97 protein-coding genes (1 of these 97 cut by a window edge) are annotated in these 115343 nt (G+C 47.0%); 29 read left to right on the plus strand and 68 right to left on the minus strand.

Translation table 11 applies throughout. The features are described 5' to 3' along the window. The first annotated feature begins 314 nt into the window (after positions 1-314). Positions 315-722 carry a ketosteroid isomerase-related protein gene (locus tag WJM45_RS10520; protein ID WP_341328879.1) on the plus strand — a complete coding sequence of 136 codons (408 nt, stop codon included), beginning with the start codon at positions 315-317 and terminating at the stop codon, positions 720-722. A 72-nt stretch (positions 723-794) separates the two neighbouring features. Here WJM45_RS10520 and WJM45_RS10525 read toward each other — a convergent pair whose 3' ends face one another. Beyond that, positions 795-1235, minus strand: coding sequence for a VOC family protein (locus tag WJM45_RS10525; protein ID WP_341328880.1), 441 nt, complete (start codon positions 1233-1235; stop codon positions 795-797). Between the two features lie 193 nt (positions 1236-1428). On the opposite strand from WJM45_RS10525, the gene hypB reads away from it, so the two are divergent. From hypB to WJM45_RS10555, 6 genes are all read left to right on the plus strand, one after another. Continuing rightward, positions 1429-2286: a hydrogenase nickel incorporation protein HypB gene (hypB, locus tag WJM45_RS10530; protein WP_341328881.1), complete on the plus strand. Its 858-nt coding sequence runs from the start codon at positions 1429-1431 to the stop codon at positions 2284-2286. Between the two features lie 9 nt (positions 2287-2295). Beyond that, complete coding sequence (hypD, locus tag WJM45_RS10535) at positions 2296-3420, plus strand: hydrogenase formation protein HypD (RefSeq protein WP_341328882.1); 1125 nt, start codon at positions 2296-2298, stop codon at positions 3418-3420. 20 nt (positions 3421-3440) lie between these two features. Then, complete coding sequence (gene hypF, locus WJM45_RS10540; RefSeq protein ID WP_341328883.1) at positions 3441-5714, plus strand: carbamoyltransferase HypF; 2274 nt, start codon at positions 3441-3443, stop codon at positions 5712-5714. Between the two features lie 678 nt (positions 5715-6392). Beyond that, positions 6393-6887 carry a hypothetical protein gene (locus WJM45_RS10545; RefSeq protein ID WP_341328884.1) on the plus strand — a complete coding sequence of 165 codons (495 nt, stop codon included), beginning with the start codon at positions 6393-6395 and terminating at the stop codon, positions 6885-6887. Between the two features lie 47 nt (positions 6888-6934). Further along, the gene (locus tag WJM45_RS10550) at positions 6935-9334 is read left to right on the plus strand and encodes a SulP family inorganic anion transporter (RefSeq protein WP_341328885.1); all 2400 of its coding nucleotides are present in this window, start codon (positions 6935-6937) and stop codon (positions 9332-9334) included. Between the two features lie 168 nt (positions 9335-9502). Further along, positions 9503-10177: a response regulator gene (locus WJM45_RS10555; RefSeq protein WP_341328886.1), complete on the plus strand. Its 675-nt coding sequence runs from the start codon at positions 9503-9505 to the stop codon at positions 10175-10177. A 224-nt stretch (positions 10178-10401) separates the two neighbouring features. Here the strand turns inward: WJM45_RS10555 and hypE are convergent, their stop codons facing one another. Continuing rightward, positions 10402-11427, minus strand: a complete 1026-nt coding sequence (hypE, locus tag WJM45_RS10560) for a hydrogenase expression/formation protein HypE (RefSeq protein WP_341328887.1) — start codon at positions 11425-11427, stop codon at positions 10402-10404. Positions 11428-11968: 541 nt separating this feature from the next. Here hypE and WJM45_RS10565 point away from each other — a divergent pair. The 7 genes from WJM45_RS10565 to WJM45_RS10595 all read left to right on the plus strand — a co-directional run bounded on the left by WJM45_RS10565 (position 11969) and on the right by WJM45_RS10595 (position 18851). After that, entirely contained in the window at positions 11969-12556 is a 588-nt protein-coding gene (locus WJM45_RS10565; protein ID WP_341328888.1) for a HupE/UreJ family protein, read from the plus strand. 20 nt (positions 12557-12576) lie between these two features. Next, positions 12577-12813, plus strand: coding sequence for a HypC/HybG/HupF family hydrogenase formation chaperone (locus WJM45_RS10570; RefSeq protein WP_341328889.1), 237 nt, complete (start codon positions 12577-12579; stop codon positions 12811-12813). After that, the gene (gene hypA / locus WJM45_RS10575) at positions 12806-13156 is read left to right on the plus strand and encodes a hydrogenase maturation nickel metallochaperone HypA (RefSeq protein WP_341328890.1); all 351 of its coding nucleotides are present in this window, start codon (positions 12806-12808) and stop codon (positions 13154-13156) included. Before WJM45_RS10570 ends, hypA begins: the two co-directional genes overlap by 8 nt. Before the next feature lie 126 nt (positions 13157-13282). After that, positions 13283-13450, plus strand: a complete 168-nt coding sequence (locus WJM45_RS10580; RefSeq protein ID WP_341328891.1) for a rubredoxin — start codon at positions 13283-13285, stop codon at positions 13448-13450. A gap of 11 nt (positions 13451-13461) precedes the next feature. After that, positions 13462-14475, plus strand: a complete 1014-nt coding sequence (locus WJM45_RS10585; protein ID WP_341328892.1) for an FAD-dependent oxidoreductase — start codon at positions 13462-13464, stop codon at positions 14473-14475. Between the two features lie 60 nt (positions 14476-14535). Then, positions 14536-16809, plus strand: a complete 2274-nt coding sequence (locus WJM45_RS10590; protein WP_341328893.1) for a PAS domain S-box protein — start codon at positions 14536-14538, stop codon at positions 16807-16809. Between the two features lie 287 nt (positions 16810-17096). Beyond that, positions 17097-18851: a protein kinase gene (locus tag WJM45_RS10595; RefSeq protein ID WP_341328894.1), complete on the plus strand. Its 1755-nt coding sequence runs from the start codon at positions 17097-17099 to the stop codon at positions 18849-18851. A 594-nt stretch (positions 18852-19445) separates the two neighbouring features. Here the strand turns inward: WJM45_RS10595 and WJM45_RS10600 are convergent. Next, entirely contained in the window at positions 19446-20735 is a 1290-nt protein-coding gene (locus WJM45_RS10600) for an autotransporter outer membrane beta-barrel domain-containing protein (protein WP_341328895.1), read from the minus strand. A gap of 640 nt (positions 20736-21375) precedes the next feature. Here WJM45_RS10600 and WJM45_RS10605 point away from each other — a divergent pair. Further along, entirely contained in the window at positions 21376-23259 is a 1884-nt protein-coding gene (locus WJM45_RS10605) for a protein kinase (RefSeq protein ID WP_341328896.1), read from the plus strand. 35 nt (positions 23260-23294) lie between these two features. Here the strand turns inward: WJM45_RS10605 and WJM45_RS10610 are convergent, their stop codons facing one another. The 30 genes from WJM45_RS10610 to tagH form a co-directional block, all read right to left on the minus strand. Next, the gene (locus WJM45_RS10610) at positions 23295-23465 is read right to left on the minus strand and encodes a hypothetical protein (RefSeq protein WP_341325080.1); all 171 of its coding nucleotides are present in this window, start codon (positions 23463-23465) and stop codon (positions 23295-23297) included. A gap of 15 nt (positions 23466-23480) precedes the next feature. Next, entirely contained in the window at positions 23481-24755 is a 1275-nt protein-coding gene (locus WJM45_RS10615; protein ID WP_341325081.1) for a TIGR02270 family protein, read from the minus strand. Positions 24756-24799: 44 nt separating this feature from the next. After that, positions 24800-25360, minus strand: coding sequence for a Uma2 family endonuclease (locus WJM45_RS10620; RefSeq protein ID WP_341325082.1), 561 nt, complete (start codon positions 25358-25360; stop codon positions 24800-24802). Positions 25361-25865: 505 nt separating this feature from the next. Further along, positions 25866-26738, minus strand: a complete 873-nt coding sequence (locus WJM45_RS10625; RefSeq protein WP_341325083.1) for a hypothetical protein — start codon at positions 26736-26738, stop codon at positions 25866-25868. Positions 26739-26749: 11 nt separating this feature from the next. Next, positions 26750-27886: a PAAR-like domain-containing protein gene (locus tag WJM45_RS10630; RefSeq protein ID WP_341325084.1), complete on the minus strand. Its 1137-nt coding sequence runs from the start codon at positions 27884-27886 to the stop codon at positions 26750-26752. Continuing rightward, positions 27879-28922 (minus strand): hypothetical protein, encoded by a 1044-nt coding sequence (locus WJM45_RS10635; RefSeq protein ID WP_341325085.1) that lies wholly within the window; start codon positions 28920-28922, stop codon positions 27879-27881. Before WJM45_RS10635 ends, WJM45_RS10630 begins: the two co-directional genes overlap by 8 nt. Positions 28923-28963: 41 nt before the next feature. Then, a complete protein-coding gene (locus WJM45_RS10640; RefSeq protein WP_017839428.1) occupies positions 28964-29176 on the minus strand; it encodes a hypothetical protein in 213 nt (70 codons plus the stop codon). A gap of 129 nt (positions 29177-29305) precedes the next feature. Further along, positions 29306-30274, minus strand: a complete 969-nt coding sequence (locus WJM45_RS10645) for an IS30 family transposase (RefSeq protein WP_341325086.1) — start codon at positions 30272-30274, stop codon at positions 29306-29308. A gap of 500 nt (positions 30275-30774) precedes the next feature. After that, complete coding sequence (locus WJM45_RS10650; protein ID WP_341325087.1) at positions 30775-31890, minus strand: DUF2169 domain-containing protein; 1116 nt, start codon at positions 31888-31890, stop codon at positions 30775-30777. A gap of 1 nt (position 31891) precedes the next feature. After that, complete coding sequence (locus tag WJM45_RS10655) at positions 31892-32377, minus strand: DUF6484 domain-containing protein (RefSeq protein WP_341325088.1); 486 nt, start codon at positions 32375-32377, stop codon at positions 31892-31894. 23 nt (positions 32378-32400) lie between these two features. Continuing rightward, positions 32401-34512 (minus strand): type VI secretion system tip protein TssI/VgrG, encoded by a 2112-nt coding sequence (gene tssI / locus WJM45_RS10660; protein ID WP_341325089.1) that lies wholly within the window; start codon positions 34510-34512, stop codon positions 32401-32403. 189 nt (positions 34513-34701) lie between these two features. Next, positions 34702-34968: a PAAR domain-containing protein gene (locus tag WJM45_RS10665; RefSeq protein ID WP_341325090.1), complete on the minus strand. Its 267-nt coding sequence runs from the start codon at positions 34966-34968 to the stop codon at positions 34702-34704. A gap of 576 nt (positions 34969-35544) precedes the next feature. After that, entirely contained in the window at positions 35545-36132 is a 588-nt protein-coding gene (locus WJM45_RS10670; RefSeq protein ID WP_341325091.1) for a hypothetical protein, read from the minus strand. A gap of 10 nt (positions 36133-36142) precedes the next feature. Further along, positions 36143-38086: a type VI secretion system tip protein TssI/VgrG gene (gene tssI, locus WJM45_RS10675; RefSeq protein WP_341325092.1), complete on the minus strand. Its 1944-nt coding sequence runs from the start codon at positions 38084-38086 to the stop codon at positions 36143-36145. 170 nt (positions 38087-38256) lie between these two features. Then, on the minus strand, positions 38257-38871 hold the full coding sequence (locus WJM45_RS10680; RefSeq protein ID WP_341325093.1) for a hypothetical protein: 615 nt from the start codon (positions 38869-38871) through the stop codon (positions 38257-38259). A 140-nt stretch (positions 38872-39011) separates the two neighbouring features. Continuing rightward, entirely contained in the window at positions 39012-39542 is a 531-nt protein-coding gene (locus WJM45_RS10685; protein ID WP_341325094.1) for a papain-like cysteine protease family protein, read from the minus strand. 70 nt (positions 39543-39612) lie between these two features. After that, complete coding sequence (gene tssH / locus WJM45_RS10690) at positions 39613-42330, minus strand: type VI secretion system ATPase TssH (RefSeq protein ID WP_341325095.1); 2718 nt, start codon at positions 42328-42330, stop codon at positions 39613-39615. 284 nt (positions 42331-42614) lie between these two features. Continuing rightward, entirely contained in the window at positions 42615-43631 is a 1017-nt protein-coding gene (tssG, locus tag WJM45_RS10695; RefSeq protein ID WP_341325096.1) for a type VI secretion system baseplate subunit TssG, read from the minus strand. Further along, the gene (gene tssF / locus WJM45_RS10700; RefSeq protein WP_341325097.1) at positions 43595-45475 is read right to left on the minus strand and encodes a type VI secretion system baseplate subunit TssF; all 1881 of its coding nucleotides are present in this window, start codon (positions 45473-45475) and stop codon (positions 43595-43597) included. Before tssF ends, tssG begins: the two co-directional genes overlap by 37 nt. Positions 45476-45478: 3 nt before the next feature. Continuing rightward, positions 45479-45979 (minus strand): type VI secretion system baseplate subunit TssE, encoded by a 501-nt coding sequence (gene tssE, locus WJM45_RS10705; protein ID WP_341325098.1) that lies wholly within the window; start codon positions 45977-45979, stop codon positions 45479-45481. Between the two features lie 3 nt (positions 45980-45982). After that, a complete protein-coding gene (locus tag WJM45_RS10710; protein ID WP_341325099.1) occupies positions 45983-46786 on the minus strand; it encodes a type VI secretion system accessory protein TagJ in 804 nt (267 codons plus the stop codon). Positions 46787-47162: 376 nt separating this feature from the next. Continuing rightward, positions 47163-47654, minus strand: a complete 492-nt coding sequence (locus WJM45_RS10715; protein WP_014148412.1) for a type VI secretion system tube protein Hcp — start codon at positions 47652-47654, stop codon at positions 47163-47165. 116 nt (positions 47655-47770) lie between these two features. Next, a complete protein-coding gene (gene tssC / locus WJM45_RS10720; RefSeq protein ID WP_341325100.1) occupies positions 47771-49270 on the minus strand; it encodes a type VI secretion system contractile sheath large subunit in 1500 nt (499 codons plus the stop codon). A gap of 3 nt (positions 49271-49273) precedes the next feature. Beyond that, positions 49274-49804, minus strand: coding sequence for a type VI secretion system contractile sheath small subunit (gene tssB, locus WJM45_RS10725; protein ID WP_341325101.1), 531 nt, complete (start codon positions 49802-49804; stop codon positions 49274-49276). Positions 49805-49851: 47 nt separating this feature from the next. Continuing rightward, on the minus strand, positions 49852-50904 hold the full coding sequence (gene tssA, locus WJM45_RS10730; RefSeq protein ID WP_341325102.1) for a type VI secretion system protein TssA: 1053 nt from the start codon (positions 50902-50904) through the stop codon (positions 49852-49854). A gap of 27 nt (positions 50905-50931) precedes the next feature. Continuing rightward, on the minus strand, positions 50932-52530 hold the full coding sequence (tagF, locus tag WJM45_RS10735) for a type VI secretion system-associated protein TagF (protein WP_341325103.1): 1599 nt from the start codon (positions 52528-52530) through the stop codon (positions 50932-50934). Then, entirely contained in the window at positions 52530-56099 is a 3570-nt protein-coding gene (gene tssM / locus WJM45_RS10740; protein ID WP_341325104.1) for a type VI secretion system membrane subunit TssM, read from the minus strand. Before tssM ends, tagF begins: the two co-directional genes overlap by 1 nt. Beyond that, positions 56096-57457, minus strand: coding sequence for a type IVB secretion system protein IcmH/DotU (gene icmH, locus WJM45_RS10745; protein ID WP_341325105.1), 1362 nt, complete (start codon positions 57455-57457; stop codon positions 56096-56098). The genes tssM and icmH overlap by 4 nt, the downstream gene beginning before the upstream one ends. A 5-nt stretch (positions 57458-57462) precedes the next feature. Next, positions 57463-58800: a type VI secretion system baseplate subunit TssK gene (tssK, locus tag WJM45_RS10750; protein WP_341325106.1), complete on the minus strand. Its 1338-nt coding sequence runs from the start codon at positions 58798-58800 to the stop codon at positions 57463-57465. Positions 58801-59185: 385 nt separating this feature from the next. Beyond that, positions 59186-60655, minus strand: a complete 1470-nt coding sequence (gene tagH, locus WJM45_RS10755; protein ID WP_341325107.1) for a type VI secretion system-associated FHA domain protein TagH — start codon at positions 60653-60655, stop codon at positions 59186-59188. Between the two features lie 542 nt (positions 60656-61197). Between tagH and WJM45_RS10760 the strand changes: the two genes are divergently transcribed. Then, positions 61198-61917, plus strand: a complete 720-nt coding sequence (locus WJM45_RS10760) for an SIMPL domain-containing protein (RefSeq protein ID WP_341325108.1) — start codon at positions 61198-61200, stop codon at positions 61915-61917. Between the two features lie 255 nt (positions 61918-62172). Then, positions 62173-62943 (plus strand): DUF2490 domain-containing protein, encoded by a 771-nt coding sequence (locus tag WJM45_RS10765; protein ID WP_341325109.1) that lies wholly within the window; start codon positions 62173-62175, stop codon positions 62941-62943. Positions 62944-63258: 315 nt separating this feature from the next. Here WJM45_RS10765 and WJM45_RS10770 read toward each other — a convergent pair whose 3' ends face one another. The 12 genes from WJM45_RS10770 to WJM45_RS10825 all read right to left on the minus strand — a co-directional run bounded on the left by WJM45_RS10770 (position 63259) and on the right by WJM45_RS10825 (position 77727). Further along, entirely contained in the window at positions 63259-64581 is a 1323-nt protein-coding gene (locus WJM45_RS10770) for a L,D-transpeptidase family protein (RefSeq protein ID WP_341325110.1), read from the minus strand. Between the two features lie 21 nt (positions 64582-64602). Further along, positions 64603-65451 (minus strand): serine hydrolase, encoded by an 849-nt coding sequence (locus tag WJM45_RS10775; protein ID WP_341325111.1) that lies wholly within the window; start codon positions 65449-65451, stop codon positions 64603-64605. 268 nt (positions 65452-65719) lie between these two features. Then, positions 65720-66742: a hypothetical protein gene (locus tag WJM45_RS10780; protein WP_341325112.1), complete on the minus strand. Its 1023-nt coding sequence runs from the start codon at positions 66740-66742 to the stop codon at positions 65720-65722. A 3-nt stretch (positions 66743-66745) separates the two neighbouring features. Continuing rightward, on the minus strand, positions 66746-67657 hold the full coding sequence (locus tag WJM45_RS10785) for a type III pantothenate kinase (protein ID WP_341325113.1): 912 nt from the start codon (positions 67655-67657) through the stop codon (positions 66746-66748). A 4-nt stretch (positions 67658-67661) separates the two neighbouring features. After that, positions 67662-68651, minus strand: coding sequence for a bifunctional biotin--[acetyl-CoA-carboxylase] ligase/biotin operon repressor BirA (gene birA, locus WJM45_RS10790; RefSeq protein WP_341325114.1), 990 nt, complete (start codon positions 68649-68651; stop codon positions 67662-67664). Positions 68652-68726: 75 nt separating this feature from the next. After that, positions 68727-69308 carry a PilZ domain-containing protein gene (locus tag WJM45_RS10795; RefSeq protein WP_341325115.1) on the minus strand — a complete coding sequence of 194 codons (582 nt, stop codon included), beginning with the start codon at positions 69306-69308 and terminating at the stop codon, positions 68727-68729. 60 nt (positions 69309-69368) lie between these two features. Further along, positions 69369-70199 carry a flagellar motor protein MotB gene (locus WJM45_RS10800; RefSeq protein ID WP_341325116.1) on the minus strand — a complete coding sequence of 277 codons (831 nt, stop codon included), beginning with the start codon at positions 70197-70199 and terminating at the stop codon, positions 69369-69371. 7 nt (positions 70200-70206) lie between these two features. Further along, the gene (locus WJM45_RS10805) at positions 70207-70965 is read right to left on the minus strand and encodes a MotA/TolQ/ExbB proton channel family protein (protein ID WP_341325117.1); all 759 of its coding nucleotides are present in this window, start codon (positions 70963-70965) and stop codon (positions 70207-70209) included. 153 nt (positions 70966-71118) lie between these two features. Then, complete coding sequence (gene ssb / locus WJM45_RS10810) at positions 71119-71592, minus strand: single-stranded DNA-binding protein (protein WP_341325118.1); 474 nt, start codon at positions 71590-71592, stop codon at positions 71119-71121. A 382-nt stretch (positions 71593-71974) separates the two neighbouring features. Continuing rightward, positions 71975-73354, minus strand: coding sequence for an MFS transporter (locus tag WJM45_RS10815; RefSeq protein WP_341328931.1), 1380 nt, complete (start codon positions 73352-73354; stop codon positions 71975-71977). 730 nt (positions 73355-74084) lie between these two features. Then, complete coding sequence (hxlAB, locus tag WJM45_RS10820; protein WP_341325119.1) at positions 74085-75260, minus strand: bifunctional 3-hexulose-6-phosphate synthase/6-phospho-3-hexuloisomerase; 1176 nt, start codon at positions 75258-75260, stop codon at positions 74085-74087. Between the two features lie 757 nt (positions 75261-76017). Then, positions 76018-77727: a proline--tRNA ligase gene (locus tag WJM45_RS10825; protein WP_341325120.1), complete on the minus strand. Its 1710-nt coding sequence runs from the start codon at positions 77725-77727 to the stop codon at positions 76018-76020. Between the two features lie 145 nt (positions 77728-77872). Here WJM45_RS10825 and WJM45_RS10830 point away from each other — a divergent pair, with 145 nt between their 5' ends. Continuing rightward, positions 77873-81079 (plus strand): EAL domain-containing protein, encoded by a 3207-nt coding sequence (locus WJM45_RS10830; protein WP_341325121.1) that lies wholly within the window; start codon positions 77873-77875, stop codon positions 81077-81079. A 503-nt stretch (positions 81080-81582) separates the two neighbouring features. Here the strand turns inward: WJM45_RS10830 and WJM45_RS10835 are convergent. The 3 genes from WJM45_RS10835 to WJM45_RS10845 are packed head-to-tail and all read right to left on the minus strand — an operon-like array spanning position 81583 to position 84955. Beyond that, complete coding sequence (locus WJM45_RS10835) at positions 81583-82377, minus strand: cytochrome c (RefSeq protein WP_341325122.1); 795 nt, start codon at positions 82375-82377, stop codon at positions 81583-81585. Further along, positions 82370-84436, minus strand: coding sequence for an ATP-binding protein (locus WJM45_RS10840; protein WP_341325123.1), 2067 nt, complete (start codon positions 84434-84436; stop codon positions 82370-82372). Before WJM45_RS10840 ends, WJM45_RS10835 begins: the two co-directional genes overlap by 8 nt. A gap of 24 nt (positions 84437-84460) precedes the next feature. Then, complete coding sequence (locus WJM45_RS10845) at positions 84461-84955, minus strand: MASE1 domain-containing protein (protein WP_341325124.1); 495 nt, start codon at positions 84953-84955, stop codon at positions 84461-84463. Positions 84956-85493: 538 nt separating this feature from the next. Between WJM45_RS10845 and WJM45_RS10850 the strand changes: the two genes are divergently transcribed. Next, entirely contained in the window at positions 85494-86801 is a 1308-nt protein-coding gene (locus WJM45_RS10850; protein ID WP_341325125.1) for a YihY/virulence factor BrkB family protein, read from the plus strand. 85 nt (positions 86802-86886) lie between these two features. Further along, positions 86887-87156 carry a PilZ domain-containing protein gene (locus WJM45_RS10855; RefSeq protein ID WP_341325126.1) on the plus strand — a complete coding sequence of 90 codons (270 nt, stop codon included), beginning with the start codon at positions 86887-86889 and terminating at the stop codon, positions 87154-87156. A gap of 601 nt (positions 87157-87757) precedes the next feature. On the opposite strand, the gene WJM45_RS10860 is transcribed toward WJM45_RS10855, so the two are convergent. The 9 genes from WJM45_RS10860 to tviB all read right to left on the minus strand — a co-directional run bounded on the left by WJM45_RS10860 (position 87758) and on the right by tviB (position 96768). Next, a complete protein-coding gene (locus WJM45_RS10860) occupies positions 87758-88840 on the minus strand; it encodes a nucleotidyltransferase family protein (protein WP_341325127.1) in 1083 nt (360 codons plus the stop codon). After that, positions 88840-89748 (minus strand): HprK-related kinase A, encoded by a 909-nt coding sequence (locus tag WJM45_RS10865; RefSeq protein WP_341325128.1) that lies wholly within the window; start codon positions 89746-89748, stop codon positions 88840-88842. The genes WJM45_RS10860 and WJM45_RS10865 overlap by 1 nt, the downstream gene beginning before the upstream one ends. Continuing rightward, entirely contained in the window at positions 89745-90020 is a 276-nt protein-coding gene (locus WJM45_RS10870) for a hypothetical protein (protein ID WP_341325129.1), read from the minus strand. Before WJM45_RS10870 ends, WJM45_RS10865 begins: the two co-directional genes overlap by 4 nt. Before the next feature lie 10 nt (positions 90021-90030). Further along, positions 90031-90666 (minus strand): hypothetical protein, encoded by a 636-nt coding sequence (locus WJM45_RS10875; protein WP_341325130.1) that lies wholly within the window; start codon positions 90664-90666, stop codon positions 90031-90033. A gap of 148 nt (positions 90667-90814) precedes the next feature. Beyond that, on the minus strand, positions 90815-92701 hold the full coding sequence (locus WJM45_RS10880) for an XrtA/PEP-CTERM system amidotransferase (RefSeq protein ID WP_341325131.1): 1887 nt from the start codon (positions 92699-92701) through the stop codon (positions 90815-90817). Between the two features lie 40 nt (positions 92702-92741). After that, the gene (locus WJM45_RS10885) at positions 92742-93884 is read right to left on the minus strand and encodes a TIGR03088 family PEP-CTERM/XrtA system glycosyltransferase (RefSeq protein WP_341325132.1); all 1143 of its coding nucleotides are present in this window, start codon (positions 93882-93884) and stop codon (positions 92742-92744) included. A gap of 143 nt (positions 93885-94027) precedes the next feature. Beyond that, entirely contained in the window at positions 94028-94417 is a 390-nt protein-coding gene (locus WJM45_RS10890; protein WP_341325133.1) for a four helix bundle protein, read from the minus strand. A gap of 68 nt (positions 94418-94485) precedes the next feature. Next, positions 94486-95493: an NAD-dependent epimerase gene (locus tag WJM45_RS10895; protein ID WP_341325134.1), complete on the minus strand. Its 1008-nt coding sequence runs from the start codon at positions 95491-95493 to the stop codon at positions 94486-94488. A gap of 3 nt (positions 95494-95496) precedes the next feature. Next, a complete protein-coding gene (gene tviB, locus WJM45_RS10900; protein WP_341325135.1) occupies positions 95497-96768 on the minus strand; it encodes a Vi polysaccharide biosynthesis UDP-N-acetylglucosamine C-6 dehydrogenase TviB in 1272 nt (423 codons plus the stop codon). A 274-nt stretch (positions 96769-97042) separates the two neighbouring features. Here tviB and WJM45_RS10905 point away from each other — a divergent pair, with 274 nt between their 5' ends. Next, positions 97043-97417, plus strand: coding sequence for a hypothetical protein (locus tag WJM45_RS10905; RefSeq protein WP_341325136.1), 375 nt, complete (start codon positions 97043-97045; stop codon positions 97415-97417). Positions 97418-97445: 28 nt separating this feature from the next. Here WJM45_RS10905 and WJM45_RS10910 read toward each other — a convergent pair whose 3' ends face one another. Continuing rightward, complete coding sequence (locus WJM45_RS10910) at positions 97446-98048, minus strand: NUDIX domain-containing protein (protein ID WP_341328932.1); 603 nt, start codon at positions 98046-98048, stop codon at positions 97446-97448. A gap of 225 nt (positions 98049-98273) precedes the next feature. Further along, entirely contained in the window at positions 98274-99380 is a 1107-nt protein-coding gene (locus tag WJM45_RS10915; RefSeq protein WP_341325137.1) for a sorbosone dehydrogenase family protein, read from the minus strand. 117 nt (positions 99381-99497) lie between these two features. Between WJM45_RS10915 and htpX the strand changes: the two genes are divergently transcribed. Both htpX and WJM45_RS10925 read left to right on the plus strand, forming a co-directional pair. After that, a complete protein-coding gene (gene htpX, locus WJM45_RS10920) occupies positions 99498-100373 on the plus strand; it encodes a protease HtpX (protein ID WP_341325138.1) in 876 nt (291 codons plus the stop codon). 49 nt (positions 100374-100422) lie between these two features. After that, positions 100423-100656, plus strand: a complete 234-nt coding sequence (locus WJM45_RS10925) for a DUF2835 domain-containing protein (RefSeq protein WP_341325139.1) — start codon at positions 100423-100425, stop codon at positions 100654-100656. 642 nt (positions 100657-101298) lie between these two features. Here the strand turns inward: WJM45_RS10925 and mobA are convergent. Next, positions 101299-101895: a molybdenum cofactor guanylyltransferase MobA gene (gene mobA, locus WJM45_RS10930; protein ID WP_341325140.1), complete on the minus strand. Its 597-nt coding sequence runs from the start codon at positions 101893-101895 to the stop codon at positions 101299-101301. A 38-nt stretch (positions 101896-101933) separates the two neighbouring features. On the opposite strand from mobA, the gene WJM45_RS10935 reads away from it, so the two are divergent. The 3 genes from WJM45_RS10935 to WJM45_RS10945 all read left to right on the plus strand — a co-directional run bounded on the left by WJM45_RS10935 (position 101934) and on the right by WJM45_RS10945 (position 103766). Continuing rightward, positions 101934-102392, plus strand: a complete 459-nt coding sequence (locus tag WJM45_RS10935; RefSeq protein WP_341325141.1) for a DUF302 domain-containing protein — start codon at positions 101934-101936, stop codon at positions 102390-102392. 338 nt (positions 102393-102730) lie between these two features. Then, complete coding sequence (locus WJM45_RS10940) at positions 102731-103108, plus strand: hypothetical protein (protein WP_341325142.1); 378 nt, start codon at positions 102731-102733, stop codon at positions 103106-103108. A gap of 70 nt (positions 103109-103178) precedes the next feature. After that, positions 103179-103766: a Uma2 family endonuclease gene (locus WJM45_RS10945; protein WP_341325143.1), complete on the plus strand. Its 588-nt coding sequence runs from the start codon at positions 103179-103181 to the stop codon at positions 103764-103766. 53 nt (positions 103767-103819) lie between these two features. Here the strand turns inward: WJM45_RS10945 and WJM45_RS10950 are convergent, their stop codons facing one another. The 3 genes from WJM45_RS10950 to WJM45_RS10960 form a co-directional block, all read right to left on the minus strand. Next, positions 103820-104647 carry a quinoprotein dehydrogenase-associated SoxYZ-like carrier gene (locus WJM45_RS10950; protein ID WP_341325144.1) on the minus strand — a complete coding sequence of 276 codons (828 nt, stop codon included), beginning with the start codon at positions 104645-104647 and terminating at the stop codon, positions 103820-103822. 229 nt (positions 104648-104876) lie between these two features. Continuing rightward, positions 104877-105791: a quinoprotein relay system zinc metallohydrolase 2 gene (locus tag WJM45_RS10955; RefSeq protein WP_341325145.1), complete on the minus strand. Its 915-nt coding sequence runs from the start codon at positions 105789-105791 to the stop codon at positions 104877-104879. Between the two features lie 351 nt (positions 105792-106142). Beyond that, positions 106143-107024 carry a LysR family transcriptional regulator gene (locus WJM45_RS10960; protein WP_341325146.1) on the minus strand — a complete coding sequence of 294 codons (882 nt, stop codon included), beginning with the start codon at positions 107022-107024 and terminating at the stop codon, positions 106143-106145. A gap of 286 nt (positions 107025-107310) precedes the next feature. On the opposite strand from WJM45_RS10960, the gene WJM45_RS10965 reads away from it, so the two are divergent. After that, on the plus strand, positions 107311-107580 hold the full coding sequence (locus WJM45_RS10965; RefSeq protein ID WP_341325147.1) for a molybdopterin dinucleotide binding domain-containing protein: 270 nt from the start codon (positions 107311-107313) through the stop codon (positions 107578-107580). Positions 107581-107653: 73 nt separating this feature from the next. Continuing rightward, positions 107654-107860, plus strand: coding sequence for a hypothetical protein (locus tag WJM45_RS10970; RefSeq protein ID WP_341325148.1), 207 nt, complete (start codon positions 107654-107656; stop codon positions 107858-107860). 451 nt (positions 107861-108311) lie between these two features. On the opposite strand, the gene dapB is transcribed toward WJM45_RS10970, so the two are convergent. From dapB to hrcA, 5 genes are all read right to left on the minus strand, one after another. After that, a complete protein-coding gene (dapB, locus tag WJM45_RS10975) occupies positions 108312-109118 on the minus strand; it encodes a 4-hydroxy-tetrahydrodipicolinate reductase (protein ID WP_341325149.1) in 807 nt (268 codons plus the stop codon). Between the two features lie 4 nt (positions 109119-109122). Continuing rightward, complete coding sequence (gene dnaJ / locus WJM45_RS10980; RefSeq protein WP_341325150.1) at positions 109123-110277, minus strand: molecular chaperone DnaJ; 1155 nt, start codon at positions 110275-110277, stop codon at positions 109123-109125. Between the two features lie 152 nt (positions 110278-110429). Beyond that, the gene (gene dnaK / locus WJM45_RS10985) at positions 110430-112364 is read right to left on the minus strand and encodes a molecular chaperone DnaK (protein ID WP_341325151.1); all 1935 of its coding nucleotides are present in this window, start codon (positions 112362-112364) and stop codon (positions 110430-110432) included. Positions 112365-112434: 70 nt separating this feature from the next. Next, the gene (grpE, locus tag WJM45_RS10990; RefSeq protein WP_341325152.1) at positions 112435-113082 is read right to left on the minus strand and encodes a nucleotide exchange factor GrpE; all 648 of its coding nucleotides are present in this window, start codon (positions 113080-113082) and stop codon (positions 112435-112437) included. A 71-nt stretch (positions 113083-113153) separates the two neighbouring features. After that, positions 113154-114197, minus strand: coding sequence for a heat-inducible transcriptional repressor HrcA (gene hrcA, locus WJM45_RS10995; RefSeq protein ID WP_341325153.1), 1044 nt, complete (start codon positions 114195-114197; stop codon positions 113154-113156). 435 nt (positions 114198-114632) lie between these two features. Here hrcA and WJM45_RS11000 point away from each other — a divergent pair, with 435 nt between their 5' ends. Then, positions 114633-115343: the 5' portion of an NAD(+) kinase gene (locus WJM45_RS11000; RefSeq protein ID WP_341325154.1), read on the plus strand. The gene runs 171 nt beyond the window's last position; the window shows 711 of its 882 coding nt (coding positions 1-711); it begins with the start codon at positions 114633-114635; its stop codon lies beyond the right edge, outside the window.

Consider the following 115343-nt stretch of genomic DNA (forward strand, 5'->3'; position numbering starts at 1 on the left):
GGGTGTGGGGTATCCCTGTCGAGGGACGCGGCGAACCCATTCATGGGGGCCTGACGACGGCTCGAACGCCAGGGATGGCGTGAATGCAGATTTTGCATTACGCCAGGGATGGCGTGTATTAGGGCAATGCAGGAGCAATTGCCGAGGAGCAAAAATCTGTCCTGCTGCCGACATCCTCGCCAAGCATACCCCGCACCCTGTTTGATCCCCAAATTGGGAATTGCTGGAATGTCATGCATTCTATGGCGTAAAATCCAATACAACTATAAAATAGCCGGTTTTTTAAATTTACCTTTCAATCCATAGAGGGCATTATGAATCAAGATACCATTAACCTAGTTCAACAATACTACGCTGCTTTCAATGCCGGCGACATGGATACCTTTTTAAGCTTGCTGACCGATGACGTTATTCACGATATCAATCAAGGCGAGCGCCAAATCGGCAAAGAAGCCTTTACGCAGTTCATGGCTTGCATGAATAATAATTACAAGGAAGAATTAGTCGACATGGTCATCATGGCCACCCCGGACGGTAAACGTGCCGCAGCGGAGTTCGTCGTCTTGGGCGAATACTTACAAACGGACGAAGGCTTACCGGAAGCTGCCGGACAAACTTACAGACTGCCCGCGGGCGCCTTCTTCGAAATCCGCGATAACAAAGTCGCTCGCATTTCCAATTATTACAACTTGCAAGACTGGATTGCCCAAGTTAACAGCTAATTCGGCTTTCATTCGATTCCCGAGCTCGACGCGGGAATCGAATAGCTAACTTTTCAAATCCTATGAATTTAATTACCACGTTCCGGTATTTTGCATCGAAGCCCAAGGCTCCTTCGGCTCCAGCGGCTCGCTTTTTTGCAATAATTCGATCGAAATTTCATCCGGCGAACGAATAAAGGCCATATGTCCATCCCGAGGCGGACGGTTGATCGTAACGCCCGCATCCATCAATTTTCGGCACGTTTCGTAAATGTCGTCGACCTCGAAAGCCAAATGACCGAAGTTGCGGCCACCGGTGTATTCCTCAGGGTCCCAATTGTAGGTCAACTCCAGCAACGGCGCGTCTTGAACCGCGGCTTGATCCTTATCTTTCGGCGCCGCTAAATATACGAGTGTAAAGCGGCCCTGCTCGCTCTCCATCCGTTTGGTTTCACTCAAGCCGAGCTTATGGCAATAAAAATCCAATGCTTCGTCCAAATCGCGAACCCGTACCATCGTGTGTAAATAACGCATGTTATTGACTCCTTATATTTTAAATAAACGAGTTTATGGGAATTCCACTCTGAGATTCAACCTTCCAACCTTACTCAGGATTGCCGAATTCTGAATGCCCTCAAACCCTCGAAGTGCTATTATCGGCTTGTGCCATTCATGGTGCTCATATAACATAGTTATGCACTTTTTAGAAGTTACAGAGGCTATCCCTATGTGCAATACCTGCGGTTGTAATATCACGCCCGGTAATCGTCCTTTCGTTTTAGCGGAAAAACCGACTAACGGTACCACGACGATCACGGTGCTGAAAAATTTACTCGCCAAAAACGACAACCAAGCCGAACATAACCGGAGTCATTTCGATGCACGAAAGGTCTTGGCGATCAACCTGATGTCCTCACCCGGCTCGGGTAAAACCGCCTTGCTCGAAGCAACGATCAAGCGGCTGAACGGTTCTTTAGACCTGGCTGTAATCGAAGGCGATCTCGAAACCGAAAACGATGCCGCCAGAATTCGCGCGCATGGCGTACCTGCGCATCAAATCACAACAGGAACAGCATGTCATCTCGATGCGCATCTGATTCACGATGCACTGCATCATATCGACTTGTCGTCTATCGATATCTTGTTCATAGAAAATGTCGGTAACCTCGTTTGTCCAGCCAGTTTCGATTTAGGACATCATTTGAACGTGACCCTGCTCTCGACGACCGAAGGAGACGACAAACCGGCCAAGTATCCGGTCATGTTTCGAGCGGCGGATTTGATGCTGATCACCAAGAGCGATTTATTGCCGTTTCTCGACGATTTTTCACCGGAAAGGGCCGAACAAGCACTACGTAATTTAGCCAGTAAGGCGCAGGTGTTTAACCTATCTTCTCGGCAGAATAACGATTCCGGGTTGGATGCCTGGATCGATTGGCTGCACGAACAACTCCAAGCGCATCGAAACAAACTGGCACAACAACAAACGACACGCCCAAACGTCCAGCGAGACGGCCAATTACTGCATACCGATCCGGCGCAAGTCCGCTTTCGCCCGGTTGTTAAAGCCGGCGTACCAGCCTGAGGTCTTTCGATGGCACTCGACGCACGACAATGGCTCGATCAAATCCGCGCACTGCCTTTGACCTCGCCGGTGCGCATCATGAACGTCTGCGGCGGTCATGAGCGTTCGATTTCGATGGCGGGACTCAGAAGCGCCCTGCCCGACATGATCGATTTGATTCCGGGCCCCGGCTGCCCGGTTTGCATTTGTCCGGAAGAAGATATTTATCAAGCGATACAAATCGGTCTGAACGAACCCGATAGCATAGTCGTGGCGTTCGGCGATATGCTGCGCGTGCCGGTCAATGTTTCGAGCAAGTCGGTACGCTCTCTCGAACAAGCCAAAGCCGCCGGCGCCGACATTCGCCCCATCGCCTCGCCTTCCGAAGCGGTTCGAATCGCAAAATCCGAACCCGATAAAACTGTCGTGTTTTTCGTCGCCGGATTCGAAACGACCTGCGCCCCGGTCGCCGGCATGCTCTCCGAAGGCATTCCCGATAACTTATTGCTGCTGATGAGCGGTCGCCTGACTTGGCCTGCGGTTGCGATGCTGCTCGACTACGAAACGCCGTCGTTCGATGCGCTGATTGCCCCAGGCCATGTTTCAACCGTGATGGGGCCTGAGGAATGGCAATTCGTCGTGGACCGCCACGGCTTCCCGGCCGCGATTGCCGGTTTCACGCCGGACAGTTTATTGGCGGCGATTTATTCTGTTTTACGACAAAAACTCGACGGCCGAATTTTTTTGGATAATTGCTACGAGCAAGTCGTTAAACCGCATGGCAATCCGACCGCCCGCCGATTGATCGAAAGCACCCTGACGATCGTCGATGCCCCTTGGCGAGGAATCGGTATCATACCGGCATCGGGACTTGAACTTAGCGCCGACTATGCACAGCATAACGCCCGGTTTCGTTTTCCCGTCCATGCCGAAAATGCAAGAAAAAATGCCGGCACGATGCCGCCGGGCTGCGACTGTGCGAGAGTCGTGCTGGGGCGCATCAAGCCGGTCGACTGCAAGCTCTACGGCGTTTCATGCACACCGCGCTCGCCGGTTGGGCCGTGCATGGTTTCCGATGAAGGCGCCTGCCGAATTTGGTGGTCGTCGGGAATCAGGGCCCGATCAGCCGAACACGAAAAAACAACCTGCACTTAATTTGCTGAACCCACCTTGTATTGAAATCCACTCTAACACCTTCTTCCTGCAAAAACGATGCGCGCCGCTTGATAGTCACCGGTCAAGTGCAAGGCGTCGGCTTTCGTCCTTTCGTATGCCGTTTGGCCCATGAATTAAACTTAAGCGGTTGGGTACTCAACCGGACCGGTACTGTTGAAATTTTGATACAAGGCGAACCGAACCGGATTGACCGGTTCATGGAACGTCTCGTTGATAACGCTCCTCCTCTCGCAAGACCGACACTCGCAAGCTGGCAAACCGCTGAACCCGACGACCTAGATACATTTTCGATTCTCGATAGCATTACCGAGTCGTCATCTGCCATATACATACCGCCGGATTATTTTTTATGCGACGACTGTCTTGCCGAATTGAATGACCCGAAACAACGCCGTTACCGTTACCCGTTCATCAATTGCACGCAATGCGGACCCCGTTACACGCTGATCAAAAAACTGCCATATGACCGCGTCAACACCGCCATGGCCGAATTCGAATTGTGTTTCGATTGCCGAAAAGAATACGACAATCGCCTAGATAGGCGATTTCATGCACAACCTTTGGCATGCCCGGTTTGCGGACCGTCATTGACTTTTCACATCTCCGGCGAAAAAACCATTTCGGATACAGGAAAGGCTTTGACCGCCTGCATCGAAACCTTACGCGCGGGGGCAATCGTTGCAGTCAAAGGCGTCGGCGGTTATCACTTGATCTGCGATGCAAGCTCGGAGGCGGTAGTCCAGCGCTTGCGCGAACGTAAACAACGCGCCCGCAAACCGCTCGCGGTTCTCCTCCCCTGGCGCGGCCCTAAAGGTCTGACAGTCGTGATGGAATACGCAGAACCCGGCCCGGCGGAATTGACTTTATTGCAAGACCCGCTCCGCCCTATCGTCTTGGTCAAGAAGCGGAGCGACCGTCCACTGGCCGAATCCGTCGCGCCCGGTATCACCGAAATCGGCATCATGCTTCCTTATAGCCCATTGCATCATCTATTAAGCGCCGACTTTGGCGGTCCTTTGGTTGCGACATCGGCGAACATCAGCGGCGAACCGGTCATGACCGACGGAGATGAAGTCGAGAGGCGGTTGAGCCGGGTAGCCGATGCTTTTTTACATCACAACCGTCCGATATTGAGACCGGCAGACGATGCGGTCTTCAGAAAAATTGCCGGTAGCATGAGACCGATTAGATTGGGCCGGGGCTGTGCGCCATTAGAAATGACCCTTCCGTTTACGTTACAAGAGCCGGTTCTTGCAGTGGGGGGGCACATGAAAAACGCCATAGCATTGGCTTGGGACAACCGCGCCGTGATATCTCCGCATATCGGCGACCTCGGATCGAGGCGCAGTCAAGAAGTCTTCGAACAAACCATAGAAGAGCTCGCAACGCTCTACGGCATAAGCGTCAAAAAAGTTATTCGCGACGCGCACCCCGATTACCGTTCGAGCCGATGGGCCGAACAATCGGGATTTCCGGTAACGCAGGTATATCATCATCATGCCCATGCCTCGGCATTAGCCGGGGAATACGGTTTATTCGAATCAATGCTTATATTTACCTGGGATGGGACCGGCTACGGCGAAGACGGCACGATCTGGGGCGGCGAAGCTTTGTTCGGCAGGCCAGGCCAATGGCGACGCGCGGGATCTTTAAAACCCTTCAGAATACCCGGCGGCGACAAAGCCGGTCGCGAACCGTGGCGAAGCGCAGCGGCTTTATTTTGGGAGTGCGGCTGGGAATGGCAAGACTGCTCATTCCCTACCGAACTCTTGAAAAAAGCTTGGGAACACAAGCTTAATGCGCCTTTATGCAGTTCAGCCGGCAGATTGTTCGATGCCGCATCGGCATTGCTGGGACTGGTATCGAAAGCCGATTACGATGGTCAAGCACCGATGGAACTGGAAGCCTTGAGCGCCGATAGCGGACCAGGGCCACTGCTACCCTTGGAACAAGACGAAAACGGTATTTGGTGCAGTAATTGGACACCATTATTGGCGATGCTACAGAATGATAAATTATCCAAAGCGGAGCGGGCTGGACAATTTCATGCCAGTCTAGCCGAAACGATCCGAGATCAGGCTGCCCGGATCAGAAAAACACACCGAATCGACCGGGTCGGTCTTTGCGGAGGCGTGTTTCAAAATAAGCGGTTGACCGAATTGGCGATAGAACATTTGAAACAGGAAGGTTTCGAGGTTTATCTACCTGAACGATTACCGGGAAACGACGCAGGCATCAGTTACGGACAAATTATCGAAGCCTGCTCGGTTTGAACCATTGTCGACAAACTCTATAATTTTCGTTGCAATAGTCACTGTATTAATGACAATTTCAGAGTTGGATTTATTCCGGTTTTACATAAAAACTGACTACCCCCTGCACTTACCAAACAAGCAAGCCTCCTCAGTTGTCCTCCCCTTTCGATTCAGAACCGTTAGTTTCAATTCTATTTGTTATCAATTTTATTCAATTAGGATTTCGCGAAAAATAACTTCCTGGAGTTATGAGCTTTGTTGAGGGTTTGGTAACTCGCCTGGTAGGACATCGTGAATCCTTCCTAGTAGGCTTGACGGTGGCTTTCCTTGCCGCCAACACCTGCCAATCGAGTTACCGAACCCTCCAAAAATAGGAAAGTTATTTATGACAAATCCTTACTTTCAAGGCTTTTGCCTTCACTCGATAGCGCTCTGTGTGTAATTTGTTCAGCCCACTGCCCCTGCATTTAAATCAAGTTGGAACTTGGCCTCCTCATTATTCAAAGAGGGGAATTGAATAGTTACCTCCGCGTTCATCCGGTTTAAATCCCTTAAATCCCGCAAGCCGTAACGCATTTACTCTTGCCGCGTAAGTTTCACGAAAGTTTCAAGCAAGTTTCGCGAAAGCTTGGTGAAAGGCATGTGAAAGTATTAATCAATAACATGAGCTTGCCCCATTTTTAAGAGGATTGAAATATGAAAAGAACAATCTTGATTCCGACCGATTTTTCGGTGGAATCGTTGAATTTGGTCAAGCATACTCTAGCTAACGCCCGAGACGACAATCTGTATTTCTTTTTGACGCATTGCCGGTTTCTTTCCGATTGTCCAATCGACCTGTTGTATTTTTCAAAGACCGAATTGCTTCAGTCCTTGAAGACTCCGGAATTCAAAAGAACATGCAAGGCCTTGCGTCAAAGCTATTCAGCCCACAAGGTATTAATTAAAACGGAGCTCTTTACCGGCTTGAATCAAGCCGCTTTCAACGCCTTTATCGACGGCAACCAAATCGATGAAGCCGTCATTCCGAAACGGTACAACCCTAGGTTAAACCGGCAAACAAGCTTCAATCCGATTCCTTTCATTCGCAAAAGCCGCCTGAAAATCACCGAAGTTTCATTGGGCGCTAAGCAAAACACCCAAGACAACCAAGACTTAACACTATTGCCGAATGGCTTCCTACGTGCTTAGCGTAATGACGTCGGGCATTTATTAATTTGATATTTTGCGAGCAATTTATGAGTACTATTCAAAAACATATTCAAGAAGGATCCGGCGGCTCCGGTAAAAAAACTGACGCACAAACCAGTCAACCGACATCGATTTTGCAGCGCCTGAAGGAATTCAACACCTTCTGGGATAGCCGTTTCGAAGATTTAACCCGCGAGACCTGGTTGAAAACCACCTATCGCGATTTCAGCGCAGGACTCATCGTTGCGTTGACCGCAATCCCAATGGCAATGGGCTTCGCAATGGCGATGGGGCTGCGGCCGGAACAAGGTATCATCGCCGGCGCCCTGGCCTGTATCATCGGCCGGACCTGGGGCGGTTCTAAGTATCAAGTTTACGGGCCGACCGCCGCCTTCATTCCGATCATTGCCGCCCTAATGGCTAAGTACGGCGAAGCAGGCGGCGGCACATTCGCCGAGGCGCACGGCTTTTTGGTTTTAGTCTCGGTGATCGCCGGTATCATTTTAATGCTGATGGGCATTTTCGGGCTCGGCAAATATGCCAAGCTGGTCCCCAATTCCATCGTCGTCGGCTTTACGGCGGGGATTGCCGTCGCGATTGCATTGACCAATGTCGAATCGATACTCGGCATCGAAAGTTTTAAGGACCTCTTGGGCGAAGACGAGGACCTCAAGGGTGGATTACTGCATAACCTATCGGCGGCCTATGACAATATCGATAAAGTCAATCTTTGGTCGGTCACGTTGGGCATCATGACCTTTGTGCTAACGAAGTTTCTACTGCGCATTTCGATCTTCATTCCGGCTCCGCTGATTGCCATCGGGGTTTCGACCTTATTGGCGGCAACCGTGATGGCCGACAAAGGCATTATCATCGTGCGCGATATCTACGGCACGATTCCGAATAATTTTTTCGTATTCACGCCTCCGATATTACCGGCAATGGATTTAGGCGTTGCCGTCGATATTCTGTATTTCGTCGCGGCGATCGTTTTCGTGTCCGGTATTGAAAGCTTGTTATGTTCATCGATGGCCGACCGGCTCGCCGACAATCGCAAAACACCATTCAACCCAAACAAGGAGTTTTGGGGGCAAGGTTTGGTGCAAATAATCACACCGATGGTCAACGGCTTTCCATGCACCGGCGCGTTGGCGCGCACCGCGACCAGCATCAAAGCGGGCGCGGTAACGCCTTTGGCGGGTTACTTCAAAGGCTTCTTGAAATTAACCTTGGCTTATTACATCGCCGAATATCTGGAATTAGTGCCGATGGCGTGTATTGGCGGTATTTTGCTATGGGTCGCGACTAATATGATCAAGCCTTCCGAGATAAAGGAAGTCATGAATCACAATAAATTTCATGCCGGCTTGATGATTTTTACGGCCGTCATGGTTCCCGTCACCGATTTTTTGACCGGAGTATTGTCGGCATTGGTACTCTATTTTGTCGCCCGCAAATATTTCGACAAGCCGCATACGGAAGCTGAGCCAATCGCAAAACCCGCTGAGCACGAAGAATTACAAGCCGCCGTAACGCCCCTCGGCAGTTTCAACAGCATTACCGTGCCATTGGCGATGACCGAAGAAGATACAGGTCTATTAAGATATGCAGCCCATCTCGCTAAACTGGGTATCGGCAAGGAGTTTAACTTCGTCCACGTCATCACGCCGCACGATAAACATCGCAAAGACAATTCACCGAAAGCGCTGAAGAAAGGCATGACCGAAGAAGTGAAAAATTATTTCGACGGCGCACTCAAGTCGATCAAAGTCAATTATCAGACCATGGAAGGAACGAGCCGCATGGACGAGTTGGTGCAATTCACCTTAGCCGCCAAGTCCGATTTAATTTTGCTGGGACACCGGAAAAGCAGAACCGGACAACGTTCTTTGTCTAGACGTCTGGCGATGATCACTAGCTGCTCGGTATGGATGGTGCCTGAGGACTGCGGCTCCGGCATTAGCCGTATAGTCGCTCCGATCGATTTTTCACAACCTTCAGCCGATAGCTTAAGCCACGCGACCGCGCTTGCGAAAGTCAATCAAATATCCGAATGCATGGCTTTGCATGTATTTTTCGACCCATCGGTGATTCGCTACGAAGAGCACGACGACATCGTTTTCGGAGAGGAAGAAGCGACTTTCGAAGACTTCCTCAACCGGGTAAACACTCACGGTGTGATCGTTAAACCTGCATTCGAAGAAAGTAGCAATACCGCTCATGCGATTTTACGCAAAGCGGAGGAATACGGCGCCGACCTGATTGTAATCAGTACGCGCGGTCGCAGTCAGGCGGCAACGATTCTCTTGGGTAGCGTAACCTCGCAGGTCATTGCCGAAGCTCAAATACCGGTACTCGCGATCAAGCATTTCGGCGATCAAATGAGCATCATGGAAGCTTTATTGGCCAGCCGATTCTGGGAACGGCCGGACCCTAAAACCAACTAAAGGAGAAACGATAGGTTGATGTTTAATCCTCCGGAAATGCCGGGGGATTAAACCTGCAACAACCAGAGGAAGAGCAGCAAAAATACATCCGTTGGCTCGTTAACGAGCAACCGAGCAACCGAGCAACCGAGCAAACAATGTAAACTAATTTACAGCGTGATCAAAACCATGAAAATCTTACTCGTAGAAGACGATGCCGTTCTGGCGGATGGATTGGCATATACCCTCTCCCGATCCGGTTATGATGTCACCTGTGCACCGAACGGTAGTTATGCGGAAGGCGCTTTGCTCGCGCAAGACTTTGACCTGTTGATACTGGATTTAGGATTGCCCGACATGGACGGCAGCGAAATCTTATGGAAATTGAGAATGCGCAAGGATACGGTTCCCATCTTGATTTTAACGGCTCGAGACGGGTTAAACGACAGAATCGATGGGCTTAAGCGCGGCGCGGATGATTACATGGTGAAACCATTCGATTGCCGAGAATTGGAATCACGCGTCCATGCTCTCATTCGTCGAAGTTACTGCGGTTTTAGTAAAGATATTGTGGTTGGTAGACTAACCCTCGACACCCTTGAGCACCAAGTTCTGGTCGACGAAGATCCGTTGATTTTGTTTCAGCGCGAATACGGTGTGCTCGAAACACTTATGTTACAGGCCGGATACGTAGTCAGTAAGGATAAAATCGCTCAACGTTTATCGACTGGCGGAGATGAACTAGGCGATAATGCCATAGAAGTCTATATACACCGTTTACGTAAACGTCTAAAGCCTTTCGAAGTTAATATCAGAACTATAAGAGGGCTAGGATATTTGCTGGAAAACGGCAAAAATACTTAAATACGGCGTCCTGTCGGGCGAGTAGCCGCACCCTCCGCCACCAGAGAACTTTCATTTACCGGGCGATGGCTAGGCCTTCATGAACGTTATGGTTAACTATCTTAGATAATTAAGGCGCAGGGTTTACGGCGTCCTGTCAAGCGAGTCATCAAACCACCAAAAACCTACTGATTGTATAAGTTATTTTGCGCATATTCCTAAAGTATGTTTGACAGCTCGAAGACCTAACATATCCGTGGCAGCGGGTCGTCTTCAAGTTCCTCTAATATTCGCTCTCCGCCTAACGCGGTCTCCAAAATCACCTGGGTCCTCCCGGTTTGAACTTCGCCGATAATCGCCGCTTCGTTACAACCCGCGCCGCGCATTCGTTTAAGGGCTTCTTCGGCATCGCCGGCACCAACTACGGCCATTACCCGCCCTTCGCAGGCTAAATAATAAGGGTCGTAACCTAGAATTTCCGCAACGGTTTTGACTTGCTCGTTAATCGGTATTGCCGATTCGACCAGTTTGACCGTGCCTGCGATAGCCGAGGCAATTTCGTGCGCGACAGTCGCAATTCCGCCTCGGGTCGGATCGCGCATAAATCGTAACCCGGGCAGATCCAACAATGCACGAGTCACAGGGAAAACACTCGCTGCGTCGGATTGTAATGTTCCACTCAAGCCGAATTGCTCGCGGGCCAACAACACAGAGCAACCATGATCGCCTGCAGTTCCGCTAAGCAAAATGCAATCGCCGGCCTGGATATGATCAATACTCAGATTGACCAAAGGGGATCGCTTACCGACACCGGTCACGGCAAAATAAACACCGCCGCCCTGCCCCCGGCGTAATACTTTGGTATCGCCGGCTACGATATCAACACCGCATTCTCGGCATGCTTCAGCCATACTGCGAATGAGTCGATCAAGCACGGCTATCTCCATGCCTTCTTCGATAAATGCATTGAGACTCAAGTAACGCGGCATTGCGCCCGCCACAGCCAAATCGTTCACTGTTCCATGGATAGCCAGGCTACCGATATTACCGCCGGGAAATTCTAATGGATCGACCGTAAAACCGTCCGTCGTAATCATCAATTCGCCATCCGATTCGTCGAAAGGCATGGCAGCCGCGTCGGCACGGGTATCGAGCCAGGCATTATCGAGATATTTGGCGAATAAATGCTCGATCAATTCGCGCATGAAACGTCCGCCATTACCATGTGCAAGCGTAATGTAGGTATCGGAAAATGAATGTTCTGTTATCATGATGACTATAGTAAAACTTTTAGGGATTTCGTTAAAAATAACTTTCTGGAGTTATCAGCTTTGTTGAGGGTTCGGTAACTCGCCTGGCAGGACGCCGTGAACCCAGCACCTAAATTATGCAAGATAGTTACCATAGCCAAAAGGCTATGGAATTTAGGTGCTGGGTGAATACGTCCTTGTAGGCTTGACGGCTGCTTTCCCTGCCGCCGACACCTGCCAACCGAGTTACCGAACCCTCTAAAAATAAGGAAGTTATTTATGACCAAATTCTAGGCGGGTTTGTTTTTCAGGATTCGTAAGTCGTAAAGCCATTTAACAATTACGACTCTATTAACGGGTTTTGCCGCAAAGATACTAGCATGTTATAAAATCTATTGTCCTGGAGTGTTAAGGATTTGGTCAAAAATAACATCCTTGTGCATAGCCCTCTCTCAAAGGGAGAGGTCGCAAATGCGGAAGTTATTTTTAACGAAATCCTAAGCTGTCTTTTTGCACTACAACCACGAAGTTTTATACTCAAAATTATCCGAAAAGGTGTGACATGAATAGAAAGTCTATCAATGCAATTATCGGAATCACCGCGCTCTCCGCTTATGGTCCGGCGGTTCAAGCCCATACCTTCGGCGCGGAAGGCGCGGGTTTTGCCGAAGGATTCATCCACCCGTTCATAGGCGTCGATCATTTGCTGGCGATGTTGGCAATTGGCATTTGGGCCGTACAATTAGGTCATAAAGCTCTCTGGCGCTTGCCGGCCGCATTTGTCGGCACGATGAGCCTGGCGGCATTATTAGCCTCGTATGGTCCGAATCTGCCTTTGCTTGAGTTTGCCATAGCCGCAACGGTACTGTTTTTAGGCGTGTTTTTACTGTTTTCGGTGCGTTTACCCGTCGTCACCGGCATGCTGGTCGCCGGTTTATTCGCAAGCGCTCATGGCTACGCGCACGGACTGGAAATGCCGCAAGCCGGATCGCCTTTATTCTACGGCGCCGGTTTCATTGTTGCGACTTCACTGGTTCATGCGATCGGCATTACGATGGCCGTGCTAATTAAACGCCATATTTGGTTGACTAAAGCCGGAGGTCTAGCGATTGCAACCGCTGGACTTTATCTAACTACTGTCTCAATTTAAAACTCATTTCGGGAATTCTCATGTGCCTTGCCATTCCTATGCAAATTGCCTCTATTAACGGTAGTCGCGCTGTTTGTTCGACCAAAGGCATCGAGCGAGAAGTCAGTTTGTTTCTACTGCAGGATGAACCGATAGCCATCGGCGATTATGTTCTCATCCATGTCGGCTATGCAATCCAGAAAATCAGTGCGGAAGAAGCACGATCGACCTGGGAATTACTCGATCAAATGCTGACCGAGGATGCGGAGCATGCATGAACTGTCGCTATGCGAGGATTTGCTGGATCAGGTAAAAAGTCTGGCCCGGCAACATCAAGCGACAAAAGTTGCCAGCATCACGGTTAAAATCGGTGTTTTATCGGGTGTAGAGCCCTTATTGTTGCAAAGCGCTTTTGAAATCAATCGCGTTGATACCATAGCCGACGGCGCAGTTTTAATTATTGAACGACAAGCGGCACAAATCGTCTGTGAACAGTGCGGCATCGAGTCGGAGGTACCGGCTAATCGGCTCTATTGCCCAATCTGCCAAAGTCGGGAAACTCGGCTTACTGCCGGCAGCGAAATGATTCTCGAAAGGCTTGAACTGGATGCTTTGGCTTGATTGTTATGTAAACACTCATGTTTGCTTTAGCTTAGCTAATTGAGTTATAAATAAATCACTTTCGGTATTTCATAGAAAATCGTGTTTGGTACGACTATTTTACTCACTAATAAATAAGGTAACTTCATGGCAGATTATAAAAAATATCAATGTTTAGAATGCGGACATATTTACGACGAGCAATTAGGCGATCCGGATAGCGGAATCACCCCAGGTACTCGTTGGGAAGATATTCCTGATGATTGGGTTTGCCCTGAGTGCGGAGCTGAAAAAAGCGCTTTCGAACCCCTTTAATTGCTATTGCCATGAAAGTCGTGATAATCGGATCGGGGTTTGCCGGCATAACCTTTGCCGAAAAACTACATACTTTAAATCCGGATGTTCGTATCACCGTGGTAACACGGGAAAGCGACGGCTTTTATTCTCGGCCGTTGCTTTCTCACGGCTTTAGCAAGGATGGTATAGAGCAGTCCATCATACTCAAAACTTTTGAGACTATTCGCCAAAAAGCGATTGAAATTCTAACAGAGACCGAAGCGGAAGCTATCGATCGCCACCATAAAATCGTCAATCTGGCAGCCGGATCAATTAAAACGAGTATAGACTATGATATTTTGGTCTTAGCCCAAGGCTCTGCAGCCTTCATTCCACCAGCCTTAATGGCCGATCGCAATAATTTTTATCTCCTTAACAGCCTTGCCGACCTCAAAGAATTACGTCAGATACGCCAACAGTTGTTGAGCAAGAATAAACCGCCTCATTGGGCGATTATCGGCGGCGGCTTAATCGGTTGCGAAGTGGCATCGGATTTAGTCGTTTCTGGGGATAAAGTCACTCTATTTCATGCCATGGATCGTCTAATGGAGCGTCAACTGAGCAATGACGACTCGGCAAAACTGCTTAAAGTGTTGAAAGATAGTGGAGTTAACGTTTTATTCAATCAATCTGTCACCGGCATCGACAAAAAAGGCGGTGAAATACTTGTTAATTCCAATAACGGCGGTAAATTTGATGTGGGTCTAGTCTCTTGTGGATTCAAGCCGAGAACTGAACTTGCTGCCGCAGCGGGACTGGCTGTCAATAGAGGAATCAAGGTGAATTCATTCATGCAAACCACCGATCCGGCCATCTTCGCAATCGGTGACGTCGCCGAACTACCTAACGGTAAACTATATGCCTTTATTTTGCCGATACGCGGGCAAGCACAATGGCTGGCTGAATACTTAGTCGATGAAGATATTCAACCTTGGATAGCCCCGGATTTTAAGCCCAAATCGAAGGTTCATGGTTTTGTCGCCGATAATCCAAAGTTTTTTTAAACTTTGGCCGATTACTACAGCCCACTCTCTTGATTCAAACTCCATTGTAAACCGATTAACATGCATTCGTTTATCGACGGCCCGGTTTTAAGCTTGATCATCGCCAGTATTGAAAACCGGACACCTTCGACACCAGTTATCGAAGCAGTCAACGAAAGCGCAATCGCGCTTTTCGGTTATCAAACGCAACAGCTAATCGATAAACCTCTCGACAGACTACTATCACCGTCTAATCCTGAGGAATTTTGGCAAGAAATGCTGGAGAAAATGCCTTTCGAGCAAACCAGCATCAGTTTTCAAGCCGAACTGAAGGATGCAACCGATTCTCCATTTCCCGCATTGATTTCATTATGCCGTCTTGCTTTAAGCGAAGCCGATAATGTAAGCCGATTTGCCTTGCTGATTCAAAAACTTGGTGAAAAAACTCAGCTCGACATCAACCTTATTTTAATGCTCAGAGCCGTTGAGCAAAGCGCTAGCGCAGTTATTATCACTGACCCTTCCGGACGCATCGAATACATTAATCCGAAATTCTGTGAAATGACCGGATACGCTAAGGAAGAGCTACTCGGTTTTAACCCGAAAATTTTGCAATCGGGCGATACGACTGCCGAGCAGTATCTAAACATGTGGCAACAACTGTTAAGTCGGGGCGAATGGCGCGGAGAAATTAAAAATCAAAAGAAAAACGGTGAAGATTACTGGGCGTTTGAAAGCATCAGTACCATAAAAAACAGCCAAGGCCAAATTACCCACGTTCTTGCTGTCGAAGAAGATATCACCGAACGCAAGCATTTTGAAGCGGCACTTAAGGAAAGCGAGGAACGCTTTCGGCAAATGGCCGAAATGACCGGAGAATGGCTGTGGGAGCAAGATCCGAACGGTTATTACATTTATAGCAGTAATGCGGTCGAGACCATCATTGGCTATACCCCTGAAGACGTCCTAGGAAAGCACTATACGGAGCTGTTGACACCTCAAGATCAAACCAGCTTTCAGACTTTTTCTTCGGTACATAAACCTTTCTATTCGCTACTGAATCATTATCGACATAAAGACGGACACGAAGTAATCGCCGAATCTACCGGATTACCGATTACCGACAAGCAAGGTAATTTGATTAAATGGCGCGGCGTGGACAGGGATATCACGGCACGTAAACATTATGAAGACGCATTAATAGAAAGTGAGAAAAGAACAAGACTAATTATAGAAACCGCCCTCAATGCCATTATCATCATGGATTCTTACGGCATCATTACCGATTGGAACCAACGGGCCGAACTCGTGTTCGGTTGGTCGCGCGAGGAAGCAATAGGTCAAAATGTCGCCGGGTTGATTGTTCCTAAACGTTTTCGTAAATCGCTGAACGACGAACTGCAAACCTTTTTGCAAACCGGCAAAAGTTCGGTTTTAAATAAACTGACCGAACAGGTCGCTTTACGCAAGGATGGCGTTGAGTTTCCTATCGAACTCAGTGTTGCGCCGCTAAAAATCGGCCATGCTTACGAATTCAGCGGATTTGTGCATGACATTACCGGGAGAAAAGCCGCTGAACGCCAAATACGCATGGCCCAGGTTAATTTGGCCATTGCACAGAACGAAATGAGAATTGCTCAGAACATACAAGCATCCTTACTTCCCTCCGCACCGGTTATATCGAACCAGTTCAAGATCACCGGGTTTTGCCTGCCTGCCACGCAAGTCGGGGGCGATTATTTCGATTATTTTTACCGTGACGACACTCATCTCGACATGATCATTGCCGACGTTTCCGGTCATGCCGTGGGACCTGCTTTATTCATGGTTTCGGCAAGAAGCGCCATTAGAGCGCAAGCGCATTGGCCGGCCTCGCCGGCGCAAACGCTCAATGTGCTAAACGACTTTCTGTTTGCCGCTCTCAACCATTCCGACTATTTCATCACCTTGTTTTACCTGCAATACGATACGCAAACTCACCACCTAAGGTATGCCAATGCCGGGCACCCGCCCCCACTTCTTTACCGTCATGCACGAGCTCAATGCGAGCAACTCGATACGGATGGACTCATCGTTGGCGTTCGGGAACATGTCGAATTCGAGGAAAAAAGAACTGTATTGGCCGAAGGCGATTGTTTGCTTCTTTACACGGACGGTTTGACCGAGGCGGAAAACCCCCAAGGCGACTTCTTCGGTACAGAACGGCTCGTGGATATTTTTTCTCAATCCACTGAGTACGAACCGGACACTATCATCGATAATATTGTTCAACAGCTCAAACAATTTTGCCAAACTGAGGTTTTTAATGACGATATTACGCTAATGGTGTTTAAGAGGGTGAATGGTGAATGGTGAATGGTGAATGGTGAATGGACTGCTTGCCTGTATTTAGGTTCGGAAATACTTATTAATTTTTCTCTATTAAATTCAGTAGCCTGCGCTTACTGCAGTTGGTAGAGACATTTCCGCTTTTTTACAAGCACCGCTGGGTTTACAAAACCCGTCCGGCTAGTCATTCACTATTTATCTTTCACCTTTCACCTTTTACCTTATACTATTTACCATTCGCTATTACCCGCCTATTATTTTGGATTATCATTTCGCTCATTGAGAGCCGTTACAGACCGATTCACCGGAAAATCATGGAAACCTCACTAAGCCACTTTGTTCAGGTATTAAATTCTTTTCGCGAAGGTGAAACAACCTTCGGCGATTTGTCGAAACAAATGCGTCAACTGCTTAGCGAACATCCCGAACAATCCGGCGAACTGCGCAAATTACTGGATGACTGCTTTGAACAGGGCTATTTACCACCGCAAATTCACCAAGGCTTAATCGCACAAACAACCCTATCTCTGCATAATGACGACGAAACACGAATAAGCACGTCCTCTCACGAGCAAGATGAAACCATTGTTAGGCCAACAACAAAAACCAATACTTCAAAACCGGACGAAATCATTCAACCGAATGTTGACTTCGAGAAAACCCGGTTGACTGATCACTTCGAATCCACAGCCCAAAGGGCTGCGGTTAGTTCGGTTGATATAACATCCGGACAAACGATTAATACGACTCGCGGCACTAGATATGCCGGAACATCGGAATTTAACTCAGCCGAAACTGAAAAAATCGGTATCGGCTCGGTGCTAAAAGACCGTTTCATACTCGAAGAGTTGCTCGGTAGCGGTGGCATGGGCGTCGTTTATAAAGCGCTGGATTTACGCAAACAGGAAGCTCAAGATAAGTCTCCTTATGTGGCATTGAAAATTTTAAACGACGAATTCAAGGATAATCCGACCTCTTATATTGCCCTTCAGCGGGAAACTAGAAAAGCTCAAACACTGGCTCATCCGAATATCATTACCGTCTATGACTTCGATAGAGACCAATCACATATTTTTATGTCGATGGAAGTATTGACCGGCCAATCACTAAAAGACTACATCAATAAAGTCATTCCTAACGGCATGCCTTTCAAAAAGGCCTGGCACATTATCAAAGGCATGTGTTTGGCTTTGGCTTATGCGCATAAAAACGGCATTATCCATTCCGACTTTAAACCTGGCAATGTTTCGATATTAGAAAACGGCGAAGTCAAGGTGCTCGATTTTGGTATCGCCTGTGCGGTCAGTCGTCCCGATAAAGACCAAGACGAAACCATTTTCGATGCTCGTAGGGATTTAGGTGCATTGACGCCGGCTTATGCCAGCCTGGAAATGTTTTCTAATAAAGAGCCCGACCCTAGCGATGATGTTTACGCGCTTGCTTGCGTCATCTATGAAGTTTTGACTGGAAAGCATCCTTACGGAAAATTATCGGCACTCAAGGCCCATGAGCTTAATTTACGGCCTAAAGCGGTGCCTGGACTAAGTCGTAGGCAGTGGAAAGGTTTGCAACGCGCCTTGGCCTTGGAAAGAAAGGACCGCACTCCCTCGGCCAAGCAGCTTATCACCGATTTGCAGCCACGATCACCCCTGCCGATTATTCTGGGTACAATGGCTATAATAGCCATTGCCATTACGACCGGAGGCTATATTAAACTATCGCAGGAAACCGACCCGCTTCAAGATAAAATTATTGAGCTAACGCCGAAGCAACAACTTAAGGTCAAAGACTTATTGGAACTGGCCGAGATTCATTTTGAAGTCGGTTATCTGACCGCCCCAACCGGCAGTAATGCTTTATGGTCGTATCGACAAGCGCTTGAAATCGACCCTTATAATAAAGAAGCCAAAAATGGTTTAAAGAAGATTGCCGATATCCTGGCAGAACAAGCCCAGCAATTATATGCTGAAGGAAAATACGATGAAAGCCTAAGCAAAATTGAAGAAGGGCTCGAAGCAATACCGAAGCATGACGAATTATTGGCTTTGAAGAAAAAAATCTTACATTAATCGAATTTATACCCTCGTAGATAAAATTCGGCGCCAGAGGCTACCGTCAATAAATGCCGTGAACCCAGCACCTAAATTCCATAGCCTATTGGCCATGATTGATTACATAAATAATTTAGGTGCTGGGTAAATACGTCCATATAGGCTCTATGCCATCTCCATGCTGGCAAAGCCTTTATGAACGCCATGGATGGCGTGTATTAGGGCAATGCAGGAGCAATTGCCGAGGAGCGAAAATCGACCGAACACCCCGAGGCCTCCTCCGGCACTGCCGAAATTTGAAGTGCGAAAGGTATACATTGAATTTATCTATTGAGTTCATCCGTGATATTTGAACGATTCATAAAACGCTCAATACTCTTTCCTTCATTATCTTCATGCCCTTCATGGTAATAAAAACAAACTATAAACCTAAATTCGGCAGTTCAACCATGAAGCACATGAAGTTCATGAAGTTCATGAAGTATTTCAATAGATTACCTAAACATTGCAGCTAATCTTTCGGGTGAGCGAAAGTTGTTCATAAACGAATGACAAGTTATTGAGTTAACTTCTTATTCTTCATGACCTTCATGGTGAAATGCTTTTACTAGATTAAAACTCCATCCTGGCGCCGAAATTGATACTGTGGCTACTGATGTCTTGATAACCTAACATCACATCATACGAAACGAAGCCCGATAAACCGTCGGCAAAAGTACCCGACAAACTCGTGCCTATCGTTGCAAAATTGCGATCGGCGCTTTGCGAAACGATGTTGAAACGCTGTCCTGTAGGATCGTCTACAAAACTGGCTCCGATATTTCGGCTGCCGTCCTTGTATTGATGATGCCATTCGGCTCTGAATTGTGCGATCACGACACCGAAAGGCAAACCGAACGCATAAGAGGTCTCGCCGCCCAGCGTTGTTGTCCACGAATCGACATTTTGATCACTAAACGCCATTCCCCAGCCCGCGCCACCGTTTTCGCTGAATGAATCGACCGAAAGCCCGATATAATTGCCTCTGAAATAAGGCGTTAAACTGAATGCGCCATGGGAAAAGTCATAACCGACGCCCAAACTATAGGCATGCTGATTGCCGCCGGTCGAACCGCTAGCTTCGGTACTGACGTTTTGAAAATTTATTCGACGGACCGTATCATATTGGTTTCCACCATAGGATGCGATCGCGTCGAGATGAAAGTTATCCCAAAAATAATAGGTTCCGTAGATCGAACCAGTATAGGTATCGGTCGTCGTTTCACCTTGATTTCTACTGAAATCGGCATTTGAGCGCAAATAACTAAAAGCCCCACCTAAAACCAAGTCTTTAGTCAGCTTATAATCCGCACCGCCAGTAAAACCGTAGTTGTCGTAATTAAAGCCGATCTGCTCAAACGTATTATTGACATCGCCGACGCGGATATTCATATTTAGCCAGACGCCGAGATTGTGACCGAACAGTCCGAAATCATCGCCAGCCGCTCCGCCAAGTTCAGACACCGACTGCCCGTTTCGATAAAGTTGAAATCCCGATGTTTGAATGTTGACTTGATGGCTGGTATGAATTTTAGACATCCGATTTTTAAGCGAACTTTCGACTAAGCCAAGCTGCCCGGCTGTGATTCGAGTTGCTTGGGTGCCTTGTTGAATGACTTGTTCCGGGGATAATTGCTGTACGATGGACCTTCCTTGTTCGGAGTTAAAATCGATTTCTCGCAGTGAAAAAATCTGATTACAGAAATCAGTAAATGTTTGAAATTCCGAGTCGGCCTGCGGTATGCATCTGGCTGAAATTGAATCAATCGTTCCAAGCAAATTACGTTGCGTTGAATTGAACAACCCTGGATCGTAAGTTGCTGTTGTTTGAGCAATACTTAACTGAGGTGTGGATAAAGCCAAGATTATCAGGGAAAATGAGAATACGAACCTCAGCTCAAGTCTTTTTAAAACCTGCCTGTACAGCTTTGCTTTTGATTGATTTAACATGATTCCCCTTAAATTTTAAAGTAACTATTCAGTCTCCCGGCAATTATCGTTCCCACGCTCTGCATCACTGCCATTAAGTTAAGCCTTTTCTGGTTCCCACGGTCCTCCGTGGGAATCCGTATCTTGGCTGTTGAAACCAGATTGGTATGCGTTCCCACGCTGGAGCGATGGGAACGAGGAAAAATCTCCCCCAGCCACTCTTTTTCAAAGAGGGGAGTAAAACTCCAAGGACCTTAACTTAATGGCATTGACGCTCTGCGTGGGAACGCCTGAATACCACTCCAGCAGTACGAGACGCCAGAGCGTGGGAACGAAAGATGGTGTGAATAATTATATTTTATATGCTTTGAATAATAATACTGCAATTTTTATCCGTTTATCCTCGCTAAAGCTTTTTGCGAAGTTGTAGCCATTTTTAGTTATTTCTATCAGCAAAGCAAAATTTTAAATTATCCTTTAGCAAGTTTTTGAGTTTCTTGATAAAAGAGTGCCGAACTGATAAAGACTATGACAATATCCAACAGAACACACGCCTGAGGGCGACCGAGGTCAAATGTTTAACGACGAATCTCATTCCAATAAAACGCTGATCGATGAAGACGACTCGACACGTTTCGCCACAAATCGTCCTTTGACTGTTGAACCCAACAATAAAAATTCCGGTAATCAAAGATTCAAGAATCTGAGCGTACTCGATATTCTCGGTCAAGGCGGCGTCGGTCGGGTTTATCTAGCCTATGACGAGACCATCGGCAGGCGAGTCGCGGTCAAGGAAATGCTGGATGAACTAAGCGGCGACGCTGAGCTCGATCATTCGTTTTTACATGAAGCCAAAATTACCGGAAAACTCGAACATCCGGGCATTGTTCCTGTCTATGAGCTGGGTCAACGAAATGACGGCAGGCCTTATTATGTGATGCGCTACATTAAAGGCGAAACGCTGGCTCGAAAATTCGAAAAAATATCCGATACCGATCCCAAAACCGGATTCAATCAACGCATTCAACTTTTGGATATTTTAATCGATGTTTGCAATACCTTGGCCTATGCTCATGCAAAGGGCGTCATTCATCGCGACTTAAAACCCGCGAATATCATTGTCGGTAATTTCGGCGAAACCATCGTTGTCGACTGGGGATTAGCCCAGGTGCTGGATGATGACGACAATACCTATTTTTATCGAGAAGCGCTCACTCACCAACGCGATAGCTTAAGCGACTCAAGCACATCGGAAGCGCTTGGTACACCAGCCTATATGGCGCCTGAACAATTCAGCGGCCGCGCGGATAAAACATCGGACGTTTACAGCCTAGGAATGATCCTCTATAAAATTATTACCGGCAGCCAACCATACCGAGGTTCGATTACCGTAATACAGCAACAAATGGAGAAAGACGTCGAAACCCCCTCTCCTAAACGATTCAATACTGCAGCACCTCCGGAATTAATTGCGATCTGCGAAAAAGCCGTGCATAAGAATCCTTTGCAGCGTTTTACCGATGCCGGAAAATTAGCTGAAGAATTGAAGGCTTTTCGTGACGGACGCATGGTCAATGTCTATGCCTATTCAAGACGTGAATTATTAAACCGTTTTTTTGCGCAAAATAAATTCGCCGTTTTCACGACCGCATTGCTACTCATTACCATTAGTATCGGAGCGGGATTTTCGCTTCATTATGCGCATCAAATGAAGGAAGCTAATCATGAAGCCGAACAAGCCTTAAGCCGAATCACTTTTTACGGAGAACGCTCACAGCAACAAGCACGATCTATCGTGCATGCGCTGCAATCGAAAATCGCATTGGTATTTTCTAATCTAAACCAAGCCGCAGAGAAACTCGGTTCCGGCGACATTGCCGAGTCATCGATCTTAGAAGAATTACAAAACCGTTATCCGCAGTTTGATTCGTTTTCTATTCAACCTATTTCAGTGCTAACAGGAGCGTTTATCGCAAGTGAAGAAAACGATGAGCCAAAACCGATCGCCGACGTCGAAAACAACCGCCTCATAATCAAATACCGAGTACCGATCGAAAAGAACGGCCGCATTACCGAATATCTTGAGGCTAAAATGTCGCCTGAAAAGGTGCTGCCCAAGCTATTTACGGCTATTCTGAAACAAGATGAGACAAACCGGGATATCTGGATCATGCGTAGCGACGGCCTAATTATTTATGACGCCAATTCCGATTATATCGGCACGAATCTATTCATCGATCCGGTCAGCCGCCAATCATCTTCGCTGCAGGCTTTCGGGAGATTAACCATGGTCGATGACGACAGCATCGGCTATTACAGTTATCGCGAAGACGGCACCGAAGTTTTTAAGATTGCCGCTTGGGATTCAATTGAATTCAACACCAGAAACGATTGGAAAATCATTGTCGACTATACTTATCTGCGCAAGAAAGCGAGCAACAAATTCCGTTTGTTCTAAAAAGTAAATGCAAATTCTTTAAGCCGGTAAAGTCTTTAAACGAACAACAGCAAAACGGCGACAATACCGAAAATCATCGCGAGTCGTAACCATATTCGCGCCTCTACCGTTAGGCTATGCCGGTGAGTCCAAAAGCTTCGTAACACCAAACCGAAAAATACAATCGAAACGAGCAAAAAAACCAATCCTGCAATAGGTATCGACATGGAACATTCTCCCGCTTATTCGCTTAACCATGATTGTTGCCGCCATCCCGGTGCGCGCACTTCGAACAGAGGCGCTTCAACTTGCATTAACGCAAGCTCCAAGGCCGCCGACTTACGCTGGCGCTGATAGCCTTCGGTCAATACGCGTTTACACTGCAATTCGGAGATCGGCATGCCTGACAAATAGCGAACGCCTTGGTTGAAACGCCCCTTGTTCGCTTCCCACCAAGCGGTTATTTTTAGAGGACTCGGCCAGGGTAAGTCTTCGTCGCCGTCCATCGCGACATCTTCATCTTCCGGATTTTCGGTCGGTCCCGCTTCAAAGCCTTGTGGCGGTTCGTCGTCCAAATCTTCATAAGCGATATCGACGCCGGTGATACAGCTGAACGCCTCGCCGGCCACTCGCGACAACTCGGGAATGCTCATTTGCTTGATCAACCAAGGAACGTAAAACGGATCGCCGATGATGCCGACGCCGACGACCAGATCGCGTCGCCATTCCGGAAATTGGGCCAGACTCTTCAGCCACAGATGCGCATCGGTTGGAGACATTGCGCGCAATAACAAATCAAAGGCACGCTGACCCAGCGGAGATTTATTACAGGCTACTGATTTCAATGTTTCGATCGCCCGTTTTCTATCGCCTAACAGCACCGAGGACCAGGCGGCCCATAATTTCACGGTTTCATCGTCGGCTTGCAGGTGCCCTTTTATCGGGTCGATCAGATTACGGCGCTTGAGTTGCCCGGCCGTTCGTAATGCGCAGGCTTGGAGCGGAGCCGGCGCCGCATCGTCGGCGATGATATTGGCAAGAATCTGTCCCGGATCGGCGCGATGAACCGCGCAGGCGGAAAGGCCGATCTGCCTGAGTAATGGCGACTGCGATGTTAAATAGCTTTTGACCGTACCGGCTAGTCGTTGCGGCGCAACCCAGCCGAACGCCGAAACCAGACCTCGCAACTTTTCCGAAAATTGTGCCACGGTTTCGAGAACGTCTTCGAGGCGATTCGCATCCTTGCTTTCCAGCGCCAAGACACCTGCGGCAAAGACCTCCCCGGCCTCACCGAGTTTCAAAGCTTCTTCGCACAACCGCCAAGCATCGGCGCCCCCAATGCGTAGTCCATCGAGATGCGCTTCGATGCGATTATCGAGTTTGGCGAGATCGGATAATTGATAATGCGGCGCGCCGACGGCACTATCGCGCAGAATCCAGAGGAAAGCAGCTTCTTCGGCGTGTTGTTCGAGAACTTGAGGAATGATTCTTTTGGTTATTGCGCCTGGAGTATGCAAAATTTGTTTTCCTGAGTTCTATTTGGATAATTGATGCATCGATCTCAATCGGCATTCTCGAAAAGCGAAGCTTGATCGATTACCAAGTCTACACTTGAAAAATGAACCTGTTCATTCTCGCTGAATTCATACAGCACCCAATGTCCGGTATCGTCCCGTCGAAAAATTTCCGCCATACGGGCGACCGGATCAATCAATGCATATTCGGTCAAGGATGCAAATTTTCTGTAGTTGGCAAACTTCTCTCCCCGGTCATAAGCTTCAGTCGATTCGGACAAAACTTCGACGATCAAACGCGGCTCGGACATATACCGTTCGGCTTTATGATCCGACTCAGAGCAGGTGACGAATACGTCCGGATAAAAAAATGCATCCGCCAAGTCCAGTTTCAATTTCATGTCGGCCATGTAGACACGGCAGGGACTACCTGAAAGGTGGTTTCCAAGGAATCGAAAAAGGTTCCCGGCTATCGTGGCATGCTGACGCGTCACGCCAACCATTGCGAAAATCTCGCCGCCAATAAATTCGTGTTTGTTCTTTTGCCGTTCTTCCCATTCGAGGAATTCTTCGGGTGACATCGGTACAGTTGTTGCCGGGAAAGACATCGTTAATGCCTCCAAATAGTCTATTAAGGCCTAAAGTACAGAATAGGCATTTTGTAGGGCAAAGCTTATTACTATGAAAGTACGGAACCGGAAGAGAGTGGGGTTGCTCGACAGCACGCATCGATATGAAAAGGATACAAACAACGCACCTTAACGAACGGAGTCCCGCAGCAAATCAATATGATCGGTTAGCAAATTCCGTTTACGTTCCAGTAAATAAACCGTAAAAAAGTAACAACCGCCCGGTACGAAATTACGCCGATAATTCGGCATGCCATCTCCCGAATATCAAATAAGAATCGTAGGGCGGTTTCGCGCCAGCAAACCGCCATTTAAGCTACCCAGAAACGTTGATGGGCATGACGGCAATGTCTCTGGATTATTAAGGAAAACCACTCAAAAGCTTCATCCGCCGTACGGTCGTGCCAAGGCAAATCCACCGTACGTTCATCCGCCGCACGGCCGTGTGTATAACGAGATACCGTAAACGGTTCAGCCTTACGGTTTAATTATATTTTTGCCATTTATTTCCATCAAAAGATAATACGTCTTCATGCCCAATTGACCACATTACCCCTTCCGCTTCAGTAAGATTAAAACAGCTAGTGATATCTGTTTCTCCAAAATTGACATCAACTAGGGTATTACCTTCCAGGGTGTATAGATTGCGTATAGTGGCAACATAAAGCTTGTTTTGAAACCAATGAAGATCCCATATATCGATATCAATATCATCTTCCCATTGAATTATTTCCCAAGAATCATTGCGACCTTTAATTAAAGTACCATTCTGTCCTCCAATGTAGACAGAATTATCTGGAGCACAACAAACTGAAGTAAGGATCAAGTTAGTAGGACTGCTTCGGGCAATCCATTTTGAGTCAAAATACTCCCAAATTTCACCACTCCAGCCAACAGCATAAATTTCATTTAATGAAAATCCATCAATCGCTTCAAAGCCTACCTTTTCTTCAGCTTTTGGACTAGTAGCACTTATATTTTTCCATATACCTTCGTTAGTACGATGGTATACCTGACGCAACATTCCGCATGCAAAGACATAACCGCTTATAGTTTTTGCATTTCTAATCATTTTTGGAATGGGAAATAATTTCTCCCTAGTGATTTGCCCTTCTGTATAAGTACATACATCTCCATCTTCACCTATAAATACCAGACACTCAGTGGGTAGATTTGCTATGGCTATGGCACTTGAGTCCCAGTCCGTAGTTTCTGCATAAGCCCATTGTCCTTGATAAAGACTTAGTGTGGCTGTATGAGCAATATCTTTTTCTAATAATGCCTTACCTTTAGTCAAAACATATAATAGATCGGAACGTATCGCCGCGCCCCTTATAAAAGTTAATTCATTTATCATTCTTAGAATCCTTATGGGATTTTAGGCAACATTGCTGAAATTTTGTCTTTTAGCGCCTCTGGGTCATCTGTGTAATTTTTTCCCGACGGGGAGTGCTTAACCGCCTTTGTTTGATCCCCCATGCCTTCATGACCTTGTTTTAACTGAGCTTCGATACAAGCTTGGCTACATTGAGGCGCCACAGCCTTAGCACCCTCGGCGCAGTGTTTAACTTCATCGTCAAATGAAACATAAGCCTTGGCTTTTACTTTACTAAATGCTTTATGGTGTGATGAACGAAGTCCGTGACTACCGGAACAACTACCACCTTCCAAGCACATGCACGGCGCCTTGTTTATGTTGTAGCCACCATTTCCCGAAGAATCAGGTTCCCACCCTGGCATGAAATCTTTCGCGTCGACAGATGTCTGGAAGAAAGAGCTTTTAGGTACTATATGGTCAGGAGTTTGAGCAGGACAGCACCCATTGATGCCATCTTCTGGTTTTCCATCAAATGGAAGTAATCTACAACGTCTCGCTGCCGCGCATTTGTTTGCACTAGCCGATCTACTTCTAATAGTAGTGGCGCCTTTCGCTCTAGTAAAATCAGTATGCAATCCTGCTTCTTTGCAAACATCTAGGCCATCTTTCTTAGAAGGCTTGTAACCTTCACATGCTTTTTTTTCTTTCCTTTTATCGCCAGCGCATTTTTTTTTCAGAGCGGGAGTTGCCATCGCATCTACAAAAGGCCAAGGCACAGCCTCATTAGCCATTGGGCTTGCATGGTTATCGGTCGTCAAGTCTAAATGCCGATCGACATTTTCTCCTTCAAACTTAACATCCATCGACCATTTTATGAAATAGACTTTTCCTCTATGAGTACTTGTTATGACTCCTTTTTTAGCCGCACACCCTGCTTCATCGCCTGTTGACTTTTTGAAATAGGACTTGTTTTTCAACATGACCTCTTTACCCGATATTTTTACGCTTTTACTGCCTTTGGTCGTATCGGAAGCAAAACCGGTATTCGGGTAGGGAACAGGAACCCCAGGCGGTGTCGCAGGATTTTCCGGGGGCGTAAAGCAAACATCCGGAAAGGCGCAAATGGTTTTACCCGATCCCGCTTTACATGCGAGCTCCATACCGTTTGCAAAGACTTTATTAGCCATTTTCCTCGCCTACCTTTTTCCAAAAGAAAATCATCGAAGAACGCTTACCATCGTCGTTGCCTAGATGAGCCAGAACATGGTGACCTTTGCTATATCCTTTTTCACTCGCGGATTTCAATACCGCCAACATAACGATGCCTAAAGACGCGCCAACTTCGCCGACACAATCCGCCGGGTGCCAGATATCGAATTCTTTCCTTTTTGTGCGATCAATTCGGCTAAAAGCCAAACTCGCTTCTTTAAAGTAGTAATGCTCTCCCGATATGTCGGTGATTTTAAAATCCAGAATACTCTCGTTGCAGCCGGCATCAGATAGGGACTCTTTTATCGCAGCCGTCAACCCATCCGCTCGCAACGGCTCTTCCGAATAGATATGCGCCTTTTCGACACTGAAGCCCAAGCCGGCGCATATCAGTTGCGGTTCCCGATTGGCATAAACCGGTTCGACCACCAACGCGGCTGCGGCTTCGCCGGGTATGAAACCGTTGGAGTTTTGACTGGTCAGCAAGCGCTCGTGTTCTTCATAGTGCGCTAAGGATTGAGCGACCAGTAGACTGTCGGTAGCTGCAATCAACACATGCTTGAGTTTCAATTCCTGCATGAGCGGTCTAGCATGCCTCAAAGCGAGCGCGACGCCGACATGTCCTCCGGCAATGACCAGTGATTTTTCATGAAATTCCAGTTGCAGTTCTACGAGCAAATCATGAAAAAACTGATTGTCGTCGTCGATGACTCGGCCTTTTCTGTCGCGCTCCGACAAACAAAGCAATAATGGCGTCTCGGCGGGATTGATCAACGGGTTGCCGGACAAGCATTCTCGGATCGCAGCGGCGGCCATTTTGATCAGCTTTGTTTTGCCGCGCCACGGCTGTTCGAGCGGCACTTCGCAGCCCATGATCCATTCGCCGCCTTGGTCCATGAAGCGGGTTTCCTGAAAATTGTCGATCACACAGCGAATCGCGGCACAGCTCGCCGGCGCATCAAGGCCGACGCCGGTGACCAGGCCGGTACCGGTAATCGCCAAAGGAAAGCTCATGAAGTCATCCCTTAGCGTTCTTTGGAGAAAAGGTCGGCATGCTATTTGGTTGTTTGCTCGAGTTTTTTTCGCAAAGCCATTGCATGTTCACTCAGTTCTTCGATAGTCATTGAATCATCCTGTTCTTGATGCCACTTTGTGTAATCGAAAGGCTCTCTCTGAATCAAAGCGATAAATCGTTCCGCTTCGACATCTCCGAGGTAGTCGGAAAGGATCTGCATGCCTTTTGTTTTAATTTCGGTATCGGTAATCATTGCATCACTTCTTTTATAAAACCAATGGGATCGGTAATCTTGACATCATCGATTGATATGGATTTTTTAATAATGCCGTCATCAGTAGTTAGAAAACCTGGATTCAAGTTATAAGTGCAATCCCACTAATCATGCGGCTTTGCACTCTGGTTGTTCAAAAAACACCGAATGAGGTGTTCGATAGTCCAGTCCTTTTCGGGGGCGGTGATTGAGCCTGTGCATAACCTTTTCGACCTGCTCGTCGGTGATGTCCTCAAAGCTGCTGCCCTTGGGGAAATATTGCCGAATGAGGCCATTGGTATTCTCGTTAAGTCCACGTTCCCAGGAGCAATAAGGGTTGGCGAAATAAACTGGCGCATTGAGCGCTTGGCTGATCGCTTTGTGTCCGGCAAACTCTTTCCCGTTATCCGAGGTAATCGTCAGTACCTTGTCCTGATAATTGGTCAGTAACTCAATTGTTGCTGTCGTCACGCCTTCAGCATGCTTGCTATCGACCTTTTTAATCAAGGTGAACTTGGACTTACGATCGACCAGCGTCACCAAGGCGCCCTGATGGTTTTTTCCGATGACGGTATCAATTTCCCAATCACCGATACGGCCCTTTTCGTCAACAATCGCCGGTCTTTCTGCGATGCCGACACGCCCGACAATCTGCCCCCGTTTGTCTTTCGAGCCATATTTCTTGCGGCGCTTCTTGTGGGCTTGGCGCAAGTGCTTATACAGGTCGCCTCCCGCGCGTTTGTCTGCCCAAATGTGCTGATAGATCCGTTCATGACTGATACGTGTGCCGTGCTCCTTGTCCAGCCAGCCCGAAACTTGCTCAGGGCTCCAATCCAGACGCACTTGGCCTTCGATTAAGCTAATTACTTCCGCGGTCATTTTAACGGACTTAAAGGCTTGCCGTTTGCGTCTGTCCGATTTGATCTGGGCCTGTTTAGGACGATAGCCACGCAGTCCGCGATTACGTGTCAACTCACGGCTAATCGTGCCCTCTGAGACGCCAACAATCTCGGCGATCTTTTTATTTGTTTGTCCTGCTTTCAATAAGGCGGCAATCTGGTATCGTTGTGCTTCGGTCAACTGTTTGTAGTCCGTCATCGCTTATCCATCTTTGGTCGGATTGAGAAGGGGTGGCACTATAACAGTTGACCCCTTCTTTATCACTCAAAATGAATTGCACTTGTTAGTTGAATCCGCGAAATAATCAGAATTTGCCATAATTGCACAGGCGATATGAAGCGAATCAGTCTTCTTGATCCCAATTGAGGTAATACGGTTTGCAATTTCAATAAGCTCCGTGCTAGCTTCTATATCGTCTTGGGCATAATTGCGCCATTTTGAAATTTGTTCTCTTCGCTCATAAAAAGGATTTCTACTATTTTCATAGTCTAAAATATATGACCATACCAACCCAAAGATACCTGCGCGAATATCTTCTTGAATCTTTAATAAGGTATGAGATGTGTCTATCGAGGACCGCCGTGAACCCCTCCATGGGGGCTTGGCGGCAGCTCTCCCTGATGCCGACATCCTCGCTAGCCACATCCCATACCTTCATAAAGTTAACCATTTTTTGAGTATAAAGGGAGTAGGATTACTCAACTTTCCTCCTCCGCTTCCGATCGATTGGCTTTAGCCAAATGCGCCAACGAAGGATAATAGGGCTTGCCCAACTCCCGGGCACGCCACCAAGCCCGAGACATTTCGCCGACCAGTACTTGTGAAACTTCGAACATGCTCTTCTTTAACGGTCGTGCGACGCGCCAGGTGATCGTGAATCGCCCCGAATCGGGCTCGATGATCAAGGTATCGATCACTGCACGGGTTTCTTCCTTGCCGCCTTTCTTCGGGAAAAACACGACCGGCATGTCTATTTTAGGCAGCCAAAAACGGTTCCGTCCCGACGGCGTCAAATTGGCCAGCACGATCTCTTCCCCACCTTGCAAATACGGAATTTGTTGATCGAGCGGCGCCGCCTGAAAATAGGCTTCGTCGAAATCGGGCGGCAGAAACGGAAAAATATGGTCGGTCCAGTGCTGATCGTAGGTGCCGGCTAGACGATAACGGGGCTCCCAACTGCGCCCGACCGGCCCGAAGGCCATCGGCCGATAATCGCCGGCTGGATTCGTGATCGAACGTTCGCTCTCCTCGGTATTCGGCATCGGTGAACCGTTAACCAAATCGCTGCTCAGAATTTGATGATAGCCAAGCCCTACCGGATTGGGCCGATAGGCGCCATGTTTTTCGGGATCGACATGAAAATCGTCCAGGCCGCCAAAGGCGCGATCATAGGTGATCGGCATTTGCAAAAAAGGCGCAGGCGGCCCCGCATGAATACCGCCGATACCCGCTTGCCAAACGCGATTGCCGACGACGCGAAATACTTTCTTAAAATCGCCGACTTTAAGGCCGACCGGAACTTGATTGACCGGCATGCCTTCCGGCGCATAGGCGGTTCCGAGCAGCAACACGTCGCAGCGGGGTTTTCTTGGCGCGAAGTCGCTTTCATAAATCGGCGATGAAAATCCCGGCTCTCCGGTGAAAGTATCGGCGAAAACCAATGGTACTTGTTCTTCGGCAAGCTCGGGCGCCTGATTGGCCCATTCGGGTATTTGAAAAGTCCCTTTGATTACGACCACCAACAGTTCTCGGCCATCGACTTGCAAACCTTGAGTATAGGCTGCCTGCATGCGAGTGGCGTTGATCAGGTCCATATCAGTTGATTTGCACCGAGCCGCCCTTGATGCGATTGACGCCGGACGAGCGATTGAGAATATAAGCGCCTCGGATGACGATTTTACCTGCACGGGTCAACGTGATGCTGGCCTTGCCGCAGCGCAGCACGATTTCCTGATTGGCTTGCAGCACGACGCGTTCGCCGTCTATTTCTGCATTTAAAGCTTGTTCATTCGGCTTTTCGGTTGAGATAACCGGCTGCTGCATGCGACCGATGATCATGGGCCTCGCCGGGTCGCCATTTTCGAACAATAACGCCACCTCGCAGCCGATATTCTCTCGAGTCAGACTTGCGGTCGAACGGGCCGGCGTCGCCTCCGCCTGAGGATTTCCGGTAAAACCGACCAGCGGCGCGCCTTGTCCGTCGAATCCGATCAATAAACCAACGACAACACCGTCGATTTTTTCCGGCATGGTTTCTTCTTTATGCAGTCGATTCGATTGCTGAGTCAAAACATCGGTCATGCTTGCGTCTCCGAAAAACTTTATCAATTTTGCAGGATTTTCTTACCCTTGATTACGACATTTTTGTCGGCCTTTGTATTGATTTCACCGCTGCCTTTTATCGTAATGTTCTTGCCCTGAATCGTGATCGTGCCGTCTTTTTTCATCGTGATGCTGGCCTTGCCGGTTTTGATCACGACTTGGTCGCCGGCGTCTATCGTCAAATTCTTTCCGACGTTGAGTGAATTATCCTTGCCGACGCTGGCACTGCGATTGTTGCCTACCGTTTCATTCAGATCTTTACCTACCGTAACGGCCTGAGTCAGACCGACCGTAATAGTTTGCGCGGCGCCTACCGTAATTTCCTGTGCCGCACCAACGTTGATCATTTCGTTGACGCCGACATTGTGGGTACGGGTCAATCCGACATTGACGACTTCGTTCTGGCCGACATTGCGGGTTCTGTTCGAGCCGACCGTGATCGATTCGTTAGAACCGACCGTTTCGGTGCGATTGACGCCGATCGTGATCGTCTCATTGCTACCGACCGTCTCGGTGCGGTCGTGGCCAACGACGGTCGTTTCGTCATGATCGATGTTTTTGCTGCGGTCGTTTCCTACCCAATGCGTCTCGTTACTTTCGACTTCGATGTCCTGATTTTTTTCGGCATGGATGAAAAGCTGTTCGGAGCCTTTCTTGTCCTCGAAACGGATTTCATTAAAATTATCAGCCGTACCGGCCTTACTGCTGCGGGTCTTGATACCGCTTTGCGTTTTATTGGTAGGCAATTCATAAGGCGGCATTTGCTCGTCGTTATAGACTCGCCCAGTGATTAGGGGTCGATCCGGATCGCCTTCCAGGAAGCTGACGACCACTTCTTGGCCGATGCGCGGCAACGATATCCAACCCCATTTCTTTCCGGCCATCGGATGGGAAACCCTGACCCAACACGAGCTGTTTTCATCGTCTTGCCCTTCCCTGTCCCAATGGAACTGTACCTTGACGCGGCCGTATTTGTCGGTCCAAATCTCTTCACCCGACGGACCCACGACAATCGCAGTCTGAGAGCCTGAAACGATCGGCTTACAAGTGAGCCTTTCCGGACGAAAAGCCTGATTGGCATCGATCGCGGCAAAACTACACTCGAATATCTCACCGGCTCCACTCATGTTCGATTCAAGATCGTCGCCTTGCATCGCATAAGAAGCCGATACGACAATGTGCTCCTTGTTTTCTTCCGAAAAATAGAAATCCGCGAGCGAAAACTTCATGCCGGGAATCAACGCCGAAGCATTACCTTGTCCGCGTTTCAATGAATAGGCATTTTGTCGCTCTTCCAATCGCTTATCGACCAGCTTGGTATCGACCGATGAGACGGTAAATTTCCCCGGGAAGTCATAGATCTCTTGATCGCCATGCGAATAGCCGCCGGGATTGTGCTTCTTGATCGTCAAATCGGAGCTGGGCGATTCGAAATCGAAATCGTTGAGTTCGTATTTTCCTGTCGTTACCTGATTTTCCTGGAGCCATTCGTAAATATGATCGCGTTCGCGGCTGTCTTTATTACCGAGCGGCAAATAAGGAATGGTTTGATATCCGCTCCGAGTCTGAAATACTTTGTTCGAATCGGCAATGACCAAAGTGTGTTTGCCGTTATGATGCTCGAAGAAATAAAAGATGCCTTCATGCTCCATCAGCCGGCTGATGAAATCGAAGTCGCTTTCGCGGTATTGCACGCAATAATCCAAAAGCTGATAGTCGCCGTCCAGTTTGTATTGAACGTCGGCGAATGAGTAGCGGCTGAGGACTTCCTTGATAACATCGATGACCGATTTATCCTGAAATATCCGGCAATCGGAATTCAACGTCAAATACCATAGCCAAGGCCTCACTGTAGCCAGATAGGTAATATAGCGCCCGCGCAGGCCGGTATGTTTGAATTGCACGATCTCGCCATTGATATGACGCGTCTTTCCGTTCGGCAGATCGAGATTGACGGTCATGCCCTTGCCGAGCAATTGATCGGCCTTGACGCCCCCCAGTTTTTGGTCGCGAATCAGCTCGACATCAAACTCGAACAATCGGCCGATTTCTTCCTTACCGGTCAACCGATAGAAGATGAGCTGATCGTCTCCTAGCGGAGTGTCGGCTGTCACGGATCGATTGTTTTGGGCCATAAAACAGCTTACCTGGAAATTTGTTTAGGAACGCGCATGAAATAACTCCGACACCTGTCAATTAAGCCACCGAACCCTCTTCGGAACCGGCATTTTTACAGCAGTGTTTTGCATATCGTTTGCCAACTATTGCCTTTGCCTTGAGCGCTAGGGCATATAAAGACAGCTTTAACCGCCTATTAAAACGGTCGGACAACCTGGGCCGACAATGACTCCACCGTGCGAAGTATTATCCAGCAAGCGCGCTGCAGGCATATTGCAAATCAAAACCGTGGATGAACCTTTGACAATCGCATCAGGAGGCCCCACACAAGTCGCCATATCCCCGACTTTTGCGGCCGGTAAATTGCCTATTAATACGGTTGGGGTTCCAGGCGGTAAAATAGGCCCCCCTACATGGGGCACTACCCCTGTAACCATAGGGCAAACATGCATGTCTGTCACTCTAGCTGCTGGAAACACGAATCCCCCTTTTACATGGTTTCCTGATTACGTATAAGCTTCAGCCTATTTGAAATTCGAAGTAGGTTTTGTGTCGCTATCGCGACGCTTATATGGAGTCGGTTCGCGGACCGACAACCGCGATACTGCTATGAAACCCATCCCTGTGTTTCGCCCTGCGGGCCAGCTAAAGCTGTTCAAAATCGCTCCAGGCGATTTTGTCTTTGCTTGTCCAAAGAAAAGTATCCAAAAGACCAATCCGCCGGGAGCGGATTGGGACGCCCAGGGCGCACGAAGTGCGAGCGCCCGGATGGCGCGAGTCAGCAGACACCCGGAGGTCGCTGCATCCTGTGCGCTGACGATTTTGCCGAGGGTTTTCGGAAGGGCTATCCCTAGCCCTCCGAAAACGAGCGGCTTCCCTGCCGCTCCCCTAACGGGCTGTTCTCGGCAAAATCGCCAGCGCTCGGCGCGGCCTAACGGGACCCAGGCGGGCGCCCTGAGTCAAATCAAATTGGCTGAACGTTCTAAGTAAAATCAAGTATGGTTTTACTGGAGATTAACTTCCTTTGTTTACGGTTCAACTTTACGACCGTCGCCACCATTGGCAATATCAATGCCTTGCCGAATAAATGTCTGCTTTCTGTTTTTGACCTGAGCGGCACCATCTTGGGAAGCAGCCAGCATAATGGCGCCTGCAACCGCTTTTGCGGTAAGATCAGGAGCCGGAAGAACAATATTGTCATCCAAAGGTGAAAGATTATCGCCGCTCCAAAATGCCGCTGTTGCCGCCCAACCGGCAGCTGTTTTAAAAGCAGTGGCTTCGGCGGCAGTAAAAGCGGCTTTGGCATTTTCTTGAATAGGTTTATACACCCAAGCTTCGGCCGACTCCACCGCCTTCGCATCCTTTGGATTCGTTTGAGTACTTTGACAACTACGAGCACACAAGCAAGCCCACCATGTCGCTTCTCTTTTGGGTAAGCTATAAGCGATAAAATTAATACAATCGGCGAAACTTTCTTCTTGTATTAATTTTTCAATAAATTCAGCCGGCGTGACGTCTTGAGTTAATAACGATTGACCTAATTCGCTTAACTCGAACAGCTCAGTAATTTCTGAGGCCTTTTCTTGTTTTATTTTTATTAAATTTAATTCAGTCATTGCCTATACGCTAGTTAATTTTTGTCAAGCCGCCCTGCAGAATCAACATGCCGTCTCCTTTAACCGTGGTCATTGGGCTCTTTATTTCAGACATCGCACTCCCCTCCACTTTTATCATAGTTCCTTTGATCGTGATCCCTGCTTGGGTGATTTCGATACTGTTCCCGCCCACTTTGAGCTCGATGGACTGCATCGCTTCAATCGTGCTTTTACCGGAATCGATCTTGACCGAATGATTGCCGGTCGACACCTTCAAATCATAATTACCCTGATCGATCTCGATGTTACGATTGCCTGTTTCAATTTTCAACTTATCGTTACCGTCATGCAAAGTAACGGTTCTATCGTTTTGGATCTCAATTGTTTGATCGCCCTTGTCTTTTTTATCCAAACCGATCTTGCGTGTCTCGTTATTTTCGATTACACAATTAAGGTCTTTTTCGGCATGAATGTAAACCTCTTCCTCGCCTTTTTTGTCCTCAAAACGTAATTCGTTGAAGTTATCGGCCGTACCTTCTTTTGAACTACGGGTCTTGATACCGCTTTGGGTTTTGTTGGAAGGTAAATCATAAGGCGGCATTTGATCGTCGTTGTAAACTCTCCCGGTTATCAATGGACGGTCCGGATCGCCCTCCAAAAAACTGACGACGACCTCTTGACCGATCCGCGGCAAAGAAATCCAACCCCATTTCTTACCGGCCATCGGCTGAGAAACCCTGACCCAACACGAGCTATTTTCATCGTCTTGCCCTTCCCTGTCCCAATGAAACTGTACCTTGACGCGGCCGTATTTATCGGTCCAAATCTCCTCACCTGAAGGACCGACGACAATCGCGGTCTGCGACCCTGAAACCGAAGGTTTGGGTGTCGATCTGATCGATCGAAAGGCTTGCTTTGCATCAATCGCGTCGAAACTGCATTGAAAAATTTCACCGCCTCCACCCATGCCTGAAACGCAATCGTCGCCTTGAATAATATAGGATGCCGACACAACGACATGTTCGATGTTTTCTTCGTCAAAATAAAAATCGCTTAGTGTGAATTTCATGCCGGGAATGAGGCCCAAAGCATTGCCTTGACCACGCTTAATGGAATAGGCATTTTGCCGCTCTTCCAAGCGCTTATCGACGAGCTTGCTGTCTACTGTTGATGACGAGAATTTTCCTGGAAAATCGTAGACTTCCTGTCCGGATTGAGAATATTCCCCCGGATTGTGTTTTTTGATTGTTAAATCGGAACCAGGCGATTCAAAATCGAAATCGTTCAGTTCGAATTTACCTGTCGTGACTTGGTTTTCTTGAAACCACTCGTGAATGTGATCGCGCTCGCGGTTTGCTTCGTTTCCATCCGGAAAATATGGAATGGACTGATAACCGCTTTGAGTTTCGAAAGCTTTGTTCGAATCGGTAATCACAAGTTTATGTTTGTCGTCTTGATGCTCAAAGTAATAAAAAATGCCGTCGTATTCCATCAAGCGACTGATGAAATCGAAATCGCTTTCTCTATATTGAACGCAATAATCCAAGGTTTTGTATTCGCCGTCCAATTTATAAAGAACATCGGCAAAAGAATAGTTGTTCAATACTGCCTTGATAACATCGATTACCGATTTATCTTGAAAAATTCGGCAATCGGCATTAAGGGTTAAATACCATAACCAAGGCCTTAATGTTGCACGGTAACAACTGAAACGACTACGGAGCCCTATATGCTTGAATTGCACGATCTCACCGTTAAAATACCGCGTACCCCCGTTAGGTAGATCCAGCTTGACTGTCATTCCTTTACCCAACAATTGATCGGCTTTGACACTGCCCAGTTTCAGATCGCGAACTAACTCTACCTCAAACTCGAATAATCGACCGATGGATTCTATCCCCGTCATACGATAGAAAACCAGCTGATCATCGCCTAAAGGGGTATCGGCAGTAACGGATCTATTGTTTTGTGCCATGATTTATAAATTTCCGGTTATAAAGTGCTCTAGCAGAGCCGACTGAAAAAACTGGTTTTATTGGCTCGCTTATACCCTTTGCTAGTTAAATTTAGGTGCTGGGTGAATACGTCCATGTAGGCTCTAGGCAGCATCCATGCTGTCAGTTTCATTGCTTACTTGCCTTAATTTCAGACTGGAAATACTCCAATCAATGTCTTGATAATACCGTTTGCGCCAACACCCATTTTGGTAAGCTGGTAATAAAAACTCCATTGCCTAGTTTTAGAGTTACGGACACCAAAAGTGATCACATGAACAGGATCTTTATCCGAGCCCATATACATATGCGGACTCACGATCGTACTTCCCAATTTACTACCCTTCAAGATAGCGTCCTGTTTGTTCCATGCATTATTTTGCGATTTCATATTAATGTGAGCAACATAGCGTGAACCATCCTCGGCTGGAGAACCAACGCCAAAGCTGCAACCGTTCATCGGTGCAGTAAACATGATATTTGCGGCATTGCTTACTGTCGTAGACTGAATAGAGTCATCCTGATAAGGGCACCAATATATTTCCATTATGCCCTCAACATTACCCCCATTACCTGCAGGCCGAGCCATATAAGTTGCAATCTGCGCCCCTGGACGTTCGACACTACTTGCAAGACCATTAAGTTTTTCCAACGTAAAAAATTTTTTACCTCCTGTTTTATTAACATCACCTCCTTCAGGAGTGGAAACGATGTTATTTTGCATGAACTCAACAGGGTCAGAAAGAAAGCGATCTACAGCTGGCATAAAAACCTCAATTTTATGAATAATAATTTTATCGACTACCTAAGAATTCGGTCATCAAAACTTCTCTTAATCGGCAATGCGACTATCAAGGTGAACTTTAGAATAGGTTCTTATCCGCAAAAACCAGTGAGATAAGTTTATCAACCTTGATGTGGTTTTCCTTTTTTTCGCATCAATGCACGGTTCCCCCACATTAACTTGCTGTTAAAATTATTTAGCGACATCCGAGAATTTGGCGCGTTTTCCGGGTCGTGATAAATCACTTCATTTGATTCAGAGTCTATACCAATAACAACTGAAACATGAGCGCCCGGAGCCCACCATGACATCATTAAAGGTCCATATTCCTTAAGCATTTTTGCAAGCTGCCAATTTTTCCATTTTTTATCAGCCGGCTCAGGGATTTCTTCTAATCCTTCATTCTGCATCATTTTTAGTTCAGCATCACCACCAATAGGAAAATGTCCGACATCTGTACCGTGTTTAAGTTTGTCTAGAGGGCGTTTAAATAATTCCGGGTTACCTAACCGAGGGCCTGCTTCAAAATAAAAACCAACCATGCACAGACTGGCATACCAGCATCCAGTTGGATCATCTCTTCCGTGGTGTTTACCGATTTCTGCTCCAATACCAAGTTGTGTGACAAATGGAACATTTAGATAAAAAGACATAAGATACGCCCCTGTGTATTATTTGCATTAACGACTTTAAGAAACGAGCATTCTCAATAAGTAATTTGATTCAAAACTCATAAACAAACTCTCCATCCGCCACACCGACATGCACCCTTTCAACTGTCTTCCCTTCCATCATCCGCGTTAAAAACTCGGAGCTGATACTGGGCAAAACTGTATTGGTCAATATCGCGTCGATCATGCGCCCGCCGCTTTCGACTTCGGTACAGCGTTCGGCTATCAACTTGATGACATCCTCATCATAGGTAAACGGTACTTTATGACTTTCAACAATACGTTTTTCGATACGTTTTAACTGCAATTTCGCGATTGCGGCGATCATCTCGTCGCTTAACGGGTAATAGGGAATAACGACCAGACGGCCCAACAATGCCGGCGGAAAGACTTTTAGCAACGGTTCCCTCAAGGCTTTGGCAATGCCTTCAGGCTCCGGCATTAAATCCGGGTCTTTACAGAGATTGGCGATCAGCTCGGTACCGGCATTGGTGGTCAAAAGAATCAGCGTATTTTTGAAATCGATGACCCGGCCTTCGCCGTCTTCCATCCAGCCTTTATCGAAAACCTGGAAGAAAATTTCATGAACGTCCGGATGCGCTTTTTCGACTTCATCGAGCAATACAACAGAATAAGGCCTGCGCCGGACCGCCTCGGTCAACACACCGCCTTCGCCGTATCCGACATAACCCGGAGGCGCACCTTTCAGCGTCGATACGGTATGGGCTTCCTGGTATTCGCTCATGTTGATTGTGATGACGTTCTGCTCGCCGCCGTACAAGGCTTCGGCCAAGGCTAGAGCGGTTTCGGTCTTGCCGACTCCCGACGTGCCGGCCAACATGAACACGCCGATCGGTTTGTTCGGATTATCGAGACCCGCTCGCGAGGTTTGAATTCGCCGCGCTATCATATCCAACGCATGTCGTTGTCCGATGATTCGTTGCTCGATAGTATCGGCCAGATGAATAATGGTCTCGATTTCATTCTTGACCATTCGCCCGACTGGAATTCCGGTCCAATCGCCGACGACGGAAGCCACGGTTTGAGCATCGACGCTCGGTAAAATCAAGGGTGATTCGCCTTGCAAATCATGCAATTGAGATAGCAAGTTTTTTAAATCCTCAAGCAGTCCATCGCGTGTATTCGATTCGGAATCGACTCCCGCAACTTCTTCAACCGCTTTTTCGAGTTTGCTTTCGGTCCCCTCGACTTTACCGCCTTGCTCTCGCAGTTTTTGACGAATATCTAAAATGTTTTTGACGAGTTCACGTTCGTTATTCCAGCGCTCTTCCAGCAATGCCAAACGATCTTTTTCGGCTTTCAGTTTTTCAAGAACAATCGTTTCGCGGTCTTTGATATCGACGCCGACCGACTTTTCTCTGCCGATGATCGCCAATTCGGTATCGAATCCGTTAATCCGTTTTCGGCAATCATCGACCGCGGCAGGAACGGCATGCTGACTGATGGCTACGCGTGCCGATGCGGTATCGAGCAAACTGACCGATTTATCGGGCAACTGTCTGGCGGGAATATATCGGTGAGACAACTTTACGGCAGCTTCTAGAGCCTCATCGAGTATTTGAACCTGATGGTGTTTTTCCATGACCGATGCGACACCTCGCATCATCAAAATCGCTTTTTCTTCGCTGGGCTCCAGCACTTGCACGACTTGGAAGCGCCGCGTCAATGCCGGATCTTTTTCGATATGTTTCTTATATTCGGCCCAGGTCGTGGCCGCGACGGTTCTGAGCGTACCGCGCGCCAGCGCCGGTTTCAAAAGGTTCGCGGCATCGCCGGTGCCGGCTGCGCCGCCGGCGCCGACCAAGGTATGCGCTTCGTCGATGAACAAAATGATAGGTTTTTCGGATGATTGCACTTCCTCGATCACTTGACGCAAGCGGTTCTCGAATTCGCCTTTCATACTAGCGCCTGCCTGCAGCAAACCGACATCAAGCGTACGCAACGTGACATCCAGCAAGGACGGCGGCACGTCGCCGGCGACGATTTTCTGCGCGAAGCCTTCAACGACGGCAGTTTTGCCGACGCCGGCCTCGCCAGTCAGTATCGGATTATTTTGACGGCGACGCATCAAGATGTCGATCACTTGACGTATTTCTTCATCGCGTCCGACGATCGGGTCCATCTTGCCTTGGCGCGCCTGCTCGGTTAAATCGACCGTGAATTGTTTCAAGGCTTCTTGTTTACCCATCTGAGCCGGCGACATCGCGCCGCTGGCTTCGCCCGGAACAGCACCTCCCCCGACTTGAAAACCGTCGCTTGAATGCAGCCCTTCTTCAGGCGAGCCGCTGACAATCTCCGCGAAACGTTCGGTTAAGGTATCCGGCTTGACTTTTCCGAATTCGTTGGAAATTTCCAGCAAGGCATGATTCAAACCCTTTGTTTTAAGAATACCGACAACCAAATGTCCCGAACGTACCTGCGATTCACCAAACATTAGGGTTCCGTATACCCATCCTCTCTCGACGGCTTCTTCGACATGCGACGATAAATCCGAAATCGATGTGGAGCCTCTTGGGAGGCGATCCAAAGATTCGGTAAAGTCGCGCGCCAATTTCGACGGGTCGAGATTGAATTGACGAATGATTTTATGGAGATCCGAGTCTTGCAACTGAAGAATCTGATGCAACCAATGCGTCAGTTCCACGTAAGGATTACCTCGCATTTTACAAAACACGGTCGCCCCCTCAATGGATTTGTAGCACACTTTATTCAGCTTACCGAATAATGCGACACGGCTGATATCGCCCATAACTCACTCCTAAAATAATTGTCAAAATGTCCCGTATATATACCTTTCGCACTTCAAATTTCGGCAGTGCCTGAGGAGGCGCCTGGGTGTCTGATAAAGGCTTTGCCAGCATGGAGCTGGCATAGAGCCTGCATGGACGTATTCACGGCGTCCTTTAGCAGACACCCAGGGGCCGAATTTTGATCTGCGATGGGTATACATTCACACTTCAAATTTCGCCAATGCCAAGACGCTAATTCCGCTCACGACTTACTGCTCACTACTCACAAATTTAGATCAACGCATTACCGTATCGGATTCAGCAACAGATCGTTCGCATCTTCGGTGCTGCGCCGCTCACCAAGCCAGCTTGTCCAACCCAGTCGCGTGCCGCCGTCCAATTGGCTCATCGGTACCTCGTCATTTTTCAAGATTAGATTGACATCCCAATCAAACTCAAAGCCGCTGTAGTTTCGTACGATCGCAATCAGTTTTTCCAGTCGCTGACCTGAAGGCAGCAAACTGTCATACTCTGTTAGGGTCAAAGGGCCGAACAGAATTCGGAATTTATGCTGACAACTCCAAACTCGGGAGCCCAATACGACAGACTCGCCTAATCTACCGGTTTGGGTCGATTCACCTAATCGGGTCAAATCCTCGGTTTCAATGTGTAACCATTCACCGATGAACTCATTGAGTCGCACCGGTAATTTATAGAAATCGGCCAGGATAGCGATTAGCCCGTCGGCATTTTTTGCCTGATTCGCTAAATGACCTATGTAATGAAACTTGGCCAGATCCGGCATCGCATCGCGATCTTGAAACTCCTTATCACCGATCCCGGCTAACGCTCCTAAATAATCGCCGAACCGGTCTTCATCGGGCCGGTCGAAACTGTAGGCAGGTTCGGCATCCGCTTTGGCGCGATAGAACAATGCAACCATCCGGTGGTGAAAAATATCGCCAAAACGGGCCAAAGTATGATCATGAAAATTATGCTCCCGGCTTCGCACATATTCGGTCAGATGCAAAGGCATCGGACCGTTGGGTCCGAACAGTCCTAAAAAACGCTGAGTCAATCGGGCCGGCTTCCCATCGTGAGCTGCTATAAATTGACTCAATGTCGACGACTCAAATGCCATGGAGACTTCTTGACCAAACCTTACCGCGTCGTCTACGGGTCGACTGGATTGTCCTATCAGAGGTTTATTGTCATGGCTACATTCAATCAACCGTAAGGCATGAAAAAAATCGTATTGATGCGGCTGTTCGAGTAAACCTTCGATTAAATCGTTTTTCTTCGACCTATTCTCGCCGGCCATCTGATGATTTCTCCACGATCCGTGGACTTGACCACGGTTTCGGTAAACGAGTTAATTGAAACATAGCGGGCTAAAAAATTTTCCAGCACTGCTCCCATCAAGAAGACCCCGCTGCCTTCAAAAGCGGACTCTTCGAAGTTCAAGGTTATTTCTAAGCCGCGCCCAAAAACGATGGGACCGGCCGTATTGATCCGCCTAACGATATCTTTCGCTTGAATCGACAACAATCCCTCGATCTGATTAGTAATAGCGGCGACATTGTATTCGCTATATAACCTCAATAAACTTCTCAGAGCGACGGCACCTTCTTTGTCATTACGGTCGATTATACTTAAATAGTTCATCGACAAATGATTGATTAAACTCCAATTGACATTGCCATAGGCGGTCGATGCCCGAGGTTTAGTAGGGCCTGAAAGGCAACGAATGCTTTGGACCGGCGCGCCCTTCTGCATCGTGAAATCGGTTTTTCCGCCGCCCAGCGGCATCAGCAACGGTAAATCTCGATTACTACAAAGCGCCTTGATTGATAGCTGTTTAAGGTCTTTACCGTAAGGTGCCGATTGCCCGTCGACCAGCGAAATAAACGTCTCATTGCCGATATAACTCGATCTCGGCCCTTGACGTTTTTGTTTCGACGAAGCTATCCGTTGTTGCCGATGTAACGAATAATAAGCGGGCCGGACGTCATGACTTCGTTCGTCGCTGTATCGATAAAACGGCTGAAATTCCTTTTTTTCATTGACGCCCCCGCTCCCAATGCCAATGACTTCTTTGACTTGGCAAATTTCAAAGTCCATAGGTCTGGAGCGGTCCGGAATGATATGAAATTCGGACGACTTATGATCGATATAAATAGGGTCCGCATGCTTGGGAAACAAATTGATAGCCGGTGTACAAAACAACGCAAATTGAGATCTATCGACGGCATTAATAAGTTTTGCGTGACTTCGTTTTAGTAGAACGATTAAATCCATCTCTTCGGCGTCGCACTGATTCAACGCTTGATCGAAACCTGTGAATTCCGCAAACATAAAGCGTTCCGGAAAGGCAAAGTATTCTTGCAGAAGACGGTACCCCTGGAAAGATCGAGGCGAATAATTGAACAAGGCTTCTTCATCGGAAAAGCCGATTCGGTTTATCGCATTATCTTTGACTAAATGTTGCCAGCGATAAGGTTTTTCTGTCGGCTGCATGCAAACGGCTAACGAATCGCCAATCAATTGTTCATACAAGTGCATCGGCAATTCGCCATGCCCTCGTAAAAAAACGGGTAAGGAATCCAGCTTTAACTCATTGAATTTCAAACCTGCCGTGGTTTTCAGCCGGATGCGAATCGCGGCTTTCACCCCGCTCAGATTATGTGAGCAGAGGTTTGCCACGGCACCAAGATTGGGCAGATATTCCGCCTCGTGGATTTGCAAAGGCCAGAGTTTTATTTCGTGCGCGGTGCGATATTCGCAGGGAGTTTGTTCGCCTTTAGTCGTCTGGCTGCGTAGGGCGGTTGCTCTTTCTATCGTAAAACCTTCATTTAACGAACCTTCCGTTAAATCGGGTTGAAATTGCACGACGGCCACCGACGGAGTCGGCTCGAGATAATTCGGGTATATCATTTCCAGCAAATGCTGGGTAAATCGCGGAAACTCGGCATCGAGCTTCAATTGGACGCGTGCCGCTAAAAAGGCAAAACCTTCCAATAATCTTTCGACATAAGGATCTGCGCATTCAAAGCTATCCATGCCCAAGCGCGCTGCAATCTTGGGAAATTCGACGGCAAATTCGCCGCCCATTTCCCTCAAATGGTGCAGCTCCGTGTTGTAATAGCGCAATAATTTCGGGTCCATGCCTTAGCCGCCCATGTCACGTAGATTCACGTCGCCGGTCAATACATCGATCTCAGTCCGTAAATAAAGATGTATCGGAAGGGGCTGCGCCCAAAGATTGGCTTCGATGTCGAAGCTGATAGCTTGCTGATTCATGACATCCGCCGACAATACTTTGACTGTCAAACTATGAGGTAAAATACGCGGCTCAAAGACGGTAATGGCTTGCTTAAGTTTTTTTTCGATATCGGTTAAATCCGCGCCGACTACGGAAGTCCCCGCCAGATTTTGTATGCCGAAATTGATAACCGACTGAGCGACTTCCGGATAATCCGTTAAATCGGCAACGGACTCGAACGAATCGGCATTCAATAGCCAGGAAACGTCGCGCAGAACCGACTGCCTCAATTTCTGCATCGATAACACCCGCTTATCTCTGGATTCAACCTGAGTGTTCGGCTCATCATCCGTCAATCGATCGAGTAACGAGGGTTGGAGGCGTTCTTTTTGGGTTAGTTCGGCCATGACTTATGTGTTATCAGTGCCATCAAAACTAATTTCACGGACATCCATCAAGGCATAATCATTGTGATTAGTGCTTAATAAGCGCTGTCCCAGACCGATGAACAGCCCTTCATGCGGCTCTTGCCATTCAGTCTTGCGCGCCAGTTGAATAGCCGCATCCGGATTAGTTTCGGAGTTGACATAACGTGTCGGAATAAATCCGACCGCTTCGCCGCCATTTTGCCAAGCAAAATGCACAGGCATCCAAACTAAATCACGCAGGTCTTCGGGCAATTCTATTTGGATAGTTTTGATATGCTGAAAGGGAACCCAATAATATTGTCCATTGATGATGGCTTCGAGCATGGGGCCGAGCCGGACATCGGCATCCGCCAACCAGTCAAAACGCTCGCCGTCAATCGAACCGGCAGTTGCCGGAGCACTGTCGAAGGCTTGATTGCGCAGGTTTTGAGCTTCCTGGTATTTTTCTTGCGCTGTGAGGTTAAGGGCTTGCAACAACAAAGCCATCCATTGTTGAGGCTCGCCGAAAATCAACGGTGTTTTTAAGCCTAAGAAAACTTCTTTACGCAATACTTCGCAACGAAGCGCCTCACGATAGGTTTGTACCATCGCCAGAGTTGCAGCATCCATTTCAGCCAAGACATTGAGTTGGGTCAACGCTCTTTCCCATTGACCTAAAACCGATAATAACTGAAAGAGGAAAATTCTATTTTTGATATTGGCCGGATCTTTTCTTAGGGCCTGTTGAATATCGGCCAATGCTTGTTCCAGATTGCCGTCTTTCAATGCTTGTTCACTGTTTAACATGTATCGGTCCTCGGCTAGCGTCAATCCGTATCGATAAAAAATGGGCGGCATAAACCGCCCATTCGAAAGGATGAGATACCCTTCGTAGATCAAAATTCGGCGCCAGGGTGCCCGTCAAAGGACGCCGTAAACCCAGCCCTAAATTATCCAAGTTAGCTAACCATAGTCAGTGAGCTATGGAATTTAGGTGCTGGGTAAATACATCCATGTAGGCTCTATGCCAGCTCCATGCTGGCAAAGCCTTTGACGAGCACCCTGGCGCCTCCTTAGGCATTACCGAAATTTGAGGTGCGAAAGGTATAACTCCTTTAATTCATTCGCCTAGCTGAACGTTCAAAAAACACTACAACCACTATTCAGCCAGAACGGGGAGTTATCAGATTTTATTTTTGGCTTTATTGGTTTTTAAATCATAACCTTTAGCTTCACCTTTTTTGACAGTGCCGCCTTCTTCGAATTGGTTATATTGTAATGTGATACCAACATAGTTGATGGAAAAGGATTCATTCGGCCTTTCACCTCCACTGCTCATGCTATAGCTGCTGATCAGCGGTTTTTCTAAAATAATTTCCACAAACTCTTGTCCGGAAACGTCTTTTCCGCCTGTTTGAATAAAATGAAAAGTGGCTTTATCCAGTGTTTTACCGCATGCCGCTTCCTGCATTAATTGAGCAGAGGCAATATCCATACTTTTAGTGCATGTAACTTCGGAAAAGGATGGGTTACTGGTGTCACGGTCGGCGCCGGTTCCGCTAGAGCTAACGGCGCGCCCGGTCCCCCATTGCACTGAGTCTATGGTTATCCAACCATCATGCTTATCGACTTTGGAATCGCCTTTCAATTCAGGTTCAAATTTTAATAAGATCATTGTTTATCCTCATAATTTACAGAAATAAAATTACAAACTGCTGATGAATAATTTCAAAGGGGATTTAACTATTTTCCAAGAGAGTTTATCTATCGCTTAACCCCCTCTTACAATCATCAACCGCCTTTTTGTGAAGGCAATTTGGAAGTGAGTCGTAAGGAAACAGTCAAGCCTTCCAACTGATAATGCGGTCTCAAATAAAATTTAGACGCATAGTACCCAGGATTACCTTCGACTTCTTCAACGACCACCTCTGCGGCAGACAAAGGACGAATGGCTTTATCCTCTTCCGTCGCCAATGCCGGATTGGTCAAAACGTAATTACTGATCCAGCTATTGAGCCATCTTTCCATATCGGCACGCTCTTTGAACGACCCGATTTTATCCCTAACGATACATTTCAAATAATGCGCGAATCGGCAAGTTGCGAACAAATACGGCAATCTGGCAGCCAGGTTAGCATTTGCCGTTGCATCGGGATCGTCATATTCGGCCGGTTTATGCAGCGACTGCGCACCGATAAATGCGGCGAAATCCGAATTCTTCTTGTGAATCAATGGCATGAATCCTGATTTAGCCAATTCCGCTTCGCGGCGGTCGCTAATCGCGATCTCGGTCGGACACTTCATATCGACGCCGCCGTCATCGGTTGGGAAGGTATGGACAGGCAAACCTTCTACCGCACCGCCGGACTCTATGCCGCGAATTCTTGAGCACCAGCCATACAGTTTAAATGAGCGGTTAATGTTGGTCGCCATCGCATAGGCAGCGTTAGACCAAGTATAATTGGCGCTGTTGGCCGCTTCGGTATTTTCTTCGAAATCGAATTCCTCAACCGGATCGGTTTTTGCTCCATAAGGTAGACGGGACAAAAATCTCGGCATCGCCATTCCCAAATATTTGGAATCGTCGGAATCTCGTAACGATCGCCAAGCCGCATACTCGGGGGTGGAAAAGATTTTGGTCAAATCTCTAGGGTTAGCTAATTCACCCCATGAGTCCATTTGCAATGTAGTCGGCGACAAACCGGTAATAAACGGCGCATGCGATGCGGCGGAAATTTTCGCAATTTGATTCAATAATTCGACGTCGGGTGGTGAATGATCGAAATAATAGTCTCCCATTAAACAGCCGAAGGGTTCGCCGCCGAACTGACCATATTCTTCTTCATACAATTTTTTGAACATGGGACTCTGATCCCAAGCAGTCCCTTTGAACTTCTTGAGAGTCTTACCCAGCTCATTCTTTGAGATGTTCATCACCCGAATTTTAAGCATCTCGTCGGTTTCGGTATTATTGACCAGATAATGCAGTCCTCGCCAAGTGCCTTCTAGTTTTTTAAAGTCTTCATGATGAAGTATTTTGTTGATTTGTTCGGTCAATTTACTGTCGATTTGCGCGATGATAGACTCAATCGAAGCTATCGCGTCATCGGATACCAACGAAGTATCCTTTAAAACAAATTCGGCAAGCGTTTGAACCGCGCTTTCAACTTCTTCTTTCGCTCGGTCGGATTTCGGTTTAAATTCCTTGGTCAATAATGCCGAAAAATCACTGACTTCGGCAACCTCTCCAGTCGTGACTTCTGCTTCTGTTGCTTGTTCTGCTTCAGCCATGGTTTACTCTCCTCCTTCCTCGGTTTTTGCTTCGGCTGTATCGGTCGGCTTAGGCGCTGCAGTCAGCGACTGCAATAAAGCCGGATCATTGATAACCTTCGCTATCAATTCTTCGGCACCGCCTTTTCCGTCCATGTATGTGACCAAATTGGCCAATTGCGTTCTCGCTTCCAGCAATTTATTCAGTCCGTCTACTTTTCTTGCCACGGCCGCCGGCGAAAAGTCATCCATGTTTTCGAAAGTAAGATCGACATTCAAATTGCCTTCACCCGTCAAGGTGTTGGGCACCGTAAATGCGACCCGAGGTTTCATTGCCTTCAATCGATCATTGAAGTTGTCCACATCGATTTCGAGCATTTTTCGGTCCGCGACAGGCGCCAATGGATCGGCGGGTTTTCCCGATAGATCAGCGAGTACCCCCATCACGAAAGGCAGTTGAACTTTTTTCTCCGCACCATAGAGTTCGACATCGTATTCGATCTGTACCCTCGGCGCACGATTACGCGCGATAAACTTTTGACTGCTTTCAGCCATTTAACACCTCCTCGATAGAAAATTGTAACGGAAATTCCGAGCCTAATTTATTCATCTTCATTCTTAGCCCCCATGATGATACTGGCTTGGCTGACGCCGTCCGGCGCAATATCCATGAGAGCATCCATGAAACTTTTTCCGACTAGCCGCTGCGCTCGCTCAAGAAGCAAAGGCACAGGACTCGATGGTTCGTTTTTTTTGTAATAGTCGCAAATTAACTTGAGCGCATTTATGACGTCTTGACTATTGTTTATCGCACCTGAGATCGATTTTTTCGTGGCTTGCGGTTTGCCTGTTATCTCGTCCAGGCTTTCTAGATCGACTTGTGGTGCATCGATGTCATCGACCCCGCGAGACTCCAGCCAGCTCGATACCAAATGCTCGAATTCCTTCAACAAGTGCCTAAGCGCCTCGAAGTTAGGAGCATTGTTGATGCCTACTTGCTGAGTAACGAAGTTTTCCAAACTATTCAGGCTTTCGGCACTTCCCGCGATCGATGCCAAATTACTTTGTAATGCAGCAACATCACTATCCTGGACAGCGGCTTCGATAGTCCCTAATTTCGGGGCATTATCATCTTCGGAAACCGTCATTTTCTCGGTGGCAATCATGACATCGCGAAAACAAAAACGGCCTAATGCTTTCGACTCGACTAAAGCGACAAGCTGCAAAGGACGCAACATCGTTTCATGGTCGCATAAAGCCATCAAAATATTGACGCGTTCAGTAGGGTCGTTGTCGTCATCGGGGTCGAGCTTAGGATACAAAGCGTCCCAGTGTTTTGCGACCAATGTGTCGATTAACTTTAATCCTTCGGTAAGACCGGTAAGTCCTTCTAGTGCAATCAAGGAGCGCAAGTAATAAACCAGAACTCTTAAATCGCGAGTCCGGTCCAGAAGGGCTTCAGCGGATTTTTTAATTTCCCTCCAGTCCGGCGGTTCCGCTTCTTGAATGGTGTCGCCGATTTGCTGTTCCGGCTTGCCGATTATGTCCTGCTCCAACGCGATAAAAGCGGGATCATATTCCAGATCGTCGCCGCAAACATTATCAGGATCGATGTCCTGTAAATATTTTTCGATATCGATACTCAATGCACTCACTCCTTAAACGACAATTGTCTTCAAATCTTATTTTTCAACAGAATTGCCGTTGGTACTGACGACAATTACACTGACATTGTCTCTAGCGCCTCTATCAAGAGCGAGGTCGAGCAATGCCTTAGCACTCGTCTTCAAACTTTGATTAAGTAGTATAGACTCAATTTCATTAAAGCTTAGCTCTTTATCCAAACCGTCGCTACTTAACAAAAACAAATCCCCGAGACGCACGTCGGAGTAGCCGCAATCCAGCTCCAATTCGTCATCGGCTCCGACGGCGCGAGTGATAACATTCGACTGTTTGACCGCCCAACCTGCCGAAGAAACGGATTGTTCCGGGGCAATTTCATTTTCAGCGCAATGATCACGGGTCAGTTGCTTCAATTTATTATCCCTTAGCCGATATAAGCGACTGTCTCCCGCCCATAAAAAAGCGCAACGATTTGAATTACCGATCAAGACCAGGACGGTACTGCCAACAATCGAATCGTTATAGCTGTTACTGGAAAGCTCCCGTAATTCCTTGTTGACATTAACGATACAGGCATAAACATCTTTGCAATATGCTTCTAAATCAGAACGCGGCAATATTTTATGCAATCTATCGACAATTAGTTGGCTAGCCACATCTCCCGCCTGATGTCCGCCCATTCCGTCGGCAACCGCCCAAAGACCTGCTTCAGGCCTGTCGAGTATCGAATCTTCATTGAATTTACGGCGTTTGCCGGTATCGGTGAGAGCCCAAGATTGCCAGTGCACTTCACGCTGAACCGGCAAGGTTTCAGTCGTCATATAGAGCGGTACGGTGTCGTGCTCATTTTCAATATTCTGAGTCTTCGCGACGAAAATCTCAGGCGTACTAGCCGGTTGCCGTAATTTATCGAGGTTTTCCGGAACCGTACCTTTTTCAATATCCCATCCTCTTTCCGTAATAAGTCCATTTAAAAATCCGGAGAAGGCAGCGATCGGCGGTAAACCTTCGCAAGCCAACAATGCCGGAGTTTGATCCTCGGAGCCGCCGGTAGACCAAAGCGTAAAGCCGGGAACAAACCGGTTCATTAACGATGCACTCAATCCGACAAAGGCATCGGCAATCGATTCAGGACGCGCCATCGACAGATAAAATGCATTTTTTCCGGCATTTTTGCGCATATCCCGAACGTTGATTGAAACCTCGGAAGCCGATAACGGCGCGGCGGGAATATTTTTGATCAATCGATCGAATACTTCAGGATCGAGCCCGTCTTCCAGACCGCTCAATGCGGTTTCTTCGAGATGCTCAAACCACTGTTCGGCCGAAGACATCAAATAAGCCAAGCAATTACCGCTGTCGATGCTCGCCGCAACCGTCAACGGAAAATAACGTCCGACCTTATCGACGCTGGGCATTAATATTCCGGCCCATGCGGAATTTCCGCAAACTCCGGGGCTCAACGCAAAACGCCAAATCGGACTACTTAAATAACTATTTAGCCAAGCATCCCCCAACTCTTCCTTGCTGGCGGCAATCGAGCTTTGCAGCCAACTATCCCAGGGACTCAGAAAGTCACGCGGCAAACGTCGGGTAACAAAGTCGCCCAATATCGGCAGTTTGCCGTAAAACCCGGGTTCCGAATGAGGCAAAGTCATTACAAGCTCGTTGGAAATTGAAAATTTTGCAGTTCTTTGAGCGCAAAAGGATTATCGACGCTGGTCGCGCTCAATTCATAACGCGCTTCCAAGTTGTCGATTGCAAATGTCAGCATGAACCTGTCTTGCGAGGTAATTTGAATTCGAGCTTTATCAAGCAATCTAAACCATGCCCAAGCGCCTTCCTCGGAACGGCTGACTTGCCGACCGTCTAAGGTATCGAAACCGTAACGCACAGAACCGCTTCCGTCCGTTCCAGGCCACTGCATTTGTGTACTTCGCGCCGGACCGTGCCGGTAATCCAATTGCTGACCTTCCAAATTCAGCCAAAACCGTGAAGCTTTGGCATCAAGCGATACCGGTCTAAGATTGAATCGAACCGAGGGTAATTGACTACCGCCTTGAAAAAATACTTCACGGATTTTTGCCGCATACTGAAACTGCATCAGCACCGATCGCGAAATACCGATCGATTGATTATTTTGAGTGATCAATCGCCAGGTTCGGCCGCTAGTATCGACAAAGGGCTTGAGATTGGCATTGAAAAACTGATCCAAAATCCCGTTCGGTGCAAAAAAGCGGCTAAAATCCTGCAACGTAATATCGCGACTGGCGCGCCTGGACAATGGATAACGTCCTTCGAGCCCCGATTTATAAAGCGGCATCACCTCGCTCTGCCAAAGCTTATTGAGCTGCGCCTTGCTCGACCCCATGATCAGATTCAAATTGCCGCTGGAAAGCTTCTCGGTCATGCTTTTCAAGGGCTCGGGCAAACGCGCCGATTCCATTTTCATGCGCGACATGACATCGCCTCCGCCGCCCCCTTCGCTGCGCTGTGCGGCGATCCTTATCGCCGCCCCGCCGCTATCTGAAGTACTGCCCAAATCGATCATGAAGCCGTACAACTGACCGAGCAAATTGATGGTCTGGTCGAATGGCGCACCGGCGCCGCCGACGCTCCTGACTAATGAGGCTAGCGGTTGAAAATGGCGCTCGACGACGGTGCCCGGCGGATCGGTTGGCGCTTGCACGACACCTTCGGCTTGTGCTGCTTGCAACAGTTTTTGCGTTCGCGAATCGACCGTCTTTTCCGCGCCTTCCTTGACTGCCGCCAAAGCATCCAAAGGACTCGGCGGTTTACGTGTCAAGGAAGTTTCCTTGTCGATGGTCTCCAATAAAAGCCGAATCGGCGAGTTGGGTGCCGAGGCGAATTCGAGTAATTCGATCGACTGCTGAATATTGCCGACGCTTCGGATTTTTAGATTGCCCAGCATATTACTCCAATACTGGATGAAATCCTTGTCGTAATAGGTCTGAACGTCTTGCTGCAAGCGTTCGGGATCGGGCGCGCGGGCTCTACCGACATCGCCCAACACCCAATTATCCTCGACCGTCTCTTTCGCCAAAGCTTGGTTTTGTTTTAGAAACACTTGATAAAAACCGTCGTGCGTGAACAAATAAGGGATGGTTTGCTGTTCGAATTTTCCGGACGCGACCGTAAAAACCCGAGACGCATTCGGCCCTAGCGCATCCGACAAACGGAGATCGCGGCTGCCATCCTGCATCGCCTCGCTCTTGATGCGCATATAGACTTGCTGCGCAACAGGAATGCGGTTTAACACTTGCCGCGTTGCGGCGACTAAACGTTGGTCGAGCGGCTGGGGCTCTATTTTTAGCTCGAGCAAATTATCGAGATGACCGAGCAAGCCGACTTGAACATCGTCGGCATAATTTTTTTTCCAATCGATAGCAACCCAAGCCCGCACCAAGCCGGGCTCGAGCCGTTTGGGCTCGCCGAACATCAAATAGACTTTTAAGAGTTCATAGAGAATTTCGGGGTTATTCGCCTCTTCGCCTCGGATACGTTGTTCTAGCCTTGTCTTGATCAATGGTAAAAATTGCTTCAATAAAACTTGATCATAGGTATCGTTAATGACCGGTTGCACTTTGTTGCCTTGAAACAAGCCGAAACGCATCGACAAGGGCTTTTCGTCGCCATAAACTCGTTGAATGTCTTGTATCGCATTCATGCGTTTCAATAAGTCGGAAAAGTCCGATCGATTCGGATAATTCGCCGCGGTTTGTTCGTATTGTTCAATCTTTTGACTCAGCTCGTTCAATGCCGACTGATTTCGGGTGAAACTAAAAGTCCATAAGGCCGTCATTAATAATGTCACAGCCAGTGCCGAACCGTATGCAACCTGACGCAGCAATGCATAACGACGCTCTACGCGTTTGTTCAAACCGACGATCAGGGCTTCGTCGAAAATGACCTCCTTCAGCAAACGGGTAATGAAAAAACTCTTTCCCTTGCCGCTGAACATCGGCACCGAAAAACGATCGAGCTTGAAAGTGCTCGCCAAAATTCCCATCAGACGGTCGATCGGCGTGCCTTCTTGCGTTCCGCTGGTAAAATAAACGCCTCTGAGATAAGGGGCTTGTTGATATCGGTTCGCGCCGTAACACTCTTTGAGAAATTCCAACAAACTCTCTTTCAGCAAGGCCATGCGTTGAGGAAAGCCGAAAATCGAATGACGGCGCTGCAAGTCGCGCTCTTCTTGAAGTCTTTTCGGCAAACGCGCATTCAAACGATCCAACAGTCCATCAAAGTCATCGCCGACCCGACCAACAGCATCGACAGGGTGATCTTGATCTTCTTCAGGAAAAGTAACACCCCAAACTTGGGCTCTTTCTTCTTTGCCTAGATCGGCAAAGAAGTCGTTGAAACCTGCAACCAGATCGCATTTGGTAAACAGCATATAGATCGGAAAGCGAATGCCGAAATGTTCGTGCAGTTCCTGAATACGCTGCCGAATTGCTTGTGCATGCTGAATTCGCTCTTCCTCGGTCTGCTTGATTAAATCGGACAGGCTCATCGTGATCAGCACGCCGTTGACCGGCCTGCGCGGGCGATGTTTTTTCAGCAAATTCAAAAAACCGAGCCATGCCGCCTTATCGACCGCCTCATGGCTGTCTTGTGTCGTATAGCGCCCTGCGGTATCCAACAGCACCGCTTGATCGGTAAACCACCAATCGCAATTGCGGGTCCCGCCGACGCCTTTGACCGCGTTTTTGCCGAATTTGTCGGCCAGCGGAAATTCCAGTCCCGAATTGATCAATGCGGTGGTTTTTCCGGAACCCGGCGGCCCGATGATGATATACCAGGGTAATTCATAGAGATACTGACGACCTTGGCCCGACTGGGTTTTGATTTGTTTTAGCGTGCGTAGCGCATCGTCGAAATGCTTGCCGAGTTCGCCGATTTCCTCTTCGCTGTCTTGCTCGACTTGACTAGGCCCGGTCTTTCCTTGCGCTCCATCGCCCCCGACCAGTTCATTGACCATTTGCGTATTGGCGCGATTAGCTTTGACCTGAATACGAAGATTATTCAATCCCCAGAGCAAGACGATCACTAAAATCGTAATAAGCCTGTAAACTTCGGATTCAAGAGGGGCACGGCCTGCTATCGCGATGAGCGGCCCGAAAAACCAAATCAACAAGCAAACGGCAATAATGCCGATCAGTTGAATGACCCATTTATTTTTGAAGAAACCGATGATTTTTTTCACGTTTGTCCTTTTAATCCTGAAAAAATGATTTCGACACGACGGTTCATCGCTTTATGTTCGGCGCTATCATTCGGCACCAGCGGTTGCGTTTCCGCACGCCCTTCGGATGTAATGGTCGCAGCGATTCCCGGCTTACTTTTGAGCATATCGGCAACCGACTGCGCTCGGGCTCTCGATAAATCCCAATTGGATGGAAATCTCGCCGAAAAAATCGGATCGCTGTCGGTATGACCGACAACTAGAATACTGCCGGTGACTTTGGTAAGCGCTTCGCCGATTCTATTCATTAACGGGTAATATTTGGCGGTTATCGAGTCCCTTCCGGAAGCAAAGAACCCCTTGCCCATGATGCGTAACACGATTTTGTCGTTCTTGCGATCCAACACGACTTCGCCGCGCGCAATTTCCGGCGCAAGAAAACCGCTGATATCGTCATACAATGAATAAGCGGGAGGCGCATCGGGCGGTTTAGGCGTTTCGGGTAACGGTTCGGCGACTGCGACTTGTAGCGGCTCAAGGCCGTCCTTGATCGCATAAAGTTTTGCCAGCAATGGATTGGACGCGGCATTAATTAAATAGAGATAGCCGAGATAGGCCAGCATTAGAACCATACCGACCACCGCGCCGATGACCCATAGCGGAACCAAGCGGGTCAACACATTCCGTCTGTCTTTGATGCCCTGCCATTGTATCGACAGTTCCTTTTCAATATCGCCGCGCTGCCGCTGTATGATTTGATACAGATTTTCCCGAACCTCTTCGAGCCGGGTCATGCCGTGTTCCTGAATGCGGTATTTTCCTTCGAAGCCGAGGCAAAGACAAAAATACAACAATTCCAGCAAATGCAGATGCGTGCCGGGCTGTTGCATGATATTTTTCAAAATTTGGAAAAACTTTTCTCCGCCCCAGGCTTCTTTATGAAAAGTGATCAACAGGCTATGTGTGCTCCACAAGCTGTTGCAACCCCAAGGCGTATTTAACACGGTCTCGTCGAGTAAGGTACAAAGACAATAACGCGCGGCCTGCACTTGATCGGGCGGGATGCCATGTCCCAGCGCTTTTGCTTCGAAGCGCTTGACTTCGTTGATCACATTATCTCTCAGACCGGCAATGTCCGGATGCGATGCGGTATTGCGTAATTGCGCGACTAAAGATAACAAAGACAACGCACTAGCAGTCAACGGGTTATCTTTCGAATAGACTATTCGTTCGTGTAGGCCTTCAGGAGGCATTGGCGCATTATCGGGCGCATGCGCCGGCATCGGCTCCTGCGGTTTGGGCTTTCTTCCGCCCGGCGTAGGCCTGAGGATGGTTTTATCGTCATCGATGTAATTACCGAATGGGTCGTCTTGATTCACTGTCGTTAACCGTTTTTGATTGCCCAAAATTCAAGTTCAAGCCCTGGAAACTCACCGGCGATATGAATCGCAAAACCGCCCGACTGAGCCATTTGCTTCCATAACTCGCTTTGTTTGTTGAGCTCGAAATAAGCGAAACCCGCATGATAAGGAATCTGCCGTGGTGCGACCGGCAGCGCATGTATCGAAATACCGGGCAAGGCCGAACGAACCAATTGCTGAATCTGTTCGACCGGACCGATTTTGACTTGCGTCGGAAAACTGCTGCGCAATTGTTCCTTAGACACTTGCGCATTGGCGGCCAGCACGAATACCGCATCCTTGAGCAAATTCGGATCCGGCACCTTCGCGCCGCGAATGCCGTACTTCGGTGCTGTCAACGGAATCGGAATCGCGTTTTGCTCCAATACCGCGCTCAATAATTGCCGCAACTCCTCCATGACATGCATGAAGGTCGTTTGTAAATCGTCGTGCTTATAAACCGGAAAACTCACCGGCCTTTTATTAGGCCTGCAAAATGTCGATAACTCGCCGGCCAATTGCACCGCAATTCGGTAAAAACTTTCCGGATGCAATGCGGGAATGGATTGCAAATGTTCGAATAGCGGCTCGACACGATTGACCATTTGCAATAGCATGTAATCGGAAATTTCGGCAACTCCGCCCCTGCCTGCTTCGGAAGCCCGTCCGCCGAGAGCTTCTCCGCGCGTATGCAATAAGCCGAATAATTCTTTAATAAACCCGCTCAAGGTAGGCATAGCGTTGCAATCGAGCGAAGGCGGAATAAAACCCTGATCGAGAATCACGTTTTTATCGGCCCTCGATTCGATGACTCTTGCCACCCCGATACAAACATGACCGGAAAGCTCTTGTCGCTCCAATAACAGTCTAGTATGAAGTTTGCCGACCAAGATAGCAGAGGTCGCATTCGATCCGGTATTATGGTCCCGAACTTCGCTTTCGAAGGCATGATAGCGTGCCAAATTGTGGCGGTTCTCGTCGGTATCGATTTCAATCGTACCCGGTTGGCGGACCGGCAACGATAGATAAACGATATTATTCTGCACGTCGCTTGGAATATCGACCGGCAAAGGCAAATCGTCGTCTTCGGGTAAATTAAACGGCGTTCCGTCCGGAAAGATCCCGCTACATTCGGCCAATGCAAATTTGCCCATGGCCAGCTGTCGCTGGTCTATAGCAATCTTTTTGACTCCCCAATCATAAGGCGTAAGGTTGCCGCACCGTTCCTTGACGAGAGTTTCGATATACCGGTCGTGTTGCTGAAAATGTTGGGGCCGCAAAAACATGCCTTCCGACCAAACCGTCCTGTTATTTTCCGCCATTATTCTTGTAACCTTTTACCCTGTGATATGAATTTTCAAGCTAACGTTGGTTTCATAGCTCGATCATTGTTTTTGCAGTTTTTCAAGCTCGGCTCTCATCGTTATACATAAGTCGAAAACTCCCTTTTTGCAATCTTAGCCAATGAGACCTCGATACCATTTTTTGTCACCCGACTTTCCCTCACCTAGCGTTAGGTGAGGGAAAGCCACTGATGTTCAATATCCCAAGATTTATCAAACAGCACCGTTTCCAGGTATACGATGACCTCTGCTTAGAAAGTTTACCGATACTTGTGTATAACGGCGAGAGCTCGGCTTGGGAAGGAGCGAATTAGTCGATCTTTATTCAACTACATTGAGAACGGCTTTCTCAAACCTCCAATCATCATAGTCCAAATTTTTCTTTTTTGTTCCGCGCTGCAGTTAGGGCTTTCATTTGTTCTTCATAAGCCTCTACGAAGGCATCGCCGAAAAAATTCTCGACGGCTTCTTCGGACTCAATGCGATAAGTGTCCTGATAACTGTCCCAACACTTGGCTTTTTTTTGTAACACGATGCCTTGCTCGAATTGTTTTTCGATCGTTTTAGGGTCGAATCGTTTCAACAAGTCGGCCAATGAGGCTTGAATCCCTGCTTGCATCGCGAGCTGATGATTCATGATGTCATTGAAGCCTTGCTCGATCGATTCGACCGATTCGAGAAAACCACCCTCTTTGTTTTGAATCAATTGCTTCAAAACATCATTGGTCGACACGGCGAACTTCAACGGGTTATTGTCGACCGCTCTTATTACGGTCACATTGACGCGAAACAAACTCTTGAATTCGGCTCGGCTTCGTAAAACCGAAACAGTACCGGCAACTAATTGTCGGAACATTCTGCCAATTCTTTGCATCGCCTCCAATTGATTTTTAGTTGCGCATTCATTTTGATCAAGGCCTGCACCATGCAAAAAAGCATCGAATAGACCGTTGTCGGAAATACTTTGCACGGGTTGTGCTTGCGGCGTTTCAGGGGAAGAACCGGACGGGTCGGCTAGAATGCTGTTTAAATTTGAAGCTTGCGGACTATCAGGGATGGCGACCGGCGGTGAAACTGGTTCTGAAGCCGATTCATCAGGCTCGACTAGGGGCGATTTAGGCGCGAAGCTCTCGTTAAGCAAATCCATGCTTGCCGCCCTCGAATCATCCTCTATCTGTCTGTCGCCGGAGGGTGTATCGGAGTCGGCGAAAAGATCCTCGAAACTCAAGTTTTCAGGAATTTCCTCAAAAGGTTTCGGTGCTGCTTCTACCTGAGGAGCGATAAAGCTGTCGAAAAGCGGTGAAGCATGATCTTGTAAGTGGCTTTCAAATTCGGGCGTTTCGTTTTCTTTAGCGTCGATCAATTCTTCATGGCGTGGAAAGGGTGAACTGCTATCGCCCATCAGTCGATTGGCTTCCGTATCGACCGGCGTTGAAAACAACTCTTCGGGCTCTGTCGATTTTGACGGCGAATCGGCAAAAATATCCGGAAAAGGAAAATCATCCCGGCTAGTGTCTTCAGTGATAATAGCTTCTATTTCATATTCGCCGACTTTTAAAAGGATGCCGTTATGGAGAGGTATCGAATCGTTATGCAGCGGATTAGCTTCGTTATCGATAAATACGCCAGCCAGACTTGAATCGGTCAGATAATATGTATTGTTTTCGTACTTGATCGATGCATGATGCCGCGATACAAATTTATCAGGATCAGGTAAAACCAGCGTATTATCATCGGAACGTCCTATCGTGCCTTCATCGTTTGGAAAGGCCACTAGTTTAGGTTCGGATAAAGGCTTGCCTTTGTACGTTGTGATCTTAAGAGATAAAGCCATTTCAACTACTCGATGAGAAATACAAAATCGTTATTTTCAAGCCAAATTTAAACAGGAAAATTTAGTTCTACTCACTTCTTGATAAAGATACGTTCGATCTGATTTTAATAAATTCTAGTCTCTGTTCGATGGTTCTTCAAATACGCATTAACTTCGGATTTACCGAATTTTATATAACTTATTGAAAGTAATTATTCACACCCCCTATCATTCCCACGCTCCGGCGTGGGAATGAAGACCGAGACGCTCTAGCGTCTCATACCGCTGGAGCGGTACTCAGGCGTTCCCACGCAGAGCGTGGGAACGATAATTGACGGGGGACTGAATAGTTACTATTGAAAAGCTTATAAACGAATCCTAAAAGTTGTCTTGAACCGTTGGGAATAATTCTTTGTACTAGCTTTAGCTCGTAATATAATCTTTTCAGAAGTACGCTGGATACTTTGCCTGATGTCGGGATTCTATTGAAGCTTGACTCGACTTGGCAAAATGCAAAGCCTTAGGCATACTTTACCAATCAATCGAGTAGCGAGGAACAAATAATGGACGAAAAGAAACCGGTCAGTGCCTTTATCGTAGGACTTTTTTTATTTTTAGGACTGTTCTCGCTAGGTTACTTACTGAGTCATGCCGCGATTAAATTCAAAGAATATGAACGTAGCGTCACTGTTAAAGGATTGTCGGAACGAGAATTTTCTGCTGATATCGTGATATGGCCGATCCAATTTACGGTTGCGGATAACGAGCTTAGCTTACTTTACGAGGCTCTTGAAAAAAACACGGAAACGATCAAAGCTTTTCTGAAAAAATCCGGTGTTGCCGAAGGTGAAGTCTCTGTCTCAACTCCCTCCATCACCGATAAGTCCGCGCAAAGTTATCAAAATAGCGGAAATGTCGAATTTAGATACAGCGCAATACAAACCGTCACAGTTTACTCCGCAAATGTGGATCAAGTTCGTTCCGCTATGAACGGCTTATTGGCATTGGGTAAAAAAGGCATTGTCTTTACGGCGCAGGATTACCAAAATCGAACTGAATTCTTATTTACGCAACTCAATCAAATAAAACCTGAGATGATTGAAGAGGCGACTACCAAAGCCCGTGAAGTCGCAGAAAAATTTGCCGAAGACTCCAGCAGCAAACTCGGCAAGATTAAACGAGCGTCACAAGGACAATTTTCTATCGAACCTCGCGATACGAACAATCCGCATATAAAAAAAATACGAGTCGTTTCAACGATTGAATATTATTTATCGGACTAATTTTTTTTGCTTTATGCCTTCGCGCGATGATCAATAAATGACTCCTAACAATACCCTTCGTAGATCAAAATTCGGCACAGGGGGCCCGCCAAAGGACGCCGTGAATACGTCCATGTAGGCTCTTTGCCAGCCCCCCCCCCTGTGCCTCCTTAGGCACTGCCGAAATTTGAAGTGCGAAAGGTATAATCAAAGCCAGATGGATGCGTATTAAGGCATTTTCTAGCGTGTCGCGCCGAAGTTCGACTCAAAAAGGGTATGACCTTTCATCATCGCCATAATATGGCGTCATCATCACTCACGGTAAATACAGGAATGTTAAAAAAATATTATTTAGGTTTATCTAGTTTATTATTAGTATTCTGTTTCTTTCATGGCAATGATCTGATTGCCGGCCCTAAGGAAGATTTTCAAACTTGGGGCACTGTTACGGCTATTGGAAGCCTAGATGCAATCGATCCCGATCTTTCAAAGTACCGATATTGGCTGGAGGGCCAGGGTCGATTCGGCAACGACACGTCGCAAGTTTCGCAAGGCATGCTGCGAACCGGTTTAGGCTACGCCCTCAGTGAAACACTGACTATGTGGCTTGGTTATGCGTTTATACCGACAGAAGAGCCCTTTGTAAGTGATCCCTTCGATGAACATCGTATTTGGCAGCAACTGTTATGGAACCAACCGTTTTCTTTCGGAACATTCAGCAGTCGTAGTCGCTTAGAGCAACGGTTCATGCAAATCGGTAACGATGTCGGTTGGCGTTATCGTCAATTGTTTAAAATATCACTGCCTTTGGCTTTTGCACCAAACTTTAGCTTGGTCGGGACTAACGAAGTTTTTATCGACATTAATAAAACTGATTGGAAATCTGTGAACGGTTTCGATCAAAACCGAGCCTTCGCCGGCATTGGGTATAATTTTGATGAGCACATCAGAACCGAAATCGGCTATATGAATCAATATATCTATAAAGCCACTGCTCAAGATTTTATGAGTCACATCATTTCAATCAATTGGTATCTTAATTTCTAGCTTGATACCGATATTAACGTATATATGAGGAGTTGGTGGTGCTGGATTTCTCGACGAACCTACTTCTCATCCTCTAAGGATCTCGTAACAAATAGCTTCCTTTAGCTATGTGCTTTGTAGCGGGTTCGGCAACTCGCTTGACAGGACGCCGTGAATACATTCCGTGTAGGCTTGACGGCGGCTTTCCCTGCCGCCGACACCTGTCAATCGAGCTACCGAACCTGCCTGCCCTATATTAAAAATAGGGAAGTTATTTATAACCGAATCCTAAATATGGGGAAGAATGCTCAAAATGGGTGGATTAACCAACTGGTATCAATCGAAAAAAGTCAGTAGATTAGTAAAAATAGTGTTTTCTTGAGATGCCTGAGGAATTTCGACCATTTTACCGGGCTCCATAATTAGCGCAGTAATCGAAAATTCCGAAAGCAAGCGTTTTTTTACCGAAACCGCATCTTGAGAGTTAGAGAAAGGCCCTGCAATCACCCTTGTAGCAAAGGCATGTGCCGGAATTGGAGGACCTTGATGATTCAGCATGGCCGCGAATTGTCGAGCCTCTTTCTCGTTTGGTAATGTTGCTACGCTCAGTTTCCATGCATCGACATCGATTTCTTTGGGAATCGGCCGTTTAAACTTGATCGAAGGACGCGATATGGTCAAATAAAAATCATCTATATGGCCTTTTAAAATAGGTGTTAAAACGCCATCGGAGCGCTCGATTGCCGCGTGAACTTTATCCCAATCGATCGATCGACCGGATTCATGTTCAATTTTTTGCAAACGCGCCATCAAATCCTGAACAAGTCGATTGACTTGTTTCGGATCTTTATGGGTAGGCGGATAAGCTTGCAAAAAAAGCGTATCGCCATCCCATGCTGTTAAAAAAGGTTGATTGACAATCCTAACCTGTGAGCCGACAGCGACATGCCGAAATAGCTTTGCAATGTCTTCAGGATAAAGCCGTACACAGCCATGACTGACTTCCATGCCGACGCCATAGGGTTTATTGGTGCCATGGATCAGATAACCGGGAAAACCTAAGCGTAAAGCATAGTCCCCAAGCGGATTGTTCGGGCCGGCGGGGACGACTCTAGGCAAAGGATCGCCTTTTTTAGCATGCTCGCGCCTGATCGACTCGGGAACAGTCCAACTAGGTTTCGCAGTTTTCGCAGTAATTCGGGTCAAGCCTTGCGGCGTTTCCCATCCTTCCCGGCCTATACCAACCGGATAAGTAAATACTTTATTAGCGTTTTTTTGGTCGTATAAAAAAAGCCGCTTAGCCGCTAAATTCAACACAACGCCTTTTCGAGGCGCTTCGGGGATAATGAATCGCAATGGCAAACGAACTGTACTGCCCGGCTCCGGTAACCATGGGTCTAAGTTAGAATTGGCTCGGGTTATTTCGTCATAACCCAAACCGAAATGCCGACCGATTACCAACAACGAGTCTTTTTCATCGGTTTCTATTTGCGCAGCAACACCAATAATTGATTGGCTATCGAATAAAGGAAATTCCCTAATCGGTGAAAATTCGACTGAGGATACAGTATCCGGTCCACGCAAAAGCTGACAAGAACACAATAAATAGAACGACATGCCTATAAAAAGGCGCTTGAATACATTAATGTTTATCGTCATATACATTTAGAAGCGGATGAATCACCCTCTTTTTTGTAACTCGGCCACCGAAATACCGCTCATCCATTCTTTGATTCGATTAGAATCGCCAACCGGCGTCAATTGCCCCCATGAATTGAGTAATACAACGATCGTTGGTCTGTTATTTATCCAGGTTTGCATGACGAGGCACTTGCCGGACTCATTGATAAAACCGGTTTTCGATAGACCGATTTTCCAATTAGGATTTTTAGTCAGAATGTTGGTATTGTTATATTTAAGCATTTGCTTACCGACTTTTTGAGTATGACTTTCTGTAGTCGTCATCGTTCTAATCAATGGGTATTTAGTCGCGTAGGCGACAAGCTTGGCTAAATCCCTCGCTGTTGACTTATTCTCTGTATACAAACCGGTAGGATCGCGAAAACGAGTATTTTTTAATCCGAGAGCCCGCGCCTTACGATTCATGGCCTTGACAAAAGCGGGTTTACCGCCGTGATAGGAGCGGGATAAAGCGGAAGCCGCACGGTTGTCGGACGACATCAGCGCCAACCTCATCATTTCTCTTAGCGTTAATGTTGTTCCGACAGGTAAACGCGAACGGCTGTGACGCAATGTGTCGATATCCTGTTTCGAAATTGTAATGGATTTATTTAAGTTAGGCTTGGAATCAAGCAACACCATTGCCGTCATCAATTTGGTAATGGAAGCGATAGGCATGACATTTTGCGATTTTTTCTCGTAAAGAATCATTCCCGTTTCTTGATCCATGACAATCGCTGCCGATGATTTTAGGGATAAGTTTTTTCCTGACGCGTTTACGGAAAATACCGTGAACATTAACGTAACAATGGCGATTACAGCGAAGGAATTTTTAAACATTTTTTTCATGTGCAGCGATAATTAATCAGGAAAATAAATCGGTACGATTCAATTATAGGTATTATTCGTAATGATTAAAGTCAATAAATTAATTTCTTAACTTTACCTTAACTATTACAATAATTTTAGAAGGGCCATTCTAACGCTGTATCAAGCTCAGTTAAAGCCCGATTGCTAACGAAACAGATCTTTGCGGCTCTATGATCCTGGCTTATCGCTAGAAGGAATGTTGATTCCTTTACAATTGTCCAAGGTAGAAGAAGCTAAAGCGCATTTTTCAATCAAAAACACAGCTGTTATTGACCTTGATGGCAAAGGCAGGATGCGTTCTCTGCCATCGGTCGCGGCTGATAATCAAATTGTCTTCGTATTCCTGTTTGATATGAATATGAGCATAAATTCGTTGGGCTTTTTTATAACGAGGCCTGATTAAAGCATTTAGGGTTTTGATTGCCAATTGTTTTTTAAAAGCCTCCGCTCTTATTTCGCTAGAAAAAACACCTAATGAAATATCTCCCTTAACTTCGCCTTTCCGGAACAGCCAATAATCGGTAATTCCTTTTTGTTTCAAAAGTTCAACATTTTCCAATGATTGTTCATAAGTTTCACCGGCCGGCAAGTACACCATGTAATCGCTAATCTTTTGCTCTTCTCGGCGCACCGATTTGATCGAAGCGGAATTGATGCCCGTCTGTTTTCGCCAGCTGTAAAATTGCTGCATCGTATCGAACGGCCCGGCCTCATAACACATACTGGACTCAACCTTGTTTTTTTTAGGCGCCATTTCTTGTTTTTTAACAATCGGGGCGTTTGCGGCGTCAATGTCGGTTCCGCCAAGTTCTTGTTTGGCACGACGATTGGTTTCATCCGAAATACTGGTTTTTGGGGGTGTTGGAGTTGCCTTAGTCAAGGCTATCGAAGCATCGTTGAAAGCAAGAATGGGGGGTGATTTTTTTGGCCGGGTTTGAGATATCTGATGTGAAACGAAATGCATATCGAGCCATTCGGCCAACAGCAAACTGGACCTGACCCCCGAAGAAGGCGCTAAACTATAATCTGAAACGAATATAGCACTGCGAATCGATTGCTCAATCGCCGTACCGGCGGCACACCATGATAACCCGGATTGCGCTTGCTTAAGGCTCGGTGAGTCGTTTAGTTCCGAAACCAGGATAATTTGCTCTCTTGTATCCGCTGAATTAATGAGAACATCACGCTCCAATGAAATAGTGCCTGAATGATATTGCCATAAAAAAAAAGTGATATTGAGCATTATTAGCAATAAGGCCAAAAGTTTCATAGCTTATTCCGCGAGAATCAATGACAAGCCTTTTAAGACCAAGTCCGGTACAACACAAGATACATTATCAAGATGAGGGGCAATATCGCCCGCGTCTCCACCGGTTAAAACTAACTTAGGATTTCGTGATAAATAACGTCCTGGAACTATGAGTTTTTTTGAGGGTTCGGTAACTCGATTGACAGGGCGCCGTGAATACTTCCGTGTAGACTTGACGACGGCTTTCCCTGTTTCTGACACCTGCCGATCGAGCAAGCGATCTCTCTGTAAAATGGGTAAGTTATTTACGGCTAAATCCTTAACAGGCTTGTTTAAATCTGCTATCAAGCTCTTAATCATACCGATGACGGCATAAAGGGCGCCATTATCAATAGCATCGCTCGTATTTCGAGCCAAGACCGGTAAACCGCTTTGTGCGGAAAGCTGTAAATTGGCCGTGCCATTTGACAGCGAATGCTTCATTAAGGTTAAACCCGGACAAATGAGCCCTCCCAAATGACAACCGTTGCGGTCCATTACATCAATGGTAATGGCGGTCCCGCAGTCGACGATACAGACCGGTTCCGACCAGTAATGCCTGGCCGCTATTAGACACAGCCAACGATCCACGCCCAGTTTTTCCGGAAATTCATAAGCATTCCGAACACCATACGCTTCGGCTACGGAATGAGCTTGTATTATGGACATAGAAGGCCACAGGTCCAGAGCAATTGTCTTGACTTGATCTAATACGGCATTCGAAGCCACGCAGGAAATAGCCATACGCCGCGGCGATTTCGGCAAGGCTCGCCAAGTGGAAAACAACCGGGCTTCAAAATCACTATCTTGATGAATAACAGGCACTCCCGGTTCTAAACGAATATCGTTATATCCCCACTTTACACGAGAGTTACCGATATCGACCAATAAGTCCATTCGGTCAATTCTTGCTAAAACTTACTTCGCCGGATGCAAAACAACAGGCTTTGCCGTCGGCAATCATTAAACGAAACAGGCCATTATCGTCGATTCCTCCAGCATTGCCTGTTATTGCAGAATCGCCATGATAGATAACGACAGGACGGCCTTCCAGGCAATCGTAAGATCGCCATTCATCTAAATAAGGTTTTAAGCCATGGTTTTCGTAATCGGCAAGTATCGGCAATAATTCATTCAACAACGTTCCTGCTAAACGATTTCTCGAAATGGATATCCCTCCCATAATCCGAGTCAAATCGATCCAAGCTTGATCGATCATTGCCGCTTCACGATCCGGCATATAAATATTCAACCCGATACCGATCACAGCCGCGCAAGGCCCATGAGTCTCCCCGGTCACTTCGATTAATATCCCGCCTAATTTATGTTCCTGCCAATAAATATCGTTCGGCCATTTTAAACCGATACCGGATAAACCTAAGGATGCCAAGGCCCTGATCACGGAAACGCCGACAGCAAGACTCAAGCCTGAAATAGCGGACGGGCCGTTGTGAAAGTGCCACAAGAGCGACAGGTAAATATTTGAACCGAACGGCGAGACCCAGGACCTACCTCGCCGGCCTTTACCTGCAGTTTGAAACTCAGCTAAACAAACCGCCCCGGATCGGGCTGCGCATTTAGCTTGATTGATCAAATGGTTATTCGTTGAATCAAGCCGGTCATGGATGTTTAAATCCGAAATGCTCAAGCGAACACTCTCCATCAACACGGATTCGATTTTTTCACTGCTTAAAAATTCGATCGGGCGTTCTAGGCGGTAACCCTTGCCGCTCACTGCGATGGGCTCCAAGCCTAGTTCGGTTAAACTGTGTAACTGTTTCCAAACCGCCGATCTGCTCACACCGAGAGTATCGGCTAAAATAGAACCCGAATGAAATTCGCCGTCGGCAAGGATCCCCAGAATTTTTTTTTGTTGATCGGTAATTGTCACTGCACAGTAAAAATAGAATTATCGTTTTATCCGCCAAAATAATTAAGGACTTCGTGAAAGCCCCTAAAGTCAACACTACGGCTCTTTATTCTCGCGGAGTTTTTGCATTTGCCTTTTAACGACATGCCTAATCAACAACTCCCGGTCTTGCTCCTTCATATTGATATAATCGACACCAATAATATGAGAATAAATGCCTTCAGGATTCTTTTTGGGCTTGCAATAAATAACTCTTCCATAAGTGACAATGACAGCCATACACGAAACCAATAGCATTTTAATTTCCAGATAATCACCAACTGCCAAGACCTCCGCACACTCGAAAGCCAATCCGGATGCGCTTAAATTAGCGTTGCGAGTATCCTTCTCTTTAAAATCGGTGCCTTGCATCATTATCGCCTGAGCAATCAAATCAATTTTACTTTCAATTAATTTCAAATAATCGGCTACATCCGGCACAGTCCGATCGAGCCGATGCATCATGATACGGGATTCTTGTGAAATTAATTCCAAAGCGGCGGACAACGAACAGTTGCCCAGCACATTATCGCTCATATGACTAGCCGGCGAGGCGGTCGCTTCATCTACTTTTTTATAGTAAAGATTAACTTGATCATCAATGCGAAAAAAACGCCGTCTATCTTTATCCCGATTCATTTAAATTTCCTGGAAATGAAATATATTTTTTGGATGCATCGACTTCGCCACCCCCTAATATTACTCGACAAACTCTTGACCTGCTTCGTCGGCGCCTGGTTCTACTTGCACGATAACGATCTCGACTCTTCGATTAAGCGCCCGGTTTTCGGGGGAATCGTTAGGTACTAACGGTCGGGTATCGGCATAACCCTGGATGACGAGTCGTGACGGTTCGGTTCCTGGTTGATCCAGCATGAAATGAGAAACGGTTACGGCACGAGAGGCAGACAATTCCCAATTCGAGCGATACATCTGCGTTCTAATCGGTCTGTCGTCTGAATGACCCGACACCAGAACTTTTCCGGGCGATTCGTTAACCGATGCGGTAATTTTAGTCAATACGGGCTCAAATCCGGTATTGAGCACCGCACTACCGGATGGAAACGATCCTTTTTCGCTAATGCGAATAATGATTTTTAGATTTTCCGTTTCCACCGAAACCAAACCCATCTTGATTTCTTCTTTTAAATCCTCTCTGATTTTTTCTGCCTGCTCCTCAATTTCGGCCTGTGTCAATTCCATTAGCTGTTTTTTTGCCGCTTCCAAGTTCGGCGAATCCTGCATAGTCGTCTGCTTGACTTCCTCTAGCGGAGTGGGCTCGGTCGGTGCCGGCGAAAAATGCTGGGCGATAATACTGGTCCCCATTGGAATATCGTATGCCGGCACATCCTTCTGTACGCCAAAAGCATTGATCATCGAATCAGCCATTTTTTTAAACTTGATGGTATCCATGGTTGCAAATGATAACAACAACACAAAGAAACACATCAGCAACGACATTAAGTCGGCAAAGGTCGTCAACCATGCGGGTGCTCCGACCGGGGGGCATTTGGGGCATTCATCAGCCATTTTTCACCTATTCATTGTCGGTTTTTCGCTTTTTATCGGAAATATAGGAATTCAACAAAGACTCTAGAACCTTAGGATTCATACCTTCTTGTATGCCGGAAATCGTTTCTAATATAAGTTCTTTATTGGTTTTTTCATAAAGCATCACCTTAGCTAGCTTGTCGACGATCGGGAGCGCGAAACAGTTTGCCACTAACGCACCGTAAAGTGTTGTCAGTAAAGCGACGGCCATCGCAGGACCGATACTCGACGGATCGGACATGTTTGCGAGCATCTGCACCAAACCAACCAACGTTCCGATCATACCCATTGCCGGCGCTAAATCGCCGACTCCTTTCCACATATCTTGACCTACTTCATTGCGCGATATCATTTGGTTAATTTCTTGAGACAGCATTTTTTTTACAAAAGCAGGATCATGCCCATCGACACAAAGATTGATACCTTTTCTCATAAATTCGTTTTCAATAGTCTCATTTTCCAAGGCCAGTAGACCGTTTTTTCGAGCGACATCGGAAAGCCTTACGGCTTCTTCGATTAACACTGCGGGGTCTTCCCTTTTGTTTAGAAAAGCTTTTCCTAAAACACCGAAAGACCTTAAAAAATCGGATATAGGAATACGCATCAACGATACGCCGAAAGTACCGCCTATGACGATTAATATGGAGGGTAGATTTACAAATAACATAACATCGCCGCCGGTAGCAATGGCGGCTGTAATAATCCCTATGCCCAATAAAAAGCCGATTAACGACGCTATATCCACATTTAACCTCTTCGTAATAATGGATAATCAATCAGAACATTGAACAAACTCATTTGAGTCGCCCCCCCTTTTTTATACCCTCGCAGATCAAAATTCGTCGCTGAAGTAACCGCGAAAGTCAAGAGATAGAATACAAAATTTGCCCTCAATGATTCAAAACGGGATATCGTCATCAAAATCGTCGTAAGGCGGAGGCGCTGAGTTTGAGGGTGTTGTTGATTGAGGCCTAGATTGAGCTGGAGCCGAGTTCTGTGACGAATAAGCGCCTTGATTATCGGAATAATTGGCGGTACCGCCGCTTCGGCTTCCCAGCATATGCATTTCGTTAGCGATAATTTCTGTCGTGTAGCGGTCTTGCCCGTCTTGGCCCTGCCATTTTCGTGTTTGCAAGCGACCTTCAACATAGACCTGGCTGCCTTTTTTTAAATATTCGCCGGCAATTTCGGCAAGCCTTCTAAAAAAAACTACGCGATGCCATTCGGTAGACTCTTTCCGCTCGCCGGTTTGTCTATCTTTCCAACGCATTGTCGTGGCTAGACTAATATTTGTTACCGCTTCGCCACTAGGCATATAGCGAACTTCGGGGTCGGCCCCGAGGTTGCCGATTAATGTTACTTTGTTTAGCATGTTTTCTCCGAAAAACGATTGAGCAAAAAATATAGATTCTCAAGGGAAACTTTACATTTGGAAAACCGATACCAACCTGAGTATTTATCGCGAAATCCTTAAGGATTTCGTGAAAAATAACTTCCTGGAGCTATGGGTTTTGGCGGGTCCGCGCGTCCCATTTTATACCTTTCACGCTTCAAATTTCGGCAGTGCTTTAGTAGGCGCCGGGGTACTCGGTCCCTCACCTAACAGTAGGTGAGGGACCAGCATGGAACTCGCATAGAGCCTACATAGACGCATTCACGGCGTCCTTGCGGACACCCCTATGCCGAATTTTGATCTACGATGGGTACAAATTTAGATTAAAACTTAAAATAAATAGCAAAAATCAGTTGAATTATCAGGAATCGAACTGAGTTATCGAATACTGTAAACGATCTTTATCCAATAAACGATTATCGACTTTAAGATAAACCACCCCTTCGCCGAAATGCAGCTTCACTTCCTCAACTCCGGTAACCCTGAGGATCTCTTCAGTGAGTTGCTCGGCTTGAACTCGGGTAAGATTGCTAATGGAAATCAGCATATTGGCAAGATAACGCGGCGGTTTCATTGTAAAAGATACTACCAACCAACTCGCTCCCGCTACAGCACTCATGATAAAAACAGCGCTACCGCCGAATTCGCCATAACTCCAGCCTCCAAGCGCACCGCCTAAAAATGCCCCTAAAAATTGAGAAGTCGAATAAAAACCCATGGCCGTTCCTTTCATGTCGCCCGGTGCGGTTTTAGAAACCAATGAAGGTAACGTGGCTTCGAGCAAATTGAAACCGCAAAAAAACAACCAAAGAAAAACAACGATCCCGGTCAAGCTTTGATGAAAGTACTGTAAACCTAATTCAGATACAACGATAACAGCAATCGCACCGATAAAAACGGGTTTCATTTTACGCTTTTTTTCAGCCAAAATAATAAAAGGTACTGCAGCCAACAATGAAACGATAAACACAGGCAAATAAACTTGTCCATGTTGACTGCCGCCTAATCCGGCATCCCTCATCAATAGTGGAATGGCAATAAAACTGGCCGTTAATATCAAATGTAGAATAAAGATACCGTAATTGAATCTTAGCAGCTCGGCATTTTTTAACACATGCTTTATCTGGCCCGGAATCAGTTCGGCATCGCGGTGAACTTTTGATTGTATCGGGTTCGGAACAATATAAACGATGACGATTATTGCCGCTAACGAGAGCAGCGCCGTCAACCAGAAAATACCTTCAACACCGACATAACCGGCAAGGACAGGTCCTATAGAGATCGCGATGCCGAACGAAACGCCAATACTGATACCGATCAAGGCCATCGCCTTCGTCCTATGGACCTCCTGAGTCAAATCGGCGACCAAGGCCATAATGACTGCGGCGATGGCTCCTGAACCTTGCAATGCCCTGCCGAATAACACGCCGTAAATCGTCGTCGACATCGCCGAAAGCACGCTGCCGGCTGCAAACAACAATAAGCCCAGGATAATTAATTTTTTTCGCCCAAAGCGGTCGGACATTAGCCCGAAAGGGATTTGTAATAATGCCTGACTTAATCCATAAATACTGACCGATAATCCGATTAAAAGCGGCGTGGAACCTTCCAAATGCTCGGCAAATAATGGCAATACCGGCATAATCATAAACAATCCCAACATCCTTAATGCGTAAATGCCCGCCAATGAACCGGTTGCTCGTTTTTCCAGCAATGTCATTGGGCTGGTAATATCCTGCATTTGTGCCAAAACACTTATCTCCTGAATAAAGTACGCTATCGAAAACTATAAAGAATGGATGGCTAATCGAAATTTAACAGCCTTACACTGCGAAGTACCAATTAACATCGTTAACCGACACACAATGCCGGCTATTATAACAACGGTTGCTTGAGCAGTCTGTTTGAAATTAGCCTTGAGAAATCAAGGGTAAGGAAAGGGGGGCGCTAAAGTGCGTCTCATAGCATGCTATAAAAAGAATAGACGAATCCTAGGCAATCGAAAAGTAAGGGAGCTTGGGGGTATCTCGGCAGCATTAATCTCGTGCTTTTCGTGAGTTTGCTGCCGTTTTTAGATCAAATAATCATGAGACGTAATGATGTCGATGCAGTGTACCGCAATTGACAAAACGACTGATTAAACGGGATTCCACGATAGGCACTTCCGTGTGCCGCTACCTCGATAATCGTTACTGTGAAAGTACAATGCCGGCTCCGAAGAGGGTGCGGTTGCTCGATCGACAGGCGTCGGCGGCAGGGAAAGCCGCCGTCGAGCCTACATGGACGTATTTACTCAGCACCTAAATTATCTATGTAATCAATCATGGCCAATAGGCTATGGAATTTAGGTGCTGGATTTAGGTGCTGGGTTTACGGCGTCCTGTCGGGCGAGTGACCGCCCCCACCACAGCTCGCATTTTCATTTGCCGGGGCGATTGCCTGGCCTTCATGAACGTTACGGTCGGCGAAATTTATTCCAGGTTCGCATGCCGCGATCTCATTTCTTCTTCTGGAATGCCTTTTTCGTGGATGACATGAGAGATGGTCGCTTCCAGAAATGCCAATGTGGAAAGTTCGAAAACCGTTCCCATTGGCATGCCGATAACCTTGCCGTACTGTTCCGGGCTACCGACTCTAAACACGGCATCGGCCATGTCGCCGATTGTCGACTCGCTTTTCGCTGAAATCAGCACGATTTGTGCGCCGATATCCCGTGCCCGCTTAGTAAAGGCAACGAGTTGTTCGGTTTCGCCGGAGCCGGAAATAATAATCAGCAAATCGCCTTGCTTGATACTGGGGGTAACGATTTCGCCGACTACACTGGTATCGTAACCGCTATGCATCAGCCGCATGGCAAAAAAGCGGCCAATCAAGCCCGACCGTCCCGCACCTGAAACAAAAATTCGTCGCGCCTGATCGAGCATGCTCGTCAGTTTTCTATCATAAGAATCATCGGTTACATATAAAACATCCGAAATCTTATCGACGACAAATTCACGATGCGTGCCCTTGCTATTGACCAAGCGTTGAATTTTTCGAGCGGCATTGGCTGGAGATGGCGCTCCTGTAATCGCGCCTCCTACGACAATTATGTCAACTCCGGCTTTAACAACATCCCGAACAGTTTCAGGCTTAATACCGCCGGCAACAGAAACCCGTGTATTGAGCCCTAAGCGCAATAAATCTTGTAAATCCGCGAAGGGTGTCTGTCCGGCCGCCTGGGCGTCAATTCCGGTATGAATGCCGATAATTTGCGCGCCGGCCGCGACGGCTTCCGCTGCACAACTGGCTTTATCCTCGACATTGATCAAATCGACTTGAACTTCGGCATTATATTTTTTTGCAGCGCTGATAACGCCTTTGATAGTTGAAATCCCCGATGTTCCAAGTACCGTGCAGATATCCGCACCGGCTTCATAGAATGGACTGGCTTCGTATTCACCGGCATCCATCGTTTTAAGATCGACCAGTAGCAATTTATCGGGGAATCTGCGTTTAATTTCCTTGACCAATTCAAGCCCATTGAACTTGATACAAGGTGTGCCGATTTCAATGATATCGACATAAGGCGCCGCTTGCGAAGCAAGTTCCAGGGTTTTGTCGAAATCCAAAGAATCTAGTGCCAATTGAATCAATGGTTTTGCCATTTTATGCGCTCCTGATTAGTTATATTATTTATCACACAATAGCATTCGGTCAGAGCAGCACTCTAAAGCAGAAAAAGGATATCTGTCAATTTTCGAAAGGCTCGACCATTGAAAAGCCCTAAGGATTTCGTGATAAATAACGTCCTGGAGTTTTATTACTCCCTTTATACTCAAAAATTAGCTATTTTTGTGAAGGTATGGGATGTGGTTAGCGAGGATGTCGGCAGCAGGTCAGATTTTTGCTCCATGCAAAACCCGCATTCACGCCATCCTTGGCTTTCGATTGCTGCTGTCAAGCCCCCATGGATGGGTTCACGGCGATCCTCGGTAGACACATCCCATACCCTTTATTCTTAGACGGTTTTTCAATCAAAAAGGAGTAGCTTTGTTTAGGTTTCAGTTGCGATGATTAAGCAAGATTAAGTGAGGGGAACGCTTTCTTTTGGTTTTTTGATGAATTTCGCTTGCTTCCATCATCATATGCCGGCACCAAGGGCAAATGCAATCGTCGGGCCGGCTTTGTTCTGACGGTAAAATCTCATCGCCACAGCGTTCGCAAATGATCGGTCTCGGTAAAAATTTCATTTGAACTCGTCCTTAAAAAATGTTCAGCACAGACTAACCTGAGTCCATGCTGCTTTTTTGTGACGAATTCACACTTTGGGTGCGATATTTACCAAAACCTTTAATTTATGTTGATTATTTCACATTACGTTCTAAATGCAGCGCGAATACTCAATGCTATTCCTAGCGATCATCAACTCAATTGTTGCAACAAAAAAGGTATTAATTCAGTCATCGGCAATTCTTGGCTTTCACTCGCAGTCCGAGCCCGGTATTCGATCATGCCGGAGTCGAGGCTGCGGTCGCCGATTACGACACGATGCGGAATACCGATCAATTCCATATCGGAAAACATGAAGCCGGCTCGGACTTTTCGATCGTCGAATAACACCTCGATTCCGGCGTCGAGTAGTTCTCGATAGAGTTTTTCGGCAGCCGCGCGCAGACGTTCCGACTTATGCATATTCATCGGGCACAAGGCCACTTGGAACGGAGCCAATTGGGCCGGCCAGATAATGCCATTGTCGTCATGGTTCTGCTCGATCGCCGCCGCAACAATCCGCGAAATACCGATGCCGTAACACCCCATGATCATCGTCTGATTCTTACCGCCTTCGTTGATGATGTCGGCTTTCATCGCTGAACTGTATTTCGTACCCAGTTGAAAAATATGACCCACCTCGATACCTCGAGCGATAGTAATCGCGCCTTGCCCGTCCGGGCTCGGATCGCCCTCGACCACGAGGCGTAAATCCTCGATTTGTTCAGGCAAAGGAATATCCCGCTGCCAATTCACGCCGCGGTAATGCTTGCCGTCTTGATTGGCTCCGCATACAAAATCGGACATCAAGACGACACTTCGGTCCGCAATGATTTTAATTTTCAGTCCGAAAGGACCGACCGAGCCGGGCTTTGCATTACAAACAGACATCACTTGCTCTTCGTCGGCTAATTGCAAGGGAACTGCGATACCGGAAATTTTTTCGGCCTTGATCGCATTCAATTCATGATCGCCTCGCAATAACAAAGCGACTAACTCGTCTTCTTCGCCTTTGACGATCAAGGTTTTTAGGCATCTAGATTTGGCAATCCCGAAAAAGGCACTGACTTCTTCTATCGAATGTTGATCCGGTGTGTCCACTAGATCGAGCGATTCGGTAGCCGGGCCCCTGTCGCCTGCGGGCATTAACGCCTCGGCTTTTTCGATGTTGGCGGCATAATCGCTTTTCGTCGAAAAGGCAATCGCATCCTCTCCGGATTCGGCCAATACATGAAATTCGTGCGATACCGCACCGCCGATCGATCCTGAATCGGCGATCACAGCCCTATATTGCAAACCGAAGCGGTTGAAGATATTGCTGTAGGCCTGATACATGACTTGATAGGTTTCTTGAAGGGATTCCTGATCGAGATGGAAAGAGTAAGCATCCTTCATGACGAATTCGCGTGAACGCATCACGCCGAATCGTGGCCGTATTTCGTCCCGGAATTTGGTTTGGATTTGATAATAGGTAATCGGCAACTGCTTATAACTTTTAACCTCATGCCTCGCCAAATCGGTAATGATTTCCTCATGCGTAGGACCCAAACAAAAATCGCGTTGGTGGCGGTCTTGTAAGCGAGCCAGTTCGGGTCCATACTGATCCCAACGACCGGTCTCCTGCCACAACTCGGCGGGTTGCAAAGCCGGCATCAAGACTTCTAATGCGCCGGCTTTTTCCATCTCCTCGCGGGTAATTTTTTCGACTTTTCGCATGACTCTAAGCCCTAGCGGCAACCAGGTATAAAGACCGGCGGCTAGTTTGCGAATTAAGCCTGCTCGAATCATGAGCTTATGACTGGCGATTTCGGCATCCGAAGGCGTTTCTTTGACGGTATTGAGAGGGAATTGAGAGGTGCGCATGTCTATGACTAAAATGTTAAAATGCGTATTCTACCGAGTAAACACCGCCAAAGTCATCACATCATCGACATCCGGTTTTCTGATATCATTCAGCATCGATTGTTTACCGGCGATCGAATCACAATAAAGCGAAGGACAACTCACCTTGAATTATAGAACTTCCGTTAACTCGACTAGTCGTATTGCATTAACGGCTTTACTGTTTTATTTTGCGGGACAATTGGCATTACCGCTGTCCTTGCCGCCTAGTTACGCCACGGCAATCTGGCCGCCGGCCGGTATCGGCTTCGCGGCTACGTTGCTCTGGGGAAACAAAGTATTACCGGCTATTTTTTTGGCTGAATTAGCTATCCATTATGAAGTCTACGATTTCATGACTTTATGGCAATCCCCCGGCCAACTCTTAATTTTTCTCAGTTCACCGGTCAACAGCGTGCTTAGGGCTTGGACCGGAGCCTTTTTAGTAAAAAAAATCGTAGGCTACCCGAACCCTTTGATTTCCGCCAAAGAAATCATGCTGTTTTTTTTCTTATCCGGTCCGGTCGCTACATTGATGCCGGCGTTACTAAGTGTTTATGCATTGGTTGAAACCGGTGTCATCGTCGAATCGGATTTCGGATTCGGATTCTTAACCTGGTGGCTCGGAGATTGCATCGGCATCGTGGTTTTCACGCCTTTATTCTTGACGATTTTCGAGCCCTCCTTACAAAGTCGCACGAAACGCTGGTTACCGTTATGCGCAACCTTGATAGCAGGTTTAGCCCTAGTCGCAATTTCTTACTTATTGGCTCATCAACGAGAAGGCTTACGCCTACAGGAAATCATCGAAAACAAGGCGGAAACGATACAATACGCTTTAGAAGACAATTATAAGACCCATGCAAACACCTTGTCGCTTTACCACTCATTAATCGGTTCGAGCGATACGATTGACTATCAATCGTTACAAATTTTTTCGGACTGGGTTTTCAACACTTACCCAGGCGTCCCTTATATTGAATGGCTAGAGGCCTCGAAAGCAAGTCAAGATAAAACGGCATGGTCGATCAAGTATTCGACTAAAAAGTATTTCGATGACAGCTATCCTATTTCGGAAAAACGCCACCAAGAAATCGTGTTAGCGCTGGAGCCTCAAGCAATAACCGATCGAAGCTCTAAAATATTGGCATTTGGAAACAGTTCCAGGCAGTTTTTTATTTATACGCCTTTTTTCGAGACCGATCAGACCTTAAAAGGCTATGTTATCGAAGCTTTCGATATCGAGCGTTTTATTGAAGACGCCCTGCTTCGAAAAAGCATTGAATATATCGATATTAGGCTTTTCGAAAAAACCACCGACGGAAAACAGCAATGGTTGTTTCCTTTAGAGTCTAAGCGCGCCATTCCGGATCCGTTTGCCATCACCACGCTAAAGCCGCTCAATATCGGCGGGCAATCCTGGTTCATTCAAGTTTCGCCCGATTTAGCTTTTCTTGGAAATTATTACTCCTGGCCGGTTTGGGGTATTTTGGCCGGCGGTATGTTGCTGACCAGTTTAATGGGTATCGGTTTTTTGATTGTCACCGGGCAAACCGAGTTAATCCTAGTCGAAGTGGAAAAGCGCACGCATGATCTTAATCAAAGCAATCGGAAACTACGGCTTAGCAAAGAACAATTACGCTTAGCCGCAACCGCTTTCGAAACCCAAGAAGGGATTATGATTACCGATAAAAAAGGCAGAATTTTGAGGGTGAATAATGCTTTCACAAAAATCACCGGTTATTCCAGTGAGGACGTCATTGGTAAAATCCCCTCGGTTTTAAGATCCAGACACCATAATCGCGATTGTTTCGATGAGTTTTGGAGGCAATTAGCCAGCCAAGGACAGTATGAAGGCGAGATCTGGAATCGGCGAAAGAATGGAGAGGTCTACCCGGAATGGCAGACCGTTACGGCCGTTAAAAACGAAACCGGCGAAATAAGCCATTTTGTGTCAATTTTTTCCGATATCACTGAAAAAAAAGAAAATGAATCACGCATCCACAATCTGGCCTTCTACGATCCTTTAACCAACTTGCCGAATCGTCGCTTGTTGATCAACCGTCTAGATAAAGAAATCGCTGTCGCCAAACGACATGGCCATTTCGGCGCCGTGATATTCATGGATTTGGACCATTTTAAATTCTTGAATGACTCGCTAGGCCATCATGTCGGCGACGAATTACTTATTCAAGTAGCAAACCGCTTGGAATCGGTTGTGCGAGATGAAGATACCGCCGCCCGCTTAGGCGGCGACGAATTTATCGTTCTGATCAACTGCAATGCTAAAAACTTATCGGAAGCAGCCGATCACGCACTAACGGTCGCCGAAAAGATTAATGTCAAAATCAATGAGCCGTTCTTACTCAACGAGTTTCAACATCAACTTTCACCCAGTATCGGTATAACCTTGTTTCCGGATAATGACGATAACCCGGACCGTATTCTGCAACAAGCCGATACGGCGATGTATCGATCGAAAGCTTCAGGCCGTAACAGCATCAGCTTTTTTCATCCGAACATGCAAGAAGCTGCCGATCTGCGCATTAAGATGGAAAACGAGCTTCGAGAAGCGATCGATCAAGGTCATTTCGTTTTGAATTACCAAGCCCAGTTTGACGCCGAAAACGAGATTATAGGAGCCGAAGCATTAATAAGATGGCAGCACCCTCAAAAAGGCCTGATTCCCCCCATTGAGTTCATCAAAATTGCCGAAGAATCTCGTTTGATTTTACAGTTAGGGCGTTGGGTGATCATGGAAGCGTGCCTGCAAATCCAATCATGGCAACAAAAGGGTTTAATTGTGCCGCGTATTGCAATTAATGTGAGCTCTAATCAATTCAGGCAAAGCGACTTTGTCGATCAAATAGAACATTCGCTGAGCGTTAGCGGCATTACTGCCGATTGCTTGGAGATAGAATTAACCGAACACGTTGTTATCGATAACATCGAAGATACCATTGAAAAAATGAAAGCCTTGAAAGCGCTGGGCCTATCGATTTCAATCGACGACTTCGGCACCGGTTATTCCTCGCTTGCTTACTTGAAACAATTACCGTTGAATCAATTAAAAATAGACAAAAGTTTTGTTCGCGACATTTCCACCGACCCGAACGATGCGATCATCGTCGAGACAATGATCGACATGGCAAAACATTTAGGCTTGACTATGATTGCCGAAGGTGTGGAAACGAACGAGCAATTGGCATTTCTAAAGAGTAAGGGCTGCACAGGGTTTCAAGGCTACTATTTTAGTCATCCGGCAACGGCGGATCAATTTGCCGAACTCTACTTACAGCGATTCTTACAGCGATCGAAGCAAGTACCCTTATAAAAATTATTATTCTTATTGCATAAAAATCGGCATTGCATAAGAAAGCACTGGCGTGTCGGTTATTTTTCTCGGTAAGCGCTGGATTACAAAAAGCTATATACCCGTCGTAGATCAAAATTCAGCGCCTAGGTGTCCGCTAAAGGACGCCGTGAACCCAGCACCTAAATCCAGCACCTAAATTCCATAACCGATTGGCTATGTTTAATATCATGACTAATTTAGGTGCTGGATGAATTCCATAGATCTTTGGCAATGATTCAAAATCATGGCTTATTTAGGTGCTGGATGCATTACGCAAGATAGCTAGCATATCCAAAAGGCTTAGGGATTTAGGTGCTGGGTGAATACGTCCATGTAGGCTCTATGCCAGCTCCATGCGATCAAAGCCTTTATCTGACACCCAGGCGCCTCCTCTGGCACTGCTGAAATTTGAAGTGTGAAAGGTATAAAACAACTTCTTATCCTTTGGCGCGATATTGAAAAAGGTACAGATTAACTATTGCTTATTCGGTCTCGATCTTTTCTTTTTTCATATGTTTTAGATAAGTAACGATCGCCTCCGCTTGCTGCCGATCAAGAATCATTTCAAAAGACGGCATTTTAGTGCCCGACCGGTAAGCAGGCGCATTAAGAATAAAGCCGGCCAACTCCGCTTCGATAAAATATTCGGTAATGTTTTTCGGAACATTGAGTTCCGGCCCAACCTGACCGCCGGACAAATTAACCGAATGGCAACGAATGCAATAAGTCGAAAATAAATTGAAACCGGCACGAATATCATCGGCTTTTTTGGCCGGCGCAGCTGCGCCGAAATAAGTCGAAGCCGGTTGCAGCGAAATCGCTGCCAATTGAAACGGCCATGGATAACGCCATTTGTCTAGCCCTTGCTTAGGCCAAACCAAATAAAACGGCGCCGGCGTTGTGGTTTCTTTGCCGAATTTGAATGTCATCCATTTTTGCCCCGACGGCGCTTCGACATCTCGAAACGCAATATAGCCTTGTTCCGACATTGCATCCGCCAACGCCATAGAAACGCTGTAACCATCTTTGGCAGTAAACACGAGCACCCTATCCTTAGCTGTTCGATCGGCTTCAGAAAAACGACTCAAAATTTGCGCTAGCGGAATCGCTTCGTATTCTTTAGCGGTTTTATAAACCGGATCTTCCTTGATTTGAATACGTTTTACTGTAGTCAGATCGATACCGGAGAGCTCAATTGTCGGCCACTCCTCCGCAGATACCGAATTCGACTGAAAAATTGCAATCAGTAAAAATAAAAAAAACTTTAATCTAGTCATAATCGAAACAGTGAATTAGTTGGTTTAATTGGTTGGTATCGATAGGCTTCGTTAGATAATGATCGAAACCGGCATCGAGCGCTTCTCTGATTGTTTGTCGATCGGCATATGCACTAATTGCGATCAATTGAATATCATTGTTTTCTTGTCTGAGCAATCTTACCAGTTCGATTCCGTTCATAACAGGCATATTCAGATCGATAAAAGCGACTTTGTAATGATATTTGTGAATCATATTCAAGGCGTCGACTCCGTTGTCAACGCAATCGACCGCACAATCTTGCTTCAACAGTAACTGTTTCAGCAGTATTAAATTAATTTCATTATCATCCGCGATTAAAATCTGTAATTTACCGAAATGTTTATTGTAGGGAACGACTAAACCGGAAGTTTTAGCAGCTTTTACAGAATCGGTTTTCAGGGGTAGATTCACTGTAAAAACACTGCCGCTCCCCTGCTCGCTTTGCACCGAAATACTACCTTGCATGAGCTTGATCAACTCCTTGCATATAGCCAAACCAATGCCAATACCTTCCTTGTAAAGCCCTTTTCCTCTTAATTGAATAAAAGGGGAAAAAATCAAGTTGAGATGCTCATTAGCTATGCCGCATCCGGTGTCCGCTACCGTAATAATCAACTGATCGCGCTGATACTCCGTCGTCAATATAACGCGTCCGCGATCGGTATATTTAATTGCGTTATCCAATAAATTAGCAATTATTTGACGCAAGCGTTTTTGATCGCCATGAAGAAATTGCGGCAAATTATGTTGATTATGAACAAACGCTAATTGTTTTTCAGCGGCCTTTAACCTAAATAACTCAACAATGTCATTAATAAGGCTTACAAAATCGAAGCGCTCTATTACAAACTTAGTTTTATTACTTTCAATTGCGGCAATATCAAGAATATCGTTAATCAGCGTTAATAAATCTTCGCTACAATGACTAATGATATTGACTTGCTGTTTTTGCGCTTCAGGAATTTCCGGCGATTTTTGCAATAATTGCGCGAATCCCATGATACCGTTCAGCGGTGTACGCAGTTCATGACTAATTTTTGCCAAAAACTGACTCTTAGCTTCATTAGCGGTTTCAGCCGCCTGTTTGGCACTCAGCAACTCCGCAGTCCTTTCACTGACGACCAATTCTGTTTTGACATGCCGACCGGTTAGCATTAACAACCCGGCGCCAAGCAAACTAGAGAATAACAGGCCGCTTATCAAAAACCACCACATCGGCCAGTGAAAATGGGCGTAAACCGAGCTATGGTCTTGATAAAAATAAAACTGCCATTCCTGATTGCCCAATAACAACGAATATTTACGAAAGTCATTGTGTAAATGATCCTTGGTATTACTATAAATAATGCTGTAACCGGATTCGGAATCGGAACCGGTAATCGCAAGGTAAACTCCTCCTGTATTGAGCCCCTTAAATGCCTGTCGGATCATGCTTTCGGTAGAAACCGTGCTTGACAAAATACCTATAGGAGTTTGTGGATTTACTTTCGTTGACCGATAAATCGGTAACAGGAAATGAATATGTCCCTTAGCGGGTTCAATAATCGCTTTTATCAATGAATCGGAACTTTGAAGACGAGCAAATTGATCGAGCCGCCGCTCCGACAACTCTAGCGGCACCGAAATTGACTCATCTCGATGCTCGCTATAGACTGGATACAATTTAAAGCGAGACTTCTCTTTTATGAGATAACGCTGCCAACGGATGGATTGTATTTCAGGAAATTCATCAAAACCATGTCGAGCCGCCAATTCAAAATCATCAGGCCTAACAGAATTGTCGCCGATAAAAAGATTGCCGGTTGCATAAACAATTCGCTGGTGCTGCTTGATTCGATGCTTAAGCGCCTCGGCTAACATTAGCGATTGATTTTCGAAATCCTGATCATGCTGTTTGCGATCGAGTTTTTGCACATAAAAGAAAAAACCGATAATCAGCATAAAACTTAACAATAAAGGAATTCCGACTGGAAAGAAGCGTTTACGCCAAATCGACTTAGGGCTGGCAAAAACAATCAGCAGCAAAGGCGTAAACACAAAAACGCCGATACTGTCGCCAACTCATTTGATAATCCAATTAATGGGGATTTCCGAAGGCTCAAGGACTCCGATCAACGCGAGTGCTGTAACATCTAATGTTGCGGGAATCGAACAACTCACCGGCCCGCCGAATAATAAAAAGAGAATGATATGTTTGTCTTCCAACAAAACACTGGGGAAACCGATCATACGACCGATTAAATATCGACCGGTTAAAGCACTGACCGAGGCACCGATTGCCGAGACTAAAGAAACGGCCAACATATTGTCGTCGAAACCAAATGTTAGAGCGGAAATAAAAAAATTGCCGATAAAGATTCCCGGCCAAACCCGATTGCCAAGAAGTAAAAGCAACCCTAACGCAATACCTGCGGAAGGCCATACCGCACTTGCTGGACCGGGGGGTAAAGTCAATTCGAGGCCAAGTAATCCAAACACAAAATAGAGAAGTCCAACCAGTATCATCAGCGAAACGGATTGCCCAAAATCGGCAAGAGATAAACTACTAGGTCTCATTTTTTTGTTTACAGGACTTGATTTTTTTTTGTTTAATTAAAAAAAGTGTTACGTCTCGGGCCTAACTATTCACGGCGTCTTTTGTAATATGGTACCTAAAAAGCGTTGTAATTATTCATTCCCCTGGCAATTATCGTTCCCACGCTCTGCGTGGGAATGCCTGAGTACCGCTCCAGCGGTACGAGACGCTAGAGCGTCTCAGTCTTCATTCCCACGCTGAAGCCTGGGAACGATAGGGGGGAGACGAATAATTACAAAGGGTTAGATAGTTATAGCTTCGACCGCGAAAAATGTAAGCGTTAATGTACGGATTCAATTAACCCAGTCTTAACATTATTCGAACATAAGCTTTTGAATATTCAAATAAAGTTAATATTATGGCACTACAAATCCATTTTTGGCATGTTTTTTAATCCATATGATTTAATGATATAGACCGTAGGAACTATATTTGTTAAGGCTGGGTTAAGGATTTCGTCTAACGAATATCGTTGCTCTTTTAATTTTAACTCATATCATAAATATCCCCCCTAATCCCTTGAACATCATTAAATTCATCAACGAAGACATCTGGAGAATTCAAGAGCATTCGTTGAATCGCTATGAAGCGTACGGATTGCACGCCTTGAAAATCTTATTGCTATCTGCAAAAGGCTTCATCCGCGACCTTTGTATACTTCGTTCCACGGCTTTAGCTCTTTATACATTACTATCGATTGTACCGGTTTTTGCAATGCTATTCGGCGTCGCAAAGGGCTTCGGTTTCGAACGAATTCTAAAAGAGAAATTGCTGGAGCAAGTCCCGGAACACGATACGATGATCGTGCAATTGATCGGTTTTGCCGAGAACATGCTGGAGAATGCAAAGGGCGGCGTTGTGGCGGGAATCGGGGTGATTTTTTTGTTCTGGACGGTCATCAAGGTTATCGGATTCATTGAAGCATCGTTCAATGCCATCTGGCAAATCGATAGCGACCGGTCGTTGAATCGTAAGCTCAGCGATTACCTGTCCTTGATGTTTCTCGCACCGATACTACTGATAATTTCCAGTAGCATTACGGTTTTTTTGAAAACGCATGTCGGCTGGCTATTAGAGATCATGCATTTACCCGATTTCGGCGCAAATCTGGTATTGCAACTATTAGGATTGTCTCCCCTGGTTATCATGTCGGCGTTATTATCGTTCATATACATTTATATTCCGAATCATAAAGTCAAGCTAAAACCCGGATTAATCGCAGGCATTTTGGCCGCTATTGCCTATCAGACTTTTCAATGGGCTTATCTCACCTTGCAATTCGGAGTTTCGGAATACAATGCAATATACGGCAGTTTTGCGGCCTTGCCGCTATTTATCCTATCGTTACAAATCGGCTGGATGATTGTACTATTCGGCTGCGAAATCGCGTTTTATTTACAAAATTTCACCGAGTTCAAGGAAGATAAAAAATACAGCGAACCGAGCCTAATCATACAAAAGGCCTCGGCATTAAAGATGATGCAATTGATGATTCATGCATTTACCGAAGAAGCGCCACCCTTGACAGAAGGCGAAATCAGTAAACGGCTCAGACTTCCGATTTCAGTTGTTAGAGCGGTATTAATAAAACTGAAAGATGGCGGTATCGTTATCGAGCTAAACCGGGAAGAAGACGAAGAGACGGTATTTCTTCCGGCGGTCGACAGTCACCGGCTTGATGTAGCTCGGGTCATCAAATCGCTGGAAGAGTATGGTCAGCATAAACTCCCGGACATTCAAGGTATCGAAGATTGCTTGAAGTTGATCGAGGAATCCGAAAAGTTACTGGAATCCAGTAAAATCAACACATTAGTCAAGGATATTTAAGTAAAAAATACCTTTTTCTGGCAATCCTGCGGTCTTTTGACTATGATTTCCGAAAATCATCAATATTCTGCTAGGAAATAAAACCTTGTCTACATCCAACGATAAGAGAATTCATCCGCGATTAATCCATCGGGCCCCCGTGCTGGTCATTATTCCCGCTTCAGGCAAAACCGAACGATTACAAATGCAGGATTTTTCGGTCGGAGGTGTATTCATCAATTGTCTCAACGAAACATTGCCGCAAATCGGCGACGAAATACAAATCCAAACCTTGGAAATCGAGGATGCTCCGGTTTTAGACGTCAAAGTCGTAAGAGTCATACCTCAAAAGGGCTTTGCGGTTGAGTTTATGTGAAAACGATAATCCTAAATTCAGCGGTTTATCCATGAAGGACATGAAATTCATAAAGAATTTCAAGAAATAACCTAACGTTCATGAAGGCCTGGCAACCACCCCGGAAAATGAAAGTGGGAGAGGGTGCGGTTACTCGCCCGACAGGACGCCGTGAACCCAGCACCTAAATCCAGCACCTAAATTCCATAGGTCTTTGGCAATGATCAAATGCATGGCTTATTATAGGTGCTGGATGAATTATCCAAGATGATTAACCATGACCAATAGGTTATGGAATTTAGGTGCTGGGTGAATACGTACATGTAAGCTCGAGGGCGGCTATCCCTGCCGCCGACGCCTGCCGATTGAGCAACCGCATCCTTCTCGGAACCGGTATTGCCTCAGCAGAGTTTTGTATATCGAAAAATTAGATAATAAGACTGACTCCATGAATTTTACAGTAAAAATTATCGCTGACCTTTCGGCTGATGAAAATTTATGCGCAACCGAATGACAAGAAATTATATTAACTTCCTATTCTTCATGATCTTCATGGTTAAATGCTTTTTCTAGAATAATCGAAAGTTCCAGCGTTGATGAAATTTAAGTTTCAGAGTCAGTGTTATTCATCGCCTCTCAAACGCAACCAACTTTTTCTGAATAAATGAGGAATCAGTAGATAAAAAGGCATTCTTAACCAATGCGAACGGATATACAGCAACCAACGAGCTAATCCGGTCCACCGGTCGCCGCAGCTGGCATGATTCGGCATCAAAGCTCTCAAATATAAAAAGTCCATGAAGTACCGATGAAAGCGCCCCTTCAAAAAACCCTCAGATTCATGTAACACGTTTTCCGGGATCGGAGTGTCCAATAAAGCGTGGGTATAGCGTAAAGCATAGTAAAGCGGAATGCGTTGATTAAGTTCATCGGCTCTGAGCAGCAATTTATCCCAAAAACCGCTTTTTTCCGAGTGCTGTTGGATCAACGAATCCAAATCACATAAATCCCTGAAACCGTGATCCAATTCGCCCTCATGAAACAAATGGGAAGCACTGTGTAACACCCTGTCTTCCGGAGCCAACACCCAGCAATTTCTATCTACCACCTTCACGCAATTCGACAATAACTTAGCGGAATCGGGAGAATATCGACAGGTTTTAGGCAAGATATTATGGTGAACATCAAGCGTAGTTTGGCGCTTTAAATGCCGCATCGGCGGAATTTCGTGCATCCATTGCCGGTAATATTTTTGATCGTAGGCATCGAGCGTCGTTGTCATCCAGCCGTCTTTGATCAAAGCCCGTTCGACTTCCGGTAACTTGTCTTCGGCAACCAAAATATCGATGTCCGAAAATACCCTACAATGCGCCGCTTGATCATCGGCTAATCGGTAAGCGGCACCTTTCAAATAGACGATAGGAATGTCCAAAAAACTTAAGGCCGACTGAATACACTCTATTTCCCACGTCAACGAAAGTTCAAAACGGTCGGCATGAATCAAGGCCGACTCTAAATGAACTCGCGGTTTGACGGACACGCTATCGAAAATCCCTGCGTCTTTTAACCGCCATGCCAACCGGGCCAACATATCTGCGGCACGGGCTTGACGAATCAGCATTTCCCACTGCGCCGTGTTCAAATCGTCGGCGACGCTAGGTTTAATGTAAACGCGATTCAACACGAATTTCGAAATCGCTTGCATCAGCCGTGAAATCCATCGAAAAGCCTGACGGCTTCATACAAATCGCTATATTCGAAAGTGAAACAATCGCATCGGTCGATGGTGTCGCCCAAGATATCGAAACCCAAAGCACCTAAAACGTTATAGTTAAAACAATCTTCAGCGGCCCGCAACATCGCTTTTCCTTTATCCAGCTCGGTCAACATCGTTTTGGAGCCTTCCCTGTATTTAGGAAATATTAAACGCGAAGGGGTTACAGGTACGGTGCTTAATTCGACGCTTTGTTTCGGAGGTCGCAGGTGCCCGACGCTGCCTTTAGCCGTGTCTTTGACGATCTGTCCGAATACCGCCGATTCGGAAAACCGGCGAATAACATCAATCGACTCGTTTTTAAGACTCACCGGTCGAGGAACCGGATAGAGCAAACCCTCTGCCGTCGAAATCAGAGCCATTTCATCCGACAGTAAACGCCAGCCGCTTAATATCAGCGCCGCACATAAGGTGCTTTTACCGCTACCGGGGCTACCGGGAAAAATAATGGCTTGACCGTTTTTTTCTACAACAGCGGCATGTAGGATGAGAAACTGATTGGAATGATTGGCGATGCACCAATTGAGTCCCCATTCGAATAACGCCGACGCTTGTTCGAAAGGCAGCGGCTTGAATGGAATATGGCCATCGAAAGAGAAAACGACTTGGGGTCGTATAAACCTCCTAAGCAATTGAGGAGGATTTAATGCAACATGAAAATCGGTGAACTGCGCTGCTTCTGTCAGTTCGTATTCGCCGTAAAGATGGATTAAATGACCGGCAAGATGTCCGATAGAGGATGACAAATTGACATTGAAACCGCCGATTTTAAAGGTAAGTCCTGACGGACTGCTCAATTGGCTCTTGAGGCTTGGTTTCGAAATGGATAACAGTTTCAAAGCGCGACGTTTTCGTCCGATGGCAAAAGAAATAAACGATAGCATTCCGATAAGAAAAGATCGAGCGCTTCTTCTAACTCAGCCGACGAATCGAACGCAAACCGTTCCGCAAACATGTCGATGCTTTCCAAACGCGAAACGCGCTTTTTAAAAAACGACTCGAGCAACCAGCCGTAATCATTGTCGAACAGATGGGTTTCCCCGGTCAGTGTGTTATAGACCGCACAGGCATCCGTCCAATATCTAAATTTTAGACGGGATATATTCGACATCTAAGTCCAATCACAATGAAAAAGTCGATGCAAGAAACGATCTGAGATTCGAATAACCCGAAGGAACAGGAATAACCCCCGATGCTAGGCCGATGACTTGGGCAGTGGTCAAAATATACTTATCAACGAATTGAGCATTAAGATAAGCTGCTACGATATGTGCATCATTGGGGTTTGAAACCCCGTTGCATAATATAAGGCGCAATTGGTCGTTATTAGACGCTCCTGACCATATGTTGTCTTGAAAACTTGCGCCTAGATTCCAAGGGCTTGGACTTTCAGAACAATAGGCTTGAAGACCGGAAGCATCAAGCTTGGTATTGAGCAAACGGCCGTAGATAAGTCCTTCCGTACCTTTAAAGATATACTCGGTTCTCTGGTTTTCTTCACCTGTTCCGAAAGTTTCTCCTGGCACCGTACTTTCAGCGGGATCCGCCCAATAACTGATTGGATGTCCTGTAGCACAACTACCGGGTCCGGTCTGCGATATATTACCGGAAAGCTGCTGAGATATACACTGAGCACCGAATACCGGCCGGCTGGCGAGGGTTGCGAGAACGGGCGTTACGAGACCGGCTTTGCCGATAAACCGTCTTTTTTTATCAATCTGCTGCTGTAATTCAGGATTGTTTTCTTGATTTTTCATGGTGCACCTTCATTCAAAAAATTGAAAAGGGAACAAATCTTCGCGGACTCTAACAGAATTTTCAGCTGTAGTACACTGGACAAAAGTACATATCAATTTAATACCTTAAAAAAATTAAATCATGAAATATAGCCAATATCCGTTCTGTTTAGCCGTTTCGCATAAACGCTTCGAACATGAGCAAGGACCAAAGCGTAGTGCTGTTATCCCGTAGCCCGCTTTGATGCTGATCCAGCATCTTTTCAATAACACTTTGCTCGAACAATCCGGAATCCAGCATAGTATTTCCGAGTAAGGCGGACCTCACTTTTTCTTTCAAAGGACCTCTAAACCAACTTGCCAACGGAACCGCAAAACCCATTTTCGAGCGATACAAAATATCGTCCGGCAAATAATTCTCTAAAGACTTTTTAAAAATATATTTGCCTTCGCGGCCCTTCAATTTTAAATCCGGTTGAAGACTTGCAAACCACTCGACCAGCTTATGATCGAGCAACGGTACGCGGACTTCAAGCGCGTGCGCCATGCTGGCGCGGTCGACCTTGGTCAAGATATCGCCGGGCAAGTAGGTTTTGATATCGAGATATTGTACTAGCGACTGAGCGTCATAGCTAGCGGCATTTTTGGCATGCCGTCTGAATACCTCGACCGCTTGATAGCCTTGTAGTTCTTGTTTCAAGTTTTGGCTAAACAAGGCGTTACGAATTTCGTTCGAATTGACCGAAACGCTGTGAAAGTAGCCTTCGAGCGAATCGCGCGCGATCGATTCGAAGGTCGACTTGGCCCTGAAGATTTTCGGCGCCCAATCGGCTTTAGGATAGGTTCTCCCTAAAAAACCGAACAGCGGTTTGCGCAATCCATCGGACATGATATGCCGCATACGGTCTTCGTAAGTATGCCAACGGTAACGCCGGTAACCAGCCAGGTTTTCGTCGCCGCCGTCGCCCGAAAGAACCACCGTCACTTGCTTCTTCGCCAATTCGCAGACGCGATAAGTCGGTAGCGCGGAACTGTCGGCATAGGGTTCGTCGTAAAGTCCGGCCAGACGATCGATCAAATGAAAATCGTCCGGATCGACTTGTTCGACGCGGTGAGCCGTATGGTAGCGTTCGGCAACCAACTGCGCATATTTCGATTCATTGAAGGCCGGATCGCCGAACGAGATCGAGCAGGTATTGACCGGTTGTTCGGAAAGACCGGCCATCATCGCGACGACGCCGCTCGAATCGACGCCACCCGACAAAAACGCGCCGAGAGGCACATCGGCAACCATTCTAATGTCGACCGCTTCGCGAAAACGCTCAATCAGTTCTTCGGCAGTTTCTTGTTCGCTTTTAACCTGCCTGACGCCGAATTCGACATTCCAATATTGCACGGGCCGGTATTCTTGTTGACCCCGCTTGATCGTTAGCTTGAATCCGGGCTCGAGTTTGTGAACGTTTTTGTAGATCGTTTTCGGATCGGGGATATAGCCGAAGCCGAAATAATCTTCGACCGCCGTAGCATCGAGCTCTCTCGGTAATTGCGGGTGGACTTTCAGCGCTTTCAGTTCCGAACCGAATATAAACTGTCCGTTCGGCAATTCGGCGTAATACAAAGGCTTTATGCCTAAGCGGTCGCGCGCTAGAAACAAAGTTTCTTTCGCCCTATCCCAAATCGCGAATGCGAACATGCCTCGCAAACGGTCCACGCAAGACTCGCCCCATGCCTGCCAACCGATCAGGATCACTTCGGTATCGCAATGCGTCTTGAAGGTATAGCCCAGTCCTTCGAGTTCTTTGCGCAATTCGGGAAAATTATAGACTTCGCCGTTGTAAGTCAATACGACATTGCCGTCTTGACTGTGCATCGGTTGCTGTCCGCTCGAAAGATCGATGATCGACAAACGCCGATGACCGAATCCCAAGCCGGGTTCGGTATGCAAACCGCCTTCGTCAGGGCCACGATGATATTGCACCTCGTTCATCCGTCCCAGCAACTCGCGGTCGATTTCGCGTTTTTCCTTTAGATCAAAAATGCCGACGATTCCACACATAGTATTTTCCGGAAAAATAAAAACTCTTGAATTGAGCGTGTCACTGTAATGAATCGTACACGCTCAGATAATTTTTAACCATCGCATCGATAGAAAAAGCTTGCAAGGCCCGTTCGCGACCTTTGCTGCCGTGCTCGATACATAGCTTCGAATCGCCGATATAGTCGCTTAGCCTACCCGCTAACTCGGACGGATTTTGTCTTTCAACTAAAAACCCGGTTTTGCCGTGTTCTACGAGCTCGGGGTTGCCGCCGACGCGTGTTGCGATCACCGGCAAACCGCTCGCCATCGCCTCGAGTATCGTATTCGAAATGCCTTCGGCCTGGGACGGCAAGACGAAAACATCGAAACCGCGCATCAGTTCGGCAACGTCGCTTCGTTCGCCAGGCAGCCAGGCCTGATCGAGCAAATCGTTTTCAACCAACAATTGCCTCACTTCTGTACGTAACGGCCCTTCGCCGATCATGACCAATCCGACCGCATTTTTAGATTCGGAATGTCGCTTCAGCAATTCGACAAAAGCCCGCGCCAACGTCATTTGATCCTTAACCCCGTGCATGCGGCCGACCGTGCCGATGATCAACCTTTTTTCGGCATCGGGCCAGGGACAATCGCCGACAACGACTTTCGGACGTGCCGGCTGAAAGCGCTCGGTATCGACGCCGTTACAGATGCGCCGGATTTTCGAGTCGGGAATACCGACTTTTTCGCGCAGATAATTGTCGAGATGGCCGGAAAGCGGAATGAAGCGATCGATTATCAATCCCAGCATGCGCCGCAATAATCGATATTTTTTGTTGCTGCCGTCCGGGTCGAACACATCCCAGCCGTGCTCGCCATGCACTCTATGTTTGACGCCGGCCAACAGCGCCGGAACCTGATATTCGATCGCGGCGAGATTGCGCGTATGTACGATCGCCGGCTTGATTTGTTTGAGCAAACGATACATTTTCACGAATGACTGCCAGTCCTGCCCTTCCCGTTTGTTCAATTCGTAAATTTCGACGTCTTTCCGCTGCAAGCGATTTTTGAAATCAGTGCTGTTTTTCAGGCAAATGATGACATGCCGGTAGCGATCGGACGGCATGCGATTAATCAAATTCACCAAACCATTCTCCAATCCGCCGACGCCGAGGCTGTAGATGATGTGGGCGATTAGGGGGGGCGTTTGATTTAGGGGCATATGTTTAAGGTTAGCGGTTAGCGGTTAGCGGTTAGCGGTTAGCGGTTAGCGGTTAGCGGTTAGCGGGATTTTGAAACTAATATTAGCCTTGTCAAGTAAAAATGCCCATTTACTAACTGTTTACCACTCTCTTCTCCCCCTGCTCACCGCTTACTACTATCTATCTTCTGTTTATGAAACTTATGAAGTCCTGAGACTAATTTTGATGTTCTGGTTAACATATCTTCAAGCACCTGATCCGATGAGGCAAAACCAAGATCAAGTGCAAGAAGATATTGTGTTTCCAATTCGCTCAAAGAACCTTTGGTTATGCTCAAAAAATGGACAATCTCGCGCGATCCCGTTCTTCCAGCACCTTCAGCAATGTTGGATGGAATGGAAATTGCCGCCCGCCTAATTTGCGGCTGTAAACCATACTTTTCTTCGATTGGAAAATCTTGAGACCAGAGATATACCAACTTTACTAAATGCATTGCCGATTGCCATGCTTGCAATTGGTAATGTGGTTTGTAGTCCCTCTCAGCTTCACCCATCTATACCGCTCACTGCTCACTGCTCACTGCTCACTGCTCACTGCTCACTGCTCACTGCTCACTGCTCACTAAAAATTATAGTAACTCCCATACCACTCAACAAACCGCGCTATCCCAACTTCAATCGGCGTTCCTGGCTTATAGCCGACATCTTGCACCAGCGCTTCGACATCGGCATAGGTGTCGGGGACGTCGCCGGGTTGCAGCGGCAGTAATTCTTTTTCGGCGGTCTTGCCCAAGCACTGTTCCAATACTTCGATATATTTCATCAACTCGACAGGACTTTGATTCCCGATGTTGTAAACCCGCCATGGGGCGCGGCTAGTTCCGGGGTCGGGTTTCGCGCCGGTCCAATCCGGGTTAGGTTGAGCAATATTATCAAGTGTCCGGATCACGCCTTCGACAATGTCGTCGATGTAGGTGAAATCGCGGCGATGCTTACCGTAATTGAAAACTTGGATTTTTTCGCCATTTAGTATGGCTTTGGTAAACAAAAACAAAGCCATATCAGGCCGCCCCCAAGGCCCGTATACGGTAAAGAATCGTAATCCGGTCGTTGGCAGGTTATAGAGATTGCTATAGGTATGCGCCATCAGTTCGTTGGCTTTTTTCGAAGCCGCATAAAGACTCAACGGATGATCGACATTGTCGTGAACCGAAAACGGCATGCTTTCGTTCGCACCGTATACCGAACTGCTCGATGCATAGACCAAATGTTCGACACCGTAATGCCGGCAGCCTTCCAAAATGTTGATGAAGCCGACGATATTGCTGTCGATGTAAGCATGCGGGTTTTCGATCGAATAGCGCACGCCGGCTTGCGCGGCTAAATTGACGACGCGCTCCGGACGATGCTCTTTGAATACCTGTTCAATGCTATCCCGGTCGGCCAAGTCGGCTCGGATATCGGTATAATGCTCATGATCGAGTATTCGCGCCAAGCGTGACTTTTTCAGATTGACATCGTAATAGTCGTTTAGATTGTCGATTCCGATGACTTCATCGCCTCTTTCGAGCAGACGCAAAGCCAAATGATTGCCGATAAAACCGGCGGTTCCAGTTACCAGTATTTTCATAAATTACAAACGTGCGTCAGTCAGTTCGGCCGGAAAAACGTATTTCAAATCGTAAATTACCGAGTCTTTTTTACCCATCGCCTTGATTGAAGCGATATCCATTCGCTTGAATTGCTCATGCGCTACGGCCAAGAGCATCGCATCGTAACGCCCGTCTTCCGGCTTGTCGATGGTTGTTATGCCGTATTCCTCAAACGCTTCGGCCGGATCGATCCAAGGATCGTAAACATGCACGTTAACGCCGTAACTTTGCAGTTCTTTGACGATATCGACGACACGGGTATTGCGTAAATCGGGGCAATTCTCCTTGAACGTCAAACCCATGATCAGCACATCGGAATCTTTGATATGGATGCGTTTTTGGAGCATCAATTTGATTAATTGCGACACGACATATTCGCCCATGCCGTCATTGATACGGCGTCCCGACAAAATGACTTCGGGATTGTAGCCGATCGCTTGGGCCTTATGAGTCAAGTAATAAGGGTCGACACCAATACAATGTCCGCCGACCAATCCGGGCCGGAACGGTAAAAAATTCCATTTGGTGCCGGCAGCCAACAACACTTCTTCGGTATCGATGCCGAGTTTATTGAAGATGATCGCTAATTCATTGATCAATGCGATATTCAGGTCGCGTTGCGTATTCTCGATGACTTTGGCCGCTTCGGCGACTTTAATACTACTGGCCTTGTGCGTGCCGGCCGTGATGATGCTTTGATAAAGCCGGTCGATGCGGTCGGCGATTTCGGGAGTCGAACCGGAGGTCACTTTGAGAATATTGGTGACTCGGTGTTCTTTGTCGCCGGGATTAATCCGTTCCGGGCTGTAGCCGGCAAAGAAATCTTGGTTGAATGTCAACCCCGATATTTTTTCCAGAATCGGCACGCAAACTTCCTCGGTCGCGCCGGGGTAAACGGTCGATTCGTAAATAACGATATCGTTAGGTTTAATCAGCCCGCCTAGCAGGGCGCTGGCTTTTTCCAATGGAGTCAAATCGGGCTGTTTATATTCATTGATCGGTGTTGGCACCGTAACAATGTAAATATTGCAGGCTTTGATTTCCTCGGCCGATGAGGTATAAGTCAAATGAACGGCTTCTTTTAATTCTTCCTCGTCGACTTCAAGCGTGTGATCGCTCCCGTTTTGCAACTCTTTGATACGCTCTGCATTGATATCGAAACCGATTGTCGGGTATTTCTTCCCGAATTCGACGGCTAAGGGCAGACCGACATAACCGAGACCGATCATTCCCAACTTGGCATTTTCTAACATAGGTTTTTATTCCTTTTTCTAAAACTCGAATATTAAATATTTCTAAACAGCAAAACGTTACCAAAGACGATTCTTAATAAAGCTCACTTTTCTAATTTTTGATAAAGCTTAGCAGAGCGTAATTTAATTTTAAGCGCGATTTATTACAGTTTCGTAATTTTTTCGACTACTTAAACCAATCGAGCCGGCATCCTTTATTTTATTGAATTCGCTAGGGGAACTTACAAGCAATTTATGAACTCATAATGTTCGACGCTATGTAAGGAGATACCTCATGAATAGTAATGAAACCGATAATAATAAAAACAACGCCGAAAAAATGGAAAAGCTCAAAAACCTAACCGGCATCGTCTATTTATGTCAAGTCCTGGCATTCGGTTTTGCGGGCTTGCCTATTTTCATCGGTGTCGCGATTAACTTCATTAAACGAAACGATGTTCGGGGCACTTGGTTGGAATCTCATTTCGACTGGCAAATCAAAACCGCTTGGGTCGCTGTCGCATTGTTAGCGGCAAGCGGATTGACGTTTGCGATGGGCTTGGGTTGGTTTTTATTGCTATTTGCCGTGTTGTGGCTGGTTTACCGAATAGCCTTGGGCTGGCATACCCTATTCGATAATAAACCGATGGTTCCCAAAAATTTCAAATAAACCAGCGCATTCGCCCAAACAGCAACACTCAAGCCCATCGACTTCTGAGTTTATCGCGATTCAATGCCAGCCATTGAATCGCAACGATCGGAATCCCCGAGTTAATTTTACCCTGCTCCATGAGCCGATAAGCCTCATCGAAACTCACGACCGAAACCCGAATATCCTCCTGCTCATGATCTAAACCATGAATTCCGCCGACGCCGGTACTATCGATTCTGCCGCAATAAAGGCTAAGCCACTCCGACGAACCGCCGGGAGTCGTGTAAAACGCATTGATCGGCAGTAATTCCAGAATCTCGCAGCCGGCTTCTTCGATCGCCTCTCGGTAAGCGACTTCCTCCGGCGATTCGCCCTCCTCGACCGCTCCTGCAACGATTTCCAACAACCAAGGGGTTTCCGGCCTTAAAATCGCACCGACCCTGAATTGTTCGATCAAAACAACGGTATCTTTGACCGGGTCGTATAACAAGACCGCGACACAAGAACCGCGTCTGAATAATTCGCGTTCGATTTCCGGGCTCCAACCGCCGGCGAATAAACGATGTTTAAGCCGGTATTTTTCCAACCGGAAAAAACCGTGATAAACCTCATACTTATCGAGAACTTTAAAATCCTTAGGAACAAACATGAAATAACCTCGACAAATGTAGGAAGGGGGTTCGGTGGCTCGATTGACAGGTGTCGGCGGCAGGGCAGATTTTTGCTCCTGCAAAATCTGCATTCATGCCATCCATGGCAATCAGATTCCGCCGCCAAGCATGGACGTATTCACGGCGCCCTGTCAAGCGAGTCACCGAACCGCCACAAAGCGTAATGCTTGTAGAAATTATTTTGTGCATATTCCTTATCTATATTATTTTTGATAGGTTACCTTATAAATAACACCTAAGTTATCGTCGGAAATCAACAAACTACCGTCCGGCATTTCCAGGATATCGACCGGACGCCCCAAAACCTCATCGGACGATGTTAGCCAACCGGAAATGAAGGAATGTTCGGATACAGGCCTGCCGTTTTTAAATTTGACCAAGGCGATGCGATAACCGTGAGGCTGACTCCGATTCCATGAACCGTGTTGGGCAACGAATAGCTGTTGTTTAAAGCGTTCGGGAAATTGATCGCCTCGATAAAAACGCATACCCAATGGCGCTTTATGAGCCTTGAATTGCCATGCAGGAGCGACAAATTCCTCGCAGCTTCGTTGCTTGCCGAATTCCGGGTCGGCAATAGTGCCGCCGTGGCAATAAGGAAAGCCGAAGTGCTGACCGGACTCCGTCCATTGATTCAATTCATCGGGCGGAATATCGTCCCCCATTAGATCGCGGCCGTTTTCGGTAAAGAACAGCGTATTCGTTCCGGGCTGCCAATCGAAACCGACGGTATTTCTTATCCCATGCGCTAAAATTTCAAGATCGGAACCGTCGGGGTTCAAGCGAATCAAGGTTGCATAGATTTTTTTATCCGGCTCGCAAACATTGCAGGGCGCACCGACCGCGGTATAGAGCTTGCCGTCCGGGCCGAAACGTAAATATTTCCAGCCGTGATGCCGATCGGAAGGTAAACCGTCGAAGACCGCGACTGGTTTAGGCGGGTTCGCCAAATTATCGATGATATTGTCGAAACGGATAATCCGGTTGACTTCCGCAACATATAGCGAACCGTTCTGAAACGCCACGCCGTTAGGCATGTATAAATCGGTCGCGATGACATAGCGTTTGTCGGCCTTACCATCGCCATTAGTGTCTTGAACCGCATAAACGGCGCCTTGTTGACGGCTCCCGACAAAAATAACGCCTTTTTCGCCTTGCGCCAATGAACGGGCATTCGGAAGATTCTCGGCAAATAATGAAATGGAAAAACCGATCGGCAGCTGTAATTTTTTTAAAACTTCATTGACACTTGCGGCATGAACCGGACACGCTAGAATTAGCGATAGCATAAAAAAGATTTTGGCTTTCATACAGAGGCCTCCAACGAATAAACTTTTCGGTATGGTAACACTCTAAAAAGCGCTTGAAATAAAAAAATTATCCCTTATATCGTAATCAACATTTAATAAACTAAAGGTAATACACTTATGATGCGTATACTTCTTTTTTTAGCAACCAATGCCGCCATATTGGTCGTTATCAGCGTTATCTTTAATATTTTCGGCATCAGCGGCGTACTGGATGCCCAAGGTGTCGACCTTAATCTAAACGCCTTACTGCTGATGTCGGCTATTATAGGCGTCACCGGCTCGGCGATCTCATTGGCGATATCCAAATGGTCGGCTAAGAGCGCGATGGGCGTGCATGTCATCGAACATCCGCAAAATCAAACCGAAAAATGGTTAATCGATGTTGTCGCTCGTCAAGCGAGAGCGGCCGGTATCGGCATGCCGGAAGTCGGCATTTTCCAAACACCGGACCCGAATGCATTTGCGACCGGCATGAATAAAAACAACGCCTTGGTTGCAGTAAGCACGGGTTTGCTCCAAAGCATGAGCGCCGAAGAAGTTGAAGCGGTTCTCGGCCACGAAATCAGTCACGTTGCCAACGGCGACATGGTCACGATGGCTTTGATGCAAGGTGTGGTGAATACCTTCGTGTATTTCTTCGCGACGGTGATCGGCCATACGGTCGACCGAGTCGTGTTCAAAACCGAACGCGGTTACGGTCCGGCTTATTACATCACGCAGATGATCATGCAAATCGTGTTGTCGATCTTGGCATCGATGCTGGTCATGTGGTTCTCGCGTTACCGCGAATACCGTGCCGATGCGGGTGGAGCTAAATTGGCCGGGCGCGACAAAATGATCAATGCGCTACGGGCCTTGCAACGGGCACATGAACCCGAAGAACTGCCGGGACAATTGGCCGCATTCGGTATTCACGGCAGCCGCATGCACCGTTTGTTCATGAGCCATCCGCCTTTGGAAGAACGTATCGCGGCTTTGCAAAATAGCCGTTAACCAGAAACAGACAGACTATCGGGCCAGTCTGCTGGCCCGATACCTTTCGATGACCCAATCGATTTTCATACGTTTCAGGCTCAACCTGAGCTACGATCAATACCTCGGCGTCTATCAAGGCCTGGTCAAAACCATATCGGTCATTGCCGACGACGGACGACGCATTCAATTTCCTGCCGGCAACATCCAGTCTTTTTTGACTCGGCAAGGTATTCACGGATATTTCGAAATGGAACTGACGCCGCAAAACAAATTCGTCGGGATCAAGAAGTTATTCAATTAACTTCTTATTATCCTGAATTCGGCAGTTTAACCATGAAGCACATGAAGTTCATGAAGGATTCCAAGAACTTACCAAATCCTTCTCGCTAACCTTTTTGGTGAGCGAAAGTTCTATACAAACGCGTAATAAGCTATTGAATTAACTTCCTATTCTTCATGATCTTCATGGTGAAATGCTTTTTCTAGGATTATGTAACTATCCCCCGGCAATTTCGGTTTCTCAATCGACCTGAACGACTTTAATTTCAGCGACATCCTCGAAAAACCTTTCGATTTTTTTAATATCCGAGTGCCAATAATTCGGGATGCGCACCAATCGTCATCAAGGTTACGATGTCCTGCTTGTCCACGTAAATCGTCTAAGCTATTCACCGACCAGTTCGATAACTTGTGTTTCTCCTCGTTCGTCGGTCGCGACGGACAGCAGTGAAAAACCCAAATCCGCATTGGTCATATTACTCCCTTTATACTCAAAAAACAGCTAACTTTATGAAGGTATGGGGTGTGGCTAGCGAGGATGTCGGCAGCAGGGATTGCTGCCGTCAAGCCCCCATGGATGGGTTCACGGCGGTCCTCGATAGACACACCCCATACCTTTTATTCTTGTACGGTTTTTCAATCAAAAGGGAGTAGGCGATAGAGATTATTCACTGCTCTGCCCTTCTAACGCGGACAATGCATCTAAAGTATTCACGTTGACAAAAACCTCGGAGTCGTCGCTAAAATCGACCTGAATCATTCGATGCTTCATCAACCAACGGTCGATCTTACGCTCGCCGCTGCCTAGATAATTTTTCAAACTGGATTCGAGCGTTGTTTTGATGGCCAAAAACACCGGGTGTAAGCGCTCGCCATCAAAGGCAACGGCGACATCGATATCGGGGTTAAGACCTGCTTTTAACAATCTATGCAAATGATCGGTCGTAATTAATGGCGAATCGCAAGGCAATACCAACAATAGTCCGGCACCGGAATATGTCATCGCGGAAAGAATGCCGGCCAAGGGACCTTCAAAATTACCGTTCTGATCGGATACGACCGGCAAACCGAATTGTCTATAGGCGTCGAGATTGCGATTGGCATTGATAATGACTTGGTCGACCAGCGGCTTAATTGAATCGATCGCATAGGCGACCATTGGCCTTCGACGAAACAACACCAGACCCTTATCTTGGTTATTCATGCGTCGGGCGAGTCCGCCGGCCAAAATAACGCCGGTCACTTTTGTTGGATTGCTCATGATGTTAAGCTGTTAATAGTGAATGGGAATTAAACTGTATGACAAGATTGACCGTTATTTTCGCAAGCCTGATGATTATTACAAGCTGCAACACCGCGCATAAAAACGGTGAATTCATCGAATATTACCGGGTCGAAACGCTCAAACCTTACGATGACGTGCTGGCGGAGATCAAAATCGCCATTGCAGAACATAATTTACGAATTACCGCACATAGTCGTATCGGAAAAGTGATCAGAGATCGAGGAACGGTAAATTTTCCGGATTACGATACATTACAATTTTGTAATCTGACTCACGCCGAAACGCTATTGACTCTGTCGCCCCATGCGGTCAAACATATGCCTTGCAATGTCGTGCTCTATGCATTTGAGGGTAAAACAGTCGTCAGTACGCATTTATTGCCTATCGACACAGGTAATCCAGAACTCGATGCATTTTCTGTTAAAATGAACGACATGCTCAAACAAATTGTCGATTTTGCCGCCGAAGAATAGTTTATCGACCACGCTTTTGTTAACCCAGCGTTAATATTTACCGAGCATAAGCCATTGAATATTAAGACTATGAAAAGCTTTTTTGGCACGTTGTTTAATTTTTATGCTTCAATAACTTAGACCATAGGCACTACATTTGTTAAGACTAGGTTAAGAGCATTTTTTTGTAACTATTTAGTCCACCGGCAATTATCGTTCCCACGCTCTGCGTGAGAATGCCTGAGAGAGACGCTAGAGCGTCTCGGTCTTCATTCCCACGCGGGAGCAGTGGAATGATAGGGGGAATTTGAATAGTTACTATTTTTCACTTTATCAAATCAGGAACTAGAGACCTTCGCATGAATATCAAACTTCTAATCGGTTCAGTCTTTCTCTCCGCTCTAGCCGGCTGTAGTACAACTCAAGAAAAACTCGATGAAGACGCACCTTTCGTCAGCGATTTTCCGACTCAGGAACGCGTCGATTATGTGCTGAGTTGTATCGCTCAGAAAGGCGGATTGACTTACATTACCCAATACGGCTGCGGATGCAAAATAGACAAAATTGCTGAAAAAATGAGTTTTGCCGATTACGATCAAGCTAGAACCTTCGGTTTTATGCGTAAAACACCGGGCGAGGCCGGCGGCGTATTCCGCGACCCGCCGGAAGCCAAACGATTGAGGAAGCTGATGGAAGAAGCCGAGGCTTATGCCGAAAAAAGTTGTTTCGTGAAATAACACCTTCACGATTCGCCGATGATAAGAAGCTTTTGACGAATCGGATGAGCTCAGACAAAGGAGGCTGTTTATGCCTGCTGTACTCAATAAGAAGTATTATACCCAAGAAGAATATTTAGCGATCGAACGTCAAGCGCATATCAAAAGCGAATTCGTCGACGGCGAAATGTTTGCGATGACCGGCGCAAGCCGCGAACATAATCTGATTAATATCAATATTGCGAGCGAGCTAAGAGCTCAACTCAAAAACCGCTCCTGCGAGGCTTACGTCAATGACATGCGGGTCAAGGCTAAAAAGGCGCGCAGCTATCATTATCCGGATATCGCGGTAGTTTGCGGCACGCCGCAATTCGAAGACAACAATGTCGATACATTGATCAACCCGTCGGTTGTTATCGAGGTGTTATCGCTTTCTACCGAAGCCTACGATAGAGGCGCTAAATTTTCGCATTACCGCAAAATCGAATCGCTTCGCGAATATCTGTTGGTCGCTCAAGACCAGCCGCTGATCGAGCGCTATGTCCGGCAAGGCGACGCTTGGCTTTTGACCGAAACCGCCGGCCTTGATGCAAGCGTTCACCTGGAAAGCATCGACTGCGTGTTAAGCCTAAAAGAAATTTACGACAAAGTCGCTTTCGAATCCGATCCAAGCAGCTAAACGAAACCAAGCCATGTCGGCTTTGGTTTCGCCAATCCCGGTCATATACTGTTTTACGGTTTTACAGCCAAAGTTTCGGTAAAACTTTGACCGGCTTTACAGTTCGCACGACTGGTCGGACTTTGACAAGACATATCGGAAAATTCCGCTTTCAAAATGCCGCTCTTTTCCGGTATGAAATAAAACCGGAAATTCGGATCGGCACTGATCGCGATATCGGTTTTCGCCGTCAGGATCGGCTTGTCATTGAATGACACATTAACCTGATTGACAAAATGCGATTTTTTGACAAAGCGCGTCACTTGATCCATCTGCATGCCGGTGATGTTGGGATGGCTAATGAATAATTGCGCCTCATTCGCTTCACCCGGCTTGATATTATCGGCCAATCTGAACTTGGCTTTGCCGAGCCGTTGCATTGCCGCATCCAAATCCGCTCCAATCGGTGCCGAACAGCCGCCGCTGGCCTTGACGAATTTCTTGGTCATATAGAGCTGGCCGTCGCTCGTTTCGGCGATCGCGCGAACAAAGCTATAGGTATTGACACGAACTCTCATTGCTAAATCCGCTTTACCGCTATCGGGAGTGAATTCAAATTCGCCGACATAAGGAAAAGGATTCTTGTCTGCCAGCACCAAAATCTTTTTGATGTATCTGTCGTTGGTTTGCGGAATTTTACTAACGATTTTCAACGGCACCAATGCGGGGTCTTCGGCTCGATAAGGCGCATCGAGTTCAATCACGGCATCGGATTCGATAATCGTGCGCCCGGCGAAAAATTGATCTTTCAATTGCGAAGTCCAGGCCGACTCGTCTTCGGCAGCCAAAGCCCCATTTGCTATTAAAGCCAAGCAGAGGGCCCCAATTATTTTATTTATCATTTTGTTTCTCCTGTTAGGTAAATTAATGGGTTAGGAATATGCACAAATTTACTTCTACAAGTTTTAGGCACTGTGGAGGTTCGGCGACTCGCTTGACAGGACGCCGTGAATACATCCATGTAGGCTCGACGGCGGCTATCCCTGCCGCCGACGCCTGTCAATCGAGCCACCGAACCCCCTTCAGCATTTGTCGAAGTTATTTCATGCTTGTTCCTTAATAAACGAAATATCAATCTTCCCATTCCAATTCGGCAAACGCCGCCGTGACATTTTTTTTATGAAATTCGTCGAACAACTGCCATTGGCCTTTAAATTCATAACCGACCTGCTCGATCGCATCTTCGATAAATTTTCCGTTTCTAATCATTTTACGAATCTCGGTCAATAAAGTTCCGAGATAACGTTTTTGCGACTCGAGACTCTTAGGCCAATCCGTGACTACCGGCCCGTGCCCGGGAATGACCTGCTTGAATGACTTTTTTTCTAATTCCGTAAGTTCCGCCAACCAACCTTTTAAACTGCCGTCGAGAGTCGGCAAATGCCCGATAAAAAACAAATCGCCGAGCCATAAGGTATCGGTCTTCCGGTCGTAGATGCTCAAGTCGTTATCGGTATGCGCGGTAGGATGCGCGGTCAACAGCAATTCCCGCCCTCCCAGATCCAAGAGCAACGCTTTTTCAACCTCTATATCGGGCGGAATGATATGTTCGGCGGACAATGCCATACCAATCTGGTCTTCGGCTTTATCGATATAGAATTGCCCACGCGCGGCCATCGCTCTGGCTAGTTTATGATGTCCGACAAATTGAGTGCCCGGTTCCTTAAATGCGATATTGCCGAAAATATGATCGGGATGAACATGGGTATTAATCACATAACAAATTGGTTTACCGGTCGTTTTGGCAATCGCGCGCTTGAGCGATTTTCCTTCTTCCGGATTACCGCCGGTATCGATCACCGCGACGCAGCGTTCGCCGACTATGAAGCCGATATTAGCGATCGCACCGTGATTCTTGTGATCGGGCCATTCATGCTTGCCTTGATGCACATAAATACCATCAGCGACTTGCTCAATGCTCAACACGACGCCGGCATGGGTCGCTACACAAAAAAACGACGAAATGACAATAATCAAATAACGCAAAACAAACTCCTAAAATCAATATTTCATCGCGCGGAGGCCCATGGGCACAGAGAGTCGTGCGGATATACCCATCGCAGATCAAAATTCGGCACCAGGGTGTCCGTCAAAGGACGCCGTGAATACATCCCTGTAGGCTCTATGCCAGCTCCATGCTGGCAAAGCCTTTGCCGCACACCCTGGCGCCTCCTCAGGCACTGCCGAAATTTGAAGTGCGAAAGGTATAGAGTATGCTTTCCATGGCCGTAAGCCAATTTCCGATTTTAGTTTCATGCTCTAAAGTTTGAGCCGTAATTAAATTCTAAATCTCTGCGCCCCAGTCCCTCTGAGCGAGTTATTACAAAGTATCAACCCTCATAAACACAAATCCAAAAAAGCCTGTGTGGCTCTGGATCGTATCGCCTTTTTCGGAGCGATGATCTTAAGCTGCCAGATTAAACCGGTCGGTGCATTGAGCCTTTTCGCGACCAAACCCTGCCGCTCGTTTCGCAAGGCTTGCGACGAGGCAAAGCCAATTCCCAAGCCCGCGCGCACCGCTTCTTTGATACCCGAGACACCGGTCACTTCAATGGAGATTTTGGGTTGTATTCCCGCCGACGCTAACCACATTTCCACGGCTTGCCGAGCGCCTGAGCCCGGCTCTCGCCATATTACCTGATGCGTCGTGAACACATCCAACGGCACAAACTCTGGATTATCACGGGCAACTTGATGGTCTTCGGGCAAAACTAAAACAATCTCGTCTTCCTGCCAATTGATAACCTGATAATTGCCGGGCAGTTCCTGATCATGCACCGGACCTTCGATAAAGCCTAAATCCAAATCTTCGAGGTTTCGAATAATTTCATCGGTATCGCCGGTCTTCATTCTGACATTTACTCCGGCATGCAATGTTTGCAATTGGACTAGATATTGCGGCAAATAAAAACTGGCAATTGTCGTCGTCGAACCGAGTCTTAGAGTTCCGGCATTAATTTGTTGCAAGCAACGAACATACTCGTCGGCCTGATTGAAGATATCGGTCATTTGCTGCGCATATTCCAATAAACCTTGTCCCGCAGGTGTCAACTCGATCTGATAACCTTTACGGAAATACAAAGGTTCTCCGATTTGATTTTGCAGTAATTTTAATTGCCCCGAAACTGCCGGCTGCCCCAAATGCAGATACTCCGCAGCTTGCGTGATACTTTTAAAACGAGCCACTACAGCAAAGGTCAACAAATGTGTTGGATTCATAAATTACTGAATAATCATGCTAAATAACGTTATCGCAAAATCATTTTAACGACTCGTTCAACTTTCACAAAAGGCTTTATCAGCATTTCTGATGATTTTACTCAAAAATGATGAGTTGTAACCTATATCATAGCTAGGTTAAAGTGCTCAAACTGAGCATGAAGCAGAACATCCGACAACATCGCGAACTCCTTGTATACCTTTCGCACTTCAAATTTCGGCAGTGCCTAAGGAGGCGCCGGGGTGCTCGGCAAAGGCTTTTTTGATATCCGATGAGTATATACCTTTGATATTCATCACCGGTCGTCAACTCGAGCACTGGCACACCGGCAGCATGACGCGACATTCAGCGACACAGAACTCGATCGAACCCGACCCGGTCGTTAGCGTGCATCCGCTGGATTTGGAAAAACTTGGTGTCGAACCGGGAGGCTCCATTACGGTCGAATCGCGGTGCGACAAACTCAGCGCCTATGCCCGTGCCGAACTGGACATACAGCAAGGGACCGTTTTCATGGTATTCTGCTATCAGGCGAGACACCGAATAAGCGAATAAACTAAGGTCTCACCTTTCTCCCCGGCTTCGCGCCGGGGGGGGGGCTTGTAAACGCATAACCAAAGAAATCGACATGAAAATCCAATTCAAATTGATCTCAGCGTTTTTAACCATTGCCCTCGCGGCTTGCTCGGGTTCGGAACAGCAAACTGACGCCTCTCAACAATCAAAGCTACTCGAAACGCAAACCAAAGCACTTGAGGATGCTAAAAAGATAGAATCTTTGCTGCAGGAAAACGCCGACCGAAGAAAGGAGCATATGGAGCAAGAAGGGATTTGAATGTATCGACTCCCTCGGAAGACCGTGAAGCGGGCAACGAACTGTGATCACAACTCGCAATCGAAAAAAAGAAGGAGGGCTTATCTTTGCAAAGCGTAAGCTTGGAGCACCGGTTTCTCAAGCTGGGGAGGCTGTGAAAGTATTGGCGATGGCATCATAAACAATCAATTCACCATGAAGAACAGCGCTAAAAAATCAACAAATTCAATCTTCAAATTACTTGATGCTCTTCATGGTTAAGTGCTTTTTCTAAAATGATTATGTTAGGATTTCGTGATAAATAACGTCCTGGAACAATGAGCCTTGTTGAGGGTTCGGTCACTCGCTTGGCAGGACGCCGTGAATACGTCCGTGTAGGCTTGACGGCGGCTTTCCCTGCCGCCGACACCTGCCAATCGAGCAACCGAACCCTCCTTAAAATAGGGAAGTTATTTACGGCCAAATCCTTAGTTTAATCTTTTAAACCTAACACATCCTGCATATCGTACAAACCGTTCGGTTTGTCTTTCAGCCAGGTTGCGGCTCTGACGGCTCCATTCGCGAAAGTCATGCGACTGCTGGCTTTGTGAGTGATTTCGACGCGCTCGCCCTCATCGGCAAACATTACGGTGTGCTCTCCGACGATATCCCCTGCCCGAATCGTCGAAAAACCGATTGTTTTGCGGTCTCTTTCGCCGGTGACGCCTTCCCTACCATAGATCGCACAATCCTTCAAATCTCGGCCTAACGCCGATGCGACAACCTCACCCATGCGCAATGCGGTTCCGGAAGGCGCGTCGATTTTATGCCTGTGATGTGCTTCGACGATTTCGATGTCGGTATAATCGCCCATGACTTTCGCGGTCATCTCAAGTAACTTCAGAGACAAGTTAACGCCGACACTCATGTTAGGCGCCATTACGATCGGCACTTGCTCTGACGTCTTGGCGATGACATGTTTTTGCTCTTCACTATAACCGGTCGTGCCGATCACAATACTTTTTCCCGCTCGGCGGCAAATCTCGATATACTCCATCGACGGTTCAGGCCTCGTGAAATCGATCAGCACATCGAACTTGTCCGTTACCGATACTAAACTATCGACTATTTTGACCGCCACAGGGCTGATACCGGCCAATTCTCCTGCATCCTTGCCGATCGATAAGCTGTCCGGCCTTGAAACGGCAACGGTTAATTCGGCATTATCGGCAAAAGCGGCCGCTTTAATCAAGCACAAGCCCATTCTTCCGGAAGAGCCAACCACGGCAATTCTTGTCATTTGATTATCCTGTCAATTTGTCAAAAAAACTTTTTACTCCATCCATCCAAGAGTGTTCTTGAGGACTGTGTTGCTTACCGCCGCCGGTTAAAGACTCGCCGAGTTTTTCAACCATCTCTTTTTGTTCCTTGGTCAAATGCACCGGCGTTTCGATTTGCACGCGGCAAAGCAAATCGCCGATAGCGCCTCCGCGAACCGGCTTCACTCCTTTGCCGCGTAACCTGAATAATTTGCCGGTTTGAGTTTCGGCAGGAATTTTCAATTTGACTCGACCGTTCAACGTCGGCACCTCCAGTTCTCCGCCTAAACAAGCAGTCGGGAAACTGATCGGTACTTCGCAATATAAATTGGCCCCATCGCGGGTAAATATCGGATGATCCTTGACATGAACCTGAACGTACAAGTCGCCGGCCGGGCCGCCGCCCTTACCGGCTTCACCTTCTCCGGACAGACGAATGCGGTCGCCGGTATCGACGCCGGGAGGTACTTTGACCGACAATGTTTTAGTATCCTGTACCCGGCCCTGTCCATGACATTTCCGGCAAGGGTCTTTGATTTGCTTGCCGGTTCCGCCGCACGTCGGACAGGTTTGTTGAACCGAGAAAAAACCTTGTTGCATCCGAACTTGGCCATGACCATGACAGGTCGAGCAAGTGACCGGAGACGAGCCTTTTTTTGCGCCGGACCCATGACATTCGTCACACACGACCATGACCGGCACGCGAATTTTTGCTTCTGTTCCGCCTACCGCTTCTTCTAGGGTTAACTCAAGGTTGTAACGAAGATCTGCGCCACGTTGAACACCGCCGCGAGCACGTCCTCCGCCACCAAAAATATCGCCGAAAACATCGCCGAAGACATCACTAAAACTTTCGCCGCTAAATCCCCCGCCAAAGCCTCCGAAACCGCCCGGACCGCCACCCATCGATGCATCGACGCCGGCATGACCGAATTGATCGTATGCGGATCTTTTTTTAGGATCGGATAAAACCTCATAAGCCTCTTTTATTTGCTTAAATTTTGCTTCAGCTTCATCAGGATTATCTTTGTTTCTATCCGGATGGAATTTCATTGCCATGCGGCGGTAACTTTTTTTGATTTCCGCGTCGCTGGCGTTTCTATCGACGCCGAGAAGCTTATAGTAATCTTCTTTTGCCATGTCTATTAATTATCGTTCGATACAGTCACATTATTTCCCGTAGAAATAAAGGCTCGATTGAGTAGCGTTATAAAACACCATGCCTTGGTACTATCAAATTCGGCGCCGGTCGACATACCGTAAACGGCAAGTCGACCGGCGCCGGCATGGAATTATTTCTTGTCGTCGTCTTTGACTTCTTCAAACTCGGCATCGACCACGCCGTCATCGGCTGTCGAAGCACTTGAAGACGACTGCTGCTGAGCTTCGGCACCGCCTTCGGCTTCCGCTTTTTGCGCATAAACGCGTTCAGCCAGTTTACCGGACAATTCGGTCAGCGCATTGGTTTTGGCTTCGATAGACTCTTTATCGCTTCCTTTCAGAGCTTCTTTCAATTCATTGATCGCAGTTTCGATCGACGACCTTTCATCGGCGGAAACTTGATCGCCGAGCTCCTTCATCGATTTTTCGGTGGCATTGATGATCCCTTCTGCATGATTACGCGCACTCACCAATTCGGTCACTTTGCGGTCTTCATCGGCATGCGCCTCGGCATCCTTGACCATGCGATCGACTTCTTCATCGGATAGACCGCTAGAGGCCTTGATCACAATTGACTGTTTTTTACCTGTCGCTTTGTCTTTAGCCGAGACATTCAAGATACCATTAGCATCAATGTCGAAAGTCACTTCGATTTGCGGAACGCCGCGCGGCGCAGGTGGAATATCGGCCAAATCGAAACGACCCAGCGATTTGTTACCGCTGGCAACTTCCCGTTCGCCTTGTAAAACATGAACCGTTACAGCGGTTTGATTGTCGTCCGCCGTTGAAAAAACCTGTGAAGCATTGGTCGGAATCGTTGTATTTTTCTCGATCAATTTCGTCATTACACCGCCCAAGGTTTCGATACCGAGCGATAGAGGCGTTACATCGAGCAACAATACATCTTTGACATCGCCGCCTAATACGCCGGCCTGAATCGCTGCACCTAAAGCAACTGCTTCATCCGGATTAACATCCTTACGCGGCTCTTTGCCGAAGATCGATTTAACGAATTCTTGAACGCGAGGCATTCGAGTTTGACCGCCGACCAAAATCACATCGTCAATGTCGGACGCGGATAAGCCTGCGTCTTTTAGCGCCATTAGGCATGGGGCTTTGGTTTTATCAATCAGATCATCTACCAAGGATTCCAATTTAGACCGAGTCAATTTGACATTTAAATGTTTTGGTCCTGTCGCATCGGCCGTGACATAAGGCAGATTGATATCGGTTTGTTGCGAAGACGACAATTCGATTTTGGCTTTTTCTGCTGCTTCTTTGAGTCGTTGCAGCGCTAATGGATCGCTGTGCAAATCGATACCGTTGTCGCGTTTGAATTCGTCGGCCAGAAAATCGATGATGCGCAGGTCGAAGTCTTCACCGCCGAGGAAAGTGTCGCCATTGGTCGACAATACTTCGAACTGATGCTCGCCCTCGATCTCGGCGATTTCAATGATTGAAATATCGAATGTACCGCCGCCTAAGTCGTACACGGCAATTTTCATATCGCCTTTCGGTTTGTCCATCCCGAATGCCAACGCGGCTGCGGTCGGCTCGTTGATAATACGCTTGACGTCGAGACCCGCAATTCGGCCCGCATCTTTAGTTGCCTGACGCTGAGAATCGTTAAAATAAGCCGGTACGGTAATGACCGCTTCTTTAACTTCTTCACCTAAATAAGCTTCGGCGTCTTTTTTCAGTTTCATCAAGACCCGAGCCGAAACTTCAGGTGCCGCCATTCTTTTACCGTGACATTCAACCCAAGCATCACCATTATCGGCCGGCACGATTTTATACGGCACCATTTTAATATCTTTTTGCACAACATCGTCTTTGAAGCGGCGGCCTATCAAACGCTTGATTGCGAACAGTGTGTTTTCGGGATTGGTTACCGCTTGACGCTTGGCCGATTGCCCGACGAGCACCTCGTCATCCTTGGTGAAAGCGATGACTGAAGGCGTGGTTCTAGCGCCTTCGCTATTTTCGATGACGCGTGCGGTGCCGTTTTCGAGCACAGCCACGCAAGAATTCGTGGTTCCTAAATCTATTCCGATTATTTTAGCCATTGATTGCTCCAGACTTGAGAGTGTATTTAAAAAATTAGTCGATTACGATATGGGGGCAGTTTTAATGTGTTCAAGCCTGTTCATCGATTTTTGGTGTTTCTTGCGGAGGATTGTCTTCAGCTTTGGCGACAACAACCATTGCCGGACGCAACAATCGCCCATTCAATACATAGCCTTTTTGAAATACATTAATAACCGAGTTCGGTTCGGCATCTGCAGATGGCTGCATAGCCATCGCCTGGTGCAACTCAGGATCAAAGGGTTGCCCAAGCGGATTAACCGCTTCAATATTGAATTTAGAAAAAACGGCTTCGAATTGTTTTAATGTCAATTCGCTGCCTTCTCGAAACTTTTGCACTTCCGGGCTATCGCCGATAGCGGCTTGCAAACCAAGCTCTAAACTATCGACAACAGTCAACAGCTCTTTGGCAAAATTTTCCAACGCAAACTTATGAGCGTTTTCCAAATCCTTTTGGGTTCTTCTTTTCAGATTTTCCATTTCCGCTTGTATGCGCAGAACTTTATCCCAATTTTCCGTAGCCTTTTGTTCGGTCTTTTCGAGCTTTTTCGATAACTCTTCGATATCAACCTTTTCAGCCGTCTGCGGCTGGCTATTTTCGTCTATATTGTTATCTAGCTGCGCATCGGCGTTTTGCTCCAAAATAGTTTCGGTTTGCTCGTCCGCTGCCTTTTCGGGCAACTCCTGCTCGTTACTCATTATTAAACTCCGGTTTAAATAAAAAAACGGTCCGCATCCACGGAAAAACTCTATTTCAAGAAATGTGGGGCTTATGTTTTGGGATTCAAGGCCGCGCCTAATAATTTTGCCGTTACATCGACAAAAGGAATCACTCTTTCATAAGCCATTCGGGTGGGTCCTATTACGCCTAAAACTCCGACTACTTGTTCGTTAATCGAGTACGGCGCGGTAACCAGGCTGCATTGTTCGAATGCGTGATAACCGGACTCTTCACCGATAAAAATTTGTACGCCTTCGGCATTTAAGCATTGATCAAGTAGATGGATAACACCTCGTTTTTGACTGAAAGCATCAAATAATTCCTTGAGCCTCTCCATGTCCGATAATTCGGAAAAACCCATTAGATTCGTCTCGCCGCTTAACACATAATCTTCATCCGACTTTCCGGGATCGAGTGCCAACTTAGCCATTTGCACCGCGTCCAACATTTCCCGATTCATTTGTTCTTGGGCGTCTTTGAGCTCTTTCAGCACGGCCTTTCTGACTGCGGCTAGGCTCAATCCGGAATAAACGGAATTTAAATAATTGGCGGCTTGCTGCAATTGAGCAGGGGTGAATTGCTTTGATGTATGGAGGATTTTATTATGCACTTCCTGTTCATTAGTCACGAAAATGACCAATACGCGGGTATTGGATAACGGCAAAAACTCGATATGGCGTAAACTGACCAGTTCGCGCTTGGGTAATGTCACGACACCGGCCATCCTCGTGACGTCGGATAATATTCTCGATGCCACCCCGATGACATCATTGACGTTATCTTTAACAATTAAATTTTTGCGCAAGAGTTTAAGTTCTTCCGAGTTCAGAGGCTTTACCGTGAGCAGCGAATCGATAAACAAACGATAGCCACTAACGGTCGGCACCCGGCCTGCACTGGTGTGCGGAGAACGAATCAATCCCATGTCCTCCAGATCGGCCATGACATTACGAATCGTTGCGGGACTCAATTTTAATTCGGTATCCTTAGATAATGCGCGCGAACCTACCGGTTGTCCGTCTTGGATATAACGTTCAACCAATGCTTTCAATAATTGCAGCGATCTTTCGTTCAACACCTGATTATTATTCACATTAAACCCTCTAGCTTATTAGCACTCTACCTCATCGAGTGCCAGCGGCGCAAATTAGCAGTTCACTCTCCGCTTGTCAATACCAGCAAATACAATAAAAACACCTACTTAGCATAACTCGCGTAATATTCCCCATCACAACCCACACCACACCCCATAAGCGCCAACTTAGTGCCTATTCTATGGTGCGTTTATGGCTTTATTCGTCATATCGGTATGGGTTGTCGATAGGATGTGGTGCTACGCATTGCCATCCGTGGCCCTGGATTCCGCCAATCCCTGGCGGAATGACGAGTTCCTTCCTTAAGTTGGCGCTTATGACACCACACCCTCCCCCTTGCCCCTTTCACCTTTCATCTTTCATCTTTCATCTTTCCCCTTATCCCTTGACTTATTGAGTATAATTCGATCAAATCCTTTCTTAAATTAACGACAATGCACAGCTCATTCAAAACCATCGGCATTATCGGTAAAGCCAGCGACCCCGGTATTGCCGAAACTTTAGCGATTCTTTACCGTTACCTTAAACAGCACGCCTATGCCGTCATAGTAGACCGCTTGAGCGCTCAATTTTTAACGGAATCCGACGTTGAAAGTTCGGCCATCGAGACTATCGGGCAGCACTGCGACCTAATTATCGCCGCAGGTGGCGACGGTACGTTTTTATCCGCCGCGCGTGCAATCGCCCAATACGATATTCCACTGGTCGGGATCAATTTGGGGCGCCTCGGGTTTCTGGTCGACATTTCGCCGTATGAATTATTACCCAAAATCAACAACATTTTAACCGGCCAATATAGCGAAGAAAGGCGCTATTTATTGCGAACAAAAATCATACGCGACCACCGCGTCTTTAACGAGCAGACTGCCGTTAACGAAGTCGTCGTGCATCGCTGGGTAACGCCTAGTATGATAGAAATCGTCACTCGCATTAACGGCGTCTATCTAAACTCTCAGCGTTCAGACGGCATGATCGTCTCTACCCCAACCGGTTCGACTGCTTATTCGTTGTCGGCGGGCGGACCGATTTTGCATCCCTCTCTGAATGCCTTGGTTTTGGTACCGCTTAATCCTCATACGCTATCGAATCGCCCAATCGTTATCGACGATACGTCCGAAATCGAAATTAGTTTCTGTCAAACCAAA

The sequence above is a fragment of the Methylotuvimicrobium sp. KM2 genome, from assembly GCF_038051925.1.
Lineage (GTDB): Bacteria > Pseudomonadota > Gammaproteobacteria > Methylococcales > Methylomonadaceae > Methylotuvimicrobium.

Bases quoted from the DNA above. Each gene is read 5' to 3' on its own strand.
- WJM45_RS10520 (WP_341328879.1), top strand. From the start codon at position 315: ATGAATCAAGATACCATTAACCTAGTTCAACAATACTACGCTGCTTTC.
- WJM45_RS10525 (WP_341328880.1), bottom strand. From the start codon at position 1,235: ATGCGTTATTTACACACGATGGTACGGGTTCGCGATTTGGACGAAGCA.
- hypB (WP_341328881.1), top strand. From the start codon at position 1,429: ATGTGCAATACCTGCGGTTGTAATATCACGCCCGGTAATCGTCCTTTC.
- hypD (WP_341328882.1), top strand. From the start codon at position 2,296: ATGGCACTCGACGCACGACAATGGCTCGATCAAATCCGCGCACTGCCT.
- WJM45_RS10545 (WP_341328884.1), top strand. From the start codon at position 6,393: ATGAAAAGAACAATCTTGATTCCGACCGATTTTTCGGTGGAATCGTTG.
- WJM45_RS10550 (WP_341328885.1), top strand. From the start codon at position 6,935: ATGAGTACTATTCAAAAACATATTCAAGAAGGATCCGGCGGCTCCGGT.
- WJM45_RS10555 (WP_341328886.1), top strand. From the start codon at position 9,503: ATGAAAATCTTACTCGTAGAAGACGATGCCGTTCTGGCGGATGGATTG.
- hypE (WP_341328887.1), bottom strand. From the start codon at position 11,427: ATGATAACAGAACATTCATTTTCCGATACCTACATTACGCTTGCACAT.
- WJM45_RS10565 (WP_341328888.1), top strand. From the start codon at position 11,969: ATGAATAGAAAGTCTATCAATGCAATTATCGGAATCACCGCGCTCTCC.
- WJM45_RS10570 (WP_341328889.1), top strand. From the start codon at position 12,577: ATGTGCCTTGCCATTCCTATGCAAATTGCCTCTATTAACGGTAGTCGC.
- hypA (WP_341328890.1), top strand. From the start codon at position 12,806: ATGCATGAACTGTCGCTATGCGAGGATTTGCTGGATCAGGTAAAAAGT.
- WJM45_RS10580 (WP_341328891.1), top strand. From the start codon at position 13,283: ATGGCAGATTATAAAAAATATCAATGTTTAGAATGCGGACATATTTAC.
- WJM45_RS10585 (WP_341328892.1), top strand. From the start codon at position 13,462: ATGAAAGTCGTGATAATCGGATCGGGGTTTGCCGGCATAACCTTTGCC.
- WJM45_RS10590 (WP_341328893.1), top strand. From the start codon at position 14,536: ATGCATTCGTTTATCGACGGCCCGGTTTTAAGCTTGATCATCGCCAGT.
- WJM45_RS10595 (WP_341328894.1), top strand. From the start codon at position 17,097: ATGGAAACCTCACTAAGCCACTTTGTTCAGGTATTAAATTCTTTTCGC.
- WJM45_RS10605 (WP_341328896.1), top strand. From the start codon at position 21,376: ATGTTTAACGACGAATCTCATTCCAATAAAACGCTGATCGATGAAGAC.
- WJM45_RS10610 (WP_341325080.1), bottom strand. From the start codon at position 23,465: ATGTCGATACCTATTGCAGGATTGGTTTTTTTGCTCGTTTCGATTGTA.
- WJM45_RS10620 (WP_341325082.1), bottom strand. From the start codon at position 25,360: ATGTCTTTCCCGGCAACAACTGTACCGATGTCACCCGAAGAATTCCTC.
- WJM45_RS10625 (WP_341325083.1), bottom strand. From the start codon at position 26,738: ATGATAAATGAATTAACTTTTATAAGGGGCGCGGCGATACGTTCCGAT.
- WJM45_RS10630 (WP_341325084.1), bottom strand. From the start codon at position 27,886: ATGGCTAATAAAGTCTTTGCAAACGGTATGGAGCTCGCATGTAAAGCG.
- WJM45_RS10635 (WP_341325085.1), bottom strand. From the start codon at position 28,922: ATGAGCTTTCCTTTGGCGATTACCGGTACCGGCCTGGTCACCGGCGTC.
- WJM45_RS10640 (WP_017839428.1), bottom strand. From the start codon at position 29,176: ATGATTACCGATACCGAAATTAAAACAAAAGGCATGCAGATCCTTTCC.
- WJM45_RS10645 (WP_341325086.1), bottom strand. From the start codon at position 30,274: ATGACGGACTACAAACAGTTGACCGAAGCACAACGATACCAGATTGCC.
- WJM45_RS10650 (WP_341325087.1), bottom strand. From the start codon at position 31,890: ATGGACCTGATCAACGCCACTCGCATGCAGGCAGCCTATACTCAAGGT.
- WJM45_RS10655 (WP_341325088.1), bottom strand. From the start codon at position 32,377: ATGACCGATGTTTTGACTCAGCAATCGAATCGACTGCATAAAGAAGAA.
- WJM45_RS10665 (WP_341325090.1), bottom strand. From the start codon at position 34,968: ATGCATGTTTGCCCTATGGTTACAGGGGTAGTGCCCCATGTAGGGGGG.
- WJM45_RS10670 (WP_341325091.1), bottom strand. From the start codon at position 36,132: ATGACTGAATTAAATTTAATAAAAATAAAACAAGAAAAGGCCTCAGAA.
- tssI (WP_341325092.1), bottom strand. From the start codon at position 38,086: ATGGCACAAAACAATAGATCCGTTACTGCCGATACCCCTTTAGGCGAT.
- WJM45_RS10680 (WP_341325093.1), bottom strand. From the start codon at position 38,871: ATGCCAGCTGTAGATCGCTTTCTTTCTGACCCTGTTGAGTTCATGCAA.
- WJM45_RS10685 (WP_341325094.1), bottom strand. From the start codon at position 39,542: ATGTCTTTTTATCTAAATGTTCCATTTGTCACACAACTTGGTATTGGA.
- tssH (WP_341325095.1), bottom strand. From the start codon at position 42,330: ATGGGCGATATCAGCCGTGTCGCATTATTCGGTAAGCTGAATAAAGTG.
- tssG (WP_341325096.1), bottom strand. From the start codon at position 43,631: ATGGCCGGCGAGAATAGGTCGAAGAAAAACGATTTAATCGAAGGTTTA.
- tssF (WP_341325097.1), bottom strand. From the start codon at position 45,475: ATGGACCCGAAATTATTGCGCTATTACAACACGGAGCTGCACCATTTG.
- tssE (WP_341325098.1), bottom strand. From the start codon at position 45,979: ATGGCCGAACTAACCCAAAAAGAACGCCTCCAACCCTCGTTACTCGAT.
- WJM45_RS10710 (WP_341325099.1), bottom strand. From the start codon at position 46,786: ATGTTAAACAGTGAACAAGCATTGAAAGACGGCAATCTGGAACAAGCA.
- WJM45_RS10715 (WP_014148412.1), bottom strand. From the start codon at position 47,654: ATGATCTTATTAAAATTTGAACCTGAATTGAAAGGCGATTCCAAAGTC.
- tssC (WP_341325100.1), bottom strand. From the start codon at position 49,270: ATGGCTGAAGCAGAACAAGCAACAGAAGCAGAAGTCACGACTGGAGAG.
- tssB (WP_341325101.1), bottom strand. From the start codon at position 49,804: ATGGCTGAAAGCAGTCAAAAGTTTATCGCGCGTAATCGTGCGCCGAGG.
- tagF (WP_341325103.1), bottom strand. From the start codon at position 52,530: ATGACTTTGCCTCATTCGGAACCCGGGTTTTACGGCAAACTGCCGATA.
- tssK (WP_341325106.1), bottom strand. From the start codon at position 58,800: ATGGCGGAAAATAACAGGACGGTTTGGTCGGAAGGCATGTTTTTGCGG.
- tagH (WP_341325107.1), bottom strand. From the start codon at position 60,655: ATGGCTTTATCTCTTAAGATCACAACGTACAAAGGCAAGCCTTTATCC.
- WJM45_RS10760 (WP_341325108.1), top strand. From the start codon at position 61,198: ATGGACGAAAAGAAACCGGTCAGTGCCTTTATCGTAGGACTTTTTTTA.
- WJM45_RS10765 (WP_341325109.1), top strand. From the start codon at position 62,173: ATGACCTTTCATCATCGCCATAATATGGCGTCATCATCACTCACGGTA.
- WJM45_RS10770 (WP_341325110.1), bottom strand. From the start codon at position 64,581: ATGACGATAAACATTAATGTATTCAAGCGCCTTTTTATAGGCATGTCG.
- WJM45_RS10775 (WP_341325111.1), bottom strand. From the start codon at position 65,451: ATGAAAAAAATGTTTAAAAATTCCTTCGCTGTAATCGCCATTGTTACG.
- WJM45_RS10780 (WP_341325112.1), bottom strand. From the start codon at position 66,742: ATGAAACTTTTGGCCTTATTGCTAATAATGCTCAATATCACTTTTTTT.
- WJM45_RS10785 (WP_341325113.1), bottom strand. From the start codon at position 67,657: ATGGACTTATTGGTCGATATCGGTAACTCTCGTGTAAAGTGGGGATAT.
- WJM45_RS10795 (WP_341325115.1), bottom strand. From the start codon at position 69,308: ATGAATCGGGATAAAGATAGACGGCGTTTTTTTCGCATTGATGATCAA.
- WJM45_RS10800 (WP_341325116.1), bottom strand. From the start codon at position 70,199: ATGGCTGATGAATGCCCCAAATGCCCCCCGGTCGGAGCACCCGCATGG.
- ssb (WP_341325118.1), bottom strand. From the start codon at position 71,592: ATGCTAAACAAAGTAACATTAATCGGCAACCTCGGGGCCGACCCCGAA.
- WJM45_RS10815 (WP_341328931.1), bottom strand. From the start codon at position 73,354: ATGCAGGATATTACCAGCCCAATGACATTGCTGGAAAAACGAGCAACC.
- hxlAB (WP_341325119.1), bottom strand. From the start codon at position 75,260: ATGGCAAAACCATTGATTCAATTGGCACTAGATTCTTTGGATTTCGAC.
- WJM45_RS10825 (WP_341325120.1), bottom strand. From the start codon at position 77,727: ATGCGCACCTCTCAATTCCCTCTCAATACCGTCAAAGAAACGCCTTCG.
- WJM45_RS10835 (WP_341325122.1), bottom strand. From the start codon at position 82,377: ATGACTAGATTAAAGTTTTTTTTATTTTTACTGATTGCAATTTTTCAG.
- WJM45_RS10845 (WP_341325124.1), bottom strand. From the start codon at position 84,955: ATGAGACCTAGTAGTTTATCTCTTGCCGATTTTGGGCAATCCGTTTCG.
- WJM45_RS10860 (WP_341325127.1), bottom strand. From the start codon at position 88,840: ATGCAAGCGATTTCGAAATTCGTGTTGAATCGCGTTTACATTAAACCT.
- WJM45_RS10870 (WP_341325129.1), bottom strand. From the start codon at position 90,020: ATGTCGAATATATCCCGTCTAAAATTTAGATATTGGACGGATGCCTGT.
- WJM45_RS10875 (WP_341325130.1), bottom strand. From the start codon at position 90,666: ATGAAAAATCAAGAAAACAATCCTGAATTACAGCAGCAGATTGATAAA.
- WJM45_RS10880 (WP_341325131.1), bottom strand. From the start codon at position 92,701: ATGTGTGGAATCGTCGGCATTTTTGATCTAAAGGAAAAACGCGAAATC.
- WJM45_RS10885 (WP_341325132.1), bottom strand. From the start codon at position 93,884: ATGCCCCTAAATCAAACGCCCCCCCTAATCGCCCACATCATCTACAGC.
- WJM45_RS10890 (WP_341325133.1), bottom strand. From the start codon at position 94,417: ATGGGTGAAGCTGAGAGGGACTACAAACCACATTACCAATTGCAAGCA.
- WJM45_RS10895 (WP_341325134.1), bottom strand. From the start codon at position 95,493: ATGAAAATACTGGTAACTGGAACCGCCGGTTTTATCGGCAATCATTTG.
- tviB (WP_341325135.1), bottom strand. From the start codon at position 96,768: ATGTTAGAAAATGCCAAGTTGGGAATGATCGGTCTCGGTTATGTCGGT.
- WJM45_RS10905 (WP_341325136.1), top strand. From the start codon at position 97,043: ATGAATAGTAATGAAACCGATAATAATAAAAACAACGCCGAAAAAATG.
- WJM45_RS10910 (WP_341328932.1), bottom strand. From the start codon at position 98,048: ATGTTTGTTCCTAAGGATTTTAAAGTTCTCGATAAGTATGAGGTTTAT.
- WJM45_RS10915 (WP_341325137.1), bottom strand. From the start codon at position 99,380: ATGAAAGCCAAAATCTTTTTTATGCTATCGCTAATTCTAGCGTGTCCG.
- htpX (WP_341325138.1), top strand. From the start codon at position 99,498: ATGATGCGTATACTTCTTTTTTTAGCAACCAATGCCGCCATATTGGTC.
- WJM45_RS10925 (WP_341325139.1), top strand. From the start codon at position 100,423: ATGACCCAATCGATTTTCATACGTTTCAGGCTCAACCTGAGCTACGAT.
- mobA (WP_341325140.1), bottom strand. From the start codon at position 101,895: ATGAGCAATCCAACAAAAGTGACCGGCGTTATTTTGGCCGGCGGACTC.
- WJM45_RS10935 (WP_341325141.1), top strand. From the start codon at position 101,934: ATGACAAGATTGACCGTTATTTTCGCAAGCCTGATGATTATTACAAGC.
- WJM45_RS10940 (WP_341325142.1), top strand. From the start codon at position 102,731: ATGAATATCAAACTTCTAATCGGTTCAGTCTTTCTCTCCGCTCTAGCC.
- WJM45_RS10945 (WP_341325143.1), top strand. From the start codon at position 103,179: ATGCCTGCTGTACTCAATAAGAAGTATTATACCCAAGAAGAATATTTA.
- WJM45_RS10950 (WP_341325144.1), bottom strand. From the start codon at position 104,647: ATGATAAATAAAATAATTGGGGCCCTCTGCTTGGCTTTAATAGCAAAT.
- WJM45_RS10960 (WP_341325146.1), bottom strand. From the start codon at position 107,024: ATGAATCCAACACATTTGTTGACCTTTGCTGTAGTGGCTCGTTTTAAA.
- WJM45_RS10970 (WP_341325148.1), top strand. From the start codon at position 107,654: ATGAAAATCCAATTCAAATTGATCTCAGCGTTTTTAACCATTGCCCTC.
- dapB (WP_341325149.1), bottom strand. From the start codon at position 109,118: ATGACAAGAATTGCCGTGGTTGGCTCTTCCGGAAGAATGGGCTTGTGC.
- dnaJ (WP_341325150.1), bottom strand. From the start codon at position 110,277: ATGGCAAAAGAAGATTACTATAAGCTTCTCGGCGTCGATAGAAACGCC.
- dnaK (WP_341325151.1), bottom strand. From the start codon at position 112,364: ATGGCTAAAATAATCGGAATAGATTTAGGAACCACGAATTCTTGCGTG.
- grpE (WP_341325152.1), bottom strand. From the start codon at position 113,082: ATGAGTAACGAGCAGGAGTTGCCCGAAAAGGCAGCGGACGAGCAAACC.